Origin of the sequence: Streptomyces sp. CB01249, assembly GCF_001905735.1 — a bacterium.
Taxonomy (GTDB): domain Bacteria; phylum Actinomycetota; class Actinomycetes; order Streptomycetales; family Streptomycetaceae; genus Streptomyces.
In genome coordinates this window covers 387125-501687 of record NZ_LISW01000002.1, presented here as the reverse complement: position 1 = coordinate 501687, position 114563 = coordinate 387125, and the positions used below count along the sequence as shown (strand labels likewise).

The following is a 114563-nucleotide window of genomic DNA, read 5'->3' as shown; positions in this document are numbered from 1 at the left end:
AGATGCTCGCGGTGGTCAGAAGCCGCTTCCAACTGGAGCGGTGAGAAGGCAGGGGCTCAAGGGCCGCCTTCCGCGAGGCCGATGACGGCCCCGCCCGCTCAGGATTCCGTTCCCGGGGCCTCCTCGAAGAGGCCGTACGCCTCCAGGCGCGTGCCCGCGCCGCCCAGTAACGTACCGTCGTGGGGCTCGAAGGCGATCGGTACCTCGCTGTCGGTCTCGGCGATGAACGGCATCTCCACGGTGTCCCGGACGAAGGTGTGCAGGAACGCGGTGAAGCCCCCGTCGAAGAACGCGAGGTCCGACCCGCGGCCCGGGCGGCCCGCGACGGTCCAGCGATCGGGGGCGTCCTCGGACGTGACCCAGTACAAGCCGTCACCTCCCGTGGTGAAACCCCAGGGCAGCCAGCCGCCCGGATCCGGGAACAACGGCACACGAGGCGCCGCACCGGTGAGCCGGGCGCGCACTCGGGCACCCTCGTGCGCCGCGGCAAGGTGCGCGGCCAGCTCCGTGTTGCTGTTCTCGACGCCGGGCACGCACACGATCAGATAGTCGTCGAAGCCGCCGGGGCCGAACCAGTACACGTACTCCTTGTAGTCCGCCGGCAGTCCCGTACCCACAGCCGCCTCGGCACGGTCCCAGTCCACCCGGTAGCCACGGGGGGCGGTCAGCCCGGCGTCACGGGCCAGGTGCTCGATACTCACGGTGTGCCTCCAGTGGCGGGCGGATCAGTCGAAAGCCGGGCAGCACCAGCGACACGAAGCCACGCGCTCCCGGCACCCCGGCAGCGCACTCCAGACACGGGCACACCATGGCAGACTGACGAATCACCGAAGCTCCGTTGGCTGACGACGAGTTGGTAGCTCACCGACACCAACGGAGCTTCGGCATGTCCGGACACGGCCCACTTGACCAGCAAAAACACATGATCAACTAACTTTGTAACAGCCCTGCGTGATGCGCACCGCCGTGGCCGCGACGAGGAGCGCCACCACGGCCATGAACCACCGCTACCGCCGCGCCGCCGGCGACACCTTCGCATGGGCCCGCAAAGCCTCCAGGAACTGATCGGCCGTCGTCACATGCCGTATCTCGACACGCCTCTCGCCGACCTGCTGCGCTTGCGTCATCTCACACCACTCGCACTTCCGCATCGCTGCCGAGAAACGGCTCCGGCAGCCCCCACGGGGGCACCTCGCCCGAGATCAGCCCCGTCAGGAGGGACAGCAGGCCGTCCTCGTGCTCCCACCAGTCGTCGTTCCTGGTGCTCACCACCACCGGCCAGGCGTCGGGGTCGGGGTCGCCCGTGCGCCAGTAGAACAGGTCGCCCGAGCTGGTCTCCGCGCAGTGCAGCAGCCCTCCCGGCTGAGGGTAGGGCACGTATCCGTGGGACATGTCGTCCTCGGCCAGTTCCTCCAGCACGCCCAGCGCCCGCAGCTTGCCCGCCGCGGACTGCGCCTCCTGTCCCGGCCTGGGCGCGCCCACGACCAGGAAGCCGCCGACGGTGAAGGTCGGGTACGCCTCGCTCAGCTCCTTGTAGTCGCTCGGCAGGTCGGTGCCCAGCACCCGGGCGAACTCCTGCCAGTCGATGGTCCTGCCCTGGGAGGGACGCCGGGCCCTCAGCCCCGGCAGGACTCGCTCCAGATCACTCAGGCGCCTCAACACGAATTGCCCTTCCTCTGCAGGTTCGCAACGGGGGTGTTGAAGAGTACCCCCTTCTTCGTGACGGCCGTCATATGAATGGCGTCCGGCATCTTCGTCGAATCGTTCGGATATGTCAGCTGACCCGAATAGAGCACCGGATTTCCTGCCTGCAGCTGCTTTGCGATCTTGTTCTCACATCGCTTCATTCCGCTGGTGTTCATCAGCCGATAGCCGGTGAACAGGTTCTCCGACCGCCATTCGCCGCCGAATCGGTCCGCGACGATATGCGTCCGGTTGTAGATGTAGAGGCCGTCGGCATCGACGGGATTCGGATCCGGGAAACCGGCGACATACGGGTCCCCGCTGTCGTCCCGGCCCTGGTTCGGCTTCTTCAGGTCCTGCGGGCAGATGAGCGCGATCGCGCCCTGCGGACGGCCGTCGACCAACGGCTCGTAGTAGAACCGCTCCTCCTTGGACCGCGAGCAAGGATCCCCCGCGCCGCTGCTGTTGCCGGCGGAAGGGCTCGGCTGCGGTGAAGGTGCACTGCTCGGGTTGGAGTCCACGTCACCGTCGGGGAACAGCTTGAAGTAGCCGCGCAGCTGCTCCTCGGTGAGGTTGAGGTCCTTCTGGGCGCGGGTGAAGGCGTCGTCCACGTACCGCTGGTGCTCGGCGTCCGTGTCCGTGCTGCCTGTCGGCCTGGCCTGGACCACGCGCAGGACGGCCTTGATCATCTGGGCCCACGGCGGCGGCGGGGGCGGCGGGGGCGGACCCGGGGGACGGGGAGCCTGCGGGCGGCCGGGGCTGCGGTAGGGGGTGTAGCCGGGGGAGCTCGGGTGATCCGCCACCGGGGTACGGGCGTTCCTCCGGGCGGCCGCCCCCTGGGCCGCCGCCTGGGCGGCAATGGCGCTCGCGGTGGACGACATCGAGTTGCCGAAGATGTTGGTGTACGAGGGCGTCGCCGAGCTGCTGGAGTGCGACCACGGCCACGAGAAGGACGGCCACGTGATGTGCACCGGGTGCTGCCGGTAGTACTCGGAGATGGACGACCCCACGTACCCGGCCAGCAGGCTGACCACGATCGCCTCGCCGACGCACAGGTCCTCAAGGCAGTGCCCGCTCGGGTCCGTGTTCAGCAGCGGACTGCCGGCCCCGTACGCGTAACGGTTGGCCTGACCGGACGGCGCCGGGTTCAGGGTCCAGGAGTCGCGGGAGGAGAAGCCGCCGGTGGACGGGTCGTACCAGCGGGCGTGCATGTCCACCTGCCCGGAGTCCGGGTCGGTGTACTCGCCCTGGTAGCCCAGGGTGCCCGTCCCGTCCGCCGTGCGGGCGGTGACCTGGCCGAACGGCGAGTACGCGGAGGAGCCCGAGAGTTCACCGGTGGCCGGTGCGAAGCGGCCGGTCACATCACCGTGCTGGTCGGAGAGGACCGCCGAGGCGTTGCCGCCGTCCGGGTCCGCGGTGGCCAGCGCGTCCCCTGCGGGATCCCGGACGACCAGCGAGCCGCCGCCGCTGACCAGGTTGTTCGACTGGTCGGCGTAGGCGAAGGTGTCGTCCCCACGGCCCACCACGCGGCCGAGGCCGTCGTAGGTGTAGGTGGTGTCGTCGCTGGTGATCATGCGCCCCAGCGCGTCGAACGCCGCCGTGTGCGTGACGCCGCCCTCGGTGCTGCCGGTGCGGGTGCCGCGCGGTGAGTAGCTGTACGAGGTGTCCCCCGCGGTCAGCAGCCGGTTCCGGGCGTCGTACGTGGCCGTGACCGTGCCGGCCTTGGTGCGGTTGCCGGCGGCGTCCCAGCCGTACGGCGTCTTCGCGCCGTCGGCCGCGGTCCACTCGGTGAGCCGGCCCGCCCAGTCGTAGGCGTAGTCCTGCTCGCCGTCGCCCGCCGTGCCGCTGGTGGTCTCCGAGACCAGGCGGGACGCCTCGTCGTAGCCGTATCCGGTGGCCGCGGTCGTCGCGCCGCCGGGGGCCTTGAGCGTGTCGGAGGTCAGCCGGTCCAGGGCGTCGTAGGAGAAGGACCGCTTGGCACCCGACGCGCCGTAGCCGACCGAGGTCAGCCGGGAGGCGTTGTCGTAGCCGTAGGTCAGGGTCGTCGCGGTCAGCGGATCGGCCGCCGAGGCGAGGCGGCCCGCCGTGTCGTAGCCGAAGACCGCGTGGCCCGCGGCGTCGGTGCGCCCGGTGAGGTGGCCCTCCTCGTCGTAGGACAGGGTGGCCGTGCCCGAGGGGCCGGACGTAGTGAGCAGGTTGCCCCGGTCGTCGTAGGTGTAGCGGTCGGTCCCGCCCGGGGCGCTCACCGAGGTGAGGTTCCCGGCCGCGTCGTAGCCGTAGCGGTCGGCGACGGTCGCCGCCTCGGCGCCGGACCCTGTGACCTCGGTGACGCGGCCCAGCGCGTCGAAGGCGCGCTTCTGCGTCACGCCGCCCGGCTGGCGCTCCTCGGCGGGCCGGCCCGCCGCGTCGTACACCGTGGTCCAGGTGCGGTCGGCCTCGGCCGGGTCGGCCGTGGTGGACGGCTCGACAATCGACTCCGGCTGTCCGTGGCTGGTGAAGGTGGTCCAGGTGGTGTTGCCCCGGCCGTCGGTCAGCCGGGTCCGCCGGCCAGCGGCGTCGTAGCCGAAGGTGGTGGTGATGGACGTGTCGGCGTCGACGGGCTCGACCAGCTCGGTGAGCCGCCCCAGCGCGTCGTAGCTCTGCCGGACGGTGTGGTGCAGGGCGTCCGTGACGGTGACGGGGTTGCCGTCGGCGTCGTACGTCGAGCTGCGAGTGCTCAGCACCTTGCCCGTGGCGTCCTCGTCGGAGGCGGAGACGGCGCGCCCGGCCAGGTCGAATCCGGCGCGGGTGGTCCGGCCCTGCGGGGTGGTGGTCGAGGTGGTGAGCCCCGTCGGCCCGTAGGTGTGGAGCGTCTTCTTCCCGGCGGTGTCGGTCTGTGAGACCGGCTCGCCGGCCGCGTTGTACTCGCTGCCCTCGGTGAGCCCGGTGGGGCTCTTCGTGGCGACCAGGTTGCCGGCGTCGTCGTACGTCAGCGTGGTGGTGAAGGCGCCCGGAGCGGGTGTGCGCTCCAGCCGGGTCGAGGTGATCTGCCGCCCGAGGTCGTCGTAGGTGGCCTCGGAGCGGGCGCCGGTGGGCCCGGTGACCGACAGCTGCTCACCCAGGAGGTCGTTCGTCATCGTGGTGACGGGCCGGTCGGCGCCCTCGGTGGGGGCGGGCCGGGTCACCCCGGCGAGGTTGCCGAGCTGGTCGTAGGTGTAGGTGGTGACCCCGCCCAGCTCGTCCGTCTCGGTGACCGGCCGCCCCGCGGAGTCGTAGGTGCGGGAGGTGCGGGTGACGAGCGGGGAGCCGCCCGGCGGGGTGTAACCGGGCAGGGTGGTGGCGGTCTCCCGGCCGAGTCCGTCGTACGTGGTGTGCGTGACGTTCCCGTCGGGGTCCTGCTGGTCGGTCGGGTCGCCGAAGGCGTTGTAGCCGGTGCGGGTGACCGGGCGGACGGTGCTCGCGCCGCCGTCGCGGGTCTCCGCGGTGACCGGGGGCGCCTTCGCCTCGGTCTGGCGGCCGAGCGCGTCGTAGCCGTAGTCGGTGGTGTACGCGGCGGCGTCCGCACCGGGTGCGTTGCCCCGCGCCGAGGTCTCGGACAGCACCAGGCCGCGGTCGTCCACGGTCCGGGTGGTGACCAGGTCCTCGTCGCCGTTCTCCACCGTCAGGCGGGTGGCCTCGCCGGTGATGTCGCGCTCGTAGGTGACCTTCTCGGCACGGCTGCCGCCCGCTCCGGTGTGCGTCTCGGTGAGGACGGCGCCGGACGCGTCGAAGGTGTAGGCGGTGCGCCGCGCCAGGCCGGCCGGGTCGAGGACCTCGGCGGTGGTGCGGCCGGCCGCGTCCACCTCGTAGGCGGTGGTGACGGTGCCGTTGCCGGTGGTCTCGGAGGTGAGGTTGCCCGCGGCGTCGTACTTCTTCTCGCTCAGGACGAGGTCCCGGGTGGTGCCGTCCGGGTCGTGGAACCCGGTCAGGATCTGCCGGGCCTCCAGCCCGTCGTCGTAGTAGGTGGTGCGGGTGGTGCGGCCCATGGCGTCCGTGTGCTCGGCGAGCCGGCCCGCCGGGTCGTACGCGTAGGAGTCGATGACCTTGTCGACGGGGTCGGACGGATTGTTCGGGTCGCCCTTCCAGTCCTTCAGGGTCACCTCGGCGACCGCGCCGAGCGCGGTGTAGGCGTACGCGTAGCTCTGGCCGTCGGCCGTGGTGCCGGCGACGCGGTGGCCGAACACGTCGTAGGTGCTGGTCCCGGTCGCCCCGGACGGGTCGGTCTCCGACTTCTGCCGCCCGTGCGTGTCGTAGCCGCGCTCGGTGGTGCGGGCCGGGTCGCCGCCCACGGTGTCGGAGACCGACTCCGTGAGCACGTTGCCGTCGGCGTCGTAGGTGTACGTGGTCCTCGCCCGGTGCTGTTCGCCGGTGACCGCGTTGGTGACGGCGGGGTCGGTCACCGTGACCGGCCGGGATTCACCGTCGTAGACGGTCGTCGTGGTGACGCCGTCGGGCTGGGCGTCGGAGACCGCCGTCTGGGCGGTCTCGCGGCCGAGCCCGTCGTAGGCGTACCGGGAGACCGCGCCCGCCGGGTCGGTCACCTCCGCCAGGTCACCCGCCGCCGTGTACGCCCGCTCGGTCACCCCGCCCCGGGCGTCCGTCGTGTCGGCGAGCAGGCCTGCCGGGACCTTGCCGCCGCCCACCGCGCTCTCGGTGCCGTCGGTGAAGGTGGAGGACTCGGTGCGGCCGGAGGGGAAGTCCGGGGTGGCCGGGGTGGTGGTGGAGACGCGGTCGCCGTGGGCGTCGTAGCCGTACGCCGTCTTGTACGTGTCGTCGGACGCGCTCGCCGAGCGGGCGTCGCGGACGGCGGTGAGCTGGTCGTTGCGGGGGTCGAGCGGGTCGGAGGCGTTCAGGTAGTAGGCGTAGTACGAGGTGTGGCAGGTGGCCTCGTCGGCGGCGTCGCGGCAGGTGGTCTGGGAGACCTTGTTGCCGCGTTCGTCGTTGCCGAAGCGGGTGACGGTGCCGTCGGGGCCGGTGGTGGCGGCCAGGAAGCCGCCGGTGTCGTAGGCGAAGGTGCCGGTGTGGTCCGCCGTGTCCTTCTGGCTGATGAGCCGGTTGCCCTGGAGCGGGTCGTAGGTGTACGCGGACGTGCGCTTCTCGGGGTCGGTGACCGTGACGGTGAGCGTGGTGGTGCCGGCGGTGGCGTCCTGGTCGTCGGTGGCGGGCTTGGCGTCGGTCCCGGTCGGCGCGAGGTCGGAGAGCTTGTAGTCGCCACCGTTCGCGTCGGTGTAGGAGGACACCCGGTCGTACACGGTGTCGTACGTGACCGCGGAGTGCACACGGCCGCTGGGCAGGGTCACCCCGGTGAGCTGCTGGGCAACCTGGGCGGCGGCGTGGTGCTGGGCGATGGTGCTCGCGCCGAGGGGGCGGCTGTAGACGGCCGCCTCGTCGATGTCGCCGGTGAGGTGGCCGATGGTGCCGGTGGTGGCGGCCCAGCCGTTCCAGTAGCCCGCACCGAGGTAGACGAAGCGCTGGTCGTACTGGGTGATGTCGCCGCTGAGACTGCCGGCCTTCTTGCCGTCGAGGTACAGCGTCTGGGTGTTGCCCGCGGCGGTCAGGGCCGCGTGGTGCCAGGTGCCGTCGTTGACGGTGGTGGCCGAGGTGATGGGGGCGGCCTTGCCGTTCCAGAACTCGCCGCGCAGCTTTCCGTCGGTGCCGACGTAGAGGGCGGGGGTGTTCTTGCCGGTGGTGGCCTCTTCGAGGGTGTGGTCCTGGTAACTGAGCAGGACACCGCTGCCGGTGGTGCGGAACCACAGTTCGGCGGTGAGGTACGGGGTGTCGGAGATCAGCTGGTCCGGCAGCTGCACGTAGGACGTGGTGCCGTTGAAGGTGGCGGCGGTGTCGGCACTGCCCTTGAGCGCACCGGCGGTGCCGAGCTGGACGTCCTGGTAGGTCGCGGCGTGCTCGTCGCGGTCGAGCGGGAGGTCGCTCGCGGCGTCGGTGGCGCCGTCCTTCTCGTCCAGGCGCCAGTAGGAGAACGGTCCGGCGTCGTGGACGACGGTGCGGTGGTGCGAGCCGTCGCCGTAGCTGTAGGCGGTGCAGTGCCCGGTGGTGTCCTCGGGGCCGCAGACCTGGGTCAGCCGGTCGCCGTCGTAGCTGTACGTCCAGGTCAGCGGGTTCGCGCCGGTCGCCGGGGCGTCGGTGGTGACCGTCTTGACGTGACCGCCGGACCAGGTGAGGTGCAGGGCACGGCCACCGGCCGCGGTGACGGTGGTCAGCTCGCCGGAGGTGTTGTACGCGAGGGTCTGGGCGCGGTCGCGGTAGTCGGTGACCTGGGTGAGGCGCCCGTCGCCGTCGAAGACGTACGAGGTCTGATCCTTGTCGGTCAGCGTCCAGCCGCCGCCGGTGACCGAGGTGAGGGTGGAGAAGCTGCCGTACGGGGGTGCGTAGCTGCCGTCGGGGTTCTTGCCGAAGCGGACCTGGCGGCCCGTGGGCAGGGTGGCGACGACGTTGCCGGTGCCGTCTCCGTCGGGTGTGATCCGCATGTCGTAGCGGGTGGTCCAGCCGGCTCCGAAGGCGTTGTCGGAGCGGGGGTCGCGGCTGTTGTAGGTGCGGGACACGGTCAGGCCGGGGCCGGTCGTGGCGACGGTCGCGTCGGTGTCGGTGGTCGTGTAGTTGCCGATGCCGGGGTCGACCTCGCGGCCGTCGCCGGCCGGCCCCTGGTCACCGAGGTGCGAGGTGATCGCGGGCTGCTCGACGGCGGTGGTGAAGGTGTAGAAGGGGCTGAGCGCGGTCGCCAGGCCGTTCTCGCGGGCCTTGACGCGCCAGAGGTACTGCTTGCCCCAGGTCAGCTTGGCCGCGGGGACGTTCCAGGTGCGCTTGGTCTGCCAGCCGGAGTTGACGCAGCCCGTGGGCTTGGCCGCGGTGCCCGAGCAGACCTCGAAGTAGTGGTCGATCGCGGCGCCGGCCGGGTAGTGGTCGACGGTCTCGGTGTCCATGAACAGGGTCGGGGTGAGGCTGCCGACCTGTCCGCCGGGGTGCGGGTAGACGTCGGTGACGCGGGGGCCGATGTCCTGGGAGGTGACGGTGACGGTGGCGACGGGGACGCTCTCGGTGGAGAACCACTTCTGGTCGCGCAGCCGCTGCACGTCGAAGTTGATCTTGTACTTCCCCGGGGGAAGCGGGGGTATGCGGGCGCTCAGGGTCGTGTCGTCGCCCGGGGTCAGGCGCTCGTTGAGGCGGGTGAACGCCTTCTGTTCCATGAGGGCGCCGGTGCTGAAGTTGCGCACCCGGGTGCCGAGGCGGACCTCGTTCCAGCCCTGCGGCTCCCAGGTGAAGTCGCCCGTGTTCTTGACGGTGACGTCCACCTCACCGCTTTGGCCGCCGGTCAGCGGGGCGGTCTGCGACCCGACGGTGTACTGCGCGCCGTAGGCGCTGTGCGTGACGCTGAGGTACGGCTTGTTCGCCGAGTTGGCGCTGCCGAAGCGCTTCCAGGGGCCGGAGCTGTCGAAGTCGGCCCAGATCGCCAGCCCGTTGTTGGTGATGGAGCCGTCCACCCAGCCCTGGACGAGGTCGACTCCCTTGTTGCCGAGGTCGATGGTCCGCCACTTGGAGCCGCCGCAGTTCTCGCCGTACGCGAACGAGTCGGAGGCGACCAGGTGGTCCAGGCTCGCCGGGCGGTTGTTCCAGGTGACCGTGGTGGAACTCCACGAGCCGGTGACCTGGTTGACCGTCATCTTCTGGGCGCTGCAGCTGGAGGACCAGACGTTGAACAGGCCCAGGTCCGCGTTGAGGATGTAGCGGTGCTTGAGCTTGCTGGTGACGTTGTTGAACCGCATGTAGCTGATGGCGCGGTTGGTGCCTCCGTCGTAGCTGCCGATCTTGAGCTCGTCGTCCCCGGCGAAGTTGCTGTCCGGCCAGGAGTCCTGGACGAAGGCGTCCCCGTTGCTGTCGATGTCGTCGACGCTCGGGTCGACCCTGACCGGGTACACACGCTGCGGCGCGTCGAGCCACGCGTCGTCCAGCTCGACCTTCAGCGACCAGCGGCCGTCCTTCTCGGTGAGGGCGTAGTCGACGTCGCCGGAGAGGGCGGGGCCGCCGGTCTCCGCGTCGTGCGACGAGTCCTCCATCCAGCCCTTGGGGATGACGGCCTGGGCGGCACCGTCGGCGTCCTTCAGGAGAACCGCGCCGTGCTCGTCCAGGGAGGGGGTGAGCCCGTCGAGATCGAGCGGGAACGTCCAGATGTGCGGGGCGTCGGCCGAGTCGAGGACGATGGTCTCCTTGACCGCGCCGTGCGTCGCCTGAAGGGTCACGTCCGCGCCCGGCCGGATGCCGGCGTAGTGCGCGGTGTCGCCGTGAACCTGCGCGGTGGTGTCCGACGCACCGTCGAGCCCGAAGCCGACCGCATGCTGCCCCTCGTCCAGCGTCAGCCGGGCCAGGGCCGGGTCGTCGCCCTGCGGGGCGAGGGTGAGTCCGGTGTCGTCGGAGGCGGCGGCCAGCCGGTCACTGTCCGTCTTCGCGGCCTCGGGAGCACCCTTGGCCTCGTTGGCCGGGACCAGCGAGGTGTCGATGTCCTGCCAGGTGCCGGAGGCGTCCTCGTAGTGCACGGGCTCGGTGTAGACGCGGGTGGTGCGGGTGCCGTCGGGGTTGCCGAACTCCTTGGAGGTGGACGTCCGTTCGGCGGGTATCTCGACGCTCTCGTCCGGGTCGTAGCCGGTCGTGCCGTCCTCTTCGGTGCTCTCGGTGCCCGGTTCGAGGGCGGTCTGCGCCGCCTCCGGCTCGACCGGTGCGAACCCGTTGCCGCCGTCGTGCAGCGGCAGGGCGCCGTCGCCCGCCTCCAGGTCCGCCGGGTCGAGGCCGTTGCGGCCGGTGGCGTCGGTGCGGTCGGCGCCGACCTCGTGGTCGCGGCCCGCCGCGGTCCCGGTGCGCTGCGTGGGCGCCTCGGTGTCGGACCAGGGCGCCGCGGCGTCGGCGGCGCGCGCGAACGGCGTCAGGGCGGGGGGCGGCAGCAGGGTCGCGCCCAGTGCCAGGAGCACGCTGCCCGCCGTCAGGGCGGCGACGCGCGAGGAGCGCCACGCGAAGGCGTGCCGGAAGACCGCGTGCGGACGGGGGCGGGGGCGGCTGGGCACGGAACTCCTTCAAACCGAAGACCGACCGCCCACCCGTGGGGAGCGATCGGCCGGAAGCAGGGAGCCGGGACCCGACGAAGATCACGAGACCTCGGCGGCGTACACGTTAAGTGATCAACGGACGCCCGAACCATGGCCATGACAACGGATTCATAACGACATGTCACCCCGAGTCCGTGTCACACGGAGTCTCCACGTCTCCTCCACAGGCTCAACTACCCATCCCTGCCTGCGACAAACGGTTTCGGCCAGCCTTGATTCACCGCCTCGCGCGGCCGTCCGACCGTGATCAAGTCGAGATGATCAACGGGATAACCTGCGACGTCGATCGCACGGACCGCACCGCGAACCACTGTTCCGCCTTCCGTGTGAGGCACTCATGGTGCAAGAACCGGCCATGGAGCGAACTCGGCATGCCCCGGAGACGAGTGAAGGACAGTCATGGCCGAAGAGAAGGCAACGAAGCGTCGGCCCAAGGCGTGGCATGCGGCCGTCGCCCTGCTCGCGTCCGTGGGTGTGGTGGCGACGGTGGCCCTCACGGCCGGCTCCGGCCATGCGGCCAAGCCCTATGACTTCAACGGCGACGGCAAGCCGGACCTCGTCGTCGGCCTGCCCGGAAACACCGTGTCCGGCCACGCGGGAGCCGGTTCGGTCATCATCGCCAACGGCACCTCCACCGGGCCCTCCCGCAGCGCGGTCCGCATCGACCAGGCGTCTCCGGGCGTGGGGGGCGACCCGGAGGACGACGACGCCTTCGGCCAGTCGGTGGCCAGCTGCGACTTCGACAACAACGGGTACGCCGACCTCGCGGTGGCCTCGCCGATGGAGGCGATCGGGGACGTCGAGGGGGCCGGGATGCTGAGCGTCCACTACGGCGGCTCCGGCGGGATCTACAACGCCACGACCGAGACCTTCAGCGAGGACACGGCGTCCTACCCGGGTGCCGTGGCCAAGGACGAGATCTTCACGTACACACTGGCCACGGGTGACGTCAACGGCGACGGCTACTGCGACCTCGCCATCGGCCAGCCCCTCGACAGCGCCGGTGGCGCGTCGAACGCCGGCACCATCAAGGTCATGTTCGGTACGTCCACCGGCCTGAACGCCAAGGACACCATCCAGATCGACCAGAACACGGCGAATGTGCCCGGCGGCCCCGAGAAGGAGGACCGCTTCGGCGAACAGCTCGCTGTGGCCGACGTCAACGGCGACGGCGTCGGAGATCTGATCTCCGCCACCATCGGCGAGCAGATAACCGGCAGCTCCGACCGGGGCTCGCTGCACATCCTGTACGGCCCCATCAAGAACGGGGCCCCGGCCGCCGGCGGCTACATCGACTCCGGCAACGTCGACGGCATCGGCGAGTTCGCGGGCAGCGCGCTGGCGGTGGGCCACTTCAACGACGACGCCTACGCGGATGTCGCCGTCGGCGTGTCCGACGAGCAGGTCGGCGGGAAGGGCGCGGCCGGACGGCTCGCGGTCTTCTACGGGAGCTCCCAGGGCCTGTCCGCCACCAGCCGCGTGAAGCTCTTCGACCAGGACTCCCCCGGCATCTCCGGCGCACCCGAGATGGAGGACTACTTCGCGTCCAGCCTCGCCTCGGGCGACTTCGACGGGGACGGGACGGACGACCTCGTCGTCGGCATGCGCAGCGAGGCGATCGGCTCCGCGACCGGCGCCGGCGCCTCCATGATCCTCTTCGGCAACGCGACCGGCGGTGTCACCACCAAGGGCGCGCTGTGGATCGACCAGGACACCGACAAGGTGCCCGGTGACCCGGCCGTCGGCGACCACTTCGGCTGGACGGTCGGGGCCCTGGACACCGACGGCAACGGCCGCGTCGAACCGCTGGTCGGTGCACCCGGAAACGCGGCCGGGACCGTCACCGTGCTCAAGGTCAAGCCCGGCACTCTGGAGTCGGCCACGGCCCTCGCGGAGGCCGACCTCGGTTTCTCGGCGGGCAGCGACGGCGACGCGTTCGGGGCGGCGCTGCCGCACTGACGCGCGCGTTATTCATTCGTACGCTCAGGGCCCCCGCCCCTACAGTTTCCGACCGGATACGGCAACGGCACGGGGGCGGAAGATCATGCGGACGCACTATCCACGGACGGCTCATCTGCCCTGGTCGCCCGGGGCCACGTCCGACGACGTGCGGATGACCGATCTCGCGGCGCTGGCCGGGACCGAGGTCGTCGTCACCGAGAAGCTGGACGGTGAGAACACCACGTTGTACGCGGACGGGCTGCACGCACGTTCGCTGGATTCGGCGCACCATCCGTCGCGGACCTGGGTGAAGGCCCTCCAGGCACGCGTCGGGGCACGCATTCCGCAGGGGTGGCGGATCTGCGGGGAGAACATGTTCGCGCGGCACTCCCTGGCGTACGACGCGCTGGAGAGCCACTTCTACGGGTTCTCCGTGTGGGACGGCGACCGCTGCCTGGGCTGGGACCGGACCGTGGAGTTCCTGCGTTCCCTGGGCATCCCGGCGCCGCCGGTGCTGTGGCGCGGGGTGTTCGACGCGAAGGCGCTGCGCGCGGTGAAGCCGGACACGGGGCGGCAGGAGGGGTACGTCGTCCGCCCGGCGGCGAGCTTCCCGGCCGCGCTGTTCGGCCGCGTCGTCGGGAAGTGGGTGCGGCCGGGGCATGTGGTGACCGATACGCACTGGATGCACGCGGAGGTCGTGGAGAACGGGCTCGGTGCGGGGGCGGCGCTGTGGGCGGTACGGAGTGGAGCCCCGGTGGACGCGGGGGCGCTGCGCGCGGCGGTGGGCGCCGGTCCGGAAGCCGGGCCGGAGCCGGAAGGCGGGCCGGAGCGCGCTCTCGCCGCCGTCGACGCCTTGGACGCCCTCGGCCGCACCGGGGACGACCGCCTCGCCGGCGTCCTCGCGGCCCTGCTGCACGGCACCCGCCGCCCCGCCCTCGCCCCGCTCCTGGCCCCCGCCCTCGGCATGCCGCTCGCCCGCCGCGTCGCGGACCTCGTCGGACTGGCCCCCGGGCTGCACCAGCCCTACCCCGACGAGGAGCGGCGCGCCGGGCTCGCTCGGATGGCGCTCGCCGCCGACTTGTCCGTGCTGCACGCGGTGTCCGGGGCGCTGGCGGACACCGCCGAGGCGCGGGAGCAGGTCGAGTGGTCGGCGCTGCACGCGGCGGAGGTGCGGGAGCCGGACGGGCTGGCCGAGGCGTTCGCCGATCTCGGGCCGGAGGCCGCCGCGCGCTGCCTGGCCCAGGCCCGAGAGGCGTACGCGGACGGTCGCATCGCCACCGCGGAGGAGGCCGTCGCCGCGACCTGGCGGTGGCGGTCCGGGGACTTCCCGCGCCTGGTCCAGCTCGCCGGGCCCTCCGGCAGCGGCAAGAGCACCTTCGGCCGGGGCCTGCCGGGGGTCGCCACGTACATCTCGCTGGACGATCTGCGCCTGGCCCGGGGCTCGCGCGCCGACCAGAGCGCCAACGGGGACGTGCTGCGCGAGGGCCTGGACCGCCTGGACGCGGCCCTCGTCCCCGGCGCGACGGTGGTCTGGGACGCCACCTCGCTCAACCCGCACCAGCGCTCCCTGGTCCACGCGGTCGCCCGCCGCCGCGACGCCCTGGTCACGCATGCCGTGGCCTGGATCGGCGAGGCGGAGCTGGCCGCGCGCAACGGGCGCCGGGAGCACCCCGTACCGCCGCAGGTGCTGGCGTCGCAGCTGCACCGGTTCGTACCCCCGTACCCCGGCCAGGCGCACCGCACCTGGTACATCGGCACCAGCGGAACCGTGGAGGACCGGGCCTGATGCGTACGAGCGAGGAGATCTACCACCGGGTCCGCTGGGACGCCCGCTTCGACCCGGCGCGCTTCGTGCTGGGCGTGGCGCAGCGCGGCCGGGAGCCGAAGCGGGTGCCGTTGGACCGCTTCACGCCGGGCGGGGACATCCCCTGGCACCGGGTCCTCTTCTTCGAGGCGGACGGCGAAGTGGTCTGGGACCGGGCGACGGGCACGGACCGCATCGACGCGACGGACGCCGGGCGGATACGGGAGGCGCGCCGCCTGCCTTCCCCGTACTTCACGGCGCGAACCCCGCACGCGTACTCCCCCGCGACGGGCACCTGGGAACCGGCGACGACCGGCGCGAAGGGCCCGAGCGGTCCGCTGACCGTCCTCACCTGGAACACCCTCTGGGACCGCTACGACAGCGACCGCATCGACACCGCGCGCCGCCGCCCCCTGCTCGCCGAGGCGCTGCGCGCGGCGGACGCGGATGTGATCGCGCTCCAGGAGGTGGAGCCCGCGCTGCTCACACTGCTGCTGGGCTGTGAGTGGGTGAGTGCTCACTACACCCTCGCGACCGACCCAACCGGCCACGACGTCCCCGATCACGGTCTGCTGCTCCTCAGCCGCCTGCCGGTGAGCGAGGCGGCGGTGCACGTGCTGGGCCCGCACAAGGCGGTGGCGGCGGCGGTGGTGGAGACGGCGGACGGCCCGGTCACGGTGGCCGTCACACATCTCAGCAGCGACCACTCCCCCGAGGGCGCGGCTCGCCGCGAGGCGGAGCTCGCGGACCTGGCGACGGGGTTGGCGAACGTGGCGGGCGAGCTGCTGCTCGTCGGCGACTTCAACGACGGCGGCGATCACCCGCAGACCCGTCTGGCGATGGCGGACGCGTGGACGGAGGTGCACGGCCCCGCCGACGACACCCCGACCTTCGACCCGTCGGCCAATCCGCTCGCCGCGATCTCGTCCCTCTCGGGCCGGGTGTCCCGCCTGGACCGGGTGCTGCTGCGTACGGATCGGCTGCGGGCGGGTACGGCGACCCTGCTCGGGGAAGAGCCCGGGCCGGGTGGACTGCATGTGTCGGACCACTACGGGGTACGGGTGGGGCTCGGCGCGGCTTCCCTGAGGGCGGCCGCCGAAACCGCCCGCTCCACCCAGGCGGCCGAAGCCGTATCCGCCCGCGTCGCCGCCGCCCTCCCAGACGCGCACGTCCACCTCGTCGGCTCCCGGCGCATGGGCTGTGCGCGTCCCGGCGCGGATCTGGACCTGGTGGCGGCGCTCCCCGGCGTCACGGGCGTACGGGACCGCCTCGCCGCCGCCTTCCCGGAGGCGCGGGACCTGCGCGAGGTGAGCGGGGCCCGTGTCCCCGGGCTGCGCTGGTACGTGGACGGCCTGCGGGTGGACCTGGTCACCGTGGCGACGGGCGCCCTGCCCCCGGGCGAAGCGGTGGCGCGCCGCGCGGAGTTGGGCGAGGCGGCGGCCGTCGCGCTGAGCGCGGTGAGCGACGCGGAGGCGTTCCCGCGCGATCAGGCGTTCACCGCCCTGGCCCGGGACGTGAAGGAGTGGGCGGCGGCCAGGGGCCTGGACTCCGCCCCGTGCGGCGGCCTCCCGGGCATCGCGTGGGCGGCCCTCGCGGCCCGTACGGCCCACGAGGGCGGCGGCCTCCGGGACTTCTTCGCGACCTGGGCGGCATGGGACTGGCGCGACCCGGTGGGCGAGGGCCCGGCGACGGGCGACCCGGTGACGGTGTACACCCCGACTCCCCCGGTCCGCTCCTGCACGACCCAGGTGAGCGCCGCGGGGCGCGACTTGCTGACGGCGGAGCTGTTCCGTGCCTGGGAGCTCCTGGACACGGAACCGTCCGCGCTCTGCGCCCCGCCCCCGCTCACCGAGCACACCGCCTGGGCCCTCGCGACGGCAGCCCCATCCGAGGAAGGCCGCCTACGAGGCCGCCTCCTCGCCCTCACCGCCGCCCTCGCGGAAGCGGGCGCACCCGACTGCCGAATCTGGCCCCGCCCGATCGAGGCAACGACCCACACGGGCTACGCGATCGGCCTGGGCACGACACCCCCGGAGGCGCACCGGCTGGCGGAGATCGGGGCGGAGGTCCTGCGCGGGCTGAAGGGGGCGTCGCTGGGCCCCGGCCCGAACCCTGTGGCGTGATACGCGTGTAACGCCTTGCCCGCCCCCTGCCAAGTAGGTGTGACAGGCAGGCCGGGAGATGGGGAGACGACCTTGACGAGCGACACCCGCAGCGAGGAAGGACCAGCGGCGGCGGCGCGCGATCCGGACCTCTTCGAGGAGTTCTACCGGCGCCACTTCGACGCGATCACCCGCTTCGTCGCCCGGCGCGTCACCGACCCCCACACGGTCGCGGACGTGACGGCGGAGGTCTTCCTCGCCGCGATCGACTCCGCGGACTCCTACCGTCCCGGCCGGGGCAGCGAGACGGCCTGGCTGTACGGCATAGCCCGCAACCTCGTCGGCGCCGAGGCCCGCCGCACCGCCCGCCAAGCGGCCCTGGGCGCCCGGATAGCCGGGCGCAGGCTGCTGGAGGCGGACGACATCGCGCGCCTGGAGGAGCAGCTGGACGCCGAGGCGGCCGGGCGCCGGGCACTGGCCGCGCTCGCCGGCCTGCCGCAGGGCGAGCGCGCGCTGCTGGAGCTCATCACCGTGGACCAGCTCACCCTCCCCGAGGCCGCTTCGGCGCTCGGCCTCCGCCAGGTCACCGCCCGGGTGCGGCTGCACCGGGCGCGCAAGACGCTGCGCGGGGCGGCCCGCAGCGTCCCGGATCAACCGCCCCCGGAACCGGCACTCGCCAGGGACGCACTCATCGCGGGGACAGGGGAACGAGCATGAACGCGACATTCGAGGACCGGCTGCTCGAAGAGCTGAAGCGGGAGATCGAGGCGCGCGGGCCTCAGCCCGCCCCGGCACGCCGCCCGCGCCGCCTGGTCACAGCACCGCGACTCGCACTCGTCGCCGGACTGGCCACCGCGGCGACGGTGGCGGCGGTACTGCTGCCCGGGTCGCCCACGACACCGAAGGCGTACGCCGTGGACCGGAACGGCGACGGCACCGTCACCGTCACCCTCTACGACCTCACCCCGGACCCCGAAGAACAGAAGGCACTGGTGAAGCGAGTACGCGAGCTGGGAGTGCTGGTGAGCATCGACACCCTGCCCCTCGGAAGCTCCTGCGTCCGGCCCCGGGGGAAGGTCATCCAGTCCCCGGCGGGCGTCGCAGACCCCGGGACGAACATCGAAATCGCGAAACCGGCGGATGCCCCGCCCGGAGTCCCGACCCCGCCGGTCACCAAGGGGAAGGCCCCTGATTCCGATTCCGGCTGGCAGGCCACCCTCCACCCCGGCGACACCCTGGTGATCGAGATCGACCAGGACATCGCGTGGTACTCCGCGGTCAAGGGTGCCGCCACCCCGTGCGATCCCCGTCCCGACACCCAGTCCGGCTTCATCCCGTCCCTGCCCCCGCCACCGGCGGCCGACTGACGAAGGACATGCGCGATGCCCGTACTGCTGCTCAACGACCATGACGTACGTGCCCGGCTCGACGCCCCGACAGCCGTCCGCGCCGTCCGGGCCGCGCTCCTGGCCGCCCATGAGGGCGGCCTGCACGCGCCCGCCCGGGTGCACGCCGAACTCGGCGGCGGTGACCTGGTGTTCACGGCGGGCCAGCTGCGTACGGAGAAGCTGTTCGGCTTCCGCGCCTACGACACGCTCGTCGGGGCGGAGCAGCTGGTGGCCGTATGGGGCACGGACGACGGCCGCCTCCGGGCCGTCGTGCACGGCGACGAACTGGGCCCTCGCCGGACCGGTGCGATCGGGGCCGTAGCGGTGGACGCGGCAGCGAACCCCGGCCCGGTCCGGCTCGGGCTGATCGGAGCGGGTACGCAGGCCTGGACGCAGCTGTGGGCCATCCGCTCGGTACGGCAGCTGAACGAGGTCACGGTGGCGTCCCGCCGCCCGGAGCGCGCGGAGGCGTTCGCCCGGCGGGCGGCCGAGGAGCTGGGGGTCGCGGTACGCGCGGTGCGCACGGCGGAGGAGGCCGTCCGGGACCGGGACGTCGTGGTCGTCGCGACGAACAGCGCGGTGCCCGTGCTGGAAGCCGACTGGGTCTCCCCCGGCACCCACGTGACCACGCTCGGCCCCAAGACGGTCGCGCACCACGAGGTCCCCCCGGCGCTCGTGGACCGGGCCGACGTCCTGTTCACCGACTCCCCGGCCCAGGCCGCCGCCTACGACGAACCGCACATCTTCCCCACCGCCCGGATGACCGCCCTCGCCGCCATCCTCTCCGGCACCGCACTGGGCCGGACAAGCCCCGACCAGATCACCGTCTTCTGCTCGGTCGGCCTGGCAGGCACGGAGGTCGCGGTGGCGGCTGCGCTGTGCGAACGCGTCTGACGCGCATCAATTCGGTTGCGCGCCGGAGATCGACTCGCGACCTTGCCCTCATGGCACTCGACGAGGAACTGACAGCGGTCCGCCGGGAGATCCATCGTCGCCCCGAACTCGCGGGCGAGGAGCGGGAGACGGCCGGGCTGGTCGCGGAGCAGTTGCGGGCGGCGGGGCTGGAGGTGACGACCGGTGTCGGGGGGCACGGGGTCGTCGCCGTGCTCGACGGTTCGGCCGAGGGGCCGACGATCGCGTACCGGGCGGACATGGACGCCGTGGACGCGACGCGTAACGTGCTGCCGTTCCCGCGTACGGGACGGGTGTACGACGAGGGCTTCGCCTCGACCGTGCCCGGTGTCGCGCACCTCTGCGGGCACGACCTGCACACCGCGATCGGTATCGGCGTCGCGCGGACGCTGGCCGCGTCCTCGGAGCGGGTACGCGGTCGGCTGGTCTTCGTGTTCCAGCCCGCCGAGGAGCCCTTGCAGGGCGCCCGCGCGATGCTCGACACGGGCCTCGTGCAGCGGCTCGCGCCTCGTGAGTTCTACGCCCTGCACACCAGCCCGTTTCCCACCGGCACGATCGCGGTGTCCCCGGGCCACGGGCTGCCCGGGCTCGACCAGCTCCGCATCCTGCTCCCGGACGGCCAGGACGCGGCGGCCCTCGCGGCCGGGGTCGAGGCGCTCGGCACCGTCCACTTCCCGCAGAACGTCACCGAGTACCACGCGGGCTTCCACGCCCTCCTGGACCCCGCAGCGGCGGCGGCCCGCCAGGAATCCGCGTCCGTCGCCGCGTGGCCGGAGCCGGGCCCCGCCGTCGGCGTCCTCCTGCGCGTCTGGCCGCAGGAACACCTGCCGGACGTACGCGCACAGGTCGAACGCCTCGCGGCGGCGGCGGGCGGACACGTCGAGTCCCAGAACGCCCCGTTCCCCGCCCTCGTGAACTCCCCGGAGCTCAGCACGGCGGCCGGGGACTACCTGAGTACGGCGATGGGCCCGGATTCCGTCCGGTGGGCCCGCGCTTCCTGGCCGTACAACTGCGAGGACTTCGCCCTGTTCACCCACGAGGCCCCGGGCGCGCTGCTCTACCTCGGCGTCGCGAACGCCGAGGCGGGGATGGACGGCGCCCCGCACTCCCCCGAGTTCGCAGCGGACGAACGCGCGATCGGCCACGGCGTACGCGCCATGACCGGTCTCCTGACCCATCGCCTGACGACTGGACGAAGGGTGCGTCATGGCGAGTGAGACCGATCGTGCCGCTCTGGCCCATGAGGTGTGCCTCGCGCTGAAGAGGTGTTGCCCCGGATCACGTGTGGAGCTGACCGGCTCACTGGGGTCGGGAACGGCCGACGCCTTCAGCGACATCGACATCGCGTGGGTGGTGCCGGACACGCGGTTCCCGGACTGCCTGGATCGCGCGGTGGCGGTTCTGGGAGGGGTCCGGCCGGTCGACAGCGTCCGTCTCGACCCGGACTTCTACCGCTCCGACCGCCGACGCCTCCTGTTCGTCCGCTTCGCGGGCGTGCCGCTGTTCTGGCGCCTCGACCTGGATGTCCGCACCGCGTCGGTCGCGGACGACCCGCATTACGACGCGGAGAACCCGGCGGCACGCGCCCGTGACGACGAGTGGTCACGGCCTGCCAGTGCCCTGGCCAACGCCATCGGCGCGGTCAAGGCGGTGGCCCGGAATCGGGACGACGAGGCCCGTGGCCTGCTGGACCGGGGGTTCGCCCGGATCGGCGAGAACGACCGGGCCAGCGGCGCGTGGGGCCACGATGTGGCACGGCTCGCCCACGCCGCCGCCCTGCGCGAGCCGTCCTTGTCGGACCTGGCCGCCCAGGTCACCGCGCTCGCGGCGCACCACGTGGGCAGCTCCGCCGCGTGACGACTCCCTAGGAGTCAGCGGCGTACGAAACGAACCCCGCCCACGCGGTTTCGCCGAAGGCGAGCTCCGGCACGGAGAGGTCCTTGGAGTCGCGGACGTGCACCGCGCCGGGCGCCGCAGCGACCTCGACGCACGACTCCCCCTCGCTGCCGCTGCTGTAGCTGCTCTTGAACCACTCCAGCTGAGCAGCTCCGCCAGAGGTTTCGCGAATCATGTTTCTCCCAGCACTCGCTCGATGTAGGCCAGCGACTCCCGTGGCGTGAGCGCTTGGGCCTTGATCACGCCGCAGCGCAGGTCGAGGATTCTGATGTGTCTCGGTTCAGCGACCGGCCGACCGGCGAAGGCTCCGTCTGAGCGCCCAACCGCCGTGCCGTCCGCGAACTTTAAGATCTCGATTACCCCGTCCATACCCGCGTGCTCCTCGCGACAGGTCGGCATCACCTGGATGTCCACGTTTCGCAACCGACCTACCTCCAGCAAGCGTTGAAGCTGGCGTCGCAACACCATTGTGCCTCCCACCGGGCGGCGAAGGGTCACCTCCTCCAGGACGAAACTGAGGGCAGGCGCAGGGGACCGGTCGAAAATGCTCTGCCGGGACATGCGGGCAGCCAGCACCCGCTCCACTTCGTCTTCCGAGTACGCGGGTCGACGCATCTCGAACAACGCCCGCGCGTACTCGGGCGTCTGCAAAAGACCGTGGATGCTGTGGTTGCTGTACACCGCGACCTCAACCGCCCTCGCCTCCAGCTTCGCCAGGTCCCGCACCTTCTTCGGGTACCGGACCTCCGCGAGGTCCTTCTTCATCGCGGCGATCTTCCCGCCCGCCCCGCACACCTCGTCCGCCATGTCCAACAGCTCAGGCCGAGGGATCCGCCTACCCCCCTCCACCTTGTAGATCAGGTTCTCCCCGTACCCCAGCCGCGTACCGAACTCCGCCGCCGTAAGCCCCGCCGCCTCGCGCCAGGCCCTGATCTGGCGGCCCACGGCGGCGACCACCGCGACGCCCGACTCGTCGTCGGGGTCGACGTCCCAGCCGGGTTCGTCCGCTCCGGCGTCCGGCTGCCAGTCCGCACCGATCTCGTCCACACTCATCCGTGCCCCGCTTCCACGCGTGCCGTCGTTCCTCAACCGTGTACGTCCCCCGGGCGTCACCCCGTACAGCGGGGACAACGCTGGACAAGCTCGGGACAATGACCGTACGTAAGCACCGAGTCACTGTTCACGGTAGGCGCCCGCGGCCACCCTGAGTGACGTGAACCGAGAAATCACCCGAACCGAAACTTCCGCTCCCGCCCGGCAGTTCGCCGTTCTGCTCTCCCCCACGCGCCGGGGCGCACGGCTCGCCCGGCTGCTCACCACGGCGCATTTGGGCGACTGGGGGCTCCCCACAGAGGCGGCCGCGCACATCGTGGCCGAGCTCGCCGCGAACGCGGCCACGCATGGGCGGGTGCAGGGCCGGGACTTCCGGCTCAGCCTCACCGTGAGTGACACGGCGCGGCTGCGGATCGAGCTGACGGACACGCGGAGTGACCGCCTGCCCGTCCCCGACCGCCCCGACCCGTACGCCGAGAGCGGGCGTGGCCTGCTCATCGTGGCGGCGCTGGCGGACCGCTGGGGCGTCGAGGAGGGACCGGTGCCGCGCAAGACGGTCTGGGCCGAGCTCGACCTCGTACCGTGACTACCGTGACGCTCCCGACCGCGTCCCGGGCCACCGGGTCGCGGTCCTTCGCGTCGCAAAAAGGCCTTTAAAGAACCTGGGAAAGAACCGGACCAAACCCCACCCCACCCCGTCTTGACCTGCATCACTCGCGCGAGTGAACTCGGGCAACTGGGCTGGATTCGGGCCGGGTTCGCTGGCATATGCTCGCCGCGACAACACCACAGAACGTGACGGCCCCCGGCGAGACGCCAATCTCCACCGAGGGCCTGACCAACACGGAAGAAGCAGACTTCCTGATGGCTACCTCGCAGGTTATCGCGCCCCCTCGCGCCCCTTCCGGCTCACCCGCCGCAGGCGTCCAGCACGTCAACGTCCGCCACACCACCGGCTTCACGGTGATCGGCAACCACCTCGCCCAGCACGCGCAGCTCTCCCTCACCGCGATCGGGCTCGCCGCGCACATCCAGTCCCTGCCCGCCGGGGCCCGGGTCGGCATCAAGCTCCTCGCGGCCCGATTCCCGGAGAGCGAGGCCCGAATCGCATCCGGGCTACGGGAGTTGGAGGCGGCTGGATACCTGCACCGCAGCCGCGTACGCCTGGCGGACGGCCGGGTGGTCACCCGTACGACGTCGTACAACCAGCCGCACGCGACCCCTGAGCAGCAGGAACCGGCCCCGGCGGCGCCCCCGGCCCCCGCCGAAGCGCACCCGACGGCGACCACACTCCTCACCGGCCTCCGCCGCCACGCACCCCAACTCACCCTGTCCGCACAGGCGATCAGCGAACTGGCCCCCGCAGTCGCGACCTGGCTCGCCCGCGACGTACCCCCCGCGACACTCCGGCACGCCCTGACGAGCGACCTCCCACCGATCGTCCGGCACCCGGCAGGCTTCGTACGCAACCGCCTCACCGCCCTCCTGCCACCACCCCTCCCCGCCTCGCAACCGGCCCCCGGCGCCGTCCCCCTCCAGGACTGCGACCGCTGCGACCGCGTCTTCCGATCCCCGGAACCGGGCCACTGCCGGGACTGCCGCACTGGCGAAACAGCCGTCCTCGCCGCCAGCTGTCAGCAGGCCAGGGCGTGCTGACAGCGGCCGGATCATTTCGCCCAGAGACACGACTTGTCCGTCGATTCCTGTCTCCGACCGGATGCGGAGCCGATACCTTGAACGCTCCGGATGTCGGGCTGAAAGCGTGATGGGGGAGCCTGTGCTGCTGGACTTCGCTGCGGACGGGTTTCTGCCCCCCGGGCGCGTCTCGGTGACCATGGACGAGGCTGAGCACTTCCTGGTGGGAAATCCCCTGTTTGCCCGGTCAGTGCGTCGCCCCATCCTGTGGAGCGGCTTCCAGGAGTACCTCGGTCGCTTCCTGACGCTCGAGGACAGCTATCCCGAAATGTTGCAAGGCCGGGCCCTGATCCACCGGGTCTGGCTCGGCGGAAGCTTCGTCAGCGCGAAGCAGGACCCCCGGAACATCGATGCGACTGTCTTTATCGATGTGGCAGCCGAGGCTTCGGTCAGAGGAAACCCTGGTTCGAAGTGGCTCACCAACGCATTCAAGAGCCGCGAACCCATACTCCGTGAGTTCGGCGTCTCGCCCCTCCGTGTGGGATACCGTCCAGTAGCGTCGGCTTTTGAACTGCAAAGCGTCTCCCCTGAGGACCAGACATACTTCTTGCATCGCGGAATCTGGGACGACTGGTGGCAACGGTGCCGCCTCCCGGCCGGAGACGACCAAGCTCCGAGTGAGGCAAGTGCAGCGCCCGTGCGTGGCTACCTGGAGGTGCGACTGTGAGCGAGAGCAGCTGGCGCCGGCGGATGCGTGAGGCCCGCGCCCAGGACCCGGCCGCCACCGCGCGGCTGCTGGACGAGCTGGGCACAGAAGACCGGGACGCCGCCGAGATCGAAGCGGACCATCGCATGAGCCGCCTCGAAGCCATGCGGGAGTACCAGCCGGGGGCAACCCTCCAGGAGGAGCTTCGCCTCCGTCTCAGCGGTCCGGAGGCCGAGCGCGGGGCGTTGCGCTTCCAGTGGGGAAACGCGCTCCTGGACCCCGTCGAGAGGGCGGTTTCCAAGGCCGCGGGCACACCTGTCGAGCTTGAGGTCACCGGGCTTTCGCGAGGCAGCACGGTCGTCCATGCCCGCCCGGTCGTGTCGGTGGTGCCTGATCCGGAAGCCCTCGGGGGCCCCGTGGCCACAGCTGCGGACAAGGGTGTACGCACATTCGCCCGGCTCCTCACCGCCTTGGAGGAGGAGAACGACGTACGGGAATGGGCCCAGCTCTTCGATTCGGTGGACGCCTTGTCCAAAGCGCTGGATCGGCTCCAGCTGAATCTCGGGCTGACCTGGTACGCCGCCGACGGAGGCGTGCGGCAGGCAGATCTGACGCAGCGAGGAGTTCAGTACGCCAAACGGCTCCAGGCCACACGGGACGATGATCAGGAGTTCACGATCTCCGGCCATATCACCGAGCTGCGCAGCAGTGGTGTGGTCAAAGTGAAGTCCGGGCTGCCACAGAATGCTGCCGCGTATGACGTGAGAGTCGAACCGGAACAGCTCTACCGTATGCGCTTGGTCTTGGGGGACAACGTGCATTTCCGGGTGCGCTTCAGGCGCAAACTCGATGCCGTCGGCCGTACCAGGGTGTCGGAATACCACTTCCTCGACCTGGCGGCGGAGGAGCTCACTCTTGACGCCGCCAACGACCCGCCATCCGCCTGACCAGGCGAAACCGCCGGGGCTCGCCCGAGCGTCTCTCCGTGCATGGAAACCGAACAGACGTCCCGCCGCGAAGCCCTCACCGGCACCGCTGGGCTCCTCACGGCGACACTCGGCGCCCTCGCGGGCCTCGCCGTCTGGCTGCCGTACGGCCGGAGCAGCCTCTCCGGCGCCTTCGAGAGCGAGCGCAACACCGACGTGCTCCTGCTGGGCCTGCCGCTGCTGCTGCTCGGCGGCGTCCTCACGGCCCTGGCCGCCTTCACCGCCGTACGGGGGCGGTGGCGCACCGCCCTCGGCCTGGCGACGGCCGTCACGGGACTCGCCGCCATCGGCTACGGCCTCGACGTGCTGGCGGGGCCGCAGGCGGTCTCGGACTGCGGGTCGCCCTGCTGAGCGGCCGGTGACCTAAGAGGTTCGGTGGGTCCTGCCAGTCACCGCAACGCGGCGGCGGCCTCACGCACTCGTTCCGCGACGCGCTCGGTCGATGCGACATCCCCTGTGCGGTCACTCGACGCCCGGGGATTGGAGATGCACACCGCGATGGCCATCGGGCCCTCGTCCCCCGAGCGAGCGACGGAAACGGACCAGGAGACCGATTTACCGCCGCTGTCCACGTCCCACTGCCGCACCCACCCCGTCACACCGTCGGCCGAAGTCCGCAGAGCCGACTGCAACTGTTCGGCGGTTCGCTGCCCCACCACCCGGCGGCCGTCGTCCTCGGCGAGATCCTTCGGCGGCTCGGCGCTGCCGTCGCCCTTGACCACCTTCGTGACCAGTTGCGGATGCACCTGCTTGCCGCCGCTCGCGATGACTGCCATCACCCGTGCCATCTGGACGGGCGTCGCGGTGACGCCTCCGGAACCATTGGCCGCAGCGGCTAGGTCCGCCGCGCTCCGTCCACGTGGGTAGTTGCTCGGATTGAGGCTTGTCGGAATGAGCAGCTCGTCGTCGTTGAAGCCGAATGACTCTGCCGTCGCGGCGAGTTGCGCCTCCCCCACGTCCACCGCCAAGCGCGCGAAGACGTTTCCGCACGCATGGTGCAGCGCAGTGCGGATGGAGGCGTTCCCGCAATGGGCGGGGTCACCGGTCACCGCCTTGCTGCTGCCGGGAGGGGTGTAGGACGCCGGAGTGTCCGTCGCCTCGTCCACCGAGGAGTAGAGCCCCTTCTCCAGAGCCGCTGCCGCGACGACGAGATGAAAGGTCTCACCCGGCGGCGTCGCTTCCTTCCTGGTCCGGTTCAGCAACGGCTTGTGCCTGTTGTTGATCACTTCGTGCCAACCGCGGCTGTCTTCCATCGTATTGCCGCTGAAAGTGGCGGGGTCGTACGACGGAGTGCTGACCAGTGCACGGATGTGCCCGGTCCGCACGTCCACAGCGACCGCGGCACCCTCCCGGCCGTCCAGCGCGTCCAGGGCGGCGCGCTGGACGGCCGGCGAAATGGCCGTCACCACGTTGCCCGGCCGACTGCCGGGGGAGGACGCGTCGGGGTTCAGGACGTCGTCGTACGCCGATTCCAGCTCATTGCGCCCGAATGCCAGTGACCTGTACCCCGTCACGGCCGAGTACAGCTCGCCGTCCGTGTAGGTACGCCGGTAGGGGACCTTGCGGTTCCCCGACGGCCGGGAACCGGTGATCGCCCGGTTCTCGACGATGATGTCGCCCAGCCCGGCCTTCGGGGGCCTTGGCATCGGCTGCTCGTCACGCGACTTTCCGCCCGACGCACCGGCGCCCTTTCCCGCTCCGGAATCGCCGTTCCCGCCTGCCCCGCAACCCGCCAGGGGAACAAGCAGGGTGAGCAGCGCGGCGACCGAAGCCCAGTGGCGCTTTGTCGTAGGCATGCGGTCATCCTAGGGTCCGGCCCATCGGACGGATTCCGAACGGGGAACCCGTGATCGTCGCCTCGCATCGCCATCCTCATCCTGCCGACGCGACGCCCTCGCGACTACGCCGGATGCGCCTCCCGCCAAGCCCGCATCGACCGGTCCCACTCCTCCCCCGTCAACGCCGTGAGCGACGCAGGGAACAGGCCGTCCTCCTCCTTGGCGATGTGGTGGTGCAGCTCGGCCACCGCCTCGCGCAGCCGGGCGATGTCCTCGGCGCGGGTGAGGTCGATCTCCCGCAGGAACGCCCCGAGTTCGCGGTGTTCGCGTACGAGCGCGTCGATGTACCCCGCGTACTCCGGGTCCGCCCTCATCACCGCGAAGAGGCCCCGCTCCTCGCCCCGCCAGTGCGCCACGAGCTCCCGCTCCATGCGGCCGACCAGGTCCGGGACGAGGGCCCGGTCCCCGTCGTCCAGCGCGCGCAACGCCGCGCCCGCCGTGTCCGTGACGGACTCGTGCTCCGCGATGAACTCCTTGATCAGGGGGATCTCGCGGCAGCCGCAGTAATGGCACATAAGGGGCACTTTGCCACACGCATATCGGCCCGCTACGCGTCGCGCCCGCGCAGCAGCAGCCCTCCCGCCAGCAGGGCAGCGGCCGCCCACGCCGCGAGCACGCCCAGCCCGGCCCAGGGCCCGATGGGCAGCTCGCGGACGTGGACCGTGGCCTGCACGGCGAGCCCGGCGGTCATGGGCGAGACCTGCTGGAGGTGGCGCTGCCACTCCGGGTCCTGGACCACCCCGATCACGACCGGGAAGACATAGAGCAGCCCGAGCACGATCCCGATGGCGGTCGCCGCATCCCGTACCGCCGTCGCCACGCCGAGACCGAGCAGGGCGACGAGGGCGAGGTAGAGCACCGAGCCCGCGGCCGCGCGCAGGGTCGGGCCGTCGGCCAGGGACAACGGGGCGTAGCCGTGCGCCTCGGTGAATCCGCTGCCGGGCAGGAGGAGGCGGCCGCCGAGGAGCGAGGCCAGAACGGCCACCGTGCCGGAGGCCAGGACGACCGCCGCGAGGACCGTCGCCTTGGCCGCGAACACGGTCATCCGGTCCGGCATCGCCGTGAGCGTCGTACGGATCATGCCGGTCCCGTACTCCCCGCTGACGGCCAGCACCGCGAGGACGGCGACGACCGCCTGGCCGACCGTGACACCGGTCAGGGCGAGCTTGACGGCGTCCCGGCCGCATCCCGTGTCCGGGCACTTCACGGCCTCGGCCGTACCGCAGCCGACCGCCGCGGTCAGCGCGACGGCGAGCAGGAGCAGCCTCCCCAGGTCCCCCGCCGTGCGCAGCTTCGTCCACTCCGCGCGCAGGGCGCTCATACGTCCCTCCCGCGCACCCGCGCCACGGCCAGCCCGTACGCGAGCGCCGCGTACCCGCACAGCACGGCGAACCCCGTCCACGGCGCCAGCGGGAAGTACCCGGTCGACGGCTCGTACACGCTGAGCACCTGCGCGTACCGCGGCAGCGTCTGCTGCACGGCGAAGCCCGCGGCCGGGGTCACCCGCAGCAGCCACTCCGCGACGCCCGCGGGCAGCACACCGGAGACGGCGAGCAGGAAGGACAGCACCAGCGACGCGACGACCAGCGCGACCGCCGTACCGCTGCGCCGCAGCAGCGCGCCGACCCCGAGAGCGAGCACGGCGGCGGCCGCGCAGAGCAGGCCGGTCCCGGCCACGACGCGCAGCTCGGTCGCCGTCGTGACGGGGAAGACGAGGAAGCCCCTGCCGCGCGCACCGCGGGCCCCGAGAGGGACGGCGATCGCGGCGGCGACCAGCCCGACGGCACCCGCGACGCCCCCGGCCACCAGCGCCTTGGCGCCGAGCACCCGGCCCCGCCGGGGTGCGGCCGTCATGCTCGTACGCAGCAGACCCCGCCGGTACTCGCCGGTGAGGAAGACCGTGGCCACGACGATCACCGCGATCAGCCCGGCGAAGGTGCCGACGAGGAAGTTCTCGACGGAGAAGCCGACGCCCATCACGGGTCCGCCGACGACCGGTGCGATGTCACCGGCCCCGGTCACGGCGAACCCGTCGCCGGTCCGGGCGAAGCCGCCCTTGAGGGTGTCCGTGTAGCTGCCGGAGGTGCCCGCGTCGCCGCCCACCTGCGTGCCGCGCCACGGGGTCCGCGACCAGCCGCCGGTCAGAGCGGGCCGGCCGAAGGTGCCGGTGGCCACGGCGGGGCTGAAGCCCTCGCCCGCCCCGGTGTCCTGTTTCGCCTGCGGTGACGTGGCGAAGAGCCCGGCCCGCACGGTGCGCGCAAGCCCCGGCAGCCACGCCCGGCCGACCTCGGTCCAGCGGGAGCCGTCGGCGGAGGCGTAGCCGGTGAGCCGGTCACCGGAGCGGACCAGGCGCAGCCACCGCTGCGGGGTTTCGGGGCCCGCCGTGTCGTGCGTGTAGGCGTACTGCATGCGGATGCCGTGGGCGCCGGTGGCCATGAGCGCCGCGTACGGGGACCCCTGGGCAAGGCTCTCCTTGACGATGATCCCGGCCTTGGCCCAGGGCTGGGTGCCGCGAGCCGTCTTCCCGGCCCCGGTGTCGGCCACACCCGCGAGGGACCGCAGGGGGACGGTGAGAGTGCCGTCGCCGGTGAGCGTCCGGTGGACGAAGTAGAAGCTGTCGTTGACGGCCTCGCCACCGGGGCCCCTCGGGTACGAGGCGTCGGCCCCGCCGGGGCCCGGGGCGGCCGTTCCGAGCAGGCCGACCACGATCGTCGCCAGGAGCGCCCCGGCCATGGTGAGGACCCAGCCCCGCACCGTACGGAACTTCGTCCACTCGGCGTGCAGCGTCGCGAGGAAGCCGGTGTGCCTCGTGCGGATGGCGGTCATCGCGTGCCCTCCCCCGCTGGAACGCCCCGGTACTCCACCGCGTCCCGGGTGAGCTCCATGTACGCCTCCTCCAGCGTCGCCCGGTGCGCGGACACCTGCGAGAACGGCACTCCGGTCCGGGCGAGCCGGGCCACGACCGCCTCGTCGGCCAGGCCGGTCACGCCGAGGGTGTCGGGGCCGGTCGCGAGCACGGTGGCGCCCGCGCCGCGCAGGGCCTCGGCGGCGCGCTCCGGTGCGGAGGTGCGCAGGACGACCCGGCCGCCGGACGCCTCGGCGAGCAGCGCGGAGACGGCGGTGTCCGCGAGGACCCGGCCCCGCCCGATCACCACCAAGTGATCGGCGGTGTCCTCCAGTTCGCCCATCAGATGGCTGGAGACCAGAACGGCGCGGCCGTCCCGGGCCAGCGACGACAGGACACCGCGCATCCATACGATGCCGTCGGGATCGAGGCCGTTGAACGGCTCGTCCAGCATGAGCACCGGCGGGTCCCCGAGGAGCGCCGCCGCGATGCCCAGGCGCTGGCGCATCCCCAGCGAGAAGCCGCCCGCCCTGCGCCGGGCCGCCGCGCCCAGGCCGGCCTGTTCGATGACCTCGTCCACCCGCCGGGCGGGCAGGCCCTGGGAGTGGGCCAGCCACAGCAGGTGGTTGCGGGCGGTGCGGCCCGGCTGCACCGCGGAGGCGTCGATCAGGGCCCCCAGATGCCGGAGCGGCCGGCGCAGGGTGCGGTACGGCACCCCGCCGACCAGGGCCTCCCCGTCCTCGGCCGCGTCGAGGCCCAGGACAACGCGCATGGTGGTGGACTTGCCCGCGCCGTTCGGCCCGACGAAGCCGGTCACACGCCCGGGCCGCACGGTGAACGTCATTCCGTCCAGGGCCAGTCGGGCGCCGAAGCGTTTACGGAGACCGATGACCTCGATCGTCGCGCTCGTACTCTCATCGCTCATGGCCACACCCTGGGAGGCACCGCGTCACAGCAGCCGAACAGCCGCTGTCATCCCGCTGTTAGGCGCCTCCGCCTAGCCTGACCCGTACCGGCCGTGGCGAGAGGGGAGCACGCGGATGACATGGGGTCCTCCCCGAAGGCTCGCGGGCCCGCGCCGCACCACCGCCCGCACCCGCTTCACCGCCCTGTACGTGACGCTGTTCCTGCTGTCGGGAACGGCACTGCTCACCATCGCGGCCGTGGTGGCCTCCGGCGGTTCGCGGGACAGTCGGACCGCCCCCGGTGACACCGGACAGCCCGCGGCGGCCCGGGTCCAGGACCGCGTCGCCGAGCTGGAGCAACAGCTGGCCCAGGCGCACGACGACCGGACCCGGCAGATCCTGACCGGCTGCGCCATCGCCCTCGGCGTGATGGTGGTCCTCTCGGCCGTCCTCGGCTGGTTCGTCGCCGGCCGGGTACTGCGCCCGCTACGCGTGATGACGGCGGCCACCCGCCGGATCACCGCCGACGGCCTGCACGAACGGCTGGCCATGGACGGACCCGGCGACGAGGTGAAGGAACTCGCCGACACGATCGACGATCTCCTCGGCCGCTTGGAGAGCTCCTTCGAAGGCCAGCGCCTCTTCGTCGCGAACGCCTCCCACGAACTGCGCACGCCGCTCACCACGATGCGGGCCTCGCTGGACGTCGCCCTCGCCAAGCCGGGCCCGCTCCCCCCGCCCACGACCACCCTGGCCGCCCGGCTGCGCACCGAACTCGACCAAGTGGACCGGCTGCTGGAGAACTTCCTCGTCCTGGCCCGCAGCCGGCAGGGCGAGTTCACCGACACGGCGTGTCTCGCCCTCGCCCCGCTCGCCTCGGCCGCCCTGGCGGACCGCGCGGAGGACATCACGGCCGGGGACCTGACCGTACGCCAGGACCGGGCCGACGGGACCGCGTGGGTGTCCGGCAGCCCGACGCTGCTGCGCCGCGCGGTCGACAACCTGGTCGACAACGCCGTCGTGCACAACGGCCCCGGCGGCTGGATCGGTGTCGCGGTCCGGGCGGAGGGAAGCGCGGTGTCCCTGGTCGTGGAGTCGGGCGGACCGGTCCTCGATCAGGAGCGGGTGGCGGACCTCGTCCGGCCCTTCCGGCGCCTGGGCGGCGACCGGACCGGCACCGGCCGGGGCAGCGGGCTCGGGCTCTCCATCGTCGCGGCCATCGCCCGGGCCCACCACGGCACCCTGGACCTGCGCGCCCGCCCCGCCGGCGGCCTGCGCGTCACGCTCATCCTGCCCGGCGCGGGCACGGACGCGGCGCCGTGAGAGTCCTGGTGGTCGAGGACGCCCGCACCCTCGCCGAGGTCGTCGCCGAGGGGCTGCGCGACCAGGGCATGGCCGTCGACGTGGCCCACGACGGCCTCGACGCCGCGGCCAAGCTGGACGCCACCGCGTACGACGTCGTCGTGCTCGACCGGGACCTGCCGGGCCTCCACGGCGACACCCTCTGCCGGATGATCACCGAGCGCGACGACCGGGCGATGGTCCTGATGCTGACGGCCGCGGGTTCGCCGGGCGACCGGGTCAGCGGTCTGACCCTGGGCGCCGACGACTACCTGGGCAAGCCGTTCCACTTCCCCGAGCTCGTCCTGCGCATCCGCGCCCTGGCCCGCCGCCGCCCGGCCGCCCGGCCCCGCACCCTGAGCGCGGCGGGCATCGAGCTCGACCCGGTGCACCGGACCGCCGGCCGCGACGGCCGCAGGCTCGACCTCTCCGTCAAGGAGTTCGCCGTCCTCGAAGCGCTCCTCGCCGCGAGCCCCGCCTTCCTCAGCGCGGAGGACCTGCTCGAACAGGTCTGGGACGAGCACGCCGACCCCTTCACCAACACGGTCGCCGTGACCATCAGCCGCCTGCGCCGCAAGCTCGGCGAACCCGCGGTCATCACCACCACCCCGGGCGTGGGATACCGGATCGCCGGGCCGGGCGCCCTCTGACAGACTCCGGCCATGCACGTACGTACCACCCGAGCCTGGGACCTGCGCCCCGCCACCCCCGCCGACCTGGACGACATCGTCGAGCTCCGGGCCGTCGTGATGCGCCCCGACCTGGTCCGCCTGGGCCGCTACGACGAGCACCGGGTGCGGCAGCGGATGCGTGACTCGTACGTCCCCGAGCACACCTCGGTCCTCGTGGTGGACGGCCGCTTCGCGGGCTGCGTGACGCTGAAGCCGTACGAGGACGGGTGGTGCCTGGAGAGCTTCTTCCTGGACGCGGCACTCCAGGGGCGGGGCATCGGCTCCGGCGTACTGCGGCGCCTGCTGGCGCGTACGGACGCCGAAGGGGCGCCGGTGCGGCTCAACGTGCTCCAGGGCAGCGCCGCGCGGCGGCTGTACGAGCGGCACGGCTTCGTGACCGAGCGGGAAGACCCGGTGGACGTGTTCATGGTCAGGTGGCCCGAGCCCGCCGCATAAGCCCGTAAAACCCGAAGGGCCCCGCCCCACCGCGTGAACGGTGGGACGGGGCCCTTCTTGGTGCTCTGTGCGGAGCAACCAGGTCAGACGAACAAGTAATTACTTGTTGATCTTGGTGACCTGGCCGGCGCCCACGGTCCGGCCACCCTCACGGATGGCGAACTTGAGGCCCTCCTCCATGGCGACCGGCTGGATCAGCTGGACCGACATGACGGTGTTGTCGCCCGGCATGACCATCTCGGTGCCCTCGGGGAGGGTCACGACGCCGGTCACGTCCGTGGTACGGAAGTAGAACTGCGGGCGGTAGTTGTTGAAGAAGGGGGTGTGACGGCCACCCTCGTCCTTCGACAGGATGTAGGCCTGGGCCTCGAACTCGGTGTGCGGCGTGACCGAACCGGGCTTGATGATGACCTGGCCGCGCTCGACGTCCTCGCGCTTGATGCCACGGAGGAGCAGACCGACGTTCTCACCGGCCTGGCCCTCGTCGAGCAGCTTGCGGAACATCTCGATGCCGGTGACCGTGGTGGTGGTCTTCTCCTGCTTGATGCCCACGATGTCAACGGTCTCGTTGACCTTGAGGACACCACGCTCGATGCGGCCGGTGACGACGGTGCCACGACCGGTGATCGTGAAGACGTCCTCGATCGGCATCAGGAACGGCTTGTCGACGTCGCGCTCGGGCTGCGGGATGTTCTCGTCCACGGCCTTCATGAGCTCGAGGACGGTGTTGCCCCACTCCTTGTCGCCCTCAAGGGCCTTGAGCGCCGAGACCTTGACGACCGGAAGGTCGTCGCCCGGGAACTCGTACTCGGAGAGCAGCTCGCGGACCTCGAGCTCGACGAGCTCCAGGATCTCCTCGTCGTCCACCATGTCGGCCTTGTTCAGGGCGACGACGATGTACGGAACGCCGACCTGGCGGGCCAGGAGCACGTGCTCCTTGGTCTGCGGCATCGGGCCGTCGGTGGCGGCGACCACGAGGATGGCGCCGTCCATCTGCGCGGCACCGGTGATCATGTTCTTGATGTAGTCCGCGTGACCCGGGCAGTCGACGTGCGCGTAGTGACGCGACTCCGTCTGGTACTCGACGTGCGCGATCGAGATCGTAATACCGCGCTGGCGCTCCTCGGGAGCCTTGTCGATCTGGTCGAAGGCCGAGGCCTCGTTCAGGTCCGGGTACGCGTCGTGCAGCACCTTGGTAATGGCGGCCGTGAGGGTCGTCTTACCGTGGTCGATGTGACCGATGGTGCCGATGTTGACGTGCGGCTTAGTCCGCTCGAACTTCGCCTTCGCCACTGGGTCCTCCTGTGGAGTGGTTCTGTACGCCTTGCTTCATCGGCGCCAGGTGATCTTTGCTGGGATGCCGGCCCCCGGGGGCATTCTCCGCGAAGTGTGAACTGCGCGACGAATGCCCCACGGGCTCCGGTGACAAGCCTAAAGCGTGAGCTCGGGAGAGTTACTCGCCCTTGGCCTTCGCGATGATCTCCTCGGCGACGTTCCGCGGAACCTCGGCGTAGGAGTCGAACTGCATCGAGTAGCTTGCGCGACCCGAGGTCTTGCTGCGGAGGTCTCCGACGTAGCCGAACATCTCCGAGAGGGGCACGAGGCCCTTCACGACGCGAGCGCCGCTGCGCTCCTCCATGGCCTGGATCTGGCCACGGCGGGAGTTGAGGTCGCCGATGACATCGCCCATGTAGTCCTCGGGCGTGGTGACCTCGACGGCCATCATCGGCTCGAGGAGCACGGGGGACGCCTTGCGGGCACCCTCCTTGAACGCCTGCGAACCGGCGATCTTGAAGGCGAGCTCCGAGGAGTCGACCTCGTGGTAACCACCGTCGAGAAGGATGACGCGGACGCCGACCATCTCGTAACCGGCCAGGATGCCGAACTGCATGGCTTCCTGAGCACCCGCGTCCACCGAGGGGATGTACTCACGGGGGATGCGGCCACCGGTGACCTTGTTGACGAACTCGTACGACGCGTCGCCGCCCTCGAGGGGCTCGATGGCGATCTGCACCTTCGCGAACTGGCCGGTACCACCAGTCTGCTTCTTGTGCGTGTAGTCGATGCGCTCGACGGCCTTGCGGATCGTCTCGCGGTACGCGACCTGCGGCTTACCGACGTTCGCCTCGACGCGGAACTCGCGCTTCATGCGGTCGACAAGCACCTCGAGGTGCAGCTCGCCCATACCACCGATGATGGTCTGGCCGGTCTCCTCGTCGGAGTGCACCTGGAAGGACGGGTCCTCCTCGGAGAGGCGCTGGATGGCGACACCCAGCTTCTCCTGGTCACCCTTGGACTTGGGCTCGATCGCGACCTGAATGACCGGCGCCGGGAAGTCCATGGACTCCAGGATGACCGGGTTCTTGTCGTCGCACAGCGTCTCACCGGTGGTGGTCTGCTTCAGGCCCATGACGGCGATGATGTCGCCGGCGCCCACCGAGTCGATCTCCTCACGCTTGTTCGCGTGCATGCGGTAGATCTTGCCGATGCGCTCCTTCTTGCCCTTGACGGAGTTCAGCACCGCGGTGCCGGCGTCCAGGCGACCGGAGTAGATCCGGACGAAGGTGAGCTTGCCGAGGTGCGGGTCGCTCGCGATCTTGAACGCCAGAGCCGACAGCGGCTCGTCGTCCGAGGGCTTGCGCTTCACGACGGTCTCGGGGTCCTTGGGGTCGTGGCCCTCGATGGCCTCGACGTCCAGGGGGGAAGGCAGGTAGCGGACGACCGCGTCGAGCAGGGGCTGGACGCCCTTGTTCTTGAACGCGGTGCCACAGAACACCGGGGTGACGGTGACGGAGTCGGCGCCGCCCTTGGAGGCCAGGGTGATGCGACGGATCGCCTCGTGCAGCTGCTCCTGGGTGGGCTCGGTGCCCTCCAGGTACAGCTCCATCATGGCGTCGTCGTTCTCCGCGACGGCCTCAAGGAGCTTGCCGCGCCACTCGTCCGCCTGCTCCTGGAGCTCGGCCGGGATGTCAACGACGTTGTACATCTCGCCCTTGGCGGCCTCTTCGGGGTACACGAAGGCCTTCATCGACACGAGGTCGACGACGCCCGTGAAGTCCGCCTCGGCACCGATCGGCAGCTGCATGACGATCGGGGTCGCGCCGAGGCGGTCCACGATCATGTTGACGCAGCGCAGGAAGTCGGCACCGGTGCGGTCGAGCTTGTTGACGAAGCAGATACGCGGCACGCCGTAGCGGTCCGCCTGACGCCAGACGGTCTCGGACTGCGGCTCGACGCCGGCCACACCGTCGAACACGGTGACGGCGCCGTCGAGGACGCGGAGCGAACGCTCCACCTCGACGGTGAAGTCGACGTGACCCGGGGTGTCGATGATGTTGATGGTGTGGTCAACATCGTTGAGCGGCCAGTGACAGGTCGTCGCGGCGGACGTGATGGTGATGCCGCGCTCCTGCTCCTGCTCCATCCAGTCCATCGTGGCAGCGCCGTCGTGGACCTCACCGATCTTGTACGAAACGCCGGTGTAGAACAGGATCCGCTCAGTGGTGGTCGTCTTGCCCGCGTCGATGTGGGCCATGATCCCAATGTTGCGGACCTTGGCCAGGTCAAGCGAAGTGGTGGCCATAAGGCTCAGTCTTCTCTCGGTCTCGATGGGGGTAGCGACTACCAGCGGTAGTGCGCGAAGGCCTTGTTGGACTCGGCCATCTTGTGGGTGTCCTCACGCTTCTTGACGGCAGCGCCAAGACCGTTCGAGGCGTCGAGCAGCTCGTTCATGAGCCGCTCGGTCATCGTCTTCTCGCGACGGGCGCGGGAGTAACCCACGACCCAGCGGAGGGCCAGCGTGGCGGCACGACCGGGCTTGACCTCGATCGGCACCTGGTAGGTGGCGCCACCGACACGGCGGGACTTGACCTCGAGCGAGGGCTTGACGTTCTCCAGCGCGCGCTTCAGCGTGATGACCGGGTCGGCGCCGGTCTTCTCGCGAAGACCCTCCATGGCGCCGTACACGATCCGCTCGGCGGTGGAACGCTTGCCGTCGAGCAGGATCTTGTTGATCAGCGACGTGACAAGAGGAGAGCTGTAGACCGGGTCGATGATGACCGGGCGCTTCGGGGCGGGGCCCTTACGAGGCATTCTTACTTCTCCTTCTTGGCGCCGTAGCGGCTGCGGGCCTGCTTGCGGTTCTTGACACCCTGGGTGTCGAGCGAGCCGCGGATGATCTTGTAACGAACACCCGGCAGGTCCTTCACACGGCCACCACGCACGAGCACGATGGAGTGCTCCTGCAGGTTGTGTCCCTCACCCGGGATGTAGGCCGTGACCTCGATGCCCGAGGTCAGGCGCACACGTGCGACCTTCCGGAGCGCGGAGTTCGGCTTCTTCGGGGTGGTCGTGAACACACGCGTGCAGACGCCGCGGCGCTGGGGCGAACCCTCGAGTGCGGGCGTCTTGTTCTTCTCGACCTTGTCCTGCCGGCCCTTCCGGACCAGCTGCTGGATCGTAGGCACTACTTCTCCGGTTTCTGTGTGCCGTCGGTGAAACTAACCTGGAACGTCACCGACCCACGCGGTCGGGTGTGTCGAATCCTGCGAGCCCGTACCGGAACGGCATGAGGAGCACGGATCACGGTGGCCGAAGACAGGCTCGCCATGCGGTTGAGGACACGCACACGAACCCAGGCACACCCCAGGCACAAGGTCTGAGCGTACCTACCTCACGGACCTGGGTCAAAACAAATGCCGTCCAGCCCGGGCGGCCGGCCCCCGCGCCCGGCTTGTCCCGACCCGTACGGATGCCCCACAGCCCTCTGAGAGCGCCTCTGAGGCCGTACGAGCCCCGCGCGGGGCCCCGGAAGCCCTGCCGCACGGGCCCGCCGCTGTGACGTATCACACGCCGAAGGGCGGCCACCCCGTGTGTACGGGACGACCGCCCTCCGGGCGTATCAAGCGACTCGCTTACTGGTTGTACGGACCGTAGTCGTAGTCCTCCAGCGGAACGGCCTGGCCGGAGCCCGTGCCGAACGGCGAGTAGTCGATGTCGTCGTAGCCGACGGCCGAGTACATCGCGGCCTTGGCCTCCTCGGTCGGCTCGACCCGGATGTTGCGGTAGCGGGACAGGCCCGTACCGGCCGGGATGAGCTTACCGATGATGACGTTCTCCTTGAGGCCGATCAGGGAGTCGGACTTGGCGTTGATCGCCGCGTCCGTCAGGACCCTGGTCGTCTCCTGGAAGGAGGCCGCGGACAGCCACGACTCCGTCGCCAGCGACGCCTTGGTGATACCCATCAGCTGCGGACGGCCGGAGGCGGGGTGACCGCCCTCGGTGACCACGCGACGGTTCTCGGTCTCGAACTTCGAGCGCTCGACGAGCTCGCCCGGCAGCAGCTCCGCGTCGCCGGACTCGATGATCGTCACGCGGCGGAGCATCTGCCGGATGATGATCTCGATGTGCTTGTCGTGGATCGACACGCCCTGCGAGTTGTAGACCTTCTGGACCTCGCCGACCAGGTGGACCTGGACCGCGCGCTGGCCGAGGATGCGCAGCACGTCGTGCGGGTTGGTGGCACCCACGGTGAGCTTCTGGCCCACCTCGACGTGGTCGCCCTCGCCCACCAGGAGACGGGCGCGCTTCGAGATCGGGAAGGCGATCTCGTCGCTGCCGTCGTCCGGGGTGACGACGAGCTTCTTGGTCTTCTCGGTCTCCTCGATGCGGACACGGCCCGCGGACTCGGAGATCGGGGCGACACCCTTGGGCGTACGCGCCTCGAAGAGCTCGACGACACGCGGCAGACCCTGGGTGATGTCGTCACCGGCCACACCACCGGTGTGGAAGGTACGCATCGTCAGCTGGGTACCGGGCTCACCGATGGACTGGGCGGCGATGATGCCGACCGCCTCACCGATGTCGACCAGCTTGCCGGTGGCGAGCGAGCGCCCGTAGCAGAAGGCACAGGTGCCGACCGCGGACTCACAGGTCAGGACCGAGCGGGTCTTGACCTCCTCGACGCCGGCGCCCACCAGGGCGTCGATCAGGACGTCACCGAGGTCGACGTTGGCAGGCGCGATGACCTTGCCGTCCACAACGACGTCCTCGGCGAGCATGCGGGCGTAGACCGAGGTCTCGACGTCGTCCGTCTTGCGGAGGACACCGTCGGCACCCTTGACGGCGATCTTCAGCTTGAGGCCGCGGTCGGTGCCGCAGTCCTCCTCGCGAATGATCACGTCCTGCGAGACGTCCACCAGACGACGGGTCAGGTAACCCGAGTCGGCGGTACGCAGGGCGGTGTCCGCCAGACCCTTACGGGCACCGTGCGTGGAGATGAAGTACTCCAGAACGGTGAGGCCCTCACGGAAGGACGCCTTGATGGGACGCGGGATCGTCTCGTTCTTGGCGTTGGACACCAGACCACGCATACCGGCGATCTGACGCATCTGCATCATGTTTCCTCGGGCACCCGAGTCAACCATCATGAAGATGGGGTTCGTCTTGGGGAAGTTCTCGTTCATGGCCTCGGCAACCTCGTTGGTCGCCTTGGTCCAGATCGCGATGAGCTCCTGCGTGCGCTCGTCCTTGGTGATCAGACCGCGCTCGTACTGCTTCTGGACCTTCTCGTCCTGCTCCTCGTAGCCCTTGACGATGGCCTTCTTGGCCTCGGGCACGACGACGTCGGAGATGGCCACGGTGACGCCCGAACGGGTCGCCCAGTGGAAGCCGGCCGCCTTCAGGTTGTCGAGCGTCGCCGCCACGATGACCTTGGGGTAGCGCTCGGCGAGGTCGTTGACGATCTCGGAGAGCTGCTTCTTGCCGACCGAGTAGTCGACGAACGGGTAGTCCTCGGGCAGCAGCTCGTTGAAGAGCGCGCGGCCCAGGCTCGTCCGCAGCCGGAAGGTGTCACCCGGCTGGTACTCGGGCTCGCCCTCCTCGGCGACCGGCGGCACCCAGCCACGCGGCGGGATGGTGCCCACCGGGAAGCGGATGTCGACGGACGACTGGAGCGCCAGCTCGCCGGCGTCGAACGCCATGATCGCCTCGGCCGTGGAGCCGAACGCGCGGCCCTCGCCCTTGGTGTCACGCAGCTCGCCGTCGGTGGTCAGGAAGAACAGACCCAGCACCATGTCCTGGGTCGGCATCGTGACCGGGCGGCCGTCGGCCGGCTTGAGGATGTTGTTCGAGGACAGCATCAGGATGCGGGCCTCGGCCTGCGCCTCCGCGGAGAGCGGCAGGTGCACGGCCATCTGGTCACCGTCGAAGTCCGCGTTGAACGCGGTGCAGACGAGCGGGTGGATCTGGATGGCCTTGCCCTCGACCAGCTGCGGCTCGAAGGCCTGGATGCCGAGGCGGTGCAGGGTGGGCGCACGGTTCAGCAGCACCGGGTGCTCGGCGATGACCTCTTCGAGGACGTCGTACACCACGGTGCGGCCGCGCTCGACCATGCGCTTGGCCGACTTGATGTTCTGCGCGTGGTTCAGGTCGACCAGGCGCTTCATCACGAACGGCTTGAAGAGCTCCAGCGCCATCGCCTTCGGCAGACCGCACTGGTGCAGCTTGAGCTGCGGACCGACGACGATCACGGAACGCGCGGAGTAGTCCACGCGCTTGCCGAGCAGGTTCTGACGGAAACGACCCTGCTTACCCTTCAGCATGTCGCTGAGGGACTTCAGGGGACGGTTGCCGGGGCCGGTCACCGGGCGACCGCGACGACCGTTGTCGAAGAGGGCGTCCACGGCCTCCTGGAGCATGCGCTTCTCGTTGTTCACGATGATCTCGGGCGCGCCGAGGTCGAGAAGCCGCTTCAGGCGGTTGTTGCGGTTGATCACGCGGCGGTACAGGTCGTTCAGGTCGGAGGTCGCGAAGCGGCCACCGTCCAGCTGCACCATCGGACGCAGGTCCGGCGGGATGACCGGCACGCAGTCGAGCACCATGCCCTTGGGCTTGTTGCTGGTCTGCAGGAACGCGGAGACGACCTTGAGGCGCTTGAGCGCACGGGTCTTCTTCTGGCCCTTGCCGGTACGGATGATCTCGCGGAGGCGCTCGGCCTCCTCGTCGAGGTCGAAGGACTCCAGGCGCTTCTGCAGCGCGGCGGCGCCCATGCAGCCGTCGAAGTACGTGCCGAAGCGGTCACGCAGCTCGCGGTAGAGCAGCTCGTCGCCCTCCAGGTCCTGGACCTTGAGGTTCTTGAAGCGGCTCCACACCTCGTCGAGGCGGTCGATCTCGCGCTGCGCACGGTCGCGCAGCTGCTTCATCTCGCGCTCGGCACCTTCGCGCACCTTGCGGCGCACGTCGGCCTTGGCGCCCTCGGCCTCCAGCTCGGCCAGGTCGGACTCGAGCTTCTTGGCGCGGTTCTCCAGGTCGGAGTCGCGGCGGTTCTCGATCTGCTGGCGCTCGACGGAGACGTGGGCCTCCAGGGAGGGGAGGTCGCGGGTGCGGCGCTCCTCGTCCACGAACGTGATCATGTACGCGGCGAAGTAGATGACCTTCTCGAGGTCCTTCGGCGCGAGGTCCAGCAGGTAGCCCAGGCGCGACGGGACGCCCTTGAAGTACCAGATGTGGGTGACGGGAGCGGCAAGCTCGATGTGGCCCATGCGCTCGCGGCGCACCTTGGCGCGGGTGACCTCGACGCCACAGCGCTCACAGATGATGCCCTTGAAGCGGACACGCTTGTACTTGCCGCAGTAGCACTCCCAGTCCCGGGTCGGACCGAAGATCTTCTCGCAGAAGAGTCCGTCCTTTTCGGGCTTGAGGGTGCGGTAGTTGATGGTCTCCGGCTTCTTGACCTCGCCGTGGGACCAGGTCCGGATGTCGTCCGCGGTGGCAAGGCCGATCCGCAGCTCGTCGAAGAAGTTGACGTCGAGCACTTGTCGTCAATCCCTCTTTCGGGGGTTCGAGCCCCCTCGCGTCACGCGAGTAAATCGGGGCACTTCAGCAATGGTCTGAACGGGTCCGGGGAGAGCCGGCCGGATCACGGGGATCCGGCCGGCCAACCCGTCAGACCTCTTCGACGCTGCTCGGCTCGCGCCGGGACAGGTCGATACCGAGCTCCTCCGCCGCGCGGAAGACGTCCTCGTCCGTGTCGCGCATCTCGATGGACATGCCGTCCGAGGACAGCACCTCCACGTTGAGGCAGAGCGACTGCATTTCCTTGATGAGCACCTTGAAGGACTCGGGAATGCCCGGCTCGGGGATGTTCTCGCCCTTGACGATCGCCTCGTAGACCTTCACGCGGCCGGTGACGTCGTCGGACTTGATCGTCAGCAGTTCCTGGAGGGCGTAAGCGGCGCCGTAAGCCTCAAGGGCCCACACCTCCATCTCACCGAATCGCTGCCCACCGAACTGCGCCTTACCACCCAGCGGCTGCTGCGTGATCATGGAGTACGGGCCGGTCGAACGGGCGTGGAGCTTGTCGTCGACCAGGTGGTGCAGCTTGAGGATGTACATGTAGCCGACCGAGACCGGGTCCGGGAACGGCTCGCCGGAGCGGCCGTCGAACAGCTTGGCCTTGCCGGAGGGCTGCACCAGACGCATGCCGTCGCGGTTCGGGATCGTGGCCTCGAAGAGACCGGAGATCTCGTCCTCGCGCGCGCCGTCGAAGACGGGCGTGGCGACGTTGGTGCCGGGGGCGACCTGGTCGGCGCCGATGGCCTGCAGACGCTTGGCCCACTCGTCACCGAGGCCGGAGACGTCCCAGCCGCGGCTGGCGAGCCAGCCGAGGTGGATCTCCAGGACCTGTCCCGGGTTCATTCGGGACGGGACACCCAGCGGGTTGAGGATGATGTCGACCGGGGTGCCGTCCTCCAGGAACGGCATGTCCTCGATCGGCAGGATCTTCGAGATGACGCCCTTGTTGCCGTGACGGCCGGCGAGCTTGTCACCGTCGGTGATCTTGCGCTTCTGCGCGACGTAGACGCGGACCAGCTGGTTCACGCCCGGCGGCAGCTCGTCGCCCTCTTCGCGGTCGAAGACGCGGACGCCGATGACCTTGCCGATCTCGCCGTGCGGCACCTTCAGCGAGGTGTCGCGGACCTCGCGCGCCTTCTCACCGAAGATCGCGCGGAGCAGGCGCTCCTCGGGGGTCAGCTCGGTCTCACCCTTGGGCGTGACCTTGCCGACGAGGATGTCACCGGCGACGACCTCGGCACCGATACGGATGATGCCGCGCTCGTCCAGGTCGGCGAGGACCTCCTCGGAGACGTTCGGGATGTCCCGGGTGATCTCCTCGGGGCCGAGCTTGGTGTCACGGGCGTCGACCTCGTGCTCCTCGATGTGGATCGAGGAGAGGACGTCGTCCTGCACGAGGCGCTGCGACAGGATGATCGCGTCCTCGTAGTTGTGACCCTCCCAGGGCATGAACGCCACGAGCAGGTTCTTGCCGAGCGCCATCTCACCGAACTCGGTGGCCGGGCCGTCGGCGAGGACCTGGCCCTCGATGACGCGGTCGCCCTCGGAGACGACGACCTTCTGGTTGACCGAGGTGCCCTGGTTGGAGCGCATGAACTTGGCGATGCGGTACGTGGTGTACGTACCGTCGTCGTTCGTGACGGTGATGTAGTCCGCGGAGACCTCCTGGACCACACCGTCCTTCTCGGCCTTCAGCACGTCACCGGCGTCGGTGGCGCAGCGGTACTCCATGCCGGTGCCGACGAGCGGCGCCTCGCTCTTGATGAGCGGAACGGCCTGGCGCATCATGTTCGCGCCCATGAGGGCACGGTTGGCGTCGTCGTGCTCCAGGAAGGGGATCATCGCGGTCGCGACGGACACCATCTGGCGCGGCGAGACGTCCATGTAGTCGACCTCGCCACCGGGGACGTAGTCGACCTCTCCGCCACGACGGCGGACCAGGACGCGGGGCTCGGTGAAGCGCAGGTCGTCGGAGAGCGTCGCGTTCGCCTGGGCGATGACGAAACGGTCTTCCTCATCGGCGGTGACGTAGTCGACCTCGTCGGTGACCTGGCCGTCGACCACCTTGCGGTACGGCGTCTCGATGAAGCCGAACGCGTTGACGCGGCCGTACGAGGCGAGCGAACCGATCAGACCGATGTTCGGGCCTTCGGGGGTCTCGATCGGGCACATGCGTCCGTAGTGGGACGGGTGCACGTCTCGGACCTCGAAGCCGGCCCGCTCACGGGAGAGACCACCCGGGCCAAGAGCCGACAGACGGCGCTTGTGGGTGAGACCCGACAGCGGGTTGTTCTGGTCCATGAACTGCGACAGCTGGCTGGTGCCGAAGAACTCCTTGATGGAGGCGACGACCGGCCGGATGTTGATCAGGGTCTGCGGCGTGATCGCCTCGACGTCCTGGGTGGTCATGCGCTCGCGCACGACCCGCTCCATACGGGCGAGACCCGTACGGACCTGGTTCTGGATGAGCTCGCCGACGTTGCGCAGGCGGCGGTTGCCGAAGTGGTCGATGTCGTCGGTCTCGACGACGATCGTCCGACCGGACTCGCCGACCGTCTCGGTCTCACCGGCGTGCAGCTTGACCAGGTACTTGATGGTCGCGATGACGTCGTCGGTGGTGAGCACGCCGGCGTCCAGCGGCTCGTCCGCGCCGAGCTTCTTGTTCACCTTGTAGCGGCCGACCTTCGCGAGGTCGTAGCGCTTCGGGTTGAAGTAGAGGTTCTCGAGCAGCGTCTGAGCGGCCTCGCGGGTGGGCGGCTCGCCCGGGCGGAGCTTGCGGTAGATGTCGAGCAGCGCGTCGTCCTGGCCCTGGGTGTGGTCCTTCTCCAGGGTGGCGCGCATGGACTCGTACTCGCCGAACTCCTCAAGGATCTGCTCGGTGCTCCAGCCGAGCGCCTTCAGGAGGACGGTGACCGACTGCTTGCGCTTGCGGTCGATGCGGACACCGACCATGTCGCGCTTGTCGATCTCCATCTCCAGCCAGGCACCCCGGGAGGGGATGATCTTGGCGGAGAAGATGTCCTTGTCGGACGTCTTGTCGATCGAGGAGTCGAAGTAGACACCCGGCGAGCGGACCAGCTGCGACACCACGACACGCTCGGTGCCGTTGATGACGAAGGTGCCCTTGTTGGTCATGAGCGGGAAGTCGCCCATGAAGACCGTCTGGGACTTGATCTCGCCGGTCTCGTTGTTGGTGAACTCGGCCGTGACGAAGAGCGGGGCGGCGAACGTGAAGTCGCGCTCCTTGCACTCGTCGATCGAGTTCTTCGGGGGCTCGAAGCGGTGGTCGCGGAACGTGAGCGACATCGACCCGGAGAAGTCCTCGATCGGAGAGATCTCCTCGAAGATCTCCTCCAGGCCGGACTTGGTGGGGACGTCTTGTCCACTGTCCAGAGCAGCCTCGACGCGAGCCTTCCAGGCGGCGTTGCCGAGGAGCCAGTCAAAGCTCTCGGTCTGCAGCGCGAGGAGGTTCGGAACCTCGAGGGGCTCCTTGATCTTTGCAAAAGAGATGCGCAGCGGGGCGGTGCTGGCGCCGTTGTTCGTATTCGCGGTCGAGGCGTTGCGCGAGGCGGCCAAGAGGGGGTCCTTCCGAGGGCTCGGACTCACTACGCGCGTACCGGTCCCAAATTGGACATGAGGGCAGAAAATCCCAGGTCAGGGAAGATCGGTCCACGATGCTCAGGATGGGTATGCCCCTGGTGACGGGCAGGAGGCAGCTAACAGGCAGCGCAAAGGGTCAGTGTAGCCAAGTGCCACACTGATGTCCAGTCGGGGTTTTCAGAGACCCACGTTGCTCTCAACAGCTCTTCTCAACACCTATGTCCAGCCCTGCGCGAGGTGCGCCCTTCTTTACTGCCCGCTTCGCCGTCGATCCATGCCTCGGATTCGGATCGATTCGGCGACGCGCCTTGAGAATTGCGCGCCGCGTGCGGTTCGTCAAGGGCCCCCTCGGCCCCGGCCGCCCTCGGGCCCCGCGAGAGGCGCACGGCGAAGATCACCATACTCGTCAACGCGGGAAGGGCAAGGCACCCTCCTCCGGTACGCCGAAAGGCGACCACCCGTACGGGTGATCGCCTTTCGCGATGTGACTCCGCGCCTCGCGGCACGGGGGTCCTGAGGAGTCAGAGGACTCCTCGGGTCACTTGACCTCGACGGAGGCGCCGGCGCCCTTGAGGGACTCGGCAGCCTTGTCCGCGGCGTCCTTCGCGACCTTCTCGAGGACGGGCTTCGGGGCGCCGTCCACGAGGTCCTTGGCCTCCTTCAGGCCGAGGGAGGTCAGCTCACGCACGACCTTGATGACCTGGATCTTCTTGTCACCGGCGGCGGTGAGGATGACGTCGAACTCGTCCTTCTCGTCCTCGACCGGGGCGGCCGGGCCGGCCTGGCCCGGACCCGCGACGGCGACGGCCGCGGCGGCGGTGACGTCGAACTTCTCCTCGAAGGCCTTCACGAACTCGGAGAGCTCGATGAGGGTGAGCTCCTCGAACTGAGCGAGCAGGTCTTCCTGGCTGAGCTTCGCCATGACAGGCGTCCTTCCACTATTCGGCAGGTGCCGGATGTATATGTCGGCGGGCGTACGTGGGGCCCGCTGGACCGCTGAGCGTGATTACTCGGCGGCCTCGGCGGGAGCCGGCGTACCGGCACCGCCCTGCTCCTCCAGCTTGACGCGAAGCGCTTCCGCGGTGCGGACGAACTTCGACGGCAGCGCCTGGAAGAGCTGCGCAGCCTGAGTCTGCTTGCCCTTCATGGCACCGGCCAGCTTGGCGAGCAGAACCTCGCGGGACTCGAGGTCCGCGAGCTGCTTGATGTCATCGGCGGACAGCGCCTTGCCGTCAAGGACACCGCCCTTGATGATCAGGTTCGGGTTGTCCTTGGCGAAGTCACGAAGACCCTTCGCCGACTCCACCGGGTCACCGGTGACGAAGGCAACCGCCGTCGGACCTGCGAACAGGTCGTCCAGCGTGTCGATCCCGGCCTCGTTGGCCGCAATCTTGGTCAGCGTGTTCTTCACCACGGCGTACTGGGCGTTCTCACCGAGCGAACGGCGCAGCTGCTTGAGCTGTGCCACGGTGAGACCCCGGTACTCGGTCAGCACGGCGGCGTTCGAGCTGCGGAACTGGTCCGCGAGCTCGGCTACCGCTGCAGCCTTGTCGGGCCTAGCCATAGCGTCGGCCTCCTTCCGGGTGATGAGGACCGCTCGAAAGGGACCGGAAAGACGAAACGCCCCGGCGCAGGCGCCAGGGCGTAGCTCGACCGAACGAAGTCCGGGAGCTCTCCACAGTCACCTGCGCAGGTCGTCCGCATCAACGGAGCCTTCGGTTTCCTGGATCCATCACAGATTCAAGAAACGACCAGCGGTCTTTGGCTTCCAAAGGAGAGTACGCGACTCGGGTCGCGCCGGGCAAATCCGTCCCGCTTCGGGTGCTGCCGGGAGGTTTGAACGTCCCGGAACCGGGTTAGGAAGCGGCTCCCTGCTGCTGCTTCATCAGCTCGGCGAAGTCGACGGTCTGGGCGGCCGGCGGGGCCTCGACCGACACCTTCACGCCGTAGTCGCTGTAGAACACCGTGGAGTTGAGCTCGCCGGTCTGCATCTCGCCGCGCTCGGTCTTCTTCACCAGCAGATCGTTCTCGTCCACCCAGATGTCGATCTTCTCGGTGGTGATCCCGGACGTGGCCAGCTGCTTCTTCAGCTCGGCGATCTCGTCGGCGTCCAGATTGCTGTTCTTGGCGGTCAGCTCGGCGACGTCGACCGTGCCCGAGTAGTGCGTGGCGCTGACGCCGCGCACGTCCTCCTGGCCGACCTTCTTCACGTCGCCGGAGGCCAGCAGCGACTTCACCCCCTGCTCCGGGGTGCTGTTCTGCATCTGGTCCTTCATCGCGGCGCCCGCGGCGCCGGAGAGCTTGGCCAGGTCGTCGTAGCTGTAGCTGATCCAGCGCTTGCCGCCGGTCTGCTGGGCCATGGCCTCGCCCATGTCCACCATGTACCCGTCCTTGAGGTAACGGGCCTCCATCGTGCCGTTGCTGCCGAGCTGCTTCATGCTGTCGGCCATGGCGCCGCCGGTGGACGTGATCTTCAGCGTGCCGGTGATGCCGTCGGACCAGTCGATGGCGCCCTGCTGCTTGGCGGACATCGTGCTGCCCATCGTCGTCGTGCCGTCGATCCGGGCCGAGTGCGCCTGGCCGGTCTTCTTCTGCACGGCGACCAGCGCGGCGATCGGGTCGACCTTCGCCACGGAGCGGCCGACGCTCTCGTTCTTGTCCCCGCCCTTGCCGGCGCCGTCGTCCGATCCCCCACAGGCCGCGACCGAGGTCAGCGCCGCCGCCACAGCGACGGACAGGCTCACGCGCCGTACGGTTTTGGTCAACATATGTGATTCCCACCCCTCGTTCGACTCTCGGTCACCCACGCTAACGCAGGGCTCCGACAGTCATGTCCACGTACGAATGAGGACGGGCCCCGCACCTCGAAAGGTTGCGGGGCCCGTCCCATGTCACACGTGACGCGGCGGTCGTACGAGCGCGGAGGCTCAGACGGCGGCCGGGTCCTCCTCGGTGAGGAGGTTACGGGTGCGGTTGGAGTCCAGCGGGATGCCGGGGCCCATCGTGGTCGCCAGGGCGGCCTTCTTGATGTAACGGCCCTTCGCCGCGGACGGCTTGAGGCGGAGGACCTCTTCCAGCGCCGCTGCGTAGTTCTCCACCAGCTTGGTCTCGTCGAAGGAGACCTTGCCGATGATGAAGTGCAGGTTCGAGTGCTTGTCGACGCGGAACTCGATCTTGCCGCCCTTGATGTCGTTGACAGCCTTCACGACATCGGGGGTGACCGTACCGGTCTTCGGGTTCGGCATCAGACCACGCGGACCGAGCACGCGGCCGAGGCGGCCGACCTTGCCCATGAGGTCCGGGGTTGCGACGACGGCGTCGAAGTCCAGACGGCCCTTCGCCACCTCGTCGATGAGCTCGTCGGAGCCGACGATGTCGGCGCCGGCGGCTTCCGCGGCCGCAGCACGGTCACCGGTCGCGAAGACCAGGACCCGGGCGGTCTTGCCGGTGCCGTGCGGGAGGTTCACGGTGCCGCGGACCATCTGGTCGGCCTTGCGCGGGTCAACACCCAGGCGGAAGGCGACCTCGACGGTGCCGTCGAACTTCGTGGTGGCGGTCTCCTTGGCGAGACGGACGGCCTCGAGCGGGGCGTACAGGCGCTCCCGGTCGATCTTGGCGTCCGCAGCGCGGAGGTTCTTGCTGCGCTTCACTTCTACTCCTGATGGTTTTCAGAGTGTGGAGTCGTGGTGCGGACCAGCGCCGGTCCTACCACTGAGGGCGTGGGGCTGAATCAGCCTTCGACCGTGATGCCCATGGAACGGGCGGTGCCAGCGATGATCTTCGACGCGGCGTCGAGGTCGTTGGCGTTCAGGTCGGGGAGCTTCGTCGTGGCGATCTCGCGGACCTGGGCAGCCGTCAGCTTGGCGACCTTGGTCTTGTGCGGCTCGCCGGAGCCCTTCTCCACACCCGCGGCCTTGAGGATCAGCTTGGCGGCCGGCGGAGTCTTGGTGATGAAGGTGAAGGAGCGGTCCTCGTAGACCGTGATCTCCACCGGCACGACCATGCCACGCTGCGACTCGGTCGCGGCGTTGTAGGCCTTGCAGAACTCCATGATGTTGACGCCGTGCTGACCCAGTGCGGGGCCGACCGGCGGGGCCGGGTTGGCCGCACCGGCGTTGATCTGGAGCTTGATAAGCCCCGTGACCTTCTTCTTCTTGGGAGGCATGTGCTCTCTCCGGGTCCTAGTGAGAGTTTTCGCCTTCATCCGGTCATCCGGATGCAGGCATACCGCACAACGATAACGGGTATAGCCGTGCGACCAAAAACCAAGCAGGTCAGACCGGCTGCGAGAGCCTGTCTGACCTGCTCGGTAGGCATGTGTCCAGAAGCGGGCGGAAAGCTCAGTTCTTCTGGATCTGGTCGAAGCTCAGCTCGACCGGGGTCTCGCGACCGAAGATCTCGACCAGGCCCTTGACCTTCTTCGAGTCGGCGTTGATCTCGTTGATCGTCGCCTGCAGCGTCGCGAACGGGCCGTCGGTGACGGTGACCGAGTCGCCGACCTCGAAGTCGAGGACCTCGACGGTGACCTTGCGGGCCGGAGCCGGCTTGCCCTCGGCCTCGGCGGCCTCGCGGGCGGCCTTCTCCTCGGCCTCCGGAGCGAGCATCTTGACGATCTCGTCCAGCGTCAGCGGGTACGGGTCGTAGGCGTTGCCCACGAAGCCGGTGACACCGGGGGTGTTGCGGACGACGCCCCAGGACTCGTTCGTCAGGTCCATGCGCACCAGGACGTAGCCCGGGAGCTTGTTCTGACGGACGTTCTTGCGCTCGCCGTTCTTGATCTGGACGATTTCCTCCTCAGGCACCTCGGCCTGATAGATGAACTCCTCCACGTTCAGCGAGACGGCGCGCTGCTCCAGGTTGGCCTTCACACGCTTCTCGTAACCGGCGTACGTGTGGATGACGTACCACTCGCCCGGCAGCCCGCGGAGCTCCTCGCGCAGGGCCGTGACGGGGTCGACGGGCTCGGCCGGCTCGGCCTCCTCCTCGTCGGCCGCGTCCGCGGTCTGCTCGGCGGTGTCCTCGGACGCCTCGTCGCCGGCCTCGGGGGCCTCGTCGGCGTCGGCGGCTTCGGCCTGGTCCGACTCCTCGGCGTCCGCCGCCTCGACGATGTCGAGCTCGTCCTCGGCGGACTCGAAGGCGCCCGCCGTCGGCTCGACGGCGTCGTTCAGGTTCGGGTCAGACACGGTGGCTTCTTCCTGGATACAGATGGGTGGAACATGCGAAAGGGGCGCCCATCAGGCGCCCTTCGCGTGGATCAGCCGAAGACGTACTTGATGACCCGCGCGAAACCGAAGTCAATCACGGTTACGAGGCCGATCATGACGACGACGAACGCAATCACCACAGTGGTGTACGTCGTCAGCTGGTTGCGCGTCGGCCAGACGACCTTGCGGAGCTCCGCGACGATCTGGCGGTAGAAGAGCGCGAGACGGCCCAGAGGGCCCTTCTTGCCGCGCTTGCCGCCCTTCCGGGTCTTCTTCTTCGACTCGGGGGCCTCGTCCTCGGCATCAGGCTTGTCGATGGAGCCCACGGCGTCCGTCACGCTTCTCACCTGATTCCGGGTCGTGGCCGTGCCGCGCCCGGTGGAGCCGCACGGCGGTGCATTGAAGTACGTACATGCGCACACATCCTGGCGAAGGAGTGTGTAGCAGGGCCGGAGGGACTTGAACCCCCAACCGCTGGTTTTGGAGACCAGTGCTCTACCAATTGAGCTACGACCCTTTGTGGATTCCACCAACCTACCGCATGTTCCCGGATGACCCGAGTGCAGGAACGGTGCGGCTGGTGAAGGCCAACGACAGGAGAGTGTACGTGCTCAGCGGCCCGGCGTCGAACAGAAAGCTGCTGATCGCTCCTGGTCGCTTCGTGTCCGCATGCTGTCCGAGTGCTGTCCGGTCCCTGAAACCCCCGTGCCGACGCGGAAAACGGTCTGCGAGCATGGGGGTCATGAGCGCTGCTACTTCTCCGTCCGAGAGCCGGGTCTCCGCCCGCATCGGTGCCATCTCCGAGTCCGCCACCCTCGCCGTCGACGCCAAGGCCAAGGCCCTCAAGGCCGCCGGCCGCCCGGTGATCGGCTTCGGTGCGGGCGAGCCCGACTTCCCGACCCCCGGCTACATCGTGGACGCCGCCGTCGAGGCGTGCCGCACCCCGAAGTACCACCGCTACACCCCGGCGGGCGGGCTCCCCGAGCTCAAGGCCGCCATCGCGGAGAAGACGCTGCGCGACTCCGGTTACGAGGTCGACGCGTCCCAGATCCTGGTGACCAACGGCGGCAAGCAGGCGATCTACGAGGCGTTCGCCGCGATCCTCGACCCGGGCGACGAGGTCATCGTCCCGGCCCCGTACTGGACCACCTACCCCGAGTCGATCCGGCTGGCCGGCGGCGTCCCGGTGGAGGTCGTGGCCGACGAGACCACCGGTTACCGGGTCTCCGTGGAGCAGCTGGAGGCGGCCCGTACCGAGCGTACGAAGGTCGTCCTGTTCGTCTCCCCGTCGAACCCGACCGGCGCGGTCTACAGCGAGGCCGACACCGAGGCGATCGGCCGCTGGGCCGTCGAGCACGGCCTCTGGGTGATGACCGACGAGATCTACGAGCACCTGGTCTACGGGGACGCGAAGTTCACCTCGCTCCCGGCGGTCGTGCCGGAGCTGCGCGACAAGTGCATCGTGGTCAACGGCGTCGCCAAGACGTACGCGATGACCGGCTGGCGCGTCGGGTGGATCATCGGCCCCAAGGACGTCGTGAAGGCCGCGACCAACCTCCAGTCGCACGCCACGTCCAACGTCGCCAACGTCTCGCAGGCCGCCGCGCTGGCCGCCGTCTCCGGGGACCTGGACGCGGTCGCCGAGATGCGCACCGCCTTCGACCGGCGCCGCCGGACCATCGTGAAGATGCTCAACGACATCGACGGCGTGTTCTGCCCGGAGCCCGAGGGCGCGTTCTACGCGTACCCCTCGGTCAAGGACCTGCTCGGCAAGGAGATCCGCGGCAAGCGCCCGCAGACCTCGGTAGAGCTGGCCGCGCTGATCCTGGACGAGGCCGAGGTGGCGGTCGTCCCGGGCGAGGCGTTCGGCACGCCGGGCTACCTGCGCCTGTCGTACGCGCTGGGCGACGACGACCTGGTCGAGGGCGTCTCGCGGCTCCAGAAGCTGCTGGGCGAGGCGAAGGCGTAAGCACCGCCCCCTTCCCGTAAAAGCGGCCCCCGATGCCGGAACCGGGGGTCGCTTTCGCGTTCGAGGGGGCACTCGATGGAGAAAGCGGCTACCGCGCCGCCCCCTCCGTGCGGCAGGATCTTGCAATGGAACGCGATGTACGTCTGTTGCCCAAGGCCCACCTTCACCTGCACTTCACCGGGTCGATGCGGCCCACGACGCTGCTGGAGCTCGCCGACAAGTACGGCGTGCGGCTGCCCGAGGCCCTGACCGGCGGCGAGCCGCCCAAGCTGCGCGCGACGGACGAACGGGGCTGGTTCCGCTTCCAGCGGCTGTACGACATCGCCCGGTCCTGCCTGCGGGCCCCCGAGGACATCCAGCGCCTGGTGCGCGAGGCCGCCCAGGAGGACGTGGCGGACGGCTCCGGATGGCTGGAGATCCAGGTCGACCCCACCTCGTACGCGCCCCTGCTCGGCGGCCTGATTCCGGCGATCGAGATCATCCTGGACGCGGTGGACGCCGCCTCGCGCGAGACCGGGCTGCCGATCCGGGTGGTGATCGCGGCGAACCGGATGAAGCACCCGCTGGACGCGCGGACCCTCGCGCGGCTCGCCGTGCGGTACGCGGACCGGGGCGTCGTCGGCTTCGGCCTCTCCAACGACGAACGGCGCGGGATGGCCCGTGACTTCGACCGGGCCTTCGCCATCGCCCGGGAGGGCGGTCTGCTGGCCGCCCCGCACGGCGGCGAGCTGTCCGGCCCGTCCAGCGTCCGGGACTGCCTGGACGACCTCGACGCGGCCCGTGTGGGGCACGGGGTGCGCTCCGCCGAGGACCCCCGGCTGCTGCGCCGGCTCGCGGAGGCGGGGGTGACCTGCGAGGTGTGCCCCGCGTCCAATGTGGCGCTCGGCGTCTACGAGAAGCCCGCCGATGTCCCCCTGCGCACTCTGTTCGACGCGGGGGTGCCGATGGCCCTCGGCGCGGACGACCCGCTGCTCTTCGGCTCCCGGCTGGCCGCGCAGTACGACCTGGTGCGCCGCCACCACGCGTTCACCGACGAGGAGCTGGCCGAGCTGGCCCGCCAGTCGGTGCGCGGTTCGACGGCGCCGGAGCCGGTGCGGGCGGAGCTGCTGGCGGGGGTCGACGCGTGGCTGGCGGGTCCGGCGGCCTGAGCCTCAGCCCGCGAGGCCGTTGAGCAGGGTGCGGGCGAGGGACGCCGCGAAGTCGTCGAGCGGCTGGGGCGGTTCGCCGTCGTCCGTGGCGTCGTAGGCGAAGGCGCGCTGGGCGCAGGCGCCGAGGAGCAGTGCCGCGGCCGCGTAGGTGTCGGCGTCGGGGCGGACGCGGCCGGCGGTCTGTTCGGCCCGGAGGTAGGTGTCGACGCCCCGGATGGGCAGGTGGGGGCCGGTGCCGAGCTCTCGCATGGCCGCGTCGTGGCGCTCCTTGAGCCTCGGTTCGGCGTACAGGGAGGCGGCGATCGGGAAGCTCTGCTCGTAGAACAGGGCGGCCTGGCGGGCGATGTCGGTGAGGTTCTCCTCGACCGACCGCTCCCCCGCGCCGGGGTCGGCGATGAGCTCGCGCAGATCGATCTTGGGCAGCCGTTCCTTGAGGACCACCACGAACAGCTCCTCCTTGCTGAGGAAGTTCTTGTAGAGCGCGGCCTCCGAGCAGCCGGCGGCCTTGGCGATCTCCTTGGTGGTGGTCCGGGCCAGGCCCTTGGTGAGCATGAGCTCGTGGGCGGCGTCGACGAGGCGGACGCGGGCCGGCTTCTGCTCCATGAGCACTCCGATAAGACTTGACGGGTGAGTGATTACCCACCCACTCTAGAGGTGAGTGAACACTTACCCACCTCGAAGGGGTGTGCCATGAAGCTCACGGTTTTTGGTGCGACCGGCGGTATCGGGCAGGAGATCGTCCGCCAGGCGGTGGCGGCGGGGCACGAGGTGACGGCGGTGGTCCGCGATCCCGCCCGGCTCGCGGTCCCGCTCTCGGGCATCACGGTGCACACGGCCGCCCGGGTGGACGACCCGGAGGCGCTGCGGGAGGCGGTGGCGGGCCGGGACGCGGTCCTCTCCGGCCTCGGGTCCAGGGGGCGGAAGGCCGACGGGATCGCCGAGCGGCTGACCAGCGCCGTGCTGACGGCCATGGAGGCGGAGGGCACCCGGCGGCTGCTGGTGGTCAGCGCCGCCCCGGTCATCCCCACGCCCGCGGACGAGCCGTTGCTCGACCGGATGATGCTCTCGATGATCGGCGCGGTCCTCAAGGAGGTGTACGCCGATCTCACCGCGATGGAGGCGGCGCTGGCGGCCTCGGCCACGGACTGGACGTCGGTGCGGCCGCCCAAGCTGACGAACGGGCCCCTGACGGGCACCTACCGCACGGTCGTCGGCGGCAACCCGCGCAGCGGCCGGTCCATCTCCCGGGCCGACGTGGCCCACGCGATGCTGGCGCTGATCGGCGACCCCGCGACGGTGAAGCAGGGCGTGGGCGTCGCGTACTGAAGGCGTGGAGCGCCCGGGGCACGGGGCCCGGGCGCTCTACAGGCTGACGCCCACCGTCACCGGTTCGTTGACCAGGGTGACGCCGAAGGCCGCGTGCACCCCGGCCACGACCTCGCGCGCCAGGGCGAGCAGGTCCTCCGTGGTCGCCGCGCCCCGGTTGGTGAGGGCGAGCGTGTGCTTGGTCGAGATGCGGGCGGGTCCGGTGCCGTAGCCCTTGGTGAAGCCGGCCCGGTCGATGAGCCAGGCGGCGGAGGTCTTGGTGCGTCCGTCACCGGCGGGGAAGGCGGGGGGCGTCACCTCGGGGCCGAGCCGGTCGGCGACCCGGGCGAGGAACGCGTCGAACTCGGCCTGTTCCAGGATCGGGTTGGTGAAGAACGACCCGGCCGACCAGGTGTCGTGGTCCTCGGGGTCCAGCACCATGCCCTTGCCGGCACGCAGCCGGAGCACCGTCGCGCGGGCATCGGCGGCGGGAACGCGCTCCCCCTCCTGGACGCCCATGGCCCGCGCGGTCTCCGGGTACTTCAGGGGCGCCGAGAGCCCGCCGGCCTCCTCCAGGCCGAAGCGGACGCGCAGCACCACGTACCGGTCGGGTTCGGCCTTGAAGCGGCTGTGACGGTAGGAGAACGCGCACTCGGAGTTGGGCAGGACGACCGTTTCCCGGGTGCGCCGGTCGTAGGCGACGACCTCCGTGATGGTGGCGGACACCTCCTGTCCGTACGCCCCGACGTTCTGGATGGGCGTCGCGCCCGCCGAGCCGGGGATGCCGGCCAGGCATTCGAGGCCCGCGAGGCCGGCCTCCACGGTGCGGGTGACGGCGTCGGTCCAGACCTCCCCGGCGGCCAGTTCCAGGGAGCCGCCGTCGAGGACGAAGCCCTTGGTGGCGATCCGCAGGGCGGTGCCCTCGAAGCCCTTGTCGCCGATGACCAGGTTGCTGCCGCCGCCGATGATCAGGAGCGGGGTGCCGCTGTCGTCGGCCTCGCGCACGGCGTCGATCACCTCGGTGTCCGTGGTGGCCGTGAGGAGCCGGGTGGCGGGGCCGCCGAGCCGGAAGGTGGTCAGGGGGGCGAGGGGCGCGTCGTGGAGTTCCTGCACGGGGACAAGGGTACGGTCCGTGGCCCCGCCGTCTGGGCGGGGCCACGGACCGTGTGGCGGGTGCGAGGTGCGTCAGGCGGGTACGGAGACCTGCTCCTCGGCGTGGGCCGGGGTCTCGGCCGTCTCCACGGCCGCCTCCTGCTGACCGGCGGCGCGGCGGCCGGGGATCATCAGGGCGACGAGCGCGGCCAGGGCGACGACTCCGGAGCCGATCCAGACGGCGGGCACGGTGCCGTCGGTGAAGGACTGCGCGGACTCCAGGCCGCCCTGCGAGGCGAAGACGGTGGTGAGCACGGCGACCCCGAGGGCGCCGCCGACCTCGCGGAGGGCGTTGTTGGCGCCGGACGCGATGCCCTGGTCACCGGGGCGGACGCTGGACATCACCAGGCTGGCGGCCGGCGCGAAGTACAGGGCCATTCCGATGCCGCCGATGATCAGGGCGGGCAGCTGCGAGACGTAGGAGGCGTCCGGGGCGACGACCAGGGCGAAGAGGGCGAGGCCGACCGCCTGGAGGGCGAGCCCGGTCACGACCACCGGGCGGCCGCCGAACCGGTCGGAGAGCATCCCGGCGATGGGGGCGACGAGCATCGGCATGCCGGTCCAGGGCAGCATCCGCAGCCCGGCCTCGGTCGGCGAGTAGCCCAGGACGCCCTGGAGGTACTGGCTGAGCAGGAAGATCGCGCCGAACATCCCGAGGTACATCAGCATGCTGGCGATGTTGATCCCGAAGAAGCCGCGGTCCCGGAAGAGCTGCATGGGGAGCATGGGCTTGCGGCCCCGGAAGCCGTGGCGGATGAAGGCGCCGATGAGCACGATGCCCGCGATGAGGGAGGTCAGGACGGTCGGGCTGGTCCAGCCGTCGGCGTTGGCGTTGACGAGGCCGTAGACGATGCCGAAGAGACCGCCGCTGACGAGGAGGGTGCCGGGGACGTCGAGCCGGGCTCCGGGGGCGTGCGACTCCGCGAGGCGGAAGCGGGCGAGCGGCAGGAGGAGCAGGCCGATCGGGACGTTCAGCCAGAAGATCCACTGCCAGGAGATGTGCTCGGTGAGGCTGCCGCCGATCAGGGGTCCGCTGGCCACGGCGAGGCCGGTCGCGGCGCTGAAGATGCCGAGCGCCATGCCCCGCCGGGCGGGCTCCACGGCGGCCGTGAGCAGGGTGAGCGTGAGCGGCATCATGATCGCGGCACCGACGCCCTGGACGGCGCGGAAGGCGATGAGTTCGTTGATGCCGGACGAGAGGGCGGCCGCGGCGGAGGCGCCGGTGAAGACGGTGAGGCCGGCGAGGAAGAGCCGGCGGCGGCCGAAGCGGTCACCGAGGGCGGCGCCGAACATCAGCAGGACGGCGAAGGTGAGCGTGTAGGCGTTGACCGTCCATTCCAGCTCCTCCATCTCCCCGCCGAGGCTTTCGCGGATGGACGGCAGGGCGGTGGTGACGACGAGGTTGTCGAGAGCCGCCATGAAGCCGGCGACGCTGGTGATGACGAGGGCCCAGGCCGCTCCCGCGCGGCCCTTCGATTGCTGGTTCACTGCTCCCCCTGAGGGTTAGTTATTGATGACTAACTTTTCTGGGCAGAAAACCGGGCGGAACCCGGGGTCGAACACGTTCAGGAGACCGGCTGGGCGGAGGCGTAGAAACCGGACCAGATCCGGTGTCCGGCCGGGAAGCCGAGCGAGGTCAGCGTGTTGGCGAGCATGCCGTACGCGAGGAACTGGGTGGTGTCGTTGACCTCGGCGCCGAGCGCGAGGTTGACGGAGTCGAAGAGCTCCAGCCAGCCGGCCCGCACCGACTCGCCGAACTCGTGGTCCCCGGCGGCCTCGGCGGCGGCGACGGCCGCGTACATCTGCATCTGCATGAGCAGCTTCTCGGGGTCGTCGGCGATCAGCTGCTGGTAGGCGCGGGCCATGGCGTGCAGCGCCTCTTCGCCGGCCAGCCCGTCGGCCGCCTCGGCGAAGACCCGCCGGGTCTCTTCGAGGCAGCGCTCGGCCGCCGCGAGGAACATCGCTTCCTTGTTGGGGAAGAGACGGAAGAGGTACGGCTGCGAGACACCCACCCGCTGGGCGATCACCGCGGTGGAGGTCGCACTGTACCCGCCGCGGGCGAACTCGGTGATCGCCGCGCGGATGACGCTCTCGCGTCGCTCATCTGCACTCATCCTTGCCATGCCCATAAGTTAGTACTCAATCACTAACTTCGTCAAGCGGGTGTCGGGCGGAGTTGCGAACCGGGGTACGCGTAAGGGGCACGGCCTCCTGGACCGTGCCCCTTACATCGCGTCGCGCCGCCGCCCGCCGTCAGGCGAGCTGCACCACGGCCCGGGACATGCCCAGGACCTTCTTGCCGTCGCTCATGACCGTCAGGTCGACGCGCACCCGCCGGTCGTCCAGCAGGGCGCCCACCTTGCCGCTGACCTCGATCTGCGCACCCTTGTCGTCGTCGGGGACCACGACGGGCTTGGTGAAGCGCACCCCGTACTCCACCACCGCGCCCGGGTCGCCGGTCCAGTCCGTGACCACGCGGATCGCCTCGGCCATCGTGAACATGCCGTGCGCGATCACATCGGGCAGCCCGACCTCGCGCGCGAAGCGCTCGTTCCAGTGGATCGGGTTGAAGTCGCCCGAGGCACCCGCGTACTGCACGAGGGTCGCCCGGGTGACCGGGAAGGACCGCGCCGGCAGCTCCGTACCGACCTCGACGGACTCGTAACTCACCTTCGCCGTCATCACGCCTCCTCGGCGGCGCGCGCCACCAGCTTCGTCCAGGCGGTCACGACCAGCTCACCGGACTCGTCGTGGACGTCCCCTCGGACGTCCAGGATGTCGTTGCCCGCCATCGACTTCACGGCCTCGATGGTCGAGACGACCGACAGCCGGTCACCGGCGCGCACGGGGCGGACGTAGACGAACTTCTGGTCGCCGTGCACGACCCGGCTGTAGTCCAGGCCGAGCTGGGGGTCCTCGATGACCTGGCCGGCGGCCTTGAAGGTGATCGAGAACACGAAGGTCGGCGGCGCGATCACATCGGCGTGGCCGAGGGCCTTGGCGGCCTCGGGGTCGGTGTACGCGGGGTGGGCGTCGCCCACGGCCTCGGCGAACTCGCGGATCTTCTCCCGTCCGACCTCGTACGGCGCGGTGGGCGGATAGGTCCGTCCCACGAAGGACTGGTCGAGCGCCATGAACTCGCAACCTCCTGATGAAAGAACGACTGGGCCGGCCTGTGACGGCGTCCGGCCCCATTCAACGCCAAACCCGCCGCACAACGACACGAGGCCGCCCCCCGAAGGGGACGGCCTCGTGTACGAGCCTGATTCAGCGCGTTTCGCGGTGCGCGGTGTGCGAGTTGCAGCGCGGGCAGTGCTTCTTCATCTCAAGACGGTCCGGGTTGTTACGCCGGTTCTTCTTGGTGATGTAGTTCCGCTCCTTGCACTCCACGCAGGCCAGCGTGATCTTCGGGCGGACGTCGGTGGCAGCCACGTGAGTGCTCCTTGGACGGACGATGGACGGATGAACGCAAAAAAGAGTAGCCGATCGAAGGACCGACCCCACAATCGGCTACTTTTAGTAGCGGTGACCGGACTTGAACCGGTGACACAGCGATTATGAGCCGCTTGCTCTACCGACTGAGCTACACCGCTTTGATGACTGGGCCCCCCGCCGAAGCGGGGTTTCCGATCACCAGAGCCCCAATGCGGAATCGAACCGCAGACCTTCTCCTTACCATGGAGACGCTCTACCGACTGAGCTATTGGGGCGAGCGATGAAGACATTACACGCTCGGTCGCCGATCGCCCAAATCCGTTTCCCGGTGCCCGCCCGACCTGGTCGCGTACCCCGCTCGGGGCTCCCTCACACCGCTGATCAGCAAGGCCGCACCGGTACGACTATTGCGCTCCTCCGCCGACCGGGCCGCGCCCGCCCCTAGGCTCTACTCACTCTGCGTGATCTTGACCCCTTCCCAGGAGCACGATGTCCGACAGCCAGCCGCGGCGGCCCGACGACCACGCGGCCGACACCACCGGCGGCCCGGAGACCTCCGCCCTGACGCTCTGCGGCGCCCGTCTCGCCGACGGCCGCGTCGTGGACGTACGCGTCTGCGGCGGCCGCATCGAGGCCGTCGGGACCGCGGGCAGCCTCACCGCCGCCCCCGGCGCCCGCCTCGACCTGCGCGGCCACCTCCTGCTCCCCGCGCCCGCCGAGCCGCACGCCCACAGCGACACCGCCCTCACCGCGGACGGCTCCGGGCCCGTGTCCGAGCGGCCCGAGGACATCCGGCGCCGCGCCACGGAGGCCGCCCTGCTCCAGCTCGGCCACGGCGCGACGGCCCTGCGCTCGCACGTGCGGATCGGCGGCCCCCAGGGACTGGCGGCGCTCGAAGCCGTCCTCCAGGCCCGGCGCTCGCTGCGCGGCCTGGCCGACCTGACCCCGGTCGCCGTCCCCCGGCTGCTCACCGGCGTCGCCGGGGCGGGCAACCTGTCGATGCTCCGCGACGCGGTGAAGATGGGCGCCGGCGCGGTCGGCGGCCGCCCGGACCTCGACCCGGACCCGGCGGGATACGTGGAGGCCGTCCTGGAGGTCGCCGCCGAGCACGGCTGCCCCGTGGACCTGCACCTGGACGGCGACGACCCCGCCCGCCTCGCCCGGTTCGCCGCGCTGGCGGGCGGCCTGCGCCAGGAGGTCACCATCGGCCCCTGCGCCGGTCTCGCCCGCCTCCCCGCCGACGTCGCCGCCCGGGCGGCCGGCCAGCTCGCGGCGGCCGGGGTGAGCGTCACCTGCCTCCCCCAGGGCGGCTGCTGCGGTACGGAACACCGGGGCGCCGCCCCCGTACGGCTGCTGCGGGAGGCCGGGGTGCGGGTCGCCGCGGGCAGCGGTGCCCTGCGCGATCCGGCCAACCCGGTGGGGCGCGGCGACCCGCTGGAGGCGGCGTTCCTGCTGGCCTCGCAGGGCGGCCTGCGCCCCGAGCACGCCTACGCGGCGGTGTCCGCCGACGCCCGGCACGTCATGGGGCTCCCCGAGGTCCGCGTCGAGGCGGGCTTCCCGGCCGAGCTGCTCGCCGTACGCGGGGACGGGCTGGCCGGGGCGCTGTCGCTGGCGTACAGCCGGATCGTGGTGCACCGGGGGCGGGTGGTGGCCCGGACCAGCGCGGTGCGCGAGTACTGCGACTCGGAGGCCGGCGGCGGGCCCGGTCTTCCCCGCCAGGGACGGCCGGAATCCACCGGCGGGCCGTGAGCGTCGCGGCGCGCTCCGGCGTACCGTCGGTCGTATGCGCATTGTCATCGCAGGTGGACATGGTCAGATCGCGCTGCGGCTGGAGCGGTTGCTCGCCGCGCGCGGGGATGAGGCGGCCGGCATCATCCGCAACCCCGGACAGAGCGACGACCTCAGGGCGGTGGGCGCCGAGCCCGTGGTGCTGGATCTGGAATCGGCCACGGTCGACGAGGTCGCCGAGGCACTGCGGGGCGCCGACGCGGCGGTCTTCGCGGCCGGTGCGGGCCCCAACAGCGGCACGGCCCGCAAGGACACCGTGGACCGGGGCGCGGCCGTGCTCTTCGCGGACGCGGCGGAGCGGGCGGGGGTGCGGCGTTACGTCGTGGTCTCGTCCATGGGCGCGGACCCGGACCACGCCGGGGACGAGGTGTTCGACGTGTATCTGCGGGCCAAGGGCGAGGCGGACGCGGACGTACGCTCCCGCTCCGCCCTGGACTGGACGATCCTGCGCCCCGGGATGCTCACCAACGACGCCGGCACCGGCCAGGTCCTCCTGGCCGCCTCCACGGGCCGGGGCCCGGTCCCCCGCGACGACGTGGCGGCGGCCCTGGTCGAGCTCCTGGACACCCCGGCCACGGCGGGCCTGACCCTGGAACTGATCTCGGGCAACGTGCCGTTGACGGTCGCGGTGAAGGACATCGCGGGCAACTGACCCACCCCACGAAGAAGGCCCCCGTTCGAAGAACGGGGGCCTTGCTTGTGGCGGCGCCAGGGTTCGAACCTGGGTAGGCTGAGCCGGCAGATTTACAGTCTGCTCCCTTTGGCCACTCGGGCACACCGCCAAGGGATGCCGCCTTCGAGTCCGGGTTTCCCGCGGTGCTCTCTGGCAACGACGTAAACAATACCTGATGACCGAGGGTGCTACGCCACCGGATTGTTCGGAGGCCCGGGCGGTCTCGGGTGGCTAGGCTTTACGCGGCCGCTGCGCCAGGTACGCACTTTCCAGCACCCCCGATCCAAGGAGCCACACGTCATGGCCGACTCCAGTTTCGACATCGTCTCGAAGGTCGAGCGGCAGGAGGTCGACAACGCCCTCAACCAGGCCGCCAAGGAGATCTCCACCCGTTACGACTTCAAGGGCACGGACGCGTCGATCGCGTGGTCCGGCGAGAAGATCCTGATGCAGGCGAACGGCGAGGAGCGGGTCAAGGCCATCCTCGACATCTTCCAGTCCAAGCTGATCAAGCGCGGGATCTCGCTGAAGTCGCTGGACGCCGGTGAGCCGCAGCTGTCCGGCAAGGAGTACAAGCTGTTCGCCTCGATCGAGGAGGGCATCTCGCAGGAGAACGCCAAGAAGGTCGCGAAGATCATCCGCGACGAGGGGCCCAAGGGCGTCAAGGCCCAGGTCCAGGGCGAGGAGCTGCGGGTCACCTCGAAGAGCCGGGACGATCTGCAGGCCGTGCAGGCGCTGCTGAAGGCCCAGGACTTCGACTTCGACGTGCAGTTCGCGAACTACCGCTAGAACGTCGTGGTCCGGGCACGGAACCCCTCGTTCCGTGCCCGGACTGCATGTCCGAATACCGCCGGTTCCGGCGGTTCGGGCGCAGCAGACTGGTCCGTGGCGGCCGGCTTCCCGGCCGGTCGTACGGACGAGGAGAGGGACCGGTCATGACCATGTACGCGACGGTCGACAGCCCGCTGGGTGAACTGCTGCTGGTCGGGGAAGAGGCCCCGGGCGGGGCGGGTGTCGCGCTCGTCTCGCTCTCCGTGCCGGGCCAGAAGGGCGGCACCGTCGTCCAGGACGGCTGGGTGTACGCGCCGGAGGCGTTCGCGGGGGTCGCCGCCCAGTTGCGGGAGTACTTCGAGGGGCGCAGGACGCGCTTCGAGCTGGTGTACGCGCAGGGGCGGGGCACCGAGTTCCAGCGGCGGGTCTGGGCCGCGCTGGACGCCGTTCCGTACGGCGAGACGGTCTCGTACGGGGAGATCGCCGCGCGCGTCGGCGCGAGCGGCGCCGGGGTGCGGGCCGTGGGCACGGCGATCGGGCGCAATCCGCTGCTCGTCGTGCGGCCGTGCCACCGGGTGATCGGCGCGGACGGCGCGCTGCGCGGGTACGCGGGCGGGCTTGAGCGCAAGGAACGGCTGCTGGGGCTCGAAGGGGCCCTGGCGGGGCGTTGACGGGCCGCCGCTGATGGACGGGCTCTTCCCCAGGTCGCGGGCGGTCGTCGCGCCGGGGGCCGTGCATGTGCCCGACTGGCTGTCGCCGGAGCGGCAGCGGGAGTTGGTGGCGGCGTGCCGGGAGTGGGCGCGGGGGCCCGTGCCGCTGCGGCACACCGCGTTGCCGGGTGGCGGGGTCATGTCGGTGCGGACGGTGTGCCTCGGGTGGCACTGGCAGCCGTACCGCTACTCGCGTACCGCCGACGATGTGAACGGCGCCCCGGTCGTCCCGTTCCCGGGCTGGCTCGCGGAGTTGGGGCGGGCGGCGGTGGCGGAGGCGTACGGGCCGGAAGGCGGCTCGGAGGCGTACGCACCGGATGCCGCGCTGGTCAACTTCTACGACGGCACGGCCCGGATGGGCATGCACCGGGACAACGAGGAACGGTCCGGGGCGCCCGTGGTGTCGCTCAGCCTCGGCGACACGTGTGTCTTCCGGTTCGGCAACACGGAGGGCCGGGGCAGGCCGTGGACGGACGTGGAGCTGGCGTCCGGGGACCTGTTCGTGTTCGGCGGTCCGGCACGCCGGGCGTTCCACGGAGTGCCGGTGGTCCGGCCCGGCACCGCCCCTCCCGGTACGGGGATGAGCGGTGGCCGGCTCAATGTGACGTTGCGTGAAACAGGGTTGGGCGGCTGAGGTCAGCGGCGTTCGCGGGAGTTGCCGAAGAGCAGCCGGTAGGCGATCAGCAGGATCAGTGAGCCGCCGATGGCCGCGACCCAGGTCGCCGGGTCGAAGAAGTCCTTGGTGATCTCGCGGTCCAGGAAGCGCGACGATATCCAGCCGCCGAGGAACGCGCCGACGATCCCTATGAGCGTGGTGCCGATCAGGCCGCCGGGGTCGCGCCCCGGCAGCAGGATCTTGGCGATGACGCCCGCGATGAGCCCGAGAATGATCCAGCCGATAATGGTCATGCGTGCGAACCTACCCGTCCCTCTGTCCTGGAATCCAAGACGCCGGGGACGGGCGGGTGGTTGCGTGCGCCGCGGTCCGGGGGCCTACCAGCCGGCGAACTGCTCGTCGGTGCGCACGATCTCCTTGCCGAAGGGCATCAGGGACACCGGGATCAGCTTGAAGTTGGCGATGCCCAGGGGGATTCCGATGATCGTGAGGCACAGGGCGATGCCCGTGGTGATGTGACCGAGCGCCAGCCACCAGCCGGCGAGGATCAGCCAGAGCACGTTGCCCACGCAGGACGGGCCGCCCGCGTCCCGGCGGTCGACCACCCGGTGGCCGAAGGGCCACAGGGCGTAGACGCCGATCCGGAAGGCGGCCAGGCCGAAGGGGATGCCGATGATCGTGATGCAGAGCAGGAGTCCCGCGAGCAGGTAGCCGAGGAACATCCAGAATCCGCAGAGGACCAGCCAAATGACGTTCAGAATGGTTTTCACGGGCGAGGACCTGCCATCTGCTCGAGTCGGGCGATGCGCTCCGCCATCGGCGGGTGCGTCGAGAACATCTTGGACATCCCCTGCCCCGCGCGGAACGGGTTGGCGATCATCATGTGGCTCGCGGTCTCGATCCGGGGCTCCGGGGGCAGCGGAAGCTGCTGTGTCCCCGCCTCCAGCTTCCGCAGGGCACCGGCGAGGGCCAGCGGGTCGCCGGTGAGCCGGGCGCCCGAGGCGTCCGCCTCGTACTCCCGGGAGCGGCTGACGGCCAGCTGGATGACGGACGCGGCGAGCGGGCCCAGGATCATGATCAGCAGCATGCCGAGGAGGCCCGGTCCCTCGTCGTCGTTGGAGCGGCCGACCGGGATCAGCCAGGCGAAGTTGACCAGGAACATCACGACGGAGGCCAGCGCTCCGGCGACGGACGAGATGAGGATGTCCCGGTTGTAGACGTGGCTCAGCTCGTGGCCGAGGACGCCCCGCAGCTCGCGCTCGTCCAGGAGGCTCAGGATGCCCTCGGTGCAGCAGACCGCCGCGTTGCGCGGATTGCGGCCGGTCGCGAAGGCGTTGGGGGCCTGGGTCGGGGAGATGTAGAGCCGGGGCATGGGCTGGCGCGCCGAGGTGGAGAGCTCGCGGACCATGCGGTAGAGCTGGGGCGCCTCGAATTCGCTCACGGGGCGGGCGCGCATGGCCCGCAGCGCCAGCTTGTCGCTGTTCCAGTACGCGTACGCGTTGGTGCCGACCGCCACCACGAGGGCGACGATCAGGCCCGTACGGCCGAAGAAGCTGCCGATGACGATGATGAGTGCGGACAGGCCCCCGAGGAGTACGGCGGTTCTCAGCCCGTTGTGCCGGCGGTGCACGGTACGCCCTCCAAATCGTGCAGCAGGGGAGCCCTTGGCGGGTGGGGCCCCACCGCTCAGTGGAGCCTCCCGTACTGGTCAACGCCAGGCGGCGGGAGCGAGTTCCCTGGTCCGGACGGCCCGACGGCCCAGGCCGGCCCCGCTGTACGCGTGGGTCCGGGCTCTGGGCCGTCCGGGTGGAGGGGTGGGGTGCGCTCAGCGCTGGGCGGGGAGCTTCGCGAGTTCCACGGCCTCGGGGTCGGGCTCGACCTCGCTGGTGCAGTGGGCGCAGCGGGAGGCGATGGCCGGGATCTCCGTGTAGCAGCGGGGGCAGTCGCGCAGGGCGGCCTTGATGTCGACCGGCTCGTCGGCCTTCTTGGCGTTGAAGCGGTCCTGGACCTTGGCCATCGGCATGACGACGCCGAAGTAGAGGACGGCGGCGGTGATGAGGAAGGCGATGGCGGCGGCGATGAACAGGCCGTACGGGAACTTCACGCCGTCGACCGTGAAGTGCGCGTTGCTGAAGTCGCCGGTGCCGCGCGTGATGATGCCGATCAGCGGCACGATGAAGCCGTTGCTGAACCCGGTGACGACCGCGGTGAACGCGGCTCCGACGGCGAGACCGACCGCCATGGAGATGACGTTCCCGCGCAGGATGAAGTCCTTGAACCCGCTCAGCACTGCTCTGGCTCCTTGTGGTGTTGAGAACGTCGTACGCGTTCCAAGGCACCGACCTTGCCCTGTGCGGGCGGCCCGGGGCAAGCCGATCTTGTCACCTTTCGAACAGGTGATCGATATCAGAAGAGATTGACGGCGGCGAATCTCAGCACGGTCTGCGGAGCGCCCGACAGGACGACTCCGGCGGCCGCGGTGAGGACGATCGCCGCGGTCAGGGGCGCCGGGACGCGGTGCCGTACGGCGGGCGCGGCCTCTTCCCCGTCGGCGGGCGCGCGGAACAGGGCGGCCGTCCACTGGAGGTAGTAGTACAGGGCGACGACGACGTTGACGGCCATCACGACGGCGAGCCAGCCCAGGCCCGCGTCGACGGCCGCGGAGAACACCGTGACCTTGGCGAAGAGCCCGATGATCCCCGGCGGCAGCCCGGCCAGGCAGAGCAGGAAGAACGCCAGCGCCAGGGCGGCCAGGGGCCGGGTGGCGTACAGGCCGCGGTAGTCGTCCAGACGGTTGCCGGGGCGGGTACGGGCGACCAGGGCGGCCACCGCGAACGCGCCGAGGTTCACGACGGCGTACATCAGGGCGTACGCGACGGTGGAGCCGATCCTGCGCTCCCCGGCGTACGCGGCGGCGGCGATCGGGACCAGCAGGTACCCGGCCTGGGCGACGGAGGACCAGGCGAGCAGGCGTACGGCGCTGCGCGCGCGGGAAGCGCTCTGGCGCAGCGCGGCGACGTTGCCGACGGTCATCGTGAGCGCGGCGAGGACCGCGAGGGCGGGGCCCCACACGTCCGCGTAGGCCGGGAAGGCGATCACGGTGACGAGGATGAGGCCGGTGAAGCCGACCGCCTTGCCGACGACCGAGAGGTAGGCGGCGATGGGCAGCGGGGCGCCGACGTAGGTGTCGGGCACCCAGAAGTGGAAGGGCGCGGCGGCCGTCTTGAAGGCGAAGCCGACCAGGGTCAGCGCGACGCCCGCCCCGGCGAGGGTGGAGAGCTGGGGGTCGACGCGGCCGAGGCGCCCGGCCAGGTCCGTGAGGTGGAGCGTGCCGGTGGCCGCGTACACGAAGCTGACGCCGAGGAGCATCACGGCGGTGGCGGTCACGGAGGACAGGAAGAACTTGAGCGCGGCCTCGGAGGAGCGCCGGTCGCCGCGCTTGATGCCGACGAGGGCGAACGCGGGCAGCGAGGCGACTTCGAGGGCGATGACCAGCGTGGCGAGGTCCCGCGACGCGGGCAGGAGCGCGGCGCCGGCGGCGGACGAGAGCAGCAGGAACCAGAACTCGCCGGCCGGGAGCTTGCGGGTGTCGCCGATCGAGAGCAGCGCGGTGAGCAGGGCGCCGCCGAGCACGAGGGCCTGGATGACCAGCGTGAAGTGGTCGGCGGTGTAGCTGCAGGCGTGGCTGCCGGTGGTGAGGCAGAAGGTGGAGCGGTCGCCTTCGTGGAGCGGGATGATCAGGGCGAGCGAGGCGACGAGCCCGGCGACGGCCCCGTAGCCGAGGAGCGGTTTGCGGGCCTCGGCGACGAAGAGGTCGGCGACCAGGACGACGAGGGCGACGGCCGCGGCGGTGAGCGGGGGCGCGATGGCGAGCCAGTCGACGGACTGGACGAGGCTGGTGGCGCTCTCGGCCGCTGTGGTCACGACTTGCCTCCTGCGAGGAGCTTCTGCACGGCCGGGTCGGTGAGGCCGAGGAGGACGGCGGGCCACAGGCCGGCGAGGACGGTGAGGGCCGCGAGGGGGGTCCAGGCGGCGAATTCATAGCTCTGGACGTCGGCGATCGGCTGCGGTTCGTCGCGCTGGGCGCCCATGCAGACGCGGCGGACCACGATCAGCAGGTACGCAGCGGTGAGCAGGGTGCCGAAGGCGGCGATCGACATGAACGTCAGGAAGGCGGGCCTGCTCAGCCCCTCGGCCGGGTCGAACGCGCCGAACAGGGCCAGCATCTCGCCCCAGAACCCGGCGAGTCCCGGCAGCCCGAGGGAGGCGACCGCGGCGAACGCGAGGAGGCCGCCGAGGCGGGGCGCGCGGCCGTAGAGCGCGGCGCCGGTGGCTCCGGCGAGGGTGTCCAGGTCGGCGGTGCCGTACCGGTCCTTGACGGCGCCGACCAGGAAGAACAGCAGGCCGGTGATGAGCCCGTGGGCGATGTTGGCGAAGAGCGCGCCGTTGACGCCGGTGGGCGTCATGCTCGCGATGCCGAGGAGCACGAAGCCCATGTGGCCGACGGAGGAGTACGCGATGAGCCGCTTCAGGTCGCCCTTGGCGCCGGGCCGGGCGAGGGCCAGGCAGGCGAGCGACCCGTAGACGATCCCGGCGACGGCGAAGGCCGCGAGGTACGGGGCGAAGGTGTGCATCCCGTCGGGGGCGACCGGGAGCAGGATGCGGACGAAACCGTACGTGCCCATCTTCAGCAGGACGCCCGCGAGGAGCACGGAGCCGACGGTCGGGGCGGCGGTGTGGGCGTCGGGCAGCCAGCTGTGGAGCGGCCACATCGGGGTCTTCACGGCGAGCCCGATCCCGATCGCCAGAACGGCGGTGACCTGCACGGACGAGGTGAGCCCGCGGCCGTTGTCAGTGGCGAGTGCCACCATGTCGAAGGTGCCGCTCTTCAGTCCGATGAGGAGCAGGCCCAGCAGCATGACGACCGAGCCGAGCAGTGTGTAGAGGATGAACTTCCAGGCGGCCGCCTGCCTCCCCGCACCGCCCCATCGGGCGATCAGGAAGTACATCGGGATGAGCACCATCTCGAACGCCAGGAAGAACAGGATCAGGTCGAGGACGGCGAAGGTGGCGAGGGTGCCGGACTCCAGGAGGAGGACCAGCGCGACGAACGCCTTCGGGGAGGGGCCTTCGGGCAGCTTGAAGTAGCTGTAGAGCGCGCAGAGGAAGGTCAGCAGCGCGGTCAGGACGAGCAGGGGGAGCGAGATGCCGTCGATGCCGAGGTGGATGCGCACGTCGAGCGCCGGGATCCAGCTGATGTCGGTGGTGGCCTGCATCTTCGACGGGTGGTCGTGGTCGAAGCCGGCGGCCAGCACCAGGGTCGCCAGGAGGATGACCCCGGTGACGGTCACGCCGTGGCGGAGCACGGCCTGGTCGGGGCTGCGGCCCTTCAGCCCGGGCGGGGCGGGGAGCAGGGCGGCGACGGCCCCGATGAGCGGGCCGACGACGACGAACGCCAGAAGGAACTGCATCACGGATGCGCTGATATCGATCACGGCTCAGGACCCCGCGTTGACGTTGGCGAAGACGACGGCGGCGACCGCCAGGACCAGGGAACCGGCCAGCAGTGCGCTGAGGTAGGTCTGCACATTGCCGGTCTGGGCGCGCCGGACGGCCGTGCCGAGCCAGCGTGCGCCGGTGGCGGAGCCGCGTACGTAGGTCTCGACGACCTCGCGGTCCAGGAAGCGGACGAGGCGGGCCGCGGCCTGGACGGGGCGGACGAACAGCGCCGCGTACAGGGCGTCGAGGTGGAAGCCGGTGGCCGCGTGGCGGTGGAGCGGGCCGAGCAGCAGGCGTCCGGGGTCGGCGGGGTCGGGGGCGTCCCCGGCCGGGCCGTAGGCGGCGGTGCGGGCCTCGATGGCCTCGATCTCCACGAGGGCCGGTTCCGCGTCCGGGTGGGCGACGACCGAGCCCATGGGGACGCGGGCGGCGAGCGCGGTGGTGTGGCGCCAGGCCGCGTAGGTGACCAGGCCGCCGACGAGGCCGACACCGGTGGACAGGACCGCGGTGGTCAGCGAGGGGACGAGGCGGTGGCCGTCGAACCAGTCGCCGATGACGCCGACGCTCAGCCCGAGGGCGATGGTCGGGACGGCCAGGACCCACAGGACGGCGGTCATGGCGGCGGGCTGCCTGCCGTGGTCGGGGGCCTCGGCGCCCCGGCCGCGGAAGGCGAGGAGCCAGAGGCGGGTGGCGTAGGCGGCGGTGAGCACGGCGGCCAGCAGCCCGGCGACGAGGACCGTCCAGCCGGCGGCGGCCGGGGCGACGTGCCGGTCACCGAGGGCGGTGTGCTCGGCGGCGACGAGGACGGCTTCCTTGGAGAAGAAGCCGGCGAACGGGGGGATGGCGGCGAGCGCGAGCAGCGCGACGGTCATCGTCCAGTAGGCGTCCGGGATGCGGCGGGCGAGGCCGCTCATCCGGGACATGGCGGCCAGTGAGTTGGTGCCGGCGGCGTGGATGACGACGCCGGCCGCGAGGAAGAGGACCGCCTTGAAGGCACCGTGCGAGATGAGGTGGAAGACGGCGGCCCCCCGGTCGCCGACGGCCAGGGCGCCCGACATGTAGCCGAGCTGCCCGATGGTCGAGTAGGCGAGGACGCGCTTGATGTCGTCCTGGGCGAGCGCGGCGAGCCCGGACCCGATCATGGTGACGGCCGCCATCAGGGCGAGGACGACCAGGGCCGCGCCGGAGGCCGCGAAGACGGGGAGGAGCCGGGCGACGAAGTAGATGCCGGCGGCGACCATCGTCGCCGCGTGGATCAGCGCCGAGACGGGGGTGGGGCCGGCCATGGCGTCGGGGAGCCAGGTGTGCAGGGGGAACTGCGCGGACTTGCCCGCGACCCCGGCCAGGAGGAGGAGCGCGATGAGGGTGGGGTGATCGAGGCCGCCGTGGGCGACGGCGCCCAGGATGCGGGTGATGCGGAAGGAGCCGGTGTCGGCGGCGAGCGCGAACAGGCCGATGAGGAAGGGGACGTCGCCCAGCTTGGTGACCAGGAACGCCTTCAGGGACGCGGCGCGCGCCTCGGGCGTCTCCCAGTAGTGGCCGACCAGGAAGTACGAGCAGATGCCCATGACCTCCCAGCCGACCAGCAGCACCATCAGGTCGCCGGAGTAGACGACGAGCAGCATCGCGGAGGTGAAGAGGGAGACCAGCGCCGCGTACGAGGGGTAGCGGGGGTCGTCGCGGAGATACGCGGTCGAGTAGATCTGCACGCAGCTCGCGACCAGGGCGACCAGCACGGCGACGAGGACGGCGAAGCCGTCGAGGTGCAGCGCGAGGTCGATGGGGACGGAGCCGGTGGGGGTGAGCTGGGTCGCCGCGTCGATGGCCCGGCCGCCGCCCTGGCGCGCGGCCACGGTGGCCGCGAGGACGAGCGAGACGAGGGAGGGCAGGACGGCGAGCGGGCGCACGTACTCGGGTGCGGTGCGACCGAGGAGCAGCCCGGCCGCCGCGCCGAGGAACGGGAGGAGGGGGACGAGGACGGCGAGGGTCGTGGTGGTCACGGGGTGGCCTCTGCCTTCTTTGCCTTCCCTGCCGCAGCAGTGGCCTGGTCTTCGGGGTCGGGGGCGTCGTCCTCGTCGTCGCCGGCCGGGACGGTCTCGGCCTCGTCGGTCTCGGCGGTGTCGCGGAGGCGGTCGACGGCGGAGCTGCCCCGGTTGCGGTAGACGGCGAGGACGATCGCCAGGCCGATGCCGATCTCCGCCGCCGCGATGGCGATGGTGAACAGGGTGAGGGCCTGGCCGGAGTGCAGGCGGTCGCGGAGCCAGACGTCGAACGCGACCAGGTTGAGGTTGACGGCGTTGAGCATCAGCTCGACGGACATCAGGACGAGGATCGCGTTGCGGCGGGCGAGGACTCCGTACAGCCCGGTGCAGAAGAGGAGGGCGGCGAGCACCGCGGGATAGGCGAGGTGCATCAGCGCGCGTCCTCTCGGGGCGGGGTGGCGTCGGCCCGGTCCGCTGCCCGGCCGCCCTTGCGGGAGAGGACGATCGCGCCGACCAGCGCGGCGAGCAGGAGGACGGAGAGCGCTTCGAAGGGCAGCACCCAGTTACGGAAGAGGAAGGCGCCGGTGACCTCGGTGGAGCCCTGGGCGGGCCGGTCCAGCTCGATCCACGTCGTACGGAAGGCGTCCACGACGACCCAGACCAGGGCGCCGGCGGAGGCGACGGCGACCGCGAGGGCGGGCAGGCGGTTCTCCGAGTCGGCGTCCGGGGAGCGGCCGATCGGGGCCCTGGTGAGCATCAGCCCGAACAGGAGGAGGACGACGACGGAGCCCACGTAGATCAGTACCTGCACCCAGGCGATGAACTCCGCCGTGAGCAGGAGGTATTCGACGGCGAGGCCGCCGAGCGCCACGATCAGCCAGAGGGCGGCGTGCACCAGCTGCCTGGTCGTGACGGTCACGAGGGCCGCGCCGAGGGTGGCGATGCCGACGAGGACGAAGGCGATCTCGACGCCTGCCGGGGAGAGGAAGCCGGGGGCCGCCTCGGCGGCCGCGAGGGCGGTGATCACTCGTCGCCCTCCTCTGCGGCGGCTTCCTGTGCCTGCTGTTCCTGCTGGGCGCGGAGCTTGTCGGCCGTCTTGCGGGCTGCGGCGAGTTCCTTCGGTTCCTCGGCGAGCGGGTCGAGCGCGGGCGGTTCCGGGACCGTCCACATCCAGTCGCGCAGCTTGTCGCGCTCATGGGTGAGGTCCAGGATGTCCGTCTCCGCGTACTCGAACTCCGGCGACCAGAACAGCGCGTCGAACGGGCAGACCTCGATGCAGATGCCGCAGTACATGCAGAGCGAGAAGTCGATCGCGAAGCGGTCGAGGACGTTGCGGCTGCGTTCGCGGCCGCCCGGGGCCGCGGCGGGCACCGTCTCCTTGTGGGAGTCGATGTAGATGCACCAGTCGGGGCACTCGCGGGCGCACAGCATGCAGACCGTGCAGTTCTCCTCGAACAGCGCGATGACGCCGCGCGAGCGGGGCGGCAGTTCGGGCTGCACGTCCGGGTACTGGGCGGTGACGGTCTTCTTCGTCATCGTCCGCAGGGTGACGGCGAGGCCCTTGGCCAGACCTGAGCCGGGGATCGGGGGCACTAGTTGATCGCCACCTTCACGATGCCGGTGAGCGCGATCTGCGCGAGAGCGAGCGGGATGAGGGTCGTCCAGGCGAGCTTCTGCAGCTGGTCCTCGCGCAGGCGCGGGTACGTCACGCGCAGCCAGATCACGACGAACGCGAGGATGCCGGTCTTCAGCAGGGTCCAGACCCAGCCGAGTCCGTCGGCGCCCATCGGGCCGTGCCAGCCGCCGAGGAACAGCACGGTGGTCAGCCCGCACAGCACGACGATGCCGGCGTACTCGGCGAGCAGGAACAGCGCGAAGCGGAGGCCGGTGTACTCGGTGTACGCGCCGAAGATGATCTCCGAGTCGGCCACCGGCATGTCGAACGGGGGGCGCTGCAGTTCGGCGAGTCCGGCCACGAAGAAGACCAGGGCGCCGGTGATCTGCCAGGGCAGCCACCACCATGCGAACGCGTCGAGGATGCCGGGCAGCGAGACCGTGCCCGCCGCCATCGCCACCGAGGCGGCGGCGAGCAGCATCGGCAGCTCGTACGCGAGGAGTTGCGCGGCGGTGCGGAGGCCGCCGAGCAGGGAGAACTTGTTGGCCGACGCCCAGCCGGCCATCAGCGAGCCGAGTACGCCCACGCCCATCACGGCGAGCACGAAGAAGATGCCCGCGTCGACGACCTGGCCGACCGCGCCCTCGCCCGGGCCGATCGGGATCGCGACCAGCACGAGCAGATACGGGAGGAGGGCCACGGCCGGCGCCAGGCGGAAGACCTTGCGGTCGGCGCCGGCGGGGACGATGTCCTCCTTCTGCGCGAACTTCACGCCGTCGGCGACGAGCTGGGCCCAGCCGTGGAAGCCGCCCGCGTACATGGGGCCCAGGCGGCCCTGCATGTGGGCCATGACCTTGTGTTCGGTCTGGCCGACGACGAGGGGGAGGACCATGAAGACGGCGAAGACGATGACGATGCGGAGGGCGACGTCCAGGGCGTCGTTCACTCTTGATCGCCTCCGTTGTCGGGGGTGTCGGGTGTGTCGGTGTCGGGTCGAACCGGGGGCTCCGCCCCCGGGCCCCCGCTCCTCAAACGCCGGAGGGGCTGATCTTCGCCCGCCGTGTGCCACGGGGCGTCCGCGCCCTGCTGGCTCGCCGAGCCCTGGGACGCGCTGCGGCTGCGGCGCGGGCGGGCTTCCGGAGGGGTCGTCGGGGTCGCGTCGCCCGCCGTGCGGGCCCGCCTCGCCGGGCGCGCCGGAGCCGGCGGCAGCTGGCCCTTGAGGGGGCCCCACTCGTTCGGGTCCGGGACGCCCGGGGGGAGCATCGTGCGGCGCTTCGGGCCGCCGTGGTCCGACTCGCCCGGTTCCTTCGCGCCCGGCCATGCCTTCGCGACGCGGGCGGCCAGCACGAAGTCCTTGCGGAGGGGGTGGCCCTCGAAGTTCTCGGGGAGGAGGAGCGGGACCAGATTCGGATGGTCCTCGAAGACGACGCCGAACATCTCGTGCGTCTCGCGTTCGTGCCAGGCGGCCCCCGCGTACACACCGATCGCCGTCGGCAGCGACGGGGCCTCGTGCGGCACCGTCGTGCGCAGCAGCAGGCGGCGGACCCCGGAGCCGGGCAGTGCCGCCACGTGCGCGCACACCCGGAAGCCCGTGCCCGGTTCGTCCACCGCGCTCAGCCAGTCGAAGTACGTGCAGCCGAGGGCGTCGCGGGCGGTTTCGAGGGCGGTGATCCACGCGGCGGGCGGGACGTCCACCGTCAGCAGGTCGTACGCCTGCTCGGCCGTCGCTTCCTCGCCGAAGATGTCCGTCACCGCGTCCGGGAGGCGGTCGAAGGCGTCGGTCACTTGTCCTCCCCCTCGGCCGGAGGCGGCGTCACCAGGCCGCTGCGCAGCGCCGCCGTCGACGGACGGGCGCCCGCGGCCTCCGCGTAACGCTCCCCCAGCGACTCGCGCGCGATCTTCTCCTGGAGCTTCAGGATGCCCTGGAGCAGCGCCTCGGGGCGGGGCGGGCAGCCGGGGACGTAGACGTCGACGGGGATGATCTGGTCGACGCCCTTCGTGACGGAGTACGAGTCCCAGTACGGGCCGCCGCAGTTGGAGCAGGCGCCGAAGGAGATGACGTACTTGGGCTCGGGCATCTGCTCGTACAGGCGCTTGACCGCCGGGGCCATCTTGTCCGTCACCGTGCCGGAGACGATCATCAGGTCGGCCTGGCGCGGGCCCGGCGCGAAGGGGATGACGCCGAGCCGGATGAAGTCGTGGCGCGCCATGGAGGCGGCGATGAATTCGATGGCGCAGCAGGCGAGTCCGAAGTTGAAGACCCAGAGGCTGTAGCGGCGGCCCCAGTTGAGGACCACCTTCATCGGTTCCGGCGCGAGCCTGGACAGGACGCCCAGGCGCTTCGGTTCCGGGAGGAACGTGGGTACGGCGGCGGGTTCGTCCCCCGCCCCGGCCGACGACGGGCTCGTCACGTCCATTCGAGGACGCCCTTCTTCCATGCGTAGAGCAGTCCCACGGCCAGGAAACCGAGGAAGATGAACATTTCCACCAGCGTGGTCGCGCCGTATCCCGGCGCCGCGAAGACCGTCGCCCAGGGGAACAGGAAGATCGAGTCGACGGCGAAGATCACGTACAGGAAGGCGTACACGTAATAGCGGACCTGGGTGTGTGCCCAGCCCTCCCCCACCGGGTCCACGCCGCACTCGTACGTGAGCAGTTTCTCCGGCGTCGGGACCACCGGCCGCAGCAGCCGGCCCGCGCCGAAGGCGACGGCGACGAACAGGACGCCCACCAGGGCGAGGAGTCCGACCACCGAGTAGCTGTGGAAGTAGTCCGACGACGCGAGCACCGTCCGCGCCGGTGTCGATGCCGCACCGGGAAGACCCGTCACGTCCGCCCCTCGCTCCCTAGCCCCGTCCACGATCTGTACGCACGGGAGTCTAGGCCCTGTAAAGGACGGGTAAGCAGTTGCGTCGGGCAACGAACGGGGAACGAGGGTGGGACGGGCGGGGCACGAGTGGGGCACGGGTGGGGATATCCCTACTTCACCTCACCCACGAGCCCCATGGCATCCGCCTCGCGCGCCCGGCAGGCTGGTCGTATGACCATGAGCCCCCAGGTGCCCGCCCACGACGGGCCGCCTCCCGTCCGCTTCGCCTTCGGCCGGTGGACGTGGAAGGAGGTCGCGCACCTTCTTTCCAACCTGCCGACGGCGATCGTCGGTTTCGTCTACACGGTGGTGATGATCGCGATCGGCGTGGGCCTCGCGGTCACCGTCGTCGGTCTGCCGCTGCTGGCCGCCGGGCTCCAGGGGTCCCGGCTGATCGGCCGCGCCGAGCGCGCCCGCGCCCGCAAGCTGCTGGGGGTCGTGGTCGAGGAGCCGAGCCCGCCGGCCCGGGGCCGCGAGGACGACGGGTTCTTCGTGTGGCTGTGGACCAGCCTGCGCGACCCGGTCGCCTGGCGGGCGGCCCTGTACTCGTTCGTACGGCTGCCGTGGGGCATCCTCACCTTCGTCGTGACGCTCGTCTGCCTCATCGTGTGGCCGGCGCTCCCCTACGCGGCGCGGCTGATGGGCAACGCGGACCGGGCCATGGTGCGCGGGCTGCTCTCGCCCTCCGACGACCTGGAACGCCGCATCGCGGAGCTGGAGTCGGACCGGGGCGTGGTGGTCGACACGGCCGCCGCGGACCTGCGCCGCATCGAGCGCGACCTGCACGACGGGGCGCAGGCCCGCCTCGTCGCCCTCGCGATGGGGCTCGGCCTGGCCAAGGAGAAGCTGACGGACGATCCGGAGGCGGCCGCGCGCATGGTGGACGAGGCACACGGCGAGGTGAAGGTCGCCCTCCAGGAACTCCGCGACCTCGCCCGCGGCATCCACCCCGCCGTCCTCACCGACCGCGGCCTCGACGCCGCCCTCTCCGCGATCGCCTCGCGCTGCACCGTGCCCGTCTCCGTACGGGTGGATCTTCCGGGGCGCCCGGCGCAGGCCATCGAGGGCATCGCGTACTTCACGGTCTCGGAACTCCTGCAGAACGTCAGCAAGCACAGCGGGGCCCGTACGGCGTCCGTCGACGTGTGGCGCTCCGGCGACCGGCTGCTGATCCAGGTCGGCGACGACGGGCGGGGCGGGGCCTCGATGGACGGCGGTACGGGCATGGCGGGGCTCGCGGAGCGGCTGGACGCCGTCGACGGGGTCTTCGTACTCGAATCGCCCGCCGGCGGCCCGACGACCGTCACGGCGGAGCTGCCGTGGCGCGACCGGGGCGCCGAGAAGAGCGCCCAGCGCGTCAAGGGGTAGGGAAAACCCCCGCTCCGAGACGGATACCGCCCTCATGGTGCGGCGGCGCCCCGCCCAGCACTCTTGAAGTACAGAACGCACGCACCTCCACAGACGCACGCACCTTCACGGACGCAGAAGAAACGGACGGAACCCCATGGCCACGGCATACGGACCGGACACACGGGACCCTCAGCGGTCGGGAAGCGGCCTCGGGAACCGTCCCCCGCGGCGACACGTCCTGCCGGCCGCGCTGCGGGCGCCGCTGGAGGGCAGGACCTGGCGCGAGTTCCTCTACCTCATGCTGAGCCTGCCGATCAGCATCGTGCTCTTCACCTTCGCGATCACCATGGTCTCGCTGGGCGCCGGGCTCCTCGTCACCTTCCTCGGCATCCCGGTGCTGGCGGGCGGCCTGGCGATGTGCCGGGGCTTCGGGATGCTGGAGCGGACCCGGGCGCGGACCCTGCTGCGGCTGGACGTGGCCGATCCGGCGCCGGTGCGCGGCCGCAAGGGCGGGCTGCTGTCCTGGACCGGCGCGGTCCTGAAGAGCGGGGTGTCCTGGCGGCACCTGCTGTACGCGCTGCTGCACTTCCCGTGGGCGGTCTTCGCGTTCTGCGTCGCGCTGACGCTCCAGGCGTGGGGCTGGGCGGCGCTCACCTACCCGCTGTGGCACTGGTTCGTGCCCTCGCACACCGGCGTCTCGGGCATCCAGCTGTACGGGGACACCCAGCACGAGGTCTACCTCGACTCGGGCGTCGATCTCGCGCTGACCGCCGGGCTCGGCCTGGGCATCGTCCTCGTCACCCCCTGGGTGATCCGGGGCCTGGCGACCGTCGACCGGCTGATGGTCGCGGGGCTGCTGAGCCCGTCCCGGCTGGCGGAGCGCGTCACGGAGCTGGAGTCGGACCGGGGTGTCGTCGTGGACACCGCCGCCGCGGACCTCCGCCGCATCGAGCGCGACCTCCACGACGGCGCCCAGGCCCGCCTCGTCGCCCTCGCCATGGACCTGGGCCTCGCGAAGGAGAAGCTGACGGACGACCCGGAGGCGGCCGCGCGCATGGTGGACGAGGCGCACGGCGAGGTGAAGGTCGCCCTCCAGGAACTCCGCGACCTCGCCCGCGGCATCCACCCCGCCGTCCTCACCGACCGCGGCCTCGACGCCGCGCTCTCCGCCGTCGCCTCGCGCTGCACCGTGCCGGTCACCGTGGAGGTGGACCTCCCGTCCCGGCCCGCGCAGGCCATCGAGGGCATCGCGTACTTCACGGTCTCCGAGCTCCTCCAGAACATCAGCAAGCACTCCGGGGCCACCCGCGCCTCGGTCGACGTGTGGCGCACCGAGGACCGCCTCCTGCTCCAGGTGACCGACGACGGGCGCGGCGGCGCCGACCCGGCCTCGGGCAGCGGGCTCGCCGGGCTCACCGAGCGGCTGGATGCCGTCGACGGGGTCCTGGTGGTCGACTCGCCGGTGGGCGGCCCGACGAAGGTCACGGCGGAGCTGCCCTGGCGCGGCTGACCGCGCATCCACGGCACGGCACCACTGAGGTCAACCCCGCGAACGCTCGCGACGTCACTGCCGTTACTGGGATGCTGGACGGCGTACGGGCCGTACCGGCGAGCGAGCGAGCAGTGGGGGAAACAGCGTCGTGGTGGAGGACAGGGTGCGCGTGGTCATCGCCGAGGATTCGGTACTGCTCCGGGAGGGACTGACCCGGTTGCTGACCGATCTCGGACACGACGTCGTCGCGGGCGTCGGGGACGCGGAGGCGCTGATCAAGACGATCGGCGACCTCGCCGGGCAGGACGCGCTGCCGGACGTGGTGGTCGCGGATGTGCGGATGCCCCCGACCCACACCGACGAGGGCGTCCGGGCGGCGGTGCGGCTGCGCCGGGACTACCCGGGAATCGGGGTGCTGGTCCTCTCGCAGTACGTGGAGGAGCAGTACGCCACCGAGCTGCTGGCCGGGTCCAGCCGGGGCGTCGGCTATCTGCTGAAGGACCGGGTCGCCGAGGTCCGGGAGTTCGTGGACGCGGTGGTCCGGGTGGCGCAGGGCGGTACGGCGCTGGACCCGGAGGTGGTGGCGCAGCTGCTGGGCCGCAGCCGGAAGCAGGACGTGCTGGCCGGGCTGACGCCGCGTGAGCGCGAGGTGCTGGGCCTGATGGCGGAGGGGCGTACGAACTCCGCGGTGGCCAAGCAGCTGGTGGTGAGCGACGGGGCGGTCGAGAAGCACGTCAGCAACATCTTCCAGAAGCTGGGCCTGGCCCCGAGCGAGGGCGACCACCGCCGGGTGCTCGCGGTACTGACGTATCTGAACTCCTGACGCGTCCGAACTCCTGACACGGCGCCACCGCCCCGGGCGCGGGTCCGACGGGGAGCCGGGCGGCTGGTGGATCATGACGGAACAGCGCCGGAACACGTCTCCGCATCCACTACGCCAACGTGCCGAAATGCGTCTCAAATTGCCGTCCATCATGTGATCTGCAGAGGTAGGCGACCCTTACGGACGTAGGGTGGGCGGGGGACCTCCGGCGGGCCGGACGGTTCCGAGCCGCCGTGCCGAGGGAGGTCCAGTAAGTGACCAGCCAGGTCAGTAGCCCAGCCGAGCAGGCCGACGATGCCAGCGAGGCGACCGTAGGGGGACAGCGTGCCCCCCAGTCCGCAGCCGCAGGAAGCGGCGAGAAGGAAGTCCGCCGTCTGGACCGGGTCATCATCCGTTTCGCGGGTGACTCGGGTGACGGCATGCAGCTCACGGGTGACCGGTTCACCTCGGAGACGGCGTCCTTCGGGAACGATCTGTCCACGCTGCCGAACTTTCCGGCCGAGATCCGTGCCCCCGCAGGGACCCTGCCGGGGGTTTCGTCGTTCCAGCTGCATTTCGCCGATCACGACATCCTGACGCCCGGGGACGCGCCGAACGTGTTGGTCGCGATGAACCCGGCCGCGTTGAAGGCGAACATCGCCGATGTGCCGCGCGGGGCCGAAATCATCGTGAACACCGACGAGTTCACGAAGCGGCCGATGGCGAAGGTCGGCTACGAGACCAACCCGCTGGAGGACGGCTCGCTTCAGGCGTACAACGTTCATCCGGTGCCGTTGACGACGCTGACGATCGAGGCGCTGAAGGAGTTCGGGCTCTCCCGCAAGGAGGCCGAGCGGTCGAAGAACATGTTCGCGCTCGGGCTGCTGTCGTGGATGTATCACCGGCCGACCGAGGGCACCGAGACGTTCCTGCGGGCGAAGTTCGCGAAGAAGCCGCAGATCGCCGAGGCGAACGTGGCCGCCTACCGGGCCGGGTGGAACTTCGGCGAGACGACGGAGGACTTCGCCGTCAGCTACGAAGTCGCCCCCGCCTCCCAAGCCTTCCCCACCGGCACCTACCGCAACATCTCCGGGAACCTCGCCCTGTCCTACGGGCTGATCGCCGCGGGCCGCCAGGCGGACCTGCCGTTGTACCTCGGCTCGTACCCGATCACCCCGGCCTCCGACATCCTGCACGAACTGAGCAAGCACAAGAACTTCGGTGTGCGCACGTTCCAGGCCGAGGACGAGATCGCCGGCATCGGCGCCGCACTCGGCGCAGCCTTCGGTGGTTCCCTCGCCGTGACCACGACATCCGGTCCCGGTGTGGCGCTGAAGTCGGAGACCATCGGGCTGGCCGTGTCGTTGGAACTGCCGTTGCTGATCGTGGACATCCAGCGCGGCGGGCCCTCGACCGGGCTGCCGACCAAGACCGAGCAGGCCGACCTGCTCCAGGCGATGTATGGGCGCAATGGTGAGGCGCCGGTCCCGATCGTGGCCCCGCGCACCCCGGCCGACTGCTTCGACGCCGCCCTGGACGCGGCCCGGATCGCCCTGACCTACCGCACCCCGGTCTTCCTGCTCTCCGACGGCTACCTCGCCAACGGCTCCGAACCCTGGCGCATCCCCGAACTCGACCAGCTGCCGGACCTGCGTGTCCAGTTCGCGGGCGGCCCCAACCACGAACTCGCCGACGGCACCGAAGTGTTCTGGCCCTACAAGCGTGACCCGCAGACACTCGCCCGCCCCTGGGCGGTTCCGGGGACGCCGGGGCTTGAGCACCGGATCGGGGGGATCGAGAAGCAGGACGGCACCGGCAACATCTCCTACGACCCCGCCAACCACGACTTCATGGTTCGCACCCGCCAAGCCAAAATCGACGGCATCCAAGTACCCGACCTGGAGGTCGACGACCCGGCGGAAGCGAAGACCCTCGTCCTCGGGTGGGGTTCGACGTACGGCCCGATCACGGCGGCGGTGCGCCGTCTGCGGGCTTCGGGGCGTTCCATTGCGCAGGCGCATGTGCGTCATCTCAACCCGTTCCCCAGGAATCTGGGTGAGGTGCTGGCGCGTTACGACAAGGTGGTCGTCCCCGAGATGAACCTCGGTCAGCTGGCCACGCTCATCCGCGCCAAGTACCTGGTCGACGCGCACAGTTACAACCAGGTCAACGGCATGCCGTTCAAGGCCGAGCAGCTCGCCACCGCTCTCGAGGAGGCCATCGATGCCTGAGGTCAACGAACTGCTCCAGCTCGTCCCCAAGGCCGAAGCCAAGCAGACCATGAAGGACTTCAAGTCCGACCAGGAAGTGCGCTGGTGCCCCGGCTGCGGCGACTACGCCGTCCTCGCCGCCGTCCAAGGCTTCATGCCCGACCTCGGCCTCGCCAAAGAAAACATCGTCTTCATCTCCGGCATCGGCTGCTCCTCCCGCTTCCCGTACTACATGAACACCTACGGGATGCACTCGATTCATGGGCGCGCGCCGTCCATCGCAACCGGTCTGGCCACCTCGCGGCGCGACCTGTCGGTGTGGGTCGTCACCGGTGACGGCGACGCCCTGTCCATCGGCGGCAACCACCTCATCCACGCCCTGCGCCGCAACGTCAACCTCAAGATCCTCCTCTTCAACAACCGGATCTACGGACTCACCAAGGGCCAGTACTCCCCCACCTCCGAACAGGGCAAGATCACCAAATCCACACCCATGGGCTCCTTGGACGCCCCGTTCAACCCCGTCTCGCTGGCGATCGGCGCGGAGGCATCCTTCGTCGCGAGAACCGTGGACTCGGACCGCAAGCACCTCACGAGCGTGCTGCGGGCCGCCGCCGACCACCCCGGCACCGCCCTGGTCGAGATCTACCAGAACTGCAACATCTTCAACGACGGCGCCTTCGAAGTCTTCAAGGACAAGGACCAGGCCCAGGAAGCCGTCATCCGCCTCGAACACGGCCAGCCGATCGTCTTCGGCACGAACGGCTCCAAGGGCGTCATCCGCGACACCCTCACCGGCGACCTCCAAGTCGTCCCGGTCACCGAGGACAACAAGGCACAGATCCTCGTCCACGACGCCCACGCCCCCAGCCCCACCACCGCCTTCGCACTGTCCCGCCTCGCCGACGCCGACACCCTCCACCACACCCCCATCGGCGTCCTGCGCAGCGTGGAACGCCCGGTCTACGACACCACCATGGCCGACCAGCTCGACACCGCCGTCGAACGCCACGGCAAGGGCGACCTCGCCGCACTCCTCGCCGGCAACGACAACTGGACCGTCGTCGGCTGACGCCCGGCACCAGAGCGCGCCGGACCTGCCCACGAGGGGCGGGTCCGGCGCGTTTTACATGCCCTGACCAGCACACTTTCTTTTAGTTAGCGCATTCCGTAAGGTGGTGTCTGAGAGCGAAGCGAACAAACGAGGAGGAACCCCCCATGAGCATCGTCGTCACCGGAGCCACCGGAGCACTCGGCCGTCTCGTCATCGAGCACCTGCTGACCACCGTCCCCGCCTCCGAGGTCGTCGCCGTGGTCCGCGACAAGGAGAAGGCCGCCCCCCTCGCCGCCCGGGGCGTCGAGCTGCGCATCGCCGACTACAGCCACCCCGAGACCCTGACGGGCGCCTTCCGCTCCGGCGACCGGGTCCTCCTCATCTCCGGCAGCGAGGTCGGCAGCCGCGTCCCGCAGCACGCCGCGGTCATCGACGCGGCCAAGGCGGCGGGCGTCGCCCAGCTCGCGTACACCGGCATCCTCGGCGGGCCCGACGCGGACTTCACGCTGGCCGACGAGCACCGGGCGACCGAGCAGCTGATCCTGGACTCCGGCCTGCCGTACACCTTCCTGCGCAACGGCTGGTACACGGAGAACCTGACCGCGAACCTGGCCCCGGTCCTGGAGCACGGCGCGGTCGTCGGCAGTGCGGGCGACGGCCGTATCGCCTACGCCTCCCGCGACGACTACGCGGCCGCCGCGGCCGCCGTCCTGACCGGCGAGGGCCACCTGAACCGCGCGTACGAGCTGAGCGGCGACGCCGCCCTGTCCTACGCCGACTACGCGGCCGTGGTCGCGAAGGCCACCGGCAAGGAGATCGTCCACAACGACGTCCCGGCCGCCGTCCACCAGGAGATCCTGACCGGCGCCGGGCTGCCCGAGGGCTTCGCGGCGATCCTGGTCGACGTGGACCAGGCCGTCCGGCGCGGGAAGCTTGCCGGCACCAGCGGCGACCTGGCCCGCCTGATCGGCCGCCCGACGACCCCGGTGGCGGACACCGTCGCGGCCGCGGTCGCCGCGCTCTGATGCGTACGCCCCCGGTGTCATGACCGTCTGGCGATACGGACATGACACCGGGGCCCGGCGGCGCTACCTTCATGTGGTTGACGGTCGTACGACCACCACCCACCAGGAGGGGCCCGTGCAGGGGACGAATGAGCAACGGGCCGGACTCCTCTCCGGCTTCGCCGCGTACGGGATGTGGGGCCTCGTCCCGCTGTACTGGCCGCTGCTGAAGCCGGCCGGGGCGGTCGAGATCCTGGCCCACCGCATGGTGTGGTCGCTCGGTGTGGTGGCGGTCCTGCTGCTGGTGCTGCGCCGCTGGTCCTGGATCGGACCGCTGCTGCGGCAGCCGCGCAAGCTGGGGATGCTCGGTATCGCGGCCTGCACGATCACCGTCAACTGGGGCCTGTACATCTGGGCCGTGAACAGCGGCCATGTGGTCGAGGCGTCCCTCGGCTACTTCATCAACCCGCTGGTCACCATCGCCATGGGCGTTCTGCTCCTGGGCGAGCGGCTGCGCCCGGCGCAGTGGGCGGCGGTCGCCACGGGCGTCCTGGCGGTGCTCGTGCTGGCCATCGGATACGGGAAGCCGCCGTGGATCTCGCTGATCCTGGCGTTCTCCTTCGCGACGTACGGCCTGGTCAAGAAGAAGGTCGACATGGGCGGCCTGGAATCGCTCACCGTCGAGACCGCCGTGCTCTTCCTGCCCGCGCTCGGCTATCTGATCTGGCTGGGCGCGCAGGGCACCTCGACCCTGACCTCCGAGGGCGCCGGGCACACCGCGCTCCTCGCCTCGACCGGCGTGGTCACGGCGGTGCCGCTGATCCTCTTCGGGGCCGCCGCGATCCGCATCCCGCTCTCGACCATCGGGCTGCTCCAGTACATGACCCCGATCGCCCAGTTCCTGCTGGGCGTCGCCTACTTCCACGAGGAGATGCCGCCGGAGCGGTGGGCCGGGTTCGCCCTGGTGTGGGTGGCGCTGATCGTCCTCACCTGGGACGCGCTGCGGACCGCGCGCCGCAACCGGGCCCAGGCGCAGGCGGCCCGGCTGGCCGCGACGGCGACGGCGGCACCGGCGGGCGCTGAGCGGATCGAGGTAGCACCCGGCAAAACTCCCGGCGCCGGGACAGAATGCCGATCATGACCCTTGAGTGGAAAGTCGTCATCGACGCCGCCGACCCGCACGCGCAGGCCGGCTTCTGGTCCCAGGCCCTCGGTTACGAGATCGAGGACAACAGCCCCCTGATCGAAAAGCTCCTGGGCATCGGGGCCGTCCCCGAAGCGCTCACCACCACCGCGCACGGCCGCCGCGCCTGGCTCGACCTGGCGGCGGTGCGGCACCCCGACGACCCGTACGACGAGGACAGCGGCGCCGGGCACGGCCGTCGCCTGCTCTTCCAGCGCGTCGCCGAGCCGAAGACCGTGAAGAACCGCCTCCACCTCGACCTCCACGCGGGCCCGGAGCGCCGCGAGGCCGAGGTGGCGCGCGTGGTCGCGCTGGGCGCGAAGGTCGAGCGCGAGGTGGAGGAGCCGGGGGGCCGGTGGACGGTGCTCACGGACCCCGAGGGCAACGAATTCTGCGTGCAGTAGACGCGGAGGGGGCCGGCAGGTCCCCCGTGGCCTGCCGGCCCCCTCCGCGTTCCGTGCCTCAGCCGACGAAGGTCACGTCCCAGTGGCTGCCCTCGTCCGCGTAGATGTTGCCGGACGGCGCGGTGTAGAGCGCGGCGCCGTCGCTGCGGGTGCCGGTGTGCGTGAAGGTGCCGGTGATGTGGCTGGTCAGGCAGGCCACCCGCTGGAAGTCCAGCTTGTAGCCGTTGCCGTGGCTGTACGTGCCCGAGGCGTGCCCGGTCTCGGTGCCGCCGGTGATGGTGAGCGTGCAGCCGCCCACCGCCTGCTTCAGCGCGACGGCCCCGTTGGCCGTGGCGGCGCGCAGCCCGTCGAACGAGGTGCAGGTGCTCTTGGTGCGGTCCGAGCAGTTGCCGGAGGAGACCCAGCCGATGCCGGCCGCGTTGAACTGGGCGGCGGCCTGGGCGTGCGTCAGGGTGCCGCTGCCGCCGCCGGTGGACCCGGAGCCGGAGAGCAGCGCCTCCCAGGTGGCCGGGCCGACGATGCCGTCGACCGGGCTGAGGCCCTTGGACTGCTGGAACGCGCGCACCTTCGCCTCGGTGCCGGAGCCGAAGGCCCCGTCGACCGTGAGCCCGCCGCCGTACTTGTTGAGCTGGACCTGAAGGGCCTTGACGGCCGAGCCGTTGCTGCCGTTGCTGACGGTCACGATGAGCTTCGGCCAGGAGGCGGGGCCGACCGCGCCGTCCGCCGACAGGCCGTTGGCGGTCTGGAAGTTGCGGACACTGGTCACCGTGCCGGGGCCGAAGTCCCCGTCGGCGGTGGTGCTGAAGCCGCGCGCGGTCAGCAGGTGCTGGACGGTCGTGACATCGGCGCCCTTGTCGCCGCTGTCCACGACGGGCCAGCCGGCGGCCTGGGCGGCCGGGACGACGAGCAGGGTGGCGAGGAGTGCGGCGAACACCGCGGTGATGACGGACGCTGCGCGTCTCATGAACGTTTCTCCTGTGGGATGAGGTGCGGGAAGAGCGGGATTACGCGACGAGCCGGCTCCACGTACGGGCGTCCACGACGCCGTCGGCGGGCAGCGACCGGGTCGTCTGGAACCGGGCCACGCTCGCCGCGGTCCCGGGTCCGAAGGCGCCGTCGACGTCCGTCGCGATGCCGTGCGCCGCGAGCTGGCGCTGGGCGGCCTCCACCGCCGTGCCGGAGTCGCCCTGCCGGGCGGGCGCGGCGAGCTGGTTCCAGGTCTGGAGGCCCGCGACGCCGTCCGGGGTCGCGGTCTCGTTCTTCTGGAAGGCGAGCACCGCCGCCTGGGTCGCGGGGCCGTAGTCGCCGTCCGCCGTGAGCGCGGCACCGCGCCCGTTCAGCAGGAGCTGGAGCGTACGGACGCGCTCGCCGGTGTTCCCGGTCGAGAGCACGGGCCACACGGCCGGGGCCGGGTCGCCGCCGACGCGGGCCGCCACGTCCTGGCGCAGCTGCGGCAGCAGGGCGTAGAGGCGGTCGCCGGGGCAGTCGGTGCTGTTGAAGTCGCGGTGGCCGTAGATCTGGTACGCGGGAATCCCGTACTGGCGGCAGATGTGCGCGCACAGCTCCACGAGGCGGGCGTACTGCTCGCCGCGAGGGTCGACCGTCATGTACGTGCCCTCGTTCTCGATGCCGATGGCCACGGTGTTCTGCCCGGTGCAGTGCGCCGACTCCACCTGCCGCGTCCCGCCCTGGAGCGCGGCGAGGCTGCCGTGCCGGCCCTCCGTCACGTACGCGCCCCGGCTGATCGTGAAGTGCTGGCCGGTGTCGATCCACCCCCGCACGTCCATCTGGTCGTTCTGCATGATCCGGGCCAGCGAGAACGCCTGGTTCTGCGAGTAGTCCGTGCTGTTGGGGGTCGCGGTGTGGTGGACGATGATCTTCTGCGGCGGGGTGGCCAGGGTCTTCACGGGGCTGCTGGGCTGCCGGGCGCCCCAGGCCGCGCAGTCGGAGATCACGGGCCCGGTCGCGGCCCGCGCCCGCCCCGGCGCGGCGAGCGGCAGCAGCGCGGCGGCGCCGAGCGCGAGTGTTCCGGTGAGTACGGCCCGGCGGCGCGGGTGCGGGTGGGGTCGGTCGAGCGCGGTCATGCGAGGTCCTTCGGCGTCAGTGGGTGGTGGGCAGCGCGGCGGCGCAGGTGCTCTTCCAGCCGGATGCGTTGTCCGCGATGTAACGGAGCATCACGTCGCCCGTGTAGGGCCCGACGACGCCGTCCGCGGTGAGGAAGATCGGGTCCCCGTGGACCGGGTCCACCCCCCAGATGTTGATCAGCTGGAACGTCTTCACGGCGGTCTCGGTGCGCGCCCCCCAGATCCCGTCGACCGTGATGTCGCCCTGCACGTTGGACGCGTTGACGGCGATCTGGACGCACTTGACGGCGGTTCCGCTGTCGCCGTACGCGACGTAACCGGCGCTCGTGGACGCCTGGGCCGGTCCGGCGAGGGCGACGGCGGCCAGCGCGGCACCGGTGACGGCGGCGGCACGGACGGCCTTGGGCAGCGTGGGCATGGGCATCTCCTGAGGGGTGCGACGACCCGGACGGGGCCGACACCGAGGAACCTAGGAAGCCGTCGCCCCGTCCCTCCAGGCTTTCCCGTCCCGGGAGCCCGGAGGGGTGGCACGGGATGCGTGTGGGACGCGGCTGCGCATGCGCTGACCTGCGGCGATAGGGGCGTGCGGCGTCGAGGCGCGGGCACCCCGCCCGGGACGGCGGGACGGGGCTGCGGCGGGCCGCCGGGCGCTCAGGCCGCCGAGGGTGCCCGGTCCTCGATGGCACGCAGGCGCAGCCCCCGGGCGCCGAGGACGGTGAGCAGGAGCACGACGGCGGCTACGGCCGGGATGAGGATCGGGAAGGTGACCGGCTTGTGGCCGCCGAACGCGGCGACCAGGTCCTCGGGGTCGCGCAGGACCTCGAAGCGGTCGCCGGGGCGGGTGGCCGGACCGCATTTCCTGAGCCCCTTGACCCAGAAGGTGTCCCCCCGCGCTTCGACCTTGCAGGCATCGTTGTCACTGCCGGTGTACGTGGGATGCCCGTGCTTCACCTCGACGACCGTGGCCATGACCCGCTCGCCCCGCAGGTCCAGGACCGCGCTGCGGAAGCCGTACGGGACCCCGATGATCAGGACCATCGCCAGCAGGAACAACGACACGACGCGCGCCACGGAGGGGATCCCGAGCGCGACCAGGACGGCCAGGGAACCGAAGAGGACCACCAGGTAGCCGGGCGCGTAGTAGAGCGGCCCGTTGTGCAGCAGGTCGTACCCGACCCCGGCCCCCGTCAACGCGACCCCCGCACCGAACCCGCACACCGCCCCGAGGACCCGAGGCCACCGAGGCGCCCGGAACACCGCCCGCACCCGTGCAACCGCACCCATCCCCGCCCCCGCCACAGACGTCACCCAACTCGCCTACCCGGCACGGGTGTTCGTACACCGCGGGGCCAACCATGACTCGGGGACCCTCAGGAAGCCGCGGGCGGCTCCGTGTCCGTGGCGCCGCGTACGAAGGCCGCGGTGGCGGTGTCGGGCTGGAGGAGGCCGGTGAGTACGCGGGTGAGGATGCGGGAGAGGAGCGAGTCCGGCGACTCCTCGGGCTCGGGCGGCTGGCCGGTCAGGGCGGCGGCGAGGTGCGGGTGGTGGCCCGCCAGGGCGATCTGGGTGAGGTATTCCGCCTCGGCGCGCTGCCACTGCGGGATGGTCTGCCCGGCGAGACGCTGGTTCACCTCGGTACGGGTCAGGGTGGAGACGACCGCGTTGAGGATGGCGATGGCCTCCAGCTTGGTCCGGGGGGCGGCGTCGAGACCGGCGAGCGCGGCCAGGGCGCGCTCCAGGTAGGTGACCGTCTGCGGCCCGAGCGGGGTTCTGGTCGCCGTCGCGTCGAGCAGCCACGGATGCGCGAGGTAGACGCCCCTGCTCTGCCGGGCCAGGACGAGCAGGTCGTCCAGCCAGCGTCCGGAGCCGAGCCCGGCGTAGGACATCTCGCCGTGGACCCGGTCGATCATCAGCTCAAGCAGTTCGTCGCGGGTGGCCACGTAGCGGTAGAGGGACGCCGGTCCGGCCCCGAGGGCGACCGCCACGGCCCGCATGGTGACGGCGGGCAGGCCGTCCGCGTCGGCCAGGGCGACCCCGGCGGCGGCGATGCGGTCGCGGTCGAACGTGGGCGCCGGACCGCGTCCGGCGCGTTCGGGGCGCAGCCAGATGCTGCGGGCGGGCGGCTCGGTCATGGCCCCTCCTTTTCTGCGAACAACGCGTGCAGTACCTTAGGTCACATGAACTGCGAACAACGATCGCAGTAACCGAAGGAGAGCCGACATGCCCCAGCCGCAGCAGGAGTGGACGCCGACCCGGTACGCGCACAACGGCGATGTGCACCTGGCCTTCGACCGCCTGAACGGCTCCGAGGGGGAACCACTGTTGCTCGTCATGGGCCTGGCCACCTCCCGGTTCTGGTGGCCGGCCGGGCTCTGCCGGGCCTTCGCGGACGCCGGGTTCGCCGTGGCCCGCTACGACCAGCGCGACGCCGGCCAGTCGACCCGGATGCCGGACACCGCCACCGCCAACCCCTTCAAGGCCCTGTTCGGCAAGCGCGGCGACGCCTACACCTCCGAGGACATGACCGACGACGCCATCGCCGTGATGGACGCACTCGGATGGGAGCGGGCGCACGTCTTCGGCCACTCGCTGGGCGGCGCGCTCGCCCAGCGGATCGCTCTGCGCCACCCCCACCGCGTCCTCAGCGTCACCTCATCGGCAGCCCTGCCCAGCGACGTCTCCGGCCCGGGGGTCCTGCGCCACCTTCGATTCGGCCTGCTCGCCAAGCTCGCCCGCGCCAAGTTCCCCGAGGGGCGCGACGGGGACATCGAGGCCGCCCTCACCGTCTGGCGAGGCGTCGCCTCCCCCGGCTACCCCTTCGACGAGGCCGCCGCCCGCGCCTGGGTCGAGGCCGAGGTGGACAGCGGCCCGCGCGACAAGAAGGCGCAGAGCCGCCAGATCGGAGCCCAGTGGCACGGCCCCCGCCTCAAGGAGCTACGCCACCCCGCGCTGGTCCTGCACGGCGAGCAGGACCCGATCCTGCGCGTCAGCGCGGCCCGCGCCACCGCCCGGGCCATCGACGGCGCCCGCCTCGTGACCTACCCGGGCGTCGGCCACGACCTCCCCGCCGCCCTGTGGACCGACATCGCCGCCCAGGTCGGCGCCATGACTGCCGCCCGAGCGACAGCCCGGCCCGCCTGACGCCCCAATGAAGGAAGCCGCGCCCCTTTCATGGACTTCGCGGCTTATCCGCCGACCGTCGTGGTCGTAGTTCATGAGGACCACACGACCTCAAATTACGCTCAGTTTTCATACACGACGCTAGGTCATCACAGAGTCGGTGTGGCCTACTGATCGCACAGCCGCTTCAGCAAGAGGCGGCATGGGGGGAAGGGTGCCTCATGGGCATCATCGGACGGGGATCCATGGGTTCCGTCATAGCGTTCGCCGTGCTCGCTGGAATCGCTACGGCGCCCGCATACGCACAGCCGACCGCAGCAGTCACTGCTGATGACCCGGAGTCGGTGCACACCGCTCCGCCGGCCGAGCCGGAAGAGACCGATCTGGTCGACGCCACTGATCCCGATCCTGAGCCGGAAGAGACCGTCCGACCCAGCAAACCGGGGGACACGACGAACGGCGAATACTGCGGCCCGACACAGAACATCTACACCCCGACGAGCAAGGGAGCGACGTACCACAAGGGCGTGGGGCCGACGAACTCCAACTACAACAAGACATCGCGCACAGCTCGGTCGACCTTCACGTCCGAGGTCACCGGTGAGGTCGGCGTGAGCGTCTCGGGCGAACTGTCGGCCAGCGTGGACGTGATGGTCGCAAAGATCGAAGGAAAGTACGGCGTCAACCTCAGCGTCAAGCTGACGGCCAAGATGGGCAACTCCATCTCCGTGGACACGCCGTCGAAGAAGACCACCAACGCGAAGTACGGTGTCTACCGGCTCAAGAACACCGGCACCAGTTACACGATCTACAGCAACTGCAAAACCACCGCGAAGAAGACCGTTACCAGTTACACACCCATGAAGGTCGGCTGGTACCTGTGGGAGAGCTGATCACCCCGCGCCGCATGCGCCCCTCCGTCGCGCTCGCCATGGCCGCCGCGACCGGAGTCCTGGGGCTGGCCGGGTGCAGCAGTGACGAGAAGCCCGCGTCGGCCGGTCCGTCGGCCTCGCCGACCCGGCACACCACCCCGTCACCGACCGGCGACCGGGCCGAGCACGTCAAGGGCGAGACCGTCTCGCGAGCCCCCAAGCCTGTCAACGATGGGGACGTCCTGCTGTCCGTCGCATCCAGAGAGGGCAATGCCGAACTTCCCCTGACCAAGAAGATCGGCGCCGGGAGCGTGGCCATCCAGGTCAACTGCCGGGGCAAGGGGACCGTTGACGTGGCCCTCAAGCCGGTGGGGCTCTCCTTCCCTCTGGAGTGTGTCGACGGGGAAGTCAGCAGCACCTACAACGAGATTCAGCTGAAGAGGGCCAGAAGTGAGGGGAGCGTGCAGATCACAGCTCCTTCGACCGTCTCCTGGTCCCTCACCGTCGAGCAGTGACACCTAGGGACAGGGCAGGCGCACGCCGCCGGCCATGACCGAAGACCGCGTTTGTGACGGCTCGCCGTTCTCGGCGGGCCGTCACGGTGTCACCCCTGGTCCGGCGGGCCTTTCGGCACCGATGAGCGGCTCACCCACCGTCGCGGCCTGGCGCGAGGCGCCCCCGGCGTCACCGACGACCTCACCGCCGGGAATACGGAGGACTGACGCCCCCGTGCTCCGCCTCCACGTGCCGCCTGCGCAGTACCCGGGCGTCCGTCTCCCGGCTCCCGTCCCGCTCGCTCCGGGCGACGGCCTCTTCGAGGTCGAACTCCTGGCACGTGCGGCACGGTTCGGGTTCCCCCGGCGTACTCACGCGACCTCGCCACGGCTGCGCGCGTTCTCCCTCGCGGTGCGCGCGGCCAGCCGTTCGGCGGGGGTCGCGTCCCGGGTGTGCTCGGGCCGCACCTCCCACTCGGTGCCGCCCCTGGGCGACCGGAGCGTCCAGTGGGGGCCGGCGACCCCTCGGAACTCCCCCACCAGCGGCTGATCCCAGCGCCCGACGTCCACGACGATCGCCCCGATGGCCGGAACCTGTTCCTCTGCGGACATAGCTGTGCCTCTCCGTAGTCGTTCCACTACCAAGCGGACTCAGCGTGGCCTAGAGTCAGGGGCTGTTCAACGTGTCACTTGCGAACGAAAGGTCGGTGACGCCCCTTGAACCGCAAGGAGTTAGAGCCGGACAGCAGCCCGCAGGCCGCCTTCGGCGCGCGAATCCGCAGCTTGCGCGAGGGCCGGGGGTGGAAGCAGGAGAACCTGGCCGAACGCACGGGCTACTCCAGTACGCACATCTCGGCCGTGGAAACTGGTCGCAAGATGCCAACGCTCCGTTTCTCGCGCCAAGCTGACGTGGCGTTCGGCATTCAGGAAACCGTTGACACGTTCGAACGCGCGTGGCGGGAGATCCGGCACGGATCACTGCTGGAGGGCTTCCCGCAGTACGTGGGGTTCGAGGGGCGCGCCGTCGAGCTCCGGCTGTTCAACATCGGAATCGTCCCCGGGCTGTTGCAGACCCCGGAGTACGCAAGAGCGCTGGCCAACAGCGCTGTGCAACGAGGCGCGATCTCTCAGGAACAGGCGGACGAGCGCGTCTCGTTCCTCGCGGAACGGCAGGCAGCCCTCGTGCGCCCCATGCCGCCCATGCTGTTCATCATCATGGACGAGAGCTGCGTCCGCCGCCCCGTGGGCGGTCCGGACGTCATGGACGCCCAACTCGCGCGCCTGATCGAGGTCGCCGAGATGCCGAACACCTCTCTCCACATCGCCCCGTACGCGATGGGGGAACGGCGCACCTTCGACCTGCCCGTCAATCTCCTGACTCTTCCGGATCGGTCCGTCGTCTGCTATGCCGAGTCCCAGACCCAGGGCCATCTCGACCGCGAAAGCACGGCGGTACTACCTGTGTTGACGGCATACCATCAGCTACAGGCCATAGTTCTGTCCCAGGAGGCGTCCGTGGCCATGATCTGGCAATTGCGAAAGGGCACATCGTGACGACCGAATCTCCCCGCTGGTACACCTCCTCGTACAGCAACAACGGCGGCGACTGCGTCCAGGTCGCCACCAACCTCGTCGCCACCATCGGCGCCGTCCCCGTCCGCGACTCCAAGCGGCCGAGCGGCCCCGCTCTCGGTCTCCACGCCGACGCATACGCGGCCTTCGTTACGGGCATCAAGGACGGCAGGTTCGACACCGTCTGATCCGCCCTTACGAAGGGAAGCCCCGTGGCGACAGAATCCCCCCGCTGGTACACCTCGTCGTACAGCAACAACGGCGGCAACTGCGTCGCGGTAGCCACCAACCTCGTCGCCGCCACCGGCACCATCCCCGTCCGGGACTCCAAGTTCCCGGACGGGCCCACCCTCACCCCCCGCTCCACCGCGTTCGCCGCGTTCATCGCGGGCGTCAAGCAGGGGCGCGCGGTGAGCGCGCCGTGACAGTGGATGGCCGGTTGCGGGCCCCGGCACGGGCGGCCGCGTACCTGCTCGTGGCCGGGCTCGCGGTGACCGGCCTGGCGGCCTGCTCCGGGGAGGCGGGTCCGGAGCGGGGCCATTCCTCCGCACCGGCCCCGGAGCACGCGCACGCGTCGGCCGGCAAGAGCCTGGACGCCACGGCGCGGCCGGCCGTGGCGGTCGTCGGGCAGTACACGCCGAGCGGCTACAAGACATCGCCCGTCGCCTCCGGATACGACTGGGCCACGGCGTCCGGCCAGCGGATCTCCGAATCGCTGCCGGGCGCCCACCTGTTCCAGATCGCGTGCTCCGGCAGCGGCACCCTCGCGGTGCACCTCTCCCTCCCGAAGGGGAACGCCGAAGAACGGGTCGAGTGCGGGGCGAAGGCCGAAGCCGTTCCGTTCGATGGGAAGTTCGTCGCCGTCATCGACGGCAGTACGTCGAACCACGGCGCCTACGCATGGCGCATCGTGGCCCGCGCCTAACGGGCCCCGCTGATCCGGCGCAGCATGTCCAGGAAGCGGACCCGCTCGTCGGGGCCCAGCGGGGCCAGCAGTTCCGCGTTGGCGTGGGCCGCAGCCGCCGTGCACTCCTCCAGGCGGCGGCGCCCCGCGTCCGTCACGCTCACCGCGTTCTTGCGGCGGTCCTTCGGGTCCGGGGCGCGGGTGATCAGGGACTCCGCCTGAAGGTCGTTCAGGATGCCGACCAGGTCCTTCGGGTCGAGGGCGACCGCCCGGCCCAGGTCCGCCTGGGCGACGGGTTCCAGGTCCGCGGCCGCCGCGAGCACCACGTGGTGCCACATCTTCATGCCGTGCGCGGCCAGCGCATCCGCCACCAGGGACCGGCCCCGCGCCGCCGCCCGGCCCAGGAGCCAGCTCGGGAGCGGGCGGATAAGGCTCGGGGCCGTCGTCGCTGCTGCCTTGTCTGCCATGCCTCGCATCGTATCCAGGAATCGTTGGACTTCCCCACGACTTTCCCCCTATCGTTGGTGTTCCCAATGAACACCCCCTCGGTCGGAGGTCATCGCCATGCGGCGCATTCGGTACGAACACAGCGGCGGGCCCGAGGTGTTGTTCGAGGAGGACGCGCCCGTTCCCACGCCCGGTCCCGGCGAGCTCCTCGTCAAGGTCGAGGCGGTCGGCGTCACCCTCCCGGTGGTGCGGAAGGTGCGCGAGAACCGGGAGCCCATCCCGCTCGGCGGCGAGGTCGCCGGGGAGGTGGTCGCCCTCGGGGACGGGGCGACCGCGCACGCCGTCGGCGACCGGGTCACCGGCCTCTGCTTCGGGCACGGGTACGCCGAATACGCCCTGTTGCACCAGGCGATGGCGTCGGCCGTCCCCGCCGGGGCCACCGCGCAGGACGCCGTCGCGCTCGTCCGCAGCGGGGTGGTCGCGCTCGGGGCGCTGGAGTCCGCGCGGCCGGAGAAGGGCGAGTCCGTCCTCGTCACGGCGGCCGCGAGCGGCGTCGGGCACCTAGCCCTCCAGCTCGCCCGGCTCCGGGGTGCGTCCCGGGTCGTGGCGGCCGTGGGCGATCCGGCGAAGGCGGACTTCGTGCGGTCGCTCGGGGCCGACGAGGTGGTGACGTACACCGACGAGAGCTGGGGCGAGCCCTGCGACATCCTGCTGGACGCGGTCGGCGGCGGCCTCCTCCCCCGCGCCGTCCGCGCACTCACCCCCGGCGGCCGCCTCGTCGCGTACAGCTCGGGCGGCGGCACGATCGAGGCGTACGACGTCCTGGTCGGCGGCAAGTCCGTCATCGGCTTCCAGGTGGCGCACATCGCCCGGACGCAGCCCGCGCGGTACGCCGCCTGGATCGCGGAGCTGTGGGCGCTGCACGCGCAGGGCGGCCTGCGCCCCGCCGTCCACGCAGCCCACCCGTTGACGGACGCGGCCCTGGCGCACGCCACCATCGAGAACCGCCTCAACCGCGGCAAGGTCGTGCTGACGATCCCGTAGCCGCTCTACCCCACGCCCTCGCCCCGCCACAACTCCGCCGGGCCTCCGGAAGCGGGCACCTACGCTTGCTGCCATGCCCATTCCTCCCGCATATGCCCTCGTCGCGACCGACCTCGACGGCACCCTGCTGCGCGGCGACGACACCGTCAGCCCCCGGACCCGCGCCTCGCTCGCCCTGGCCCGCGCGGCGGGCGCCCGGCACCTCGTCGTCACCGGGCGGCCCGTGCCCGGCGTGCGGGAGCTGCTGGACGGGCTCGGGTACGAGGGCCTGGCCGTCTGCGGTCAGGGCACGCAGGTGTACGACGCCGGGGCGCGGCGCACCGTCCGGGCCGTCACGCTCGACCGGGAGGCGGCCGGGACCGCGCTCGGGAAGATCGAGGCCCAGGTGGGGCAGGTCTTCGCCGCCGTCGACCAGGACGGGGCCGAGGGACGCACGCTCATCGAGCCCGGCTACCGGCTGCCCCACGCCACGCTCCCCGCGCAGCGCACCCGGCACCGGGACGAGCTGTGGGCCGAGCCCGTGATCAAGGTGCTCATCCGCCACCCCCAGCTGAGCGACGAGGCGCTGACCGCCGAGGCCCGCGCGGTCGTCGGAGACCTCGCCACGGTGACGCACTCCGGCCCCGGAACCGTCGAGCTCCAGCCGTACGGCATCGACAAGGGCGCCGGAATCGCGCTCGCCGCCGAGGAGTTGGGCGTCGACCCCCGCACCGCGATCGCCTTCGGCGACATGCCCAACGACCTGCCGATGTTCCGCAGCTGCGGCTACGGCGTCGCCATGGGCAACGCCCACCCCGAACTCCGCGCGGCAGCCGACGAGGTGACGCTCTCCAACGAGCAGGACGGGATAGCGGTCGTCCTGGAACGCCTCTTCGGCTGAAGCGCCGGCCGGCGCCGGCGGCGACCCCGTCGTCTTCGTGGTGACCAACGCCCCTTTGTCCCCCCATATGGCTTCTTGCAATTGATATCCAACGGAATGTCAAATTGAACGCCAAATACCCGTACCTGCACGGGGGTTGAAATAAAAGGCCTGGCAAAGTGTGCACGGGTTGCGATACTCTCCACACGCCAAGGTCACTTGGTGCTTACACCTAGGGGGGGAAATGAAGATTTCCATAGGACTTGCCGGCGTCAGCGCCGCCCTTCTCGTCGCAACCGTGGCCGCGCCCACGGCATCGGCGAGCGAAGGAACCGCTTCGACAGGCAGTGCGCCGGTCGCGACCGTGAACATTCGGGGGATCGCGGTCGACAAGCAGGCGAACGACGCGACGAAGGAAATCATCGCGGCCGACGCAAAGGTTGCCGCGGCGTCCGCCAATGTGTGCGGAGCGGGCTACACCATTTCCGTCAGCGCGGCCCGCTACGGGACGTACGGCACGACGTACACGTGGACGAACGGGAAGACCACGGGGAGCAGCTACTACGACAAGCCGATCTGTGCCGTGTTCTTCAACGACACCGGGGTTGCGCATCCCATGCGGCTCAAGCTGTCGGACAACTACACCGCCACCCCGGATGTCGAGGATTCGGGAACCTTCAGCAGCTACGCCGGTCCCCTCTATCAGAACCGCGGATACTGCGGGCAGACGTACTCCTACATGAAGGTCGGCACCAAGGTAGTGGTTGACAACTACCTCGGCATCGGCGCGTGCAACTGACGCCATTGCGCCGGGACCTGCTGCGCCCCGCAGTCTGGGGCGCAGCAGCGCTCGTTGCCGCGCTGGCCACGGGGTGCTCGGATTCCAGCCCCGCCTCTGCCCCGTCGCCCTCCACGAGCCCGTCGGTCTCCGCTGAGCCGAGCGACGGGCAGAGCACCCCGGCCGCGGAGGCGAGTCCGGAGGACGATCCGGAGCAGGACCCGCAGGAAAGCCCGAAGCCGGCGCCGGTCATCAGTCATGCGGGGAAGACGAAGGTCGTCACCGTTGGCGACGTAGAGGTCCGGGCGACTCGCAGCGAACTCGGATTCAACGTCGCCTGCACCATCACCAACAATCGAAGTTCGACACTCAATCTCAAGGTCACCGTCAGCATAGGCGATGGCAAGGAATGGGTGAGGACCACGAAATTCGACTTCCCGAACGTGGCCCCCGGCCGGACGGGAAGAGAAACCACTACCGTCATGGGTGATTTCCCTGACGGCGAATCTCCGGACGACCCGAAGATTTATGTGGATTCAGTCATGGAGTACTGAGTCCGCCCACGCGAAGTCGGCCGGATTTCCATGCGGAGCAGGTGTGCGCTGCCCAGTGCGCGCGCCACTCCTTTTCGCGACGGAAATATGAGAATCCCTGGCCGGAGAACCGGCCGGGTCGGTGCGGGGACCCCCATCGGGGCCCCGCGAGCGTGACGGCCCGGCGGTGTCACTGAGGTCGTCGCGCAGAATCAGTGATGAGGAATCCTTGACGGTGCGCATGAAACGCCGAAAAAGCGTGGTGGTGATAGCGGCGGCGACGGCGATGTTCGGCTCGTTGCTGTCCGCCTCCGCGCAGGCCCAGGGACCCGAGGTCCCCGCCGACGCGGTACAGGGGGGTGAGAGCCTGCCGACGGCCGGTCACAAACCCCGCGAGGTGGGCGGGAAGGACCGTGCCGCGGTCCTGGGCGATGCCTACGCCTCGTCCAAGGACGTGGCCCTGTCCACCTCCGGTGACGGCACGGGCTTCCACGTCCTGGCCGGAAAGGAGAAGGACGGCTACGCGTTCACCACGGTGGCCACCCTCCGCGAGGACGGGTTCGACTCGGACACCTGGATAGGCAACACCTGTGTCACCGAGTCCGGTCGGTACGCGGCTGTCGCCTACGCGCCCCGGACGTTCACGAACAACCCGGAACTGATGGTGCGCGGCGCGTTCACCGCCGTCGTCGACCTGGGCAGCGGCAAGGTCACCAAGCTGCCGTTCACGGCGTCGCTGGCGTACTTCTCCCCGGGATGCGGCAGCGGGGACGACGTGGTGTTCACCCAGCTGAGCCACGACGGGGACAAGGAACAGCGGACCCGCCTGATCACCGTGGACGCGGCGACCGGCAAGCAGTCCGCGCCGGCCGCCTTCCCCGGGCAGGTCACCTCGGCCGTCCCGACCAGGCACGGCATCGTGGCCGGTCACGGAAACAAGCTCGTCCGGATCAACGGGCGGAAGGAAACCGTCCTCGCCACGACGAAGCACGTGCCGTTCCAGATCGCGGCCGACAGCGCCGACGGCGTGACCTTCATCGACCGGGAAGCCGACGCCGGGACGAAGACGACGGCGAAGTCCTGGGCCAAGCACCTGGACTCCGGACAGGTCAAGGGCGGCCGGACCAGCCCCAGGACGGTCGCCGAAGGAAAGCTGGCCGACTGGGACCTGTCGGCCACCCCCGGCGGCACGGTCTTCCTCACCGGGAAGGCCCGGAGCAAGGGGAAGCTCCCCAGCTCGGTGCGGAACCCGGGGCACCTCGCCAAGGGCGCCCGCATGTCGAGCCTCGGCCACGCGGGCGTCTCCACGTCCTGGGCCGACGGCAAAACCAGCATGATCACGCCCGACGAGGCCCAGCAGGCCCGCGACGCGCGCATCGCCCTGGATGTCGTCGCCACCGGCAAGCACACCGAACTGGACGCCACCCCCCACCTGTCGGCGGAGAAGGCAGCGGCCGGAGCCGAGCCCTCCCCGGCGCTGGGCGTCCCCACCGGGAAGAAGCCGTCGGCCGGTGCCGACGACGAGGGCATGTCCGCCCAGAGCTTCCGTACGCAAGCACTGGCCGCGTCGCCGACCGGGCCCAGCGAGGGCACCGACGAGCGGTACTGCGCGGTGGCCCGCAACGACGTACGCAAGCAGGCGTTCCAGCCGACCCCGCGCCAGGTGGAATGGGCCGTGGACCAGGCCGTCGTCGGTGAGCTGCACGTGAACCGGCCGGCGAACTGGAAGAACACCGGCATGGACTCCTACACCCCGCAGGGGCTGTTCCCGCCGATCACCCTGGCCGGCGACCCCAACGGCACCCTCGACAACGAGGACCCGGACGTCACCGACCGGTGGCACATACCCTCGCAGGTGATGCTCGGCGTCACCGCGCAGGAATCCAACATGTGGCAGGCGACTCGCTTCGCCGTCCCTGGAGTCACCTCCAACAGCCTCATCGGCAACTACTACGGCACCCAGTACACCGCCGACGGCGACCAGGCCGACCCGTGGCGCATCAACTTCTCCGAGGCGGACTGCGGTTACGGCATCACCCAGGCCACCGACGGCATGCGGCTCGCGGGCAAGACCAAGGAGGGCGAGACCGCTCTGCCGCCGGCCACGCAGGAAGCGGTCGCCCTGGACTACGCCGCGAACATCGCCTACGGCGTGACCATCCTCTCCCGCAAGTGGAACGATCTCCACGGCCAGGAGATGGCGGTCAACGACGGCCACCCGCAGTGGATCGAGAACTGGTTCTTCGCCCTGTGGGCGTACAACTCGGGCTTCTACCCGGCCGCCGACTCCGGCGGGCACAAGGGCCTCGGCTGGACCAACAACCCCGCCAACCCGCTGTGGAAGGCCAACCGGGTCCCCTTCCTCCAGCACGCGGTGGACCCGCACCTGGACGACTACTCCCACGCCGCGCACCCGCAGGACTGGCCGTACGAGGAGAAGGTGCTCGGCTGGGCCGCGCGTCCGATCTCCGCGATGTTCGGGCCCGGCGACTTCAAGCCCGGCTATCTGGCCGCCTGGTGGAACAGCGACCTCCAGCGCGCGGCCGTGAAGCCGCCGCTGGACACCTTCTGCGACGCGTCCAACTCGTGCGATCCGTCGAAGATCTCCGACGGCGACTCCAACGACCCCGGTATGGGCGCCTGCTCGCTGGACGCCGGTGACAGCGACACCAACCCGCACTGGCTGCACTGCTGGTGGGCCAAGTCGGCCGAGTGGAAGGACTGCGACAAGCAGGCCGAGTGCGGCCACCAGGTGCACCGGTTCAACACCAGTTACCCGGAGCAGCCGGACGCCGCCTCCTACCCGCCGAAGTGCAGCTCCGGCCTGCCCTCGAACGCGCTGATCGTCGACGACATACCCAACGGCACCACGCCGGCGGGCTCGGCCTCACGCGGCTGCGGAGCCGCGCAATCGGACGGCACCTTCACGCTCACGTACCAGGGCTCCGACATCATCGACTCGGAGACCGGGCAGACCGTCACCACCTACCCCGGCAAGATCGACACCCACCAGATCGGCGCGGGCTACGGCAATCACTTCTGGTTCACCCACACCCGGTCCCCCGAGTCGTACCCGCCGCCGGGCGACCGGATGAAGGTGACCGGGACCTGGAAGCTGGGCAAGGAGATCACCGCCTACAGCGGCCAGGCCAAGGTCTATGCCTTCATCCCCGACCACGGGGCGCAGACCTCCAAGGCCGAGTACCGCATCAAGCACTCCGCCGGTGAGACGGTGAAGGCGATCGACCAGAGCTCCAACCAGTCCAACAAGTGGGTGGATCTCGGCGCGTACTTCTTCAACGGCATCACCCCCGAGGTCAGCCTGCACAACTTCAACGGCGGTGACGGTTCCGCGGACATCGCCTTCGACGCCCTCGCGTTCGTGCCCGGCGACTACTCCGGCATCCCCGAGGACCTGACCTTCGGCGACCCGGACATCACGGCCCCGGACCCGGCCCCGGTCGAGCCGCCCCAGAGCATCTCGGGCGACTACTTCAGTGTGCTTCCCACCGTCACCGGTCTCCCCGGCGCAGCGCGCTCCGTGACCGGCTCGGAGGGGCTGCACCTGTCGTCCACGCCGGCGACGGACCTCAAGTCCGCCAAGACGTCGAGCGGTTCGGCGTCCACCCTGTCCGCCCTGAGCTGCTCCATCGGTACGAGGTCCCTGGACTACACCCGGACCGACGCGTGCCTCGGGGACGACCTGCAGTTCAGGGGGACCACGACCGGCACACCGAAGGCGAGCTTCGACCTCCGGCACGAGTTCACGCTCGACCCGGACAGCGACACCTTCACCCAGACCGTGTCGGTCAAGCTGACGTCGATGTCCATTCCCACGCTGACCCTGAACATCGACTTCGGCTGCCGCGGCTACTGCGAGAAGCAGTCTCCGGTGTGGAGCGGTTCGCCCACCTTCGTCGCGGGCGACCTCCACACGGCCACGGTCACCCAGAAGATCAAGTGGAACAACACCACCGATGACCAGGGCCGGATCAGCCCCTACCTGACGGTCAAGGGAACCGCGGGCGGTGACACCAGCAACACGATGACGGCGGAGAAGTCGGAGCTGGACGTCCGGTGCGACCGTGACGTGAAGGCCACTCCGGGCTGTGTGTTCAGTGCGTACAAGCCGACGTACGTCATGAACGAGAAGAAGTTCCCGGCGGCGGCCGCGCACGCCTGGCTGATCCAGAACAAGCTGCCCGGCCACTACGGGCTGCGGGGCAACAACCCGTTGACCTTCCTGACCGACGACATCCTCGTGCCCGATCCGCCGACGAGCAAGAAGAGCATCGTCAGCCACAACCGCGACGTGATCTGCCCGACGGCATGGGAGCGCAACAAACTGGCGACGATGTCACCCGAACTCGGCGCGAACGACAAGCCCAGCTGCGACGAGTTCCCCTTCGCGGCGAGTTGGCAGAGCGCCGCGACACCGAAGAACTGGGGCGGGAAGAACCTGAAGCAGGTCACCTCGGGCGAGGAATGCCTCAACACGATCGCCATCCGCGGCACGGACGGACTATGGAGGCTCCAGCCCGACCCGCGGTCCCACGTGCCGACCTGGACCGAGCCGTGTGGGCGTTCCAGCATGTCGAACAACCAGAACACCCAGTCCATGAGCTACATGCCGGGCTGGCGCAAGCAGAACCGAGTCCTCGAAGGAGACAACTACTGGCTCGAGGCCAAGCGTCCCTCGTGACCGCTTGACCCGAACCGAAGCAGGGGCCCGGCCGCCATGGCCGGGCCCCTGTGGCGTACGAACGCCAGGCTAGGGTGCCAGCCATGGACGATGGAATCGCGTGGCTGGACGACGAACTGGGCCGGGACGGCTACTCCCTCACCCTGGTGAAGGGTGTCACCCCCGAGACCCTCGCGGGGTACCTGGGCGCGCGGCCGGGCACGCTCCTCGATCCGGACTCCGCCCCGGGAGTCCTGGAGTTCTTCCACGGAGCCGGGTCCTCGAAGCTGCCGGACTGGGCGATGGTGGGCGAGGCGGCGGGCGGCTGGTCGTTCGCCCTGGAGACACCCGAGGCGGGGCACCGCGACGACCGGCTGGCCCCCGGCAGGGACCTCAGGGCCCGCCACACGGTCGTGGACATCCTGGACACCACCATGGACCCCCCGGCCGTCACGGTGACCGTGGACGGCGAGACCGAGTGGATGATGCGGGAGTACGGCACGGACGACATCGACCACCCGGTGAGCCGGCGCCTGGTCGCGGAGGCCGGTTTCCTCGCCTACCCGCACGGCGTCTTCAGGGACGACGCCTCCGAGGACACCGGGATGTCGGACGTCTACCGCATCCTGGGCGACCACTACGGCCTGTCCCTGCCCCGGACCGCCGTGAGGGAAAACCGCCTGCCTCACGTCTTCACGGAGCCCAGGACGCTCCTCCACACGGACGCCCGCTGCCCGGCCTGCGGCGAGACCCGGATGCTCCCCTACGGCGACGGTACGGAGGAGCCCCGGCTGGTCTGCGTCTACTACAAGGTCCGCGACGTCCCGGGCCACCCGCCGGAGGGGTGCCCGGGCGAGGTCACGAGCGCGGTGCGCGGGGAACCCAACCCGAAGTACGAGAACCTTCGCCTGCCCGGCGCCTCCTGAGGAACCGGCGCCCGCCTCAGTCCGCCGTCGCCCCCAGCGCCCGCAGCACGTGGTCCACCAGCTTTCCCACGTCCTCCGCGTCCTGCATCGGCTTCCGGAGCACATGGCGGTAGTACAGCGGGCCGTAGAGCATCTCGACCGCGAGATCCAGGTCCGCGTCCGGGGGGATCTGGCCCCGTTCCTGGGCGCTCCGGAGGCGGCCGACCGCCTCCTGGAAGCGGGGGTCGATGAGCTGCGTGCGAACCGTTTCGGCCAGCTGGTCGTCGTGGTGGAGCTCCGAGAGGATGCCCGCGTAGGCCGGGCCGAAGGGGGGTACGGCGAGGACGTTCACCGCGCCCGTGAGGTGGGTGCGCAGGTCCTTCGCGATGTCGCCGGTGTCCACGAACGGGGTCGCCGAGACCAGCATCTCCGTAAAGGCTTCCAACAGCACCGCGCTCTTCGACGGCCACCAGCGGTAGATCGTCTTCTTGCTCACGCCCGCCCGCGCCGCGATCGCCTCGACCGTGACCCGCCCGTAGCCCCTCTCCGTACAGAGGTCGAGGGCGGCTTGCAGGGTCGCCCTGCGTGAGCTCTCGCTCCTGCGCAGTGAACTCGGCGATGTGTTCATTCGGTGAGCATAGGACTGTTTGAGCCAAACCTTATTGACAGTGAGTCGCTACAAGTCGAACAATGCACTGGCGGAAACGGAACGTACCGTGTCGGCTCGTTCCTTCTGTTTTCCGCGCCGTTCGTGCCGTTCGTGCCGCGACGAGCCGATCGGGGGACGGCTCGCCGGCCGACGGTACGGGCGCCGGTCCCCGTCACGCGGTGATGTCCTTCGTGGTGAACCGGGCCCAGGCCGCAGAGCCGAACACCGCCACGTACAGGCCCTGCAGTTCGAGGTTCTTCAGCAGCTCGTCCCAGTAGACGGGCTCCCGCAGCAGGTCCGCGAAGGACAGCCAGTAGTGCGGGAAGAGGTACGGGTGGACCCCGCTCAGCTGGGGGATGGTGTCCACGATCTGGACGGTGATCAGCACGCCGACCGTCGCCGCCATGGCCGCGATGCCGCTGTTCGTGAGCGTCGAGACGAACAGGCCGAGCGCAGCGAAGCCGGTCAGGGACGCCGCCACGAAGACCGCGACGACCCCCGCCCGCACCAGACCCTCGCCGAAGCCGATCGTCGTCCCCGAGATCGTCGTGACGTCGCCCACCGGGAACAGCAGCGCGCCCACCGCCAGCGCCGACGCGGCCACCACGAGCGTCGCGACCAGGCAGAAGCCGAGCGTCGCGGCGTACTTCGCGAGCAGCAGCCGCGTCCGTCCGGCCGGGGCGACCAGCAGATAGCGCAGGGTCCCCGCGTTGGCCTCGCCCGCGACCGCGTCGCCCGCGATCACGCCGACCGCCATCGGCAGGAAGACCGGGAGCGTCGCGGCGAGCGCGGCGAAGACCAGGAAGAGCCCGTTGTTGGTCACCTGGGACAGGAAGGCCGGTCCGCCGCCCCCTCCCCCGACCCCCGCCGACGAGCCGTCCGCCGTCTCGATGCGCACGGCGATCCCGATCAGGACGGGAACGGCGGCCAGCACACCGAGCAGCGCGAGGGTGCGCCAGCGGCGCAGGGTGGTGGCGAACTCGGAGCGGAGGATGCCGAGGGTCCAGAGAGGGCTGCGCACGGGCCCCCCGGCGCCCGCTTCCGGCTCCCCGGCGGCCCCGGCCGCCTCCTCAGCCTGCGACATCGAATCCCTCTCCCGTCAGGGCCACGAACGTGTCCTCCAGCGAAGCCCGTTCCACGCCGAACGCGCGCACCCGGACGCCCGCCCGCACCAGCGCCGTGTTGAGATCCGCCGGGTCCACCGTGCCCGGCGGGGCGTCGGCGCGGACGCGGTCGCCGTCCACCGTGATGCCCGTGACGCCCTGCTCCTTCAGCACCCGCGCCGCGTCCGCCGGGTCGGGTGTGGTGACCGCCAGGCGGCCGCCCGTGGCCAGGCCCGCGACCGGGCCCTGCGTGAGCAGGCGGCCCCGAGCCATCACCGCCGCGTGCGTGCAGACCTGCTCGATCTCGTCCAGGAGATGGGAGGACAGGAAGACCGTGGTGCCGTCCGCCGCCAGCTCCCGGACCAGGGCGCGGATCTCGCGCATGCCCTGCGGGTCCAGCCCGTTGGTCGGCTCGTCCAGCACGAGGAGCCTGCGCGGCCGGAGCAGGGCGGCGGCGAGGCCGAGGCGCTGCTTCATGCCCAGCGAGTACGCGCGCGCCTTCTTCCCGGCCGCCGGGGCGAGCCCGACCCGGTCCAGCGCGTCCCCGACCCGGGCGGCGCGGGTGCGCGGGTCGGCGGTGGGGTCGGCCCGGTCGAACCGCAGGAGGTTGTCCCGGCCGCTCAGGAACCCGTACAGCGCGGGCCCCTCGATCAGCGCGCCGACCTCCGGGAGCACGGTGCGCGAGGCGTCCGGCATGGGGCGGCCGAGGACGCTCGCGGTGCCGGACGTCGGGGCGATCAGGCCCATGAGCATCCGGATGGTCGTGGTCTTGCCGGAGCCGTTGGGCCCGAGGAAGCCGAAGACGCTGCCGCCGGGGACGGTGAGGTCCAGGCCGTCCACGGCGAGCTGGCCGCCCCGGTAGCGCTTGGTCAGGCCGCGCGTCTCGATGACGGGCGCGGTGCCGGGCCTTGTCATGTCTGCTCCCCACTCTCGCGTCCGCCCCGCCGCGCGACGCGCACGGCGGGGCGGACGAGGGACCTGGGCGTCAGCCCGCGTTCGCGGCGGCGACCAGCGCGTCCTTGGTGACCGCGCCCACGTAGACGCGGCCGTCGTCCGTCATCAGCGCGTTGATCAGCCGGGTCTTGAAGACCGTGCCCGAGCCGAACTTCCCGCTGACCTTGTCGCCGAGCGCGTCCAGGAACTGCTGGGCCTCGGCCGGGACGTCCTTCGACGCCTCGGACGGCAGCGCCGCGCCGCCGGGCGTCTTGAACTCCGCGATGCTGTTCCAGCCCTTGCCGATGATCTTCGGGGCACCCTCGCCCTCGAACTTCGCCAGATCGCCCTGGGCCTTCTCGGCGGCCTTGCGGGCCTCCTTCTGGTGGCCCTCGGCCTTGGCGTCGTCGGCCTCGGTGACCTTCGCGCCCTTGGGCGGGGTGAAGGCGAACGAGGACGCGGCGGGCTTCCCGAAGTCGACGGAGGTGAAACCGGCGTCCACGACCGCCTTGCCGCCGCTGCTGGGCTGCAGCGTGAACTTCAGCGGCACGCCGTTCTCCGCGTCCACGGCGACGGTGATGGAGCCGACCGTGGAGCCCTTCTGCTCGGGCTTCAGGACCAGGCGGTACGCGTCGCGCCCGGCGACCCGCGCGGTGCCGTCGACCGAGACGGACGTGGTGCCGTCGGCGGCCTTCAGCGCCTCCTCGGCGAGCGCCTTCGGCGTGGTCGGAACGCCCTCGGGGGCGGCCTGCTCCTTGCCGTGCGGCGCCTTGCCCTTGCCGTCCGCGTGGTAGACCTCGTTGGAGCCGCTGTCGTAGGCCCAGACCTCGTCGCCGTTGTGGATGAGGCTGTACTCGGACGCCTGGTCCAGGACGGACAGGCGCTGCTTGTCGGGGCCGTCGGCGGCCACCCGGAGGGTGTGCGTACCGGAGGCCAGCTCGGTGAGCTTGGACTGCGGGTCGGCGCTCGATCCGCCCTTGCCGCCGTCGCCGCCCTCGGCCGCGCCGGACAGGAAGGAGCCGGCCAGGCCGCCCATGGACGGGATGCCCAGGTCCGTGCTGATCTTCACCGTGCCGGAGAACTGCTCGGTGTCCGAGGCGGCGATCTTCTCGATGAGTTCCTGAGCGGTGATCTTCGGCAGATCGGGGTCGCCCGAGCTGGCGAGCGCCGGGACCAGGCCGATCGTCGCGGCCGCCACCCCCGCCACCGCTACGGGGACGATGTAACGCGCGGCCTTGCGGCGGCCGGCGGGCCTCCGGGCGGCCGTGCCGTTGGTCTCCGCGCTGTCGTTCGGTGCCATGTGTGCCCTACCTCCGTGGTCGGCGGCTTCCGTCGGGATGCACTCGTCCACTCCGTGCCGCCATTCTCACCCGTTTTGGTCAGGAGTGGTTGTTCTCCATCTGACCAAATCGGGCGGCCCGAAGCGTCAGCCCCCGGGAGCAACCTCGCGTACCTCTTCGGTATGACGGTGGAGGGCCATTTCTCCGCCGTCCAGTAGGGGTTGGGCGGTCACGGGCTCCGGGGCCGTCAGCCGGCGCGGTGGACCACCGCGTCGCACATCTCCTCCAGGGCGAGCTTCGCGTAGCACTCGGGCAGCGGCTTCAGCACGGCCCGCGCCTCCTGGGCGTACCGGACGGTGTCCTGCCGGGCCCGGGCCAGCGCCGGGTGGGCGCGCAGCAGGCGCAGCGCCTCCGCGAGCCGGTCCGGGTCGCCGAGGTCGCCGTCGAGCAGCTCCACGAGGGCCAGGTCGTCGGGCTTGCCGTCCGCCGCGGCCTGCGCCCGGAGGTGGAGGACGGGGAGGGTGGGGATGCCCTCCAGGAGGTCCGTGCCGGGGGTCTTGCCGGACTCGTGGGAGTCCGAGGCGATGTCCAGGACGTCGTCGGCGAGCTGGAAGGCCACGCCGAGCCGTTCACCGTACTGGGTGAGGATGTCCACCGCGGAGTCGTCGGCGCCGGACATCAGCGCGCCGAAGCGGCAGGCGACGGCGATCAGGGAGCCGGTCTTGCCGCGCATCACTTCGAGGTAGTGGTCGACCGGGTCGCGGCCGTCGCGCGGGCCCGCGGTCTCCAGGATCTGGCCGGTGACCAGGCGCTCGAACGCCTCCGCCTGGATGCGGACGGCCTCCGGGCCGAGGTCGGCCAGGATGTGCGAGGCGCGGGCGAAGAGGAAGTCGCCGGTCAGCACGGCGACCGAGTTGCCCCAGCGGGAATTGGCGCTGTCGACGCCGCGCCGCACGTCGGCCTCGTCCATGACGTCGTCGTGGTACAGCGTCGCGAGGTGGGTCAGCTCGACCACGACGGCAGCGGGCACCACGCCCGGCGCCTCGGCGTCGCCGAACTGGGCGGCGAGCATCGCAAGGAGCGGCCGGAACCGCTTGCCGCCCGCGCGCACCAGGTGCTGGGCGGCTTCCGTGATGAAGGGCACGTCGCTCTTGGTGGCATCGAGCAGGCCCGACTCGACAGCAGCCAAACCGGCCTGGACACCGGCCTCAAGAGCCTGGTCCCGCACGCTCAGTCCGAACGGCCCGACGACGGTCACGAGGGGATCTCCTGTCTGCTGACGATCACACGGAATGTCGATGTGTCGTTGTCACCACTCAAGTCAGCGTATCCGGTCCCCTTTGGATCACCGTGGGCGCCTTCCCGCCACCGCCGGTATGTTCGGGATCAGCTCATACGATCAGGAGTTGCCGCTTTGTCCCACACAGCAGCAGACACCGAACCGGCGCAGCCGCCCCCGGCCGACGACCACGCCTTCTTCGGCCAGCCACGGGGTCTGATGACCCTGTCCGGCCTGGAGGTCTGGGAGCGGTTCTCGTTCCTCGGCATGCAGGCGATCCTGGTCCTCTACTTCGCGGACACGGTCGCCAACGGCGGCATGGGCATGGAGGCCGGAACGGCCGCCTCCGTCTCCGCCGCGTACGGCACGCTCGTCTATCTGGTCTCGGTGGCGGGCGGCTGGCTGGCCGACCGCATCCTCGGCTCGTACCGGGCGGTGCTGTACGGCGGCATCCTGATCGCCTGCGGGCACTACGCCATGGCGGTGCCCACCGACGCGATGACCTGGGTCGGTCTCGGTCTGATCAGCGCCGGTACGGGGCTGCTGAAGCCCAATGTGGCGACGATGGTCGGCAAGCTCTACCGCACGGACGACGAGCGCCGGGACGCGGGCTTCGCCCTCTACTACATGGGCATCAACATCGGCGCCTTCCTGGGCCCGCTGATCACCGGCTGGCTCGGTGACCACGCCAGTTGGCACTGGGGCTTCTCGGCCGCCGCCTTCGGCATGACGCTGGGCCTCATCCAGTACGTGGCGGGCCGCCGTCACCTGGCCGGGCGAAAGCACGCCGCCGAATACGCGCTGGCCCCCGGACCCATGCGCCGGGCGGTCCTGCTCATCGTCGTCGGGGCGGTCGTGGTGGCGGCCGTGGCCACCGCGCTGGCCCTGGCGGGGTGGCTGACCATGGACCGCTTCGTGGACCTGCTCACCCTGATCTCGGTGATCGCACCCGTCGTCTACTTCGTGGTGATGTTCCGCAGCCCCAGGGTCACCGCCGAGGAGCGCGGCAGGCTGCGCCCGTACGTGGTGCTGTTCCTGGCGTCCGTGGTGTTCAACTTCATCCTCTTCCAGGCGTACTCGACGATGATGCTGCTCGCGTCGACCAACGCCCGTACGGAGATCTTCGGCTTCCACTTCCCGGCGAGCTGGTACGCCTCCGCGCTCGGCGCCTTCGAGGTGCTGCTCGCCCCGGTGGTCGCCGCCGTCTGGGCGAAGATGGGGCCGCGCCAGCCGCACGCGTCCAACAAGATCGCGATCGGGGTCATCCTCGGCGGTCTCTCGTTCCTGCTGATGGTCCTGCCCACCTCCGGGCACTCCGGCGACACCTACAAGATGGCCGCCTGGTGGATCGTCGGCTCCTATCTGCTGCTCGGGCTCGGCGACATCCTGCTGGAGACCTCCGGCATGTCGGCGACCACCAAGCTCGCCCCGAAGGCGTTCGCCAGCCAGACCATGGCCCTCTGGTTCCTCTCGCTGGCCCTCGCCAACGGCATCCAGGCCCAGATCGTGAAGCTGTACGGCGAGGTGTCCAACCCCGCCTACTTCGGTGTCAACGGCGCCGTCGCGGTGGTGGCCGGTGTGGCCGTCATCGCCGCCGCACCCTGGCTCAGGCGCACGATGCACCCCGTCCACTGAGGTACGCCCATGCACATCCAGACCGCGTTCCCGTACGAGACGACCCACGAGGACCTCTACATCCCGCTGCCGGACGGCACCCAGCTGTACGCCCGGATCTGGCGGCCGGTCACGGACGAACCCGTGCCCGCGCTGCTGGAGTACCTGCCGTACCGGCTGAGCGACTGGACCGCGCCGCGCGACTGGCAGCGCCACCCCTGGTACGCCGGACACGGCTACGCCTCCGTCCGGGTGGACGTACGCGGGCACGGCAACAGCGAGGGCATGCCGGGCGACGAGTACGACGCGACGGAGCTGGCCGACGGGGTCGAGGTCGTCCACTGGCTGGCCCGGCAGGAGTGGTGCTCGGGCCGGGTCGGCATGTTCGGGATCTCCTGGGGCGGCTTCAACTCGCTCCAGATCGCCGCGCTGGCCCCGGAGCCACTGAAGGCGATCGTCACGGTCTGCTCGGCGGACGACCGCTACGACAACGACGTCCACTACATGGGCGGCTCGGTCCTCGCCGTGGACATGCACGCCTGGGCGGCGACCATGCTGGCCTTCGTCTGCCGCCCGCCCGACCCGGCGGACGTCGGCGACGACTGGCGGCAGATGTGGCTGGACCGGCTCGAAGCGGTGGACCCCTTCATCCACACCTGGCTCTCCCACCAGACGCGGGACGCCTACTGGAAGCACGGCAGCGTCTGCGAGGACTACTCCGCGATCAAGGCGAACGTCCTCGCGGTCGGCGGCTGGCACGACCCGTACCGGGACACCGTCCTGCGGCTGGTCGAGCACCTGGACCCGGCGAAGGTGCGCGGGATCATCGGCCCCTGGTCGCACCAGTACCCCGACCGGGGGCTGCCGCCCGGCCCGGGCATCGGCTTCCTCCAGGAGACCCTGCGCTGGTGGGACCAGCACCTGAAGGACGAGAACACCGGGGTGATGGAGGAGCCGCTGCTGCGGTCCTGGATCAGCGAGTCGCACCCGCCCGCCACGGTGTACGAGACGCTGCCCGGCCGCTGGGTCGGCGAGACCAGCTGGCCCTCGGAGAACGTCACCCCGGTCGCGTACGCCCTCCAGGGCGGGCCGCAGATCGTCCACTCGCCGCAGCAGACCGGGCTGGACGCCGGGCGGTTCTTCCCGTTCGGCAATGACGCCGACCTGCCGCCGGATCAGCGCGACGAGGACGCCAAGTCGGTCTGCTTCGAATTCCCGGTCGCCGACGCGCCGATCGAGATCCTGGGCAGACCCCGGGTGAGCCTGCGCCTCACGATGGACGGGAAGCGCGGCCAGGCCGTCGCCCGGCTCTGCGACGTCGCCCCCGACGGCTCCTCCACGCTCGTCACGCGCGGCGCGCTCAACCTCGCCGCCCGGAAGGGCCGCGACCGCGCCGAGGACTGGACCCCCGGCGCCACCGAGGACGTCACCTTCGAGCTGAACGGCATCGGGCACACCTTCCCGCCCGGCCACCGCATCCGGCTCGCCGTCTCGTCCTCGTACTGGCCCTGGATCTGGCCGCAGGCGGGCTCGGCGGGCTTCACCCTGGAGGCGGACGGCAGCCTGGTCGAGCTCCCGGTGCGGCGGCACACCGAGGACCCCGCCATCCGCTTCGAGGAGCCCGAGCAGTCCGAACCGCTGGGCGTGGTCTACCCGGAGACGCTGGACGAGCCGCGCCCCGAACGGCTCGTCGTCCGCGATGTCGCCAAGGGCGAGTGGCGGATGGAGGTGGACCCCCGCTACGGCGGCACGCGGGTCTACCCGGACGGGCTGGAATTCACCGAGAACGCGGTGGAGACGTACACCATCCAGGAGGGCGACCCGCTCTCCGCGCGGACCCGGTCCGACTGGACGATCCGGCTGCACCGGCCGGAAATGGCCTGGGACGTGCAGATCGACACCCGCTCGGAGATCACCGCCGACGCGGACGACTTCCACACCGTCAACGAGGTCGTCTGCACCGAGGGCGGCGAGGTCGTCTTCCACCGGACCTGGGAGAAGAGCATCCCGCGCACGTCCGGGTGACCTCGCATGTGAAGCGTACTTTCCGGGGCATTGGGGATGGTTGGGGAACTGCCTTCCGGCAGTCCCCCCGACGTAACGTTGACCCCAAGCGACCCGGAAAGCGAGGCAGCGAACGATGCCCGAGCAGAGCAGTCCGCTCGATGTGGCCGAGGGCGACCCCTTCGGCCCGCACAACCTGCCGTACGGCGTGTTCTCCACCCCCGACCGCCCGGGCGAGCGGCGCGTCGGCGTCCGCATCGGCGACCACGTCCTGGACGCCGGGGCCGCCGCGCTCGCCCTCGGCTCGCCGTACGCCCAACTCCTGGCCCAGCCCGACCTGATGGCCCTGCTCGCGGCCGGGCGCACCGCCTGGCGCGATGTACGCCGGGCGCTCACCGCGTGGGTCACGGTCCCCGCGCACCGCGCGGACATGGAGCCCCTGCTGCACCCGCTGGACGCGATCACGCTGCACCTGCCCTACCAGGTCGCGGACTACGTGGACTTCTACGCGAGCGAGCACCACGCCACCAACGTGGGCCAGATCTTCCGGCCCGACGCCGACGCGCCGCTCACCCCCAACTGGAAGCATCTGCCGATCGGTTACCACGGCCGCGCCGGGACCGTCGTGGTCTCCGGCACCGATGTGGTCCGCCCGGCGGGCCAGCGCAAGGGCCCGGCCGACCCGGCGCCCGTCTTCGGGCCGTCCGTGAAGCTCGACATCGAGGCGGAGGTCGGCTTCGTCGTCGGCACCCCGTCCGAGCAGGGAAAGCCCGTCGCCCTCACGGACTTCCGCGAGCACGTCTTCGGGCTCTCGCTGCTCAACGACTGGTCGGCGCGCGACATCCAGGCGTGGGAGTACGTCCCGCTCGGCCCGTTCCTCGGCAAGTCCTTCGCGACCTCCGTCTCCGCCTGGGTCACCCCGCTGGAGGCGCTGGACGCCGCCCGCACCGCCCCGCCCGCCCGCGACCTCCCTCTGCTCCCCTATCTGGAGGACGCGGAGGAGGACGAGCCCGGCGGCTACGACCTGCGGATCTCCGTCGCGGTCAACGGGCACGTCGTGGCGGAGCCGCCGTTCTCCACGATGTACTGGACGGCGGCCCAGCAGCTCGCCCAGATGACGGTCAACGGCGCCTCCCTGCGCACCGGCGACCTCTTCGGCTCCGGCACCGTCAGCGGCGCCGAGCCGTCCCAGCGCGGCTGCCTCCTGGAGCTGACCTGGAACGGCCGCGACCCGCTGGAACTGCCCGAGGGCAAGCGCACGTTCCTGGAGGACGGCGACACGGTGACCATCACCGCTTGGGCCCCGGGACCGGACGGCACCCGGGTGGGCCTGGGCGAGGTCTCGGGGCGGGTCGTGCCCGCGGGGTGACCTCGGCGGTCCGGGCGAAGACGGTCCGGATGCCGGACCGGCGGGTGGCGGGTCTCGCCCC

105 protein-coding genes, 4 tRNA genes and 1 pseudogene (1 of these 110 cut by a window edge) are annotated in these 114563 nt (G+C 70.6%); 49 read left to right on the top strand and 61 right to left on the bottom strand.

Translation table 11 applies throughout. The features are described from left to right. A protein-coding gene (locus AMK18_RS10710; RefSeq protein ID WP_073862636.1) for a DUF5959 family protein crosses the window boundary here: on the top strand, positions 1-44 show its end. Its footprint begins 391 nt before the window's first position; the window shows 44 of its 435 coding nt (coding positions 392-435); the start codon falls outside the window, past its left edge; the stop codon is at positions 42-44. 54 nt (positions 45-98) lie between these two features. Here AMK18_RS10710 and AMK18_RS10705 read toward each other — a convergent pair whose 3' ends face one another. The 3 genes from AMK18_RS10705 to AMK18_RS10695 all read right to left on the bottom strand — a co-directional run bounded on the left by AMK18_RS10705 (position 99) and on the right by AMK18_RS10695 (position 10769). Next, a complete protein-coding gene (locus AMK18_RS10705) occupies positions 99-701 on the bottom strand; it encodes a hypothetical protein (protein WP_073862635.1) in 603 nt (200 codons plus the stop codon). Positions 702-1128: 427 nt separating this feature from the next. Further along, a complete protein-coding gene (locus tag AMK18_RS10700) occupies positions 1129-1662 on the bottom strand; it encodes a hypothetical protein (protein WP_143202265.1) in 534 nt (177 codons plus the stop codon). Beyond that, positions 1656-10769, bottom strand: coding sequence for a DNRLRE domain-containing protein (locus tag AMK18_RS10695; protein ID WP_073862634.1), 9114 nt, complete (start codon positions 10767-10769; stop codon positions 1656-1658). Before AMK18_RS10695 ends, AMK18_RS10700 begins: the two co-directional genes overlap by 7 nt. A 441-nt stretch (positions 10770-11210) precedes the next feature. On the opposite strand from AMK18_RS10695, the gene AMK18_RS10690 reads away from it, so the two are divergent. The 8 genes from AMK18_RS10690 (at position 11211) to AMK18_RS10655 (ending at position 20815) form a co-directional block, all read left to right on the top strand. Then, the gene (locus AMK18_RS10690) at positions 11211-12770 is read left to right on the top strand and encodes an FG-GAP and VCBS repeat-containing protein (protein WP_073862633.1); all 1560 of its coding nucleotides are present in this window, start codon (positions 11211-11213) and stop codon (positions 12768-12770) included. An 85-nt stretch (positions 12771-12855) separates the two neighbouring features. Then, positions 12856-14538 (top strand): RNA ligase family protein, encoded by a 1683-nt coding sequence (locus AMK18_RS10685; RefSeq protein ID WP_073862632.1) that lies wholly within the window; start codon positions 12856-12858, stop codon positions 14536-14538. Next, positions 14538-16679: an RNA repair domain-containing protein gene (locus AMK18_RS10680; RefSeq protein ID WP_073862631.1), complete on the top strand. Its 2142-nt coding sequence runs from the start codon at positions 14538-14540 to the stop codon at positions 16677-16679. Before AMK18_RS10685 ends, AMK18_RS10680 begins: the two co-directional genes overlap by 1 nt. 72 nt (positions 16680-16751) lie before the next feature. Beyond that, positions 16752-17375 (top strand): RNA polymerase sigma factor, encoded by a 624-nt coding sequence (locus tag AMK18_RS10675; RefSeq protein ID WP_073862630.1) that lies wholly within the window; start codon positions 16752-16754, stop codon positions 17373-17375. Further along, entirely contained in the window at positions 17372-18025 is a 654-nt protein-coding gene (locus AMK18_RS10670; protein ID WP_073862629.1) for a hypothetical protein, read from the top strand. The genes AMK18_RS10675 and AMK18_RS10670 overlap by 4 nt, the downstream gene beginning before the upstream one ends. A gap of 15 nt (positions 18026-18040) precedes the next feature. Next, on the top strand, positions 18041-18940 hold the full coding sequence (locus tag AMK18_RS10665; protein WP_073862628.1) for an NAD(P)-binding domain-containing protein: 900 nt from the start codon (positions 18041-18043) through the stop codon (positions 18938-18940). Between the two features lie 50 nt (positions 18941-18990). Continuing rightward, complete coding sequence (locus AMK18_RS10660; protein ID WP_073862627.1) at positions 18991-20175, top strand: M20 metallopeptidase family protein; 1185 nt, start codon at positions 18991-18993, stop codon at positions 20173-20175. Then, complete coding sequence (locus AMK18_RS10655; protein ID WP_198956977.1) at positions 20165-20815, top strand: nucleotidyltransferase domain-containing protein; 651 nt, start codon at positions 20165-20167, stop codon at positions 20813-20815. Before AMK18_RS10660 ends, AMK18_RS10655 begins: the two co-directional genes overlap by 11 nt. Before the next feature lie 7 nt (positions 20816-20822). Here AMK18_RS10655 and AMK18_RS10650 read toward each other — a convergent pair whose 3' ends face one another. Together AMK18_RS10650 and AMK18_RS10645 are read right to left on the bottom strand one after the other, a co-directional pair. After that, entirely contained in the window at positions 20823-21029 is a 207-nt protein-coding gene (locus AMK18_RS10650; protein ID WP_073862625.1) for a DUF397 domain-containing protein, read from the bottom strand. Then, the gene (locus tag AMK18_RS10645) at positions 21026-21907 is read right to left on the bottom strand and encodes a helix-turn-helix domain-containing protein (RefSeq protein WP_073862624.1); all 882 of its coding nucleotides are present in this window, start codon (positions 21905-21907) and stop codon (positions 21026-21028) included. Before AMK18_RS10645 ends, AMK18_RS10650 begins: the two co-directional genes overlap by 4 nt. Before the next feature lie 160 nt (positions 21908-22067). Between AMK18_RS10645 and AMK18_RS10640 the strand changes: the two genes are divergently transcribed. The 5 genes from AMK18_RS10640 to AMK18_RS10620 all read left to right on the top strand — a co-directional run bounded on the left by AMK18_RS10640 (position 22068) and on the right by AMK18_RS10620 (position 25585). Next, entirely contained in the window at positions 22068-22493 is a 426-nt protein-coding gene (locus AMK18_RS10640; protein WP_073862623.1) for an ATP-binding protein, read from the top strand. A gap of 278 nt (positions 22494-22771) precedes the next feature. Further along, entirely contained in the window at positions 22772-23563 is a 792-nt protein-coding gene (locus AMK18_RS10635) for a DNA-binding protein (protein WP_073863224.1), read from the top strand. Positions 23564-23684: 121 nt separating this feature from the next. Next, the gene (locus tag AMK18_RS10630) at positions 23685-24269 is read left to right on the top strand and encodes a DUF6932 family protein (RefSeq protein ID WP_073863223.1); all 585 of its coding nucleotides are present in this window, start codon (positions 23685-23687) and stop codon (positions 24267-24269) included. Further along, positions 24266-25195 (top strand): hypothetical protein, encoded by a 930-nt coding sequence (locus tag AMK18_RS10625; RefSeq protein WP_079199263.1) that lies wholly within the window; start codon positions 24266-24268, stop codon positions 25193-25195. The genes AMK18_RS10630 and AMK18_RS10625 overlap by 4 nt, the downstream gene beginning before the upstream one ends. 42 nt (positions 25196-25237) lie before the next feature. After that, the gene (locus AMK18_RS10620) at positions 25238-25585 is read left to right on the top strand and encodes a hypothetical protein (protein ID WP_073862622.1); all 348 of its coding nucleotides are present in this window, start codon (positions 25238-25240) and stop codon (positions 25583-25585) included. 38 nt (positions 25586-25623) lie between these two features. Here AMK18_RS10620 and AMK18_RS10615 read toward each other — a convergent pair whose 3' ends face one another. The 5 genes from AMK18_RS10615 to AMK18_RS10595 all read right to left on the bottom strand — a co-directional run bounded on the left by AMK18_RS10615 (position 25624) and on the right by AMK18_RS10595 (position 30842). After that, on the bottom strand, positions 25624-27030 hold the full coding sequence (locus AMK18_RS10615; protein WP_073862621.1) for a penicillin-binding transpeptidase domain-containing protein: 1407 nt from the start codon (positions 27028-27030) through the stop codon (positions 25624-25626). A gap of 104 nt (positions 27031-27134) precedes the next feature. Continuing rightward, complete coding sequence (locus tag AMK18_RS10610) at positions 27135-27587, bottom strand: hemerythrin domain-containing protein (protein WP_073862620.1); 453 nt, start codon at positions 27585-27587, stop codon at positions 27135-27137. A 32-nt stretch (positions 27588-27619) separates the two neighbouring features. Then, positions 27620-28393 carry an ABC transporter permease subunit gene (locus tag AMK18_RS10605; RefSeq protein WP_073862619.1) on the bottom strand — a complete coding sequence of 258 codons (774 nt, stop codon included), beginning with the start codon at positions 28391-28393 and terminating at the stop codon, positions 27620-27622. Beyond that, a complete protein-coding gene (locus AMK18_RS34395) occupies positions 28390-29898 on the bottom strand; it encodes an ABC transporter permease subunit (protein ID WP_073862618.1) in 1509 nt (502 codons plus the stop codon). The genes AMK18_RS10605 and AMK18_RS34395 overlap by 4 nt, the downstream gene beginning before the upstream one ends. Further along, positions 29895-30842, bottom strand: coding sequence for an ATP-binding cassette domain-containing protein (locus AMK18_RS10595; RefSeq protein WP_073862617.1), 948 nt, complete (start codon positions 30840-30842; stop codon positions 29895-29897). Before AMK18_RS10595 ends, AMK18_RS34395 begins: the two co-directional genes overlap by 4 nt. A gap of 115 nt (positions 30843-30957) precedes the next feature. Here AMK18_RS10595 and AMK18_RS10590 point away from each other — a divergent pair, with 115 nt between their 5' ends. From AMK18_RS10590 to AMK18_RS10580, 3 genes are read left to right on the top strand one after another with little or no spacing between them, the layout of a single operon-like run. Next, positions 30958-32145: a sensor histidine kinase gene (locus tag AMK18_RS10590; RefSeq protein WP_073862616.1), complete on the top strand. Its 1188-nt coding sequence runs from the start codon at positions 30958-30960 to the stop codon at positions 32143-32145. Further along, on the top strand, positions 32142-32813 hold the full coding sequence (locus tag AMK18_RS10585; RefSeq protein ID WP_198956976.1) for a response regulator transcription factor: 672 nt from the start codon (positions 32142-32144) through the stop codon (positions 32811-32813). Before AMK18_RS10590 ends, AMK18_RS10585 begins: the two co-directional genes overlap by 4 nt. Before the next feature lie 12 nt (positions 32814-32825). Continuing rightward, the gene (locus AMK18_RS10580; RefSeq protein WP_073862615.1) at positions 32826-33290 is read left to right on the top strand and encodes a GNAT family N-acetyltransferase; all 465 of its coding nucleotides are present in this window, start codon (positions 32826-32828) and stop codon (positions 33288-33290) included. 99 nt (positions 33291-33389) lie between these two features. Here the strand turns inward: AMK18_RS10580 and tuf are convergent, their stop codons facing one another. From tuf to AMK18_RS10505, 14 genes are all read right to left on the bottom strand, one after another. Further along, positions 33390-34583 (bottom strand): elongation factor Tu, encoded by a 1194-nt coding sequence (gene tuf / locus AMK18_RS10575; protein WP_018101246.1) that lies wholly within the window; start codon positions 34581-34583, stop codon positions 33390-33392. A 160-nt stretch (positions 34584-34743) separates the two neighbouring features. After that, positions 34744-36873, bottom strand: coding sequence for an elongation factor G (gene fusA, locus AMK18_RS10570; protein WP_073862614.1), 2130 nt, complete (start codon positions 36871-36873; stop codon positions 34744-34746). 38 nt (positions 36874-36911) lie between these two features. Beyond that, positions 36912-37382 carry a 30S ribosomal protein S7 gene (gene rpsG, locus AMK18_RS10565; RefSeq protein WP_018101248.1) on the bottom strand — a complete coding sequence of 157 codons (471 nt, stop codon included), beginning with the start codon at positions 37380-37382 and terminating at the stop codon, positions 36912-36914. A 2-nt stretch (positions 37383-37384) separates the two neighbouring features. Next, positions 37385-37756: a 30S ribosomal protein S12 gene (gene rpsL / locus AMK18_RS10560; RefSeq protein ID WP_003948652.1), complete on the bottom strand. Its 372-nt coding sequence runs from the start codon at positions 37754-37756 to the stop codon at positions 37385-37387. A gap of 447 nt (positions 37757-38203) precedes the next feature. Next, entirely contained in the window at positions 38204-42103 is a 3900-nt protein-coding gene (locus tag AMK18_RS10555) for a DNA-directed RNA polymerase subunit beta' (RefSeq protein ID WP_018101255.1), read from the bottom strand. Between the two features lie 130 nt (positions 42104-42233). Beyond that, the gene (gene rpoB / locus AMK18_RS10550; RefSeq protein WP_018101256.1) at positions 42234-45719 is read right to left on the bottom strand and encodes a DNA-directed RNA polymerase subunit beta; all 3486 of its coding nucleotides are present in this window, start codon (positions 45717-45719) and stop codon (positions 42234-42236) included. Positions 45720-46281: 562 nt separating this feature from the next. Beyond that, positions 46282-46665, bottom strand: a complete 384-nt coding sequence (gene rplL / locus AMK18_RS10540; protein ID WP_018101257.1) for a 50S ribosomal protein L7/L12 — start codon at positions 46663-46665, stop codon at positions 46282-46284. Positions 46666-46749: 84 nt separating this feature from the next. Next, positions 46750-47307 (bottom strand): 50S ribosomal protein L10, encoded by a 558-nt coding sequence (gene rplJ, locus AMK18_RS10535; RefSeq protein ID WP_018101258.1) that lies wholly within the window; start codon positions 47305-47307, stop codon positions 46750-46752. Positions 47308-47599: 292 nt separating this feature from the next. Further along, positions 47600-48511, bottom strand: a complete 912-nt coding sequence (locus AMK18_RS10530; RefSeq protein WP_073862613.1) for a hypothetical protein — start codon at positions 48509-48511, stop codon at positions 47600-47602. A gap of 159 nt (positions 48512-48670) precedes the next feature. Then, a complete protein-coding gene (rplA, locus tag AMK18_RS10525) occupies positions 48671-49393 on the bottom strand; it encodes a 50S ribosomal protein L1 (protein ID WP_018101260.1) in 723 nt (240 codons plus the stop codon). Positions 49394-49473: 80 nt separating this feature from the next. Next, positions 49474-49908: a 50S ribosomal protein L11 gene (rplK, locus tag AMK18_RS10520; RefSeq protein ID WP_018101261.1), complete on the bottom strand. Its 435-nt coding sequence runs from the start codon at positions 49906-49908 to the stop codon at positions 49474-49476. Between the two features lie 175 nt (positions 49909-50083). After that, the gene (gene nusG / locus AMK18_RS10515; RefSeq protein WP_073862612.1) at positions 50084-50926 is read right to left on the bottom strand and encodes a transcription termination/antitermination protein NusG; all 843 of its coding nucleotides are present in this window, start codon (positions 50924-50926) and stop codon (positions 50084-50086) included. A 71-nt stretch (positions 50927-50997) separates the two neighbouring features. Then, complete coding sequence (gene secE, locus AMK18_RS10510; RefSeq protein ID WP_018101263.1) at positions 50998-51285, bottom strand: preprotein translocase subunit SecE; 288 nt, start codon at positions 51283-51285, stop codon at positions 50998-51000. 106 nt (positions 51286-51391) lie between these two features. After that, a tRNA-Trp gene (locus AMK18_RS10505) sits at positions 51392-51464 on the bottom strand. Between the two features lie 225 nt (positions 51465-51689). Here AMK18_RS10505 and AMK18_RS10500 point away from each other — a divergent pair. Both AMK18_RS10500 and AMK18_RS10495 read left to right on the top strand, forming a co-directional pair. Continuing rightward, positions 51690-52916 (top strand): pyridoxal phosphate-dependent aminotransferase, encoded by a 1227-nt coding sequence (locus tag AMK18_RS10500; protein ID WP_026171281.1) that lies wholly within the window; start codon positions 51690-51692, stop codon positions 52914-52916. A gap of 125 nt (positions 52917-53041) precedes the next feature. Further along, complete coding sequence (locus AMK18_RS10495; RefSeq protein WP_018101265.1) at positions 53042-54064, top strand: adenosine deaminase; 1023 nt, start codon at positions 53042-53044, stop codon at positions 54062-54064. 3 nt (positions 54065-54067) lie between these two features. Here AMK18_RS10495 and AMK18_RS10490 read toward each other — a convergent pair whose 3' ends face one another. Next, the gene (locus tag AMK18_RS10490) at positions 54068-54667 is read right to left on the bottom strand and encodes a TetR/AcrR family transcriptional regulator (RefSeq protein ID WP_018101266.1); all 600 of its coding nucleotides are present in this window, start codon (positions 54665-54667) and stop codon (positions 54068-54070) included. Between the two features lie 87 nt (positions 54668-54754). On the opposite strand from AMK18_RS10490, the gene AMK18_RS10485 reads away from it, so the two are divergent. Then, on the top strand, positions 54755-55390 hold the full coding sequence (locus AMK18_RS10485) for an NAD(P)-dependent oxidoreductase (RefSeq protein WP_073862611.1): 636 nt from the start codon (positions 54755-54757) through the stop codon (positions 55388-55390). 36 nt (positions 55391-55426) lie between these two features. Here the strand turns inward: AMK18_RS10485 and AMK18_RS10480 are convergent, their stop codons facing one another. The 8 genes from AMK18_RS10480 to AMK18_RS10445 form a co-directional block, all read right to left on the bottom strand. Beyond that, positions 55427-56482, bottom strand: coding sequence for a UDP-N-acetylmuramate dehydrogenase (locus tag AMK18_RS10480; protein WP_018101268.1), 1056 nt, complete (start codon positions 56480-56482; stop codon positions 55427-55429). A 72-nt stretch (positions 56483-56554) separates the two neighbouring features. Then, positions 56555-58009 carry an MFS transporter gene (locus AMK18_RS10475; protein ID WP_073862610.1) on the bottom strand — a complete coding sequence of 485 codons (1455 nt, stop codon included), beginning with the start codon at positions 58007-58009 and terminating at the stop codon, positions 56555-56557. 77 nt (positions 58010-58086) lie between these two features. Next, a complete protein-coding gene (locus AMK18_RS10470; protein WP_018101270.1) occupies positions 58087-58635 on the bottom strand; it encodes a TetR/AcrR family transcriptional regulator in 549 nt (182 codons plus the stop codon). Between the two features lie 139 nt (positions 58636-58774). Beyond that, a complete protein-coding gene (locus AMK18_RS10465; protein WP_018101271.1) occupies positions 58775-59203 on the bottom strand; it encodes a MaoC family dehydratase in 429 nt (142 codons plus the stop codon). After that, positions 59203-59655, bottom strand: coding sequence for a MaoC family dehydratase N-terminal domain-containing protein (locus tag AMK18_RS10460; protein WP_018101272.1), 453 nt, complete (start codon positions 59653-59655; stop codon positions 59203-59205). Before AMK18_RS10460 ends, AMK18_RS10465 begins: the two co-directional genes overlap by 1 nt. A gap of 133 nt (positions 59656-59788) precedes the next feature. Beyond that, complete coding sequence (rpmG, locus tag AMK18_RS10455) at positions 59789-59953, bottom strand: 50S ribosomal protein L33 (RefSeq protein WP_003956487.1); 165 nt, start codon at positions 59951-59953, stop codon at positions 59789-59791. 88 nt (positions 59954-60041) lie between these two features. Beyond that, positions 60042-60114, bottom strand: a tRNA-Met gene (locus tag AMK18_RS10450). 44 nt (positions 60115-60158) lie between these two features. Continuing rightward, a tRNA-Thr gene (locus AMK18_RS10445) sits at positions 60159-60231 on the bottom strand. A 214-nt stretch (positions 60232-60445) separates the two neighbouring features. On the opposite strand from AMK18_RS10445, the gene AMK18_RS10440 reads away from it, so the two are divergent. Next, positions 60446-61705: an amidohydrolase family protein gene (locus AMK18_RS10440; RefSeq protein ID WP_073862609.1), complete on the top strand. Its 1260-nt coding sequence runs from the start codon at positions 60446-60448 to the stop codon at positions 61703-61705. Between the two features lie 34 nt (positions 61706-61739). After that, a complete protein-coding gene (locus AMK18_RS10435) occupies positions 61740-62396 on the top strand; it encodes an SDR family oxidoreductase (RefSeq protein ID WP_073862608.1) in 657 nt (218 codons plus the stop codon). A gap of 48 nt (positions 62397-62444) precedes the next feature. Here the strand turns inward: AMK18_RS10435 and AMK18_RS10430 are convergent. Next, positions 62445-62526, bottom strand: a tRNA-Tyr gene (locus tag AMK18_RS10430). Between the two features lie 191 nt (positions 62527-62717). Between AMK18_RS10430 and AMK18_RS10425 the strand changes: the two genes are divergently transcribed. The 3 genes from AMK18_RS10425 to AMK18_RS10415 all read left to right on the top strand — a co-directional run bounded on the left by AMK18_RS10425 (position 62718) and on the right by AMK18_RS10415 (position 64532). Next, complete coding sequence (locus AMK18_RS10425) at positions 62718-63206, top strand: YajQ family cyclic di-GMP-binding protein (protein ID WP_018101275.1); 489 nt, start codon at positions 62718-62720, stop codon at positions 63204-63206. A gap of 146 nt (positions 63207-63352) precedes the next feature. Then, on the top strand, positions 63353-63859 hold the full coding sequence (locus AMK18_RS10420; RefSeq protein ID WP_073862607.1) for a methylated-DNA--[protein]-cysteine S-methyltransferase: 507 nt from the start codon (positions 63353-63355) through the stop codon (positions 63857-63859). Between the two features lie 13 nt (positions 63860-63872). Continuing rightward, the gene (locus AMK18_RS10415; protein ID WP_073862606.1) at positions 63873-64532 is read left to right on the top strand and encodes an alpha-ketoglutarate-dependent dioxygenase AlkB family protein; all 660 of its coding nucleotides are present in this window, start codon (positions 63873-63875) and stop codon (positions 64530-64532) included. Positions 64533-64534: 2 nt separating this feature from the next. Here AMK18_RS10415 and AMK18_RS10410 read toward each other — a convergent pair whose 3' ends face one another. The 14 genes from AMK18_RS10410 to AMK18_RS10345 form a co-directional block, all read right to left on the bottom strand. Continuing rightward, entirely contained in the window at positions 64535-64807 is a 273-nt protein-coding gene (locus AMK18_RS10410) for a GlsB/YeaQ/YmgE family stress response membrane protein (protein WP_018101278.1), read from the bottom strand. Between the two features lie 84 nt (positions 64808-64891). Continuing rightward, on the bottom strand, positions 64892-65284 hold the full coding sequence (locus tag AMK18_RS10405; RefSeq protein ID WP_026171283.1) for a YccF domain-containing protein: 393 nt from the start codon (positions 65282-65284) through the stop codon (positions 64892-64894). Next, complete coding sequence (htpX, locus tag AMK18_RS10400) at positions 65281-66144, bottom strand: zinc metalloprotease HtpX (RefSeq protein WP_018101280.1); 864 nt, start codon at positions 66142-66144, stop codon at positions 65281-65283. Before htpX ends, AMK18_RS10405 begins: the two co-directional genes overlap by 4 nt. 195 nt (positions 66145-66339) lie before the next feature. Continuing rightward, the gene (mscL, locus tag AMK18_RS10395) at positions 66340-66804 is read right to left on the bottom strand and encodes a large conductance mechanosensitive channel protein MscL (RefSeq protein WP_018101281.1); all 465 of its coding nucleotides are present in this window, start codon (positions 66802-66804) and stop codon (positions 66340-66342) included. Positions 66805-66920: 116 nt separating this feature from the next. Then, positions 66921-68438: an NADH-quinone oxidoreductase subunit N gene (locus tag AMK18_RS10390; RefSeq protein WP_073862605.1), complete on the bottom strand. Its 1518-nt coding sequence runs from the start codon at positions 68436-68438 to the stop codon at positions 66921-66923. After that, complete coding sequence (locus AMK18_RS10385; RefSeq protein WP_018101283.1) at positions 68435-69985, bottom strand: complex I subunit 4 family protein; 1551 nt, start codon at positions 69983-69985, stop codon at positions 68435-68437. The genes AMK18_RS10390 and AMK18_RS10385 overlap by 4 nt, the downstream gene beginning before the upstream one ends. 27 nt (positions 69986-70012) lie before the next feature. Beyond that, positions 70013-72013 carry an NADH-quinone oxidoreductase subunit 5 family protein gene (locus tag AMK18_RS10380; RefSeq protein WP_073862604.1) on the bottom strand — a complete coding sequence of 667 codons (2001 nt, stop codon included), beginning with the start codon at positions 72011-72013 and terminating at the stop codon, positions 70013-70015. After that, on the bottom strand, positions 72010-72426 hold the full coding sequence (nuoK, locus tag AMK18_RS10375; RefSeq protein WP_073862603.1) for an NADH-quinone oxidoreductase subunit NuoK: 417 nt from the start codon (positions 72424-72426) through the stop codon (positions 72010-72012). Before nuoK ends, AMK18_RS10380 begins: the two co-directional genes overlap by 4 nt. Further along, positions 72426-73022 carry an NADH-quinone oxidoreductase subunit J family protein gene (locus AMK18_RS10370; protein WP_073862602.1) on the bottom strand — a complete coding sequence of 199 codons (597 nt, stop codon included), beginning with the start codon at positions 73020-73022 and terminating at the stop codon, positions 72426-72428. The genes nuoK and AMK18_RS10370 overlap by 1 nt, the downstream gene beginning before the upstream one ends. Then, entirely contained in the window at positions 73019-73588 is a 570-nt protein-coding gene (locus AMK18_RS10365) for a NuoI/complex I 23 kDa subunit family protein (RefSeq protein WP_073862601.1), read from the bottom strand. Before AMK18_RS10365 ends, AMK18_RS10370 begins: the two co-directional genes overlap by 4 nt. Next, positions 73588-74556 carry a complex I subunit 1/NuoH family protein gene (locus tag AMK18_RS10360; RefSeq protein WP_018101288.1) on the bottom strand — a complete coding sequence of 323 codons (969 nt, stop codon included), beginning with the start codon at positions 74554-74556 and terminating at the stop codon, positions 73588-73590. The genes AMK18_RS10365 and AMK18_RS10360 overlap by 1 nt, the downstream gene beginning before the upstream one ends. Continuing rightward, on the bottom strand, positions 74553-75395 hold the full coding sequence (locus tag AMK18_RS10355) for an NADH-quinone oxidoreductase subunit C (protein WP_073862600.1): 843 nt from the start codon (positions 75393-75395) through the stop codon (positions 74553-74555). The genes AMK18_RS10360 and AMK18_RS10355 overlap by 4 nt, the downstream gene beginning before the upstream one ends. Beyond that, complete coding sequence (locus tag AMK18_RS10350) at positions 75392-76027, bottom strand: NADH-quinone oxidoreductase subunit B (RefSeq protein WP_018101290.1); 636 nt, start codon at positions 76025-76027, stop codon at positions 75392-75394. The genes AMK18_RS10355 and AMK18_RS10350 overlap by 4 nt, the downstream gene beginning before the upstream one ends. Continuing rightward, positions 76018-76440: an NADH-quinone oxidoreductase subunit A gene (locus AMK18_RS10345; protein WP_376455720.1), complete on the bottom strand. Its 423-nt coding sequence runs from the start codon at positions 76438-76440 to the stop codon at positions 76018-76020. The genes AMK18_RS10350 and AMK18_RS10345 overlap by 10 nt, the downstream gene beginning before the upstream one ends. A 210-nt stretch (positions 76441-76650) precedes the next feature. Here AMK18_RS10345 and AMK18_RS10340 point away from each other — a divergent pair, with 210 nt between their 5' ends. From AMK18_RS10340 to AMK18_RS10305, 8 genes are all read left to right on the top strand, one after another. Beyond that, positions 76651-77847, top strand: coding sequence for a sensor histidine kinase (locus tag AMK18_RS10340; RefSeq protein WP_198956975.1), 1197 nt, complete (start codon positions 76651-76653; stop codon positions 77845-77847). Positions 77848-77983: 136 nt separating this feature from the next. Further along, a complete protein-coding gene (locus AMK18_RS10335; RefSeq protein WP_073862599.1) occupies positions 77984-79339 on the top strand; it encodes a sensor histidine kinase in 1356 nt (451 codons plus the stop codon). Positions 79340-79484: 145 nt separating this feature from the next. Next, positions 79485-80144: a response regulator transcription factor gene (locus AMK18_RS10330; RefSeq protein ID WP_026171285.1), complete on the top strand. Its 660-nt coding sequence runs from the start codon at positions 79485-79487 to the stop codon at positions 80142-80144. A 254-nt stretch (positions 80145-80398) separates the two neighbouring features. Continuing rightward, the gene (locus AMK18_RS10325; protein ID WP_073862598.1) at positions 80399-82354 is read left to right on the top strand and encodes a 2-oxoacid:acceptor oxidoreductase subunit alpha; all 1956 of its coding nucleotides are present in this window, start codon (positions 80399-80401) and stop codon (positions 82352-82354) included. Beyond that, complete coding sequence (locus AMK18_RS10320) at positions 82347-83405, top strand: 2-oxoacid:ferredoxin oxidoreductase subunit beta (RefSeq protein ID WP_073862597.1); 1059 nt, start codon at positions 82347-82349, stop codon at positions 83403-83405. The genes AMK18_RS10325 and AMK18_RS10320 overlap by 8 nt, the downstream gene beginning before the upstream one ends. 146 nt (positions 83406-83551) lie before the next feature. Beyond that, positions 83552-84412 (top strand): SDR family oxidoreductase, encoded by an 861-nt coding sequence (locus AMK18_RS10315; RefSeq protein ID WP_073862596.1) that lies wholly within the window; start codon positions 83552-83554, stop codon positions 84410-84412. A 115-nt stretch (positions 84413-84527) separates the two neighbouring features. Further along, the gene (gene rarD / locus AMK18_RS10310; protein ID WP_073862595.1) at positions 84528-85532 is read left to right on the top strand and encodes an EamA family transporter RarD; all 1005 of its coding nucleotides are present in this window, start codon (positions 84528-84530) and stop codon (positions 85530-85532) included. After that, complete coding sequence (locus AMK18_RS10305) at positions 85520-85978, top strand: VOC family protein (RefSeq protein ID WP_079199260.1); 459 nt, start codon at positions 85520-85522, stop codon at positions 85976-85978. The genes rarD and AMK18_RS10305 overlap by 13 nt, the downstream gene beginning before the upstream one ends. A gap of 58 nt (positions 85979-86036) precedes the next feature. Here AMK18_RS10305 and AMK18_RS35195 read toward each other — a convergent pair whose 3' ends face one another. The 6 genes and pseudogenes from AMK18_RS35195 to AMK18_RS10280 all read right to left on the bottom strand — a co-directional run bounded on the left by AMK18_RS35195 (position 86037) and on the right by AMK18_RS10280 (position 90194). After that, on the bottom strand, positions 86037-86660 hold the full coding sequence (locus AMK18_RS35195; protein ID WP_376452450.1) for a peptidoglycan-binding domain-containing protein: 624 nt from the start codon (positions 86658-86660) through the stop codon (positions 86037-86039). Between the two features lie 24 nt (positions 86661-86684). Continuing rightward, positions 86685-86942: pseudogene (locus AMK18_RS35680) on the bottom strand (peptidoglycan-binding domain-containing protein); the annotation flags it as partial. 40 nt (positions 86943-86982) lie between these two features. Further along, a complete protein-coding gene (locus tag AMK18_RS10295) occupies positions 86983-88062 on the bottom strand; it encodes a peptidoglycan recognition protein family protein (protein WP_073862593.1) in 1080 nt (359 codons plus the stop codon). A gap of 16 nt (positions 88063-88078) precedes the next feature. After that, positions 88079-88480 carry a peptidoglycan-binding domain-containing protein gene (locus tag AMK18_RS10290; protein WP_073862592.1) on the bottom strand — a complete coding sequence of 134 codons (402 nt, stop codon included), beginning with the start codon at positions 88478-88480 and terminating at the stop codon, positions 88079-88081. A 233-nt stretch (positions 88481-88713) separates the two neighbouring features. Beyond that, positions 88714-89253, bottom strand: a complete 540-nt coding sequence (locus tag AMK18_RS10285) for a hypothetical protein (protein WP_073862591.1) — start codon at positions 89251-89253, stop codon at positions 88714-88716. Between the two features lie 179 nt (positions 89254-89432). Next, positions 89433-90194, bottom strand: a complete 762-nt coding sequence (locus AMK18_RS10280) for a TetR/AcrR family transcriptional regulator (RefSeq protein ID WP_073862590.1) — start codon at positions 90192-90194, stop codon at positions 89433-89435. An 88-nt stretch (positions 90195-90282) separates the two neighbouring features. On the opposite strand from AMK18_RS10280, the gene AMK18_RS10275 reads away from it, so the two are divergent. From AMK18_RS10275 to AMK18_RS35185, 3 genes are all read left to right on the top strand, one after another. After that, on the top strand, positions 90283-91203 hold the full coding sequence (locus AMK18_RS10275; protein ID WP_073862589.1) for an alpha/beta fold hydrolase: 921 nt from the start codon (positions 90283-90285) through the stop codon (positions 91201-91203). A gap of 200 nt (positions 91204-91403) precedes the next feature. Continuing rightward, complete coding sequence (locus AMK18_RS10270; RefSeq protein ID WP_143202264.1) at positions 91404-92075, top strand: hypothetical protein; 672 nt, start codon at positions 91404-91406, stop codon at positions 92073-92075. Then, a complete protein-coding gene (locus AMK18_RS35185) occupies positions 92063-92569 on the top strand; it encodes a hypothetical protein (protein ID WP_241836532.1) in 507 nt (168 codons plus the stop codon). The genes AMK18_RS10270 and AMK18_RS35185 overlap by 13 nt, the downstream gene beginning before the upstream one ends. A gap of 351 nt (positions 92570-92920) precedes the next feature. On the opposite strand, the gene AMK18_RS10260 is transcribed toward AMK18_RS35185, so the two are convergent. Beyond that, complete coding sequence (locus AMK18_RS10260; RefSeq protein WP_073862587.1) at positions 92921-93160, bottom strand: hypothetical protein; 240 nt, start codon at positions 93158-93160, stop codon at positions 92921-92923. A 105-nt stretch (positions 93161-93265) separates the two neighbouring features. Here AMK18_RS10260 and AMK18_RS10255 point away from each other — a divergent pair, with 105 nt between their 5' ends. The 4 genes from AMK18_RS10255 to AMK18_RS10240 are packed head-to-tail and all read left to right on the top strand — an operon-like array spanning position 93266 to position 95045. Further along, complete coding sequence (locus tag AMK18_RS10255) at positions 93266-94102, top strand: helix-turn-helix domain-containing protein (RefSeq protein ID WP_073862586.1); 837 nt, start codon at positions 93266-93268, stop codon at positions 94100-94102. After that, a complete protein-coding gene (locus tag AMK18_RS10250) occupies positions 94099-94308 on the top strand; it encodes a DUF397 domain-containing protein (RefSeq protein WP_073862585.1) in 210 nt (69 codons plus the stop codon). The genes AMK18_RS10255 and AMK18_RS10250 overlap by 4 nt, the downstream gene beginning before the upstream one ends. Positions 94309-94332: 24 nt before the next feature. After that, positions 94333-94545, top strand: a complete 213-nt coding sequence (locus tag AMK18_RS10245) for a DUF397 domain-containing protein (protein WP_073862584.1) — start codon at positions 94333-94335, stop codon at positions 94543-94545. Next, positions 94542-95045 (top strand): hypothetical protein, encoded by a 504-nt coding sequence (locus AMK18_RS10240; protein ID WP_143202263.1) that lies wholly within the window; start codon positions 94542-94544, stop codon positions 95043-95045. Before AMK18_RS10245 ends, AMK18_RS10240 begins: the two co-directional genes overlap by 4 nt. Here the strand turns inward: AMK18_RS10240 and AMK18_RS10235 are convergent. Beyond that, positions 95042-95500, bottom strand: a complete 459-nt coding sequence (locus tag AMK18_RS10235) for a MarR family winged helix-turn-helix transcriptional regulator (protein ID WP_051083903.1) — start codon at positions 95498-95500, stop codon at positions 95042-95044. The two genes, AMK18_RS10240 and AMK18_RS10235, sit on opposite strands and share 4 nt — an antisense overlap. An 88-nt stretch (positions 95501-95588) precedes the next feature. Here AMK18_RS10235 and AMK18_RS10230 point away from each other — a divergent pair, with 88 nt between their 5' ends. The 6 genes from AMK18_RS10230 (at position 95589) to AMK18_RS10205 (ending at position 104292) form a co-directional block, all read left to right on the top strand. Then, the gene (locus AMK18_RS10230; protein WP_073862582.1) at positions 95589-96515 is read left to right on the top strand and encodes a quinone oxidoreductase family protein; all 927 of its coding nucleotides are present in this window, start codon (positions 95589-95591) and stop codon (positions 96513-96515) included. Positions 96516-96588: 73 nt separating this feature from the next. Next, entirely contained in the window at positions 96589-97395 is an 807-nt protein-coding gene (locus AMK18_RS10225; RefSeq protein WP_073862581.1) for an HAD family hydrolase, read from the top strand. 223 nt (positions 97396-97618) lie between these two features. Further along, entirely contained in the window at positions 97619-98173 is a 555-nt protein-coding gene (locus AMK18_RS10220; RefSeq protein ID WP_241836531.1) for a hypothetical protein, read from the top strand. Further along, complete coding sequence (locus tag AMK18_RS35180; RefSeq protein ID WP_241836530.1) at positions 98164-98706, top strand: hypothetical protein; 543 nt, start codon at positions 98164-98166, stop codon at positions 98704-98706. The genes AMK18_RS10220 and AMK18_RS35180 overlap by 10 nt, the downstream gene beginning before the upstream one ends. A 220-nt stretch (positions 98707-98926) precedes the next feature. Then, positions 98927-103387: a golvesin C-terminal-like domain-containing protein gene (locus AMK18_RS10210; protein WP_073862579.1), complete on the top strand. Its 4461-nt coding sequence runs from the start codon at positions 98927-98929 to the stop codon at positions 103385-103387. Between the two features lie 83 nt (positions 103388-103470). Next, positions 103471-104292, top strand: a complete 822-nt coding sequence (locus AMK18_RS10205; protein WP_073862578.1) for a hypothetical protein — start codon at positions 103471-103473, stop codon at positions 104290-104292. Between the two features lie 16 nt (positions 104293-104308). Here AMK18_RS10205 and AMK18_RS10200 read toward each other — a convergent pair whose 3' ends face one another. The 5 genes from AMK18_RS10200 to AMK18_RS10180 form a co-directional block, all read right to left on the bottom strand. Then, positions 104309-104899, bottom strand: coding sequence for a TetR/AcrR family transcriptional regulator (locus AMK18_RS10200; protein WP_018101320.1), 591 nt, complete (start codon positions 104897-104899; stop codon positions 104309-104311). A 193-nt stretch (positions 104900-105092) separates the two neighbouring features. Further along, on the bottom strand, positions 105093-106004 hold the full coding sequence (locus AMK18_RS10195; RefSeq protein ID WP_073862577.1) for an ABC transporter permease: 912 nt from the start codon (positions 106002-106004) through the stop codon (positions 105093-105095). Continuing rightward, entirely contained in the window at positions 105991-106938 is a 948-nt protein-coding gene (locus AMK18_RS10190) for an ABC transporter ATP-binding protein (protein ID WP_073862576.1), read from the bottom strand. Before AMK18_RS10190 ends, AMK18_RS10195 begins: the two co-directional genes overlap by 14 nt. 70 nt (positions 106939-107008) lie before the next feature. Next, the gene (locus tag AMK18_RS10185; protein WP_073862575.1) at positions 107009-108256 is read right to left on the bottom strand and encodes a LolA family protein; all 1248 of its coding nucleotides are present in this window, start codon (positions 108254-108256) and stop codon (positions 107009-107011) included. Between the two features lie 227 nt (positions 108257-108483). Continuing rightward, positions 108484-109494 carry a polyprenyl synthetase family protein gene (locus AMK18_RS10180; RefSeq protein WP_018101324.1) on the bottom strand — a complete coding sequence of 337 codons (1011 nt, stop codon included), beginning with the start codon at positions 109492-109494 and terminating at the stop codon, positions 108484-108486. 156 nt (positions 109495-109650) lie between these two features. Here AMK18_RS10180 and AMK18_RS10175 point away from each other — a divergent pair, with 156 nt between their 5' ends. The 3 genes from AMK18_RS10175 to fahA all read left to right on the top strand — a co-directional run bounded on the left by AMK18_RS10175 (position 109651) and on the right by fahA (position 114502). Next, on the top strand, positions 109651-111150 hold the full coding sequence (locus tag AMK18_RS10175) for a peptide MFS transporter (RefSeq protein WP_073862574.1): 1500 nt from the start codon (positions 109651-109653) through the stop codon (positions 111148-111150). Positions 111151-111159: 9 nt separating this feature from the next. Then, positions 111160-113154 (top strand): CocE/NonD family hydrolase, encoded by a 1995-nt coding sequence (locus tag AMK18_RS10170; protein WP_073862573.1) that lies wholly within the window; start codon positions 111160-111162, stop codon positions 113152-113154. 115 nt (positions 113155-113269) lie between these two features. Further along, complete coding sequence (gene fahA / locus AMK18_RS10165; protein WP_073862572.1) at positions 113270-114502, top strand: fumarylacetoacetase; 1233 nt, start codon at positions 113270-113272, stop codon at positions 114500-114502. The last annotated feature ends 61 nt before the right edge of the window (positions 114503-114563 follow it).

Excerpts from the sequence above, each read along its gene's own strand:
- AMK18_RS10690 (WP_073862633.1), top strand. The coding sequence starts at position 11,211 with ATGGCCGAAGAGAAGGCAACGAAGCGTCGGCCCAAGGCGTGGCATGCG.
- AMK18_RS10685 (WP_073862632.1), top strand. The coding sequence starts at position 12,856 with ATGCGGACGCACTATCCACGGACGGCTCATCTGCCCTGGTCGCCCGGG.
- AMK18_RS10680 (WP_073862631.1), top strand. The coding sequence starts at position 14,538 with ATGCGTACGAGCGAGGAGATCTACCACCGGGTCCGCTGGGACGCCCGC.
- AMK18_RS10670 (WP_073862629.1), top strand. The coding sequence starts at position 17,372 with ATGAACGCGACATTCGAGGACCGGCTGCTCGAAGAGCTGAAGCGGGAG.
- AMK18_RS10665 (WP_073862628.1), top strand. The coding sequence starts at position 18,041 with ATGCCCGTACTGCTGCTCAACGACCATGACGTACGTGCCCGGCTCGAC.
- AMK18_RS10660 (WP_073862627.1), top strand. The coding sequence starts at position 18,991 with ATGGCACTCGACGAGGAACTGACAGCGGTCCGCCGGGAGATCCATCGT.
- AMK18_RS10655 (WP_198956977.1), top strand. The coding sequence starts at position 20,165 with ATGGCGAGTGAGACCGATCGTGCCGCTCTGGCCCATGAGGTGTGCCTC.
- AMK18_RS10650 (WP_073862625.1), bottom strand. The coding sequence starts at position 21,029 with ATGATTCGCGAAACCTCTGGCGGAGCTGCTCAGCTGGAGTGGTTCAAG.
- AMK18_RS10645 (WP_073862624.1), bottom strand. The coding sequence starts at position 21,907 with ATGAGTGTGGACGAGATCGGTGCGGACTGGCAGCCGGACGCCGGAGCG.
- AMK18_RS10635 (WP_073863224.1), top strand. The coding sequence starts at position 22,772 with ATGGCTACCTCGCAGGTTATCGCGCCCCCTCGCGCCCCTTCCGGCTCA.
- AMK18_RS10620 (WP_073862622.1), top strand. The coding sequence starts at position 25,238 with ATGGAAACCGAACAGACGTCCCGCCGCGAAGCCCTCACCGGCACCGCT.
- AMK18_RS10615 (WP_073862621.1), bottom strand. The coding sequence starts at position 27,030 with ATGCCTACGACAAAGCGCCACTGGGCTTCGGTCGCCGCGCTGCTCACC.
- AMK18_RS10610 (WP_073862620.1), bottom strand. The coding sequence starts at position 27,587 with ATGTGCCATTACTGCGGCTGCCGCGAGATCCCCCTGATCAAGGAGTTC.
- AMK18_RS10605 (WP_073862619.1), bottom strand. The coding sequence starts at position 28,393 with ATGAGCGCCCTGCGCGCGGAGTGGACGAAGCTGCGCACGGCGGGGGAC.
- AMK18_RS34395 (WP_073862618.1), bottom strand. The coding sequence starts at position 29,898 with ATGACCGCCATCCGCACGAGGCACACCGGCTTCCTCGCGACGCTGCAC.
- AMK18_RS10595 (WP_073862617.1), bottom strand. The coding sequence starts at position 30,842 with ATGAGCGATGAGAGTACGAGCGCGACGATCGAGGTCATCGGTCTCCGT.
- AMK18_RS10590 (WP_073862616.1), top strand. The coding sequence starts at position 30,958 with ATGACATGGGGTCCTCCCCGAAGGCTCGCGGGCCCGCGCCGCACCACC.
- AMK18_RS10580 (WP_073862615.1), top strand. The coding sequence starts at position 32,826 with ATGCACGTACGTACCACCCGAGCCTGGGACCTGCGCCCCGCCACCCCC.
- fusA (WP_073862614.1), bottom strand. The coding sequence starts at position 36,873 with ATGGCCACCACTTCGCTTGACCTGGCCAAGGTCCGCAACATTGGGATC.
- rpsG (WP_018101248.1), bottom strand. The coding sequence starts at position 37,382 with ATGCCTCGTAAGGGCCCCGCCCCGAAGCGCCCGGTCATCATCGACCCG.
- rplL (WP_018101257.1), bottom strand. The coding sequence starts at position 46,665 with ATGGCGAAGCTCAGCCAGGAAGACCTGCTCGCTCAGTTCGAGGAGCTC.
- rplJ (WP_018101258.1), bottom strand. The coding sequence starts at position 47,307 with ATGGCTAGGCCCGACAAGGCTGCAGCGGTAGCCGAGCTCGCGGACCAG.
- AMK18_RS10530 (WP_073862613.1), bottom strand. The coding sequence starts at position 48,511 with ATGTTGACCAAAACCGTACGGCGCGTGAGCCTGTCCGTCGCTGTGGCG.
- rplK (WP_018101261.1), bottom strand. The coding sequence starts at position 49,908 with ATGCCTCCCAAGAAGAAGAAGGTCACGGGGCTTATCAAGCTCCAGATC.
- AMK18_RS10500 (WP_026171281.1), top strand. The coding sequence starts at position 51,690 with ATGAGCGCTGCTACTTCTCCGTCCGAGAGCCGGGTCTCCGCCCGCATC.
- AMK18_RS10495 (WP_018101265.1), top strand. The coding sequence starts at position 53,042 with ATGGAACGCGATGTACGTCTGTTGCCCAAGGCCCACCTTCACCTGCAC.
- AMK18_RS10490 (WP_018101266.1), bottom strand. The coding sequence starts at position 54,667 with ATGGAGCAGAAGCCGGCCCGCGTCCGCCTCGTCGACGCCGCCCACGAG.
- AMK18_RS10485 (WP_073862611.1), top strand. The coding sequence starts at position 54,755 with ATGAAGCTCACGGTTTTTGGTGCGACCGGCGGTATCGGGCAGGAGATC.
- AMK18_RS10470 (WP_018101270.1), bottom strand. The coding sequence starts at position 58,635 with ATGAGTGCAGATGAGCGACGCGAGAGCGTCATCCGCGCGGCGATCACC.
- AMK18_RS10465 (WP_018101271.1), bottom strand. The coding sequence starts at position 59,203 with ATGACGGCGAAGGTGAGTTACGAGTCCGTCGAGGTCGGTACGGAGCTG.
- AMK18_RS10460 (WP_018101272.1), bottom strand. The coding sequence starts at position 59,655 with ATGGCGCTCGACCAGTCCTTCGTGGGACGGACCTATCCGCCCACCGCG.
- AMK18_RS10440 (WP_073862609.1), top strand. The coding sequence starts at position 60,446 with ATGTCCGACAGCCAGCCGCGGCGGCCCGACGACCACGCGGCCGACACC.
- AMK18_RS10435 (WP_073862608.1), top strand. The coding sequence starts at position 61,740 with ATGCGCATTGTCATCGCAGGTGGACATGGTCAGATCGCGCTGCGGCTG.
- AMK18_RS10425 (WP_018101275.1), top strand. The coding sequence starts at position 62,718 with ATGGCCGACTCCAGTTTCGACATCGTCTCGAAGGTCGAGCGGCAGGAG.
- AMK18_RS10420 (WP_073862607.1), top strand. The coding sequence starts at position 63,353 with ATGACCATGTACGCGACGGTCGACAGCCCGCTGGGTGAACTGCTGCTG.
- AMK18_RS10415 (WP_073862606.1), top strand. The coding sequence starts at position 63,873 with ATGGACGGGCTCTTCCCCAGGTCGCGGGCGGTCGTCGCGCCGGGGGCC.
- AMK18_RS10410 (WP_018101278.1), bottom strand. The coding sequence starts at position 64,807 with ATGACCATTATCGGCTGGATCATTCTCGGGCTCATCGCGGGCGTCATC.
- AMK18_RS10385 (WP_018101283.1), bottom strand. The coding sequence starts at position 69,985 with ATGCAGTTCCTTCTGGCGTTCGTCGTCGTCGGCCCGCTCATCGGGGCC.
- nuoK (WP_073862603.1), bottom strand. The coding sequence starts at position 72,426 with ATGCACCTCGCCTATCCCGCGGTGCTCGCCGCCCTCCTCTTCTGCACC.
- AMK18_RS10350 (WP_018101290.1), bottom strand. The coding sequence starts at position 76,027 with ATGGACGTGACGAGCCCGTCGTCGGCCGGGGCGGGGGACGAACCCGCC.
- AMK18_RS10340 (WP_198956975.1), top strand. The coding sequence starts at position 76,651 with ATGACCATGAGCCCCCAGGTGCCCGCCCACGACGGGCCGCCTCCCGTC.
- AMK18_RS10335 (WP_073862599.1), top strand. The coding sequence starts at position 77,984 with ATGGCCACGGCATACGGACCGGACACACGGGACCCTCAGCGGTCGGGA.
- AMK18_RS10320 (WP_073862597.1), top strand. The coding sequence starts at position 82,347 with ATGCCTGAGGTCAACGAACTGCTCCAGCTCGTCCCCAAGGCCGAAGCC.
- AMK18_RS10315 (WP_073862596.1), top strand. The coding sequence starts at position 83,552 with ATGAGCATCGTCGTCACCGGAGCCACCGGAGCACTCGGCCGTCTCGTC.
- AMK18_RS10305 (WP_079199260.1), top strand. The coding sequence starts at position 85,520 with ATGCCGATCATGACCCTTGAGTGGAAAGTCGTCATCGACGCCGCCGAC.
- AMK18_RS10295 (WP_073862593.1), bottom strand. The coding sequence starts at position 88,062 with ATGACCGCGCTCGACCGACCCCACCCGCACCCGCGCCGCCGGGCCGTA.
- AMK18_RS10290 (WP_073862592.1), bottom strand. The coding sequence starts at position 88,480 with ATGCCCACGCTGCCCAAGGCCGTCCGTGCCGCCGCCGTCACCGGTGCC.
- AMK18_RS10280 (WP_073862590.1), bottom strand. The coding sequence starts at position 90,194 with ATGACCGAGCCGCCCGCCCGCAGCATCTGGCTGCGCCCCGAACGCGCC.
- AMK18_RS10275 (WP_073862589.1), top strand. The coding sequence starts at position 90,283 with ATGCCCCAGCCGCAGCAGGAGTGGACGCCGACCCGGTACGCGCACAAC.
- AMK18_RS10270 (WP_143202264.1), top strand. The coding sequence starts at position 91,404 with ATGGGCATCATCGGACGGGGATCCATGGGTTCCGTCATAGCGTTCGCC.
- AMK18_RS10260 (WP_073862587.1), bottom strand. The coding sequence starts at position 93,160 with ATGTCCGCAGAGGAACAGGTTCCGGCCATCGGGGCGATCGTCGTGGAC.
- AMK18_RS10235 (WP_051083903.1), bottom strand. The coding sequence starts at position 95,500 with ATGCGAGGCATGGCAGACAAGGCAGCAGCGACGACGGCCCCGAGCCTT.
- AMK18_RS10230 (WP_073862582.1), top strand. The coding sequence starts at position 95,589 with ATGCGGCGCATTCGGTACGAACACAGCGGCGGGCCCGAGGTGTTGTTC.
- AMK18_RS10225 (WP_073862581.1), top strand. The coding sequence starts at position 96,589 with ATGCCCATTCCTCCCGCATATGCCCTCGTCGCGACCGACCTCGACGGC.
- AMK18_RS10220 (WP_241836531.1), top strand. The coding sequence starts at position 97,619 with ATGAAGATTTCCATAGGACTTGCCGGCGTCAGCGCCGCCCTTCTCGTC.
- AMK18_RS10210 (WP_073862579.1), top strand. The coding sequence starts at position 98,927 with ATGAAACGCCGAAAAAGCGTGGTGGTGATAGCGGCGGCGACGGCGATG.
- AMK18_RS10205 (WP_073862578.1), top strand. The coding sequence starts at position 103,471 with ATGGACGATGGAATCGCGTGGCTGGACGACGAACTGGGCCGGGACGGC.
- AMK18_RS10200 (WP_018101320.1), bottom strand. The coding sequence starts at position 104,899 with ATGAACACATCGCCGAGTTCACTGCGCAGGAGCGAGAGCTCACGCAGG.
- AMK18_RS10195 (WP_073862577.1), bottom strand. The coding sequence starts at position 106,004 with ATGTCGCAGGCTGAGGAGGCGGCCGGGGCCGCCGGGGAGCCGGAAGCG.
- AMK18_RS10190 (WP_073862576.1), bottom strand. The coding sequence starts at position 106,938 with ATGACAAGGCCCGGCACCGCGCCCGTCATCGAGACGCGCGGCCTGACC.
- AMK18_RS10185 (WP_073862575.1), bottom strand. The coding sequence starts at position 108,256 with ATGGCACCGAACGACAGCGCGGAGACCAACGGCACGGCCGCCCGGAGG.
- AMK18_RS10170 (WP_073862573.1), top strand. The coding sequence starts at position 111,160 with ATGCACATCCAGACCGCGTTCCCGTACGAGACGACCCACGAGGACCTC.
- fahA (WP_073862572.1), top strand. The coding sequence starts at position 113,270 with ATGCCCGAGCAGAGCAGTCCGCTCGATGTGGCCGAGGGCGACCCCTTC.